Source organism: Flavobacterium ginsengiterrae (assembly GCF_039539785.1).
In the GTDB taxonomy this organism is placed as follows: Bacteria; Bacteroidota; Bacteroidia; order Flavobacteriales; family Flavobacteriaceae; genus Flavobacterium; species Flavobacterium ginsengiterrae.
This window is the reverse complement of record NZ_BAABDU010000003.1, coordinates 542,956-658,298: the sequence shown is the minus strand read 5'-3', so window position 1 is coordinate 658,298 and position 115,343 is coordinate 542,956. Positions and strand designations below refer to the sequence as shown.

The window sequence follows — 115,343 nt, the reverse complement described above, 5'->3', positions numbered from 1 at the left end:
ATTTCCCTCATCATTTATAAAAAGGCTTTTCCAGTTAAAATCTTCTTTTGCCATAATCTTAAATCATTTTTTCTAAAATTTTGTGCTGAATCTTGTTTAATGGAAAAAGCAAGAACACAAAGAGCAAATGTAGTATTTTTTATATTAAATATTAATTTTAGAGAATAAAAAAACAAATATTTTCTTTCAATTTTTATAAATAATAAAAAAATAATATTAAAAATAAAAAGGATTATTGCTAAAAGATTTTAAGAAATATTTACGCTTAGTCTTTTAATTAAAAATTATTTATTAAAATGTGAATAATAAATTCAGAAAAATTAGTTAATGTAATAAGTCTATTAAAATATTTGAAAGAATACTTTGGTTTTATAATACAAGTGGTAATATCGATTTCAAAAGAATTCAATCATTACATTTATAATAATTTTATTGTTTTAGGCAAGATTTATTAGGTTTTTAACTTTTCAACCCATTTTTTCATTACACATGTGAAATATATAAATCCGAGGCAAAAATTATATAACTTTTTTTAGACAGTGTTTTCTTAAATTTGCTTCACAGGGATTGAGAAAGCTAAATACAACCCTTATAAAAAAGGAAGCACTGGGACTAATAAAGCTTGTTTGTTCCCATAAAAGACAAAGCATAAAGGGATTGAAGTTAGCTAAAATGTAACCCTTACAAAAAAACTAAGCATTGGGACTAATAAAGCTAGTTTGTTCCCACAAAAGACAAAGCACAGGGATTGATTCTGCTGAAATGTAACCCTCAAAAAAACAGAGCATTGGGATTGATAAAGCTAGTTTGTTCCCATGAAAGACAAAGCAACAGAGTGATAAAATCTGTGTCAATAATTTTATAAAATGGTATTGATTCTCAATTTTGGGTAAATTGAGAATCACCATTTTATAAACTTTCTTGTTTATAGATATTCTTAAAAAAGAAAAAACTTCCAAAAAAAATAGCCGGTAAAAATTTTTACCGGCTATTTTTTTTATGTATCAATGAATTAATTATCCATTCAAAGCTTCTGCTCCACCTACGATCTCTAAGATCTCGTTTGTAATAGCAGCCTGACGTGCTTTGTTGTAAGTTAATTTTAATTGGTTTCTTAATTCAGTTGCGTTATCAGTTGCTTTGTGCATTGCTGTCATACGCGCTCCATGCTCAGAAGCAAATGAATCACGAATACCTTTATATAATTGTGTTTTTAAAGACTTAGGAATTAAAGTCAAAACAATTTCTTCTTTTGAAGGTTCAAAAATATAATCTCCAGCAGATACTAATGCATCAGATTTAATTGGTGCTAACGGTAAAAACTGCTCAGTTTGAACAATCTGCGTAGCAGCATTTTTAAATTGATTGTAGATTAATTCGATTTTGTCATATTCTCCAGATAAGAATTTTTCAGTCAAATTATCTGCAATTCCGGCAACATTCTCAAAAGTTAAATGATCAAAAATTGCATTATGGTGACCGTGAACTTTATGAGTTTTGCTTAAAGCATCGTTTCCTTTTTTACCAATAGCAAAAACGTCAACTTGTTTTCCTGCATAAAAATCTGTACGATTTTTAATCTCTTTAATAACATTTGAATTGAATGCACCACATAAACCTCTGTTTGAAGTTATAGCAACAAGCAATACTTTTTTTACTTCACGTTGTGTTGTGTAAGCTCCTCCAACTTCACCTTCAAGTGTAGCAGAAAGATTTTGCAGCAACTCCGTTAATTTCTCGGCATAAGGGCGCATCGCAGTGATTGCATCTTGTGCTTTCTTAAGCTTTGCAGCAGAAACCATTTTCATAGCCGATGTAATCTGCATCGTCGATGAAACGGAAGTAATTCTATTACGGATTTCCTTTAAATTTGCCATCTATTAATTAGAAAATGTGACAATTTGAAAATTAGATAATTAGAATAATGACTTCGCATTTTCTAATTATCTAATTTACCAATTATCTAATTAGTTATATTTTGCTGAAATTTCTTTTGCTGCTTTTTCGATAACGTCAGTAATAGCGTCATCTAATTTACCAGCTTTCAAAGCGTTAAGTGTATCTTTGTGTTTACTGTTTAAGTAAGCTAAGAAATCAGCTTCAAATTCTTTTACTTTTTCAACAGGTACGTTTCTTAATAAGTTTTTAGAACCAGCGTAGATAATCGCTACTTGATTTTCAACTGTATAAGGATCATTTAAACCTTGTTTCAAGATTTCAACGTTTCTTTTTCCTTTTTCAATTACGTTTAATGTAACAGAATCTAAGTCAGAACCAAATTTAGCGAAAGCTTCTAATTCACGGAATTGAGCCTGATCTAATTTTAAAGTTCCAGAAACTTTTTTCATTGATTTAATTTGAGCATTACCCCCAACACGAGATACAGAGATACCTACGTTAATTGCAGGACGAACCCCAGAGTTGAACAAATCTCCATCAAGGAAAATCTGACCATCTGTAATCGAGATTACGTTTGTTGGGATATATGCAGAAACGTCACCAGCCTGAGTTTCGATAATTGGTAATGCAGTTAACGAACCACCACCTTTTACGATTGGCTTAATAGATTCTGGTAAATCGTTCATGTTTTTAGCGATACCATCGTCAGCGATTACTTTACAAGCACGCTCTAATAAACGAGAGTGTAAGTAGAAAACGTCTCCAGGGTAAGCCTCACGTCCCGGTGGTCTTCTTAATAAAAGAGAAACCTCACGGTAAGCAACAGCTTGTTTAGATAAATCATCATACACTATAAGTGCTGGACGACCTGAATCTCTAAAGTACTCACCAATTGCAGCACCCGCGAATGGAGCATAAACCTGCATTGGAGCTGGGTCAGAAGCGTTAGCAGCAACGATAACTGTATAAGCCATTGCTCCTTTTTCTTCTAACATTTTTGCGATTCCTGCTACAGTTGAAGCTTTTTGTCCAATTGCAACATATATACAGAATACAGGTTTTCCTGCATCGTAAAATTCTTTTTGATTTAAGATTGTATCGATACAAACAGTTGATTTACCTGTTTGACGGTCACCAATTACAAGCTCACGCTGTCCACGACCTACCGGGATCATAGCATCAACTGCTTTTACTCCAGTTTGTAATGGTTCAGTTACCGGCTGACGAAATACAACACCAGGTGCTTTTCTTTCTAAAGGCATCTCGTATAAGTCTCCGCCAATTGGTCCTTTTCCATCAATTGGAAAACCAAGAGTATTAACTACACGTCCTACCATTTGCTCACCTACTTTAAGAGAAGCAATACGCTGAGTTCTTTTTGCAGTAGATCCTTCTTTAATTCCAGTTGAAGGTCCTAAAAGTACCACCCCAACATTGTCCTCTTCTAGATTCAATACGATACCTTCCATACCGTTATCAAATTCTACTAACTCACCATATTGTACATTAGACAGCCCGTAAACACGAGCAATACCGTCTCCAACTTGAAGTACTGTTCCTACTTCCTCTAGCGTAGCACCAGATTCAAAACCTTCTACTTGCTTTCTTAATATTGCTGAAATTTCAGCAGGTTTGATTTCCGCCATCTTAATTTATAATTTAGACACTTTTTGTGTTATAAAACTAATTACTTAACTCTCTTTTTAATACTTGTAATCTGTTTGCAACAGAAGCATTGTATTGGTTATCACCTATTCTTAAAATAAATCCGCCAATGATTGAAGGATCTACGATATTTTCAATTGTAATTTTCTTATCTGATAATGTTGCAACTTTAGCTAAAACTTTAGCTTCTAATGCAGCATCCATAGGAATTGCAGTTGTAACTTTTGCTACTTCAACCCCATTACTTTCATCAAATAATTTATTGTATTCTACTGCAATTGCATCTAGAATTTCAAATCTTTTGTTTTCAAATAATAAATGAAACAATCCTTTTGTTACTCCATTTACATTTGCGAAAACTTCTAAAAGAGCACTTTCTTTTACTTCAACAGTTGTTGTTGGATTTTGAATAAATGTACTCAGTTCTGTATTATTTTCAATTGCAGATGCAATTGATTTCATATCGTTATTGACAGCTTCGGCAACACCTTTAGAGTTTGCTAAGTCCAGAATTGCTTTTGCATAACGAATTGCTGCTCTTGTACTTGCCATAATCTTAGTTTAACTTTACGTCACCCAACATTTTCTCAACTAATTTAGTCTGCGATTCTTTGTTAGATAATTCTTCTTTCAATAATTTTTCAGCGATGCTTAATGATAAAGTTGAAACCTGAGATTTCAATTCAGCCATAGCAGCATTTTTTTCACTTTCGATAGCAGCTTTAGCCTGCTCGATCATTTTTTGACCCGCTTCTTGTGCTTCGTTTTTAGAATCAGCAATCATTTTCTCTTTCATTTCACGAGCTTCTTTAAGCATCGCGTCACGTTCTGCACGAGCTTCATTCAAAATTCTTTGATTATCAGCTTGTAAATTTTCCATTTCTCTCTTTGCATTTTCAGCAGAAAGCAATGCATTTTTAATACCTTCTTCTCTTGCAGTAATAGATTCCATAATTGGTTTCCAAGCAAATTTTACTAAAAGTAAAATTAATATTACCAAGATTAAAGCCTGCCAGAAGAATAACCCGAATGAAAAATCGTTAATTAACTTATCCATTTTATAATTATATTAAATATTTAATTTCTTTTTTAAAAGTAACAACATCTTTAACCAACCGTTAAAGATGCTGTTATTTTTCTCTTTATTATTTTCCTAAGATTAAAGCAGCAAATGCTAAACCTTCTAATAAAGCCGCGATAATAATCATCGCAGTTTGAATTTTACCAGCAGCTTCTGGTTGACGAGCAATAGCGTCCATAGCAGATCCACCGATTTTACCTAAACCTAAACCTGCACCGATTACTACTAAACCTGCACCTACTAAAGTTGGAATTGTTCCCATAAGTATTTATATATATAAAATTAAACTTCTAAATTAAATAATTGCTGTTTCGTCTTCGTGGTGGTGAGCGTGATCATGATCCTGAACAGCCATACCAATGAACAATGATGATAACATTGTGAAGATAAATGCTTGTAAAAATGCTACTAAAACTTCAATAACTGAGATAAACAATGTTAATCCTAATGAGATTGGCAAATCTGCTGCTAAATTTTTACCCACAAAAATCATAGCGATCAAACTCATAATTACTACGTGACCTGCAGTAATGTTTGCATACAAACGGATTAATAATGCGAATGGTTTTGTTAATGTTCCTAAAACCTCAATTGGAGCTAAGATGATTTTCATTGGAACCGGTACTCCAGGCATCCAGAAAATGTGTCCCCAATAATCTTTGTTTGCACTAAATTGTGTAATAATAAAAGTAAATGCTGCTAAACAAACTGTAATAGCAATATTTCCTGTAACGTTGATTCCTAGAGGAGTCATTCCTAATAAGTTTAACAACCAAACAAAGAAAAATACAGTCAATAGGTAACCCATATATTTACGGTATTTTTTCTCTCCAATATTTGGAACAGCAATTTCGTCTCTAATGAAAATTACTAATGGTTCTAAAACTCTTCCAAATCCAGTTGGGATTGGTCCTTTTTTATATGATCTAGCCAAACCAGTAAACATTAAAAATAATAATACTGATACGAAAAGCATTGAAACAACATTTTTAGTAATTGAAAAATCTAATGGTTTTTCGTTTGAAGGATGACCGTGCTCATCAAATTTGATTGTTCCGGCTGCATCTGTTTTGTAAATTTTACCGTGAACTAATTTATAGTAGTTTCCGTCAACTTCCGCAACTTCTTCTCCGTGGTGTAATTTTGAAGAAGAGAAAACTTTTATACCTCCATCGATTAAGATAACTGGTAATGGAAAACCGTAGTGTTTATTTTCTTTTTCATCTGAAAAGAAAACAAAGTCATGAGAATCTTGTAAGTGGTGATCAATAAAAGCATCCACTTTTGCTTTTGGATCAAGAGCTGCATGTTCTCCTTCACCATGCTTTTCATGTGAAATTACTTTCTCTTCATGAGCAGTCTCATTTTGTACATGCGTTGAGTCAATCTCTGAGTTTGCAAAACTCATAATAGGCAGAGAAGCTACAAAAGCTGCAAGAATAAATCTGAGTGGTTTGTTTGAAATCACCATATCGTGGAAAATCTTATTTTTTTACGTTTCTAAAATTTGGTGCAAAGGTACATTTTTTATTAATATTCAAAAGGATATGAAAAATTATTTTTGAACGTTGTTTTACAATATCGCAATTTTAACGCTTTTCATTTAATAATCGGGCAGTTAAAAGCGTCTGAAATAACAAAAACAAAATAAATGTTATAAAAAAACTGACTTTTTCAACAGCTGCCGTTTCTGAACTGCTTTTTAAAATTGGCTGCAGAATTAAATATGCCAATAACATTTCTGTAAAAGTTCCGAATAAGAAAACCATTCCAACAATTTGGAAATTTTTCTTTTTTACTACTAATACAATAAGGTATAATAAAACTGAAACTGCGAAAAAAATTAAATACGGAAGTTCTATAGCATAATCAAAGCTTTCTGTATTTATTTGAAAAAAATAAAAAGCTGTTTTATGCAGGATATATGCGGCTACGGTAAATAAAAATAAGTGAAAAACAGGTTTGTAGTTGTTTAAAAGCATTTGAAATAATTTTCTGCAAAGATGCAACTTTTATCTAAAGCTTCTATAAACCATAAAATTACTTTGTTTTGTTAATGTCATTAACCTGTCTAATGACATTATACAGGGCGAGGCCAACACCAAGCATTACAAAAATGGTATTGTAATATACTTTAGGACTTGGATGATTTTCATCAAGCCAGGTTCCAAAATAAGAAAATATAAAAATTATGACCCCCATTTGAAAAGGAATATTTATGAGGGCCAGCCATTTGTTTCTTCTGTTATTATTCGGTTCCTTTTCCATCCTCTAACATTATTACCTGATTTGAGTGTGCAAGCATTGTACAAGTTGCTGTAAAATCTGCTCCGGGCTCAATAGAAAGTTTTCCAACAGAAACTTCTCCGTGAATTTTTGCTGTGGCTTTAATATTAAGGATTTCAAGTACTTTAATTTTTCCATGAAATTCTCCCTCAATATCGGCATTATTACAAATAATTTCTCCTTTTACAGATCCAGACGCGCCTATGACAAGTTTTCCCTGCGATGTAAAATTTCCAATCAATTCTCCATCTAATCTAAAATCAGCTTTTGAGACAATGTCTCCTACAATAGAAGTTCCTTCAACAATTCGGTTTGTTTTTCCTAAAAGTTCTGTTCCGTTTTTTTTTACTTTTTCAAACATTATATTATGGGTTTTTTGGGGTCAGATAGGCTTCGAGGTTTTTCTTAATTTGAACCACTTTGTAATTATCAGTTGATATAATTATAAACGGATGCGCAATTTTATATTTTTGGTCGTCTTTTAAAACACCGGCAACATCTCTGGCATAAGCTTCGGATTTTAAACCATGAATAGCGACAAAACTTTGCGTTCTGTTGTATTTATCAAAAGAAGTTGTTAGTCTTTCAAAATTTTCGACTAACAAAAATACTCTGATAGCTTCTTCAATCTGCTTAAGCGTTTTGGTATCAGTGTTAGAAATTAAATATAAAATTTTCCAATTTTTATTATCTTCTGTTGTAAAGTTTAATTTTTCTAAAGTTGGAACTTGTTTTTCAAGAATCTCTCTTGCATTTTTTCCTTCATCGCTGTTAGGGTAATTATCTGCCACATTTTCTAATCCTTTTTTATACGCTTCCAGTCCGTTTACTTTTCCAAGCGTGTTTGCTTTTAGTAATTCAAACTTAGAAACAATCTCATCTCCAGAATATTGATTAATTAAATTATCAATATTGTCTAACACCACATCAAATTTCTCTTCCTGAAAAAGCTTATACCATTTTTGATATTCTTTATCAGGAGATGGTATATCATCTGAATTGACGTTATTTAAAATCTGAGCATATCTTGAACCCGGATAATTATTCGTAATATCTGATTTTATTTTCTCTGCTTTAGCCGGATCTGTAATTTGATAAATTTTATACAAATTATACATTGAAGGCAAAATCAATTTCTCTTCCGGATTATTGCGAAGCAATTGTTCCAGTTTATCACTCGCTAAAGCGTATTCCTTAAATTTCTCCTTATAAATAAGTCCTAACTGATAATAGGCGAAATTGCGTTCTTTACCAATACTGTCAATTTCAATCTTCGTCTTTGGCAATTGTTTTTCGTAAAAAGCAGTTGTATATTTTTCTATAACGACAGTATCTTTCAATTTATTTGCTGCAGCAGCTTCATTTATACTATCATTTAACATTGCGGCATCATTTGCAGATTTTATGGCAGACAATCTCCAGTTTCCTCCAATAGCACGATTACCCCACATTTTTTTAAACTGTAATTTTCCGTAAGCAACTGTTGTTGGATTATAGAAATAGAAAGCACTAACCGGATCATTTCCAGAAGGTGGTCTGATTCCGTCATTTTCCATTTCAACTGCTTTTCCTAATGAATTTGGATTAACTGCAGTTGGCGCACTCGAAGCGCTGTTGTTTCTTTCTATATTTGCTAACTTTTCTTTTTGCTTTTCTTCAAGAATTCGTTTTGCTTCATCTTTCTTTTTCAGTTCAGCGATATAACTTTCAAAGTAAATTTTTCTTTCAGAATCAGGTAATCCATATACTTTAATAATACTATCGTTGCGTTTGGCAATGGCTTCGTATTTAATAACGTTATCGAGATTTTTTCTGTTTTTTTCTATAAAAGCAAATTCTCTGGTTTTCGGATTTAGTTTTGTTAACGTACTGTCATAATATTTGGCTGCCATTGTATAATCAGTATTTTTAAAATACATGTTTCCAATGTTTCTATACGCCGATGCCATTAAATAAGCATCTTTAGATTTTCTGCCCAAAGATTTATTGTAGAATGTTAAAGCGTTTTCTTTGTCTTTCTTTTTATCATAAAAAACACCCATTTCATAGAAAAGAACATCATAATAAGGACGATTTTCACGATCTGCAACCAGCTTATTGTATGTTTTTAAGAAAATAGTATCGTTTCCGTTTTCATAATCATACATCTGCGCTTTTTTTGCATAAGCATGCATCATGTATTTTCTGTCGGCTTTGCGGTTCATATGAATTACACCATCATAATAATATGTGGCGCTGTCTTTATTTCCAACCTCTTGATACATCTGACCAAGAATAAATTTATATCGGGCACGATCTTCATTTATTCTCGAAAATTCTTCAGCAATTCTAAGTTTGGCAACAGCACTGTCTCTTTCTTCTAAATTCAAAAAAGCTTCGGCCAGCAAAGCATTTGCATCAGAAAAAGTCTGTTTGCTTAAATCAGTCTTTTTTAATAACTGATTAATATTTTTTACAACAATAGCATCATTTCCTAAACGCATATTGGTTTTCTCGCGCCAGATTTTTGCTGTATAAATATTACTGCTGTTTGGGTATTTATAAAGAATATAATTGAAAGCTTCTAAAGCCGGAATAAAACGCTGATCGTAATATCTGGCTTTTCCAAGCATTAAATACGCTTCATCGATTTGGTAGTTTCTTTCTCTTCCTCCAATATTCATGGAGTGTTTTTGAATGGCCTTTGTAGCTTTTGTTTCGGCTTTTTCGAAATCAGGATTTTTTGTTTTTTCTCCTTCAGAAAAGTTTTCATCAAACTGCATTTTTTCTATAGGAAGCATTTTCCAGAAATTGTCCTGATTATTGGCCCTAATCGACTGCAAACCTTTCTCAAGCCCAATACCGCCATTATACAAAATATTATATTTTGTACTTAAAGCGTGAGAATTTCTGTTCACAAAAGTGTTATTCTTGGTAGAACAAGCTATCAATAAGAATAAAAAAATGAGAAAAAAACTATATTTAAGAGTATTCTTTTTCAATAGACCTGATTTTAAAGCAATAACTACTAAAAAGCATTTTTAGTATAATGACGGGTAAAAATACGCTTCTTTTTGAAATATAGAAACTTAAACGGCAAAAAACGATTCGAGTTCTTGTAAGGTTTCTTCTGAAGTTTGAATGTCTTTTACAATTTCGCCTTTGTTAAGCGCTACAATTCGATCACAGACTTCAACTGTGTGTTGTAAATCGTGACTTGACACCAGAACTGTAACATTTGGATCTTCAGCTAATTCTTTAATGATTTTCTTTAATCGGCTTACTGTTGTAGGGTCCAGATTAGCGAAAGGCTCATCTAAGATCACCACTTGGGGATTACCAATTAAAGTGGCAATTATACCCACTTTTTTTTGGTTTCCTTTTGAAAGATCGCGAAGGTATTTTTTGTTATTTAAAATTTCGCCGTTAAAAAATTCTTCGTGTTTTGCCAAAAGCGCATCAATGTCGGCTTTGTTTTGGTTGCGAAGATCTCCAATAAAATAGAAATATTCTTCAGGAGTTAAATAACCTATAAGGAAACTTTCATCTAAAAATGATCCTGTAAAAGATTTCCAGTTTTCGCTTGTATTTACCTGAATATCATTATTTTTAATATATCCTGTTGAAGGCTGAATAAGATCTAAAAGCAAACTAAAAAAAGTTGTTTTTCCTGCTCCATTATTTCCTACTAATCCAAAACTCTGTCCTTTTGGAATTTCAAGATTATTAATATTTAAAACTGTAGTCTGATTATATTTTTTTGAAAGTTGATTTGCTTGTATCATTTCAATTTAAATTTTAGATTGTTGATTTTAGATTTAAGAATCTGTACTTATTATATAATTAACTCTTTTGTTTATAAGCACTTATCGTACTGTATTTTTCAATTTTATATCTTTTTTCAATTAAAGAAAAAACTTTGTCTTTAAAAATAAAACCCAAAACTCCGGCTCCGGCTACTAATGCCAGTCCAAGCGCTTTATTATTTAAATAAAGTCCAATTGCATACAGACCTAAAGGCAGTAATATTTTTGGAAGCGTTAATAACATTGCACTTACGTTAAATGCTTTTTTATCTCCAAAAGCACCGCCGGCATTACTCAAATCTATTGGTGTTTTGGTAAAAGCACCTCCTAACAATACCAAATGCGAATTGACTCCTATGTTATAGGTTGCTGCGACGACAATTGTTAAGTAAATCTGCCATCCGAAATATAAATAAAATGAAGCCAAAATTGTAGTTACAACTGTTGCAATAACAATGAGCCACCACTTAGCCATAATGTAACCTCGATACGGAATATTCTGCGTCATCATTAATTGATAATAAGAACTATCCCAGCTTGGCACAAACTGACCAAAGACAAATAAAAATCCTCCCGAAACAAAAATGCCTGCTAATAAATGCATTACCGGATTGTCGTAAGTTTCTATTCCTCCTGAGTAAAATAAAAATCCGTAAAACAAAAAAACAACACTCATAAAAATCGTCGTTTTAGATCTTTTGTTTCTTTTAATGAGTTTAATATCGTTTTTTAGAAATGTTCCTACTGTTCCAAATTGATTAAGCCAGGTTAGATTTTCTGTTGAAGCAATATCTTCTTTTACAGAAAGTCCGGCATCCAGATATAAGTTTTTTTGAAAATATTGAAACGTAAAAATATACAAACCAATTAATATTAAAACCGGAATTAAAAACATTCCTTCAATATCATAAATACTTTTAAATAAAGGCGTTGTAAATTTTGTGACATCAAATAAACTGTAATATTGTGCACCAGCCAAAACCAGAATTAAAACTATAAAGACTGCAAATAATCTGTCTATGTTGCTTAAAATGATATTTAAAAAATTATTGATATATATAAATGCCATCGCTGCTAAATGCCAAAAAACAATTCCAATAACATCATAACCGTTTAAAATTAATACAACCGAAAATGGAACAAAAAACAAGGCGTGCATCCAGTTAAAAAATGACAAAGCTGTTTTTCCTAATGAAAAATGTACAATTGTTGGTTTCTTAAAAGGCAGGACCAATAAAGGTTTAATATTTAAAACCGGAATAGACTGGAGCAATAAACGAATTACTAAATCAAGTAAAAAATAGTAAATTAAAAATCTGTTTACAGTTATAAACGGTTCTAATTTCATTTCTTTAAGAACATAAAACAGCCCAACGCCCATTGCAATAAAAATCAATGAAAAATAAATCATCAAAAAACCGAGTAAAATTTTCATTGCCAGGTTTTTATTAAACGATGCCGATCGTATAAAAGACTTCCATTCGAGATAAATAAACTTTTTAATCATGGTTAATTGGTTTAGTTTTTTGTAGTAAGAGATCAAATGTAGGAAAACGTTACAAAAAAAGTTAAAAAAAATATTTTAGTAAGTGTCAATTACTTATGGTTTGCTACTTTTGCAAAAAATTTAAATCATGCCTTCATTCTTAAAACTTATAATTAAAGAGGTAAAACGCGAAACTGCTGATGCTGTTTCGGTACTTTTTAATGTTCCTGAAGAACTTAAACAAGACTATAAATTTATAGCCGGACAATACATAAATTTAAAATTAACACTTGACAACCAAGAAATTAGACGTGCTTATTCTATTTGTTCTGCACCAGACAGCGGTGAATTACGAATTGCAGTAAAAGCAGTAAAAAATGGTCTTTTTTCTCAGTTTGCCAACACAAAATTAAAAGCTGGAGATGTTCTGGAAGTAGGTCATCCAGAAGGAAAATTTACCTTTGAACCTGATGCCGAAAGACAAAAAAACTATGCCGCTTTTGTTGCAGGCAGTGGTATTACTCCTGTTCTTTCAATTATAAAATCGGTTTTAAAAAATGAGCCAAAAAGTTCATTTGTATTGGTTTACGGAAACAGAACTCCAGAAGAAACTATTTTTCATCAGGAATTACATGATTTGCAATTACAATATGTAGGTCGTTTTTTCGTGCATTATGTTTACAGTCAGGCAAAAGCAGAAAATGCTTTGTTTGGAAGAATTGAAAAATCGGCAGTAAACTTTGTTTTAAATAACAAACACAAAGAACTTGAGTTTGACAAATTTTTCCTTTGTGGACCAGAAGATATGATTAATACGGTTTCTAACGTGTTGAAAGAAAAAAACGTAAAAGAATCTGCTATTAAATTTGAGCTTTTTACATCTTCTACTGAAGAACATGCAATTCAGGGTTCGCAGGAAGGACATACTAAAATTACGGTTTTAGTTGATGATGATGAAGTTACTTTTGAAATGTCTAAAAAACAAACCATTCTTGATGCGGCTCTAAAACAAGGTGTTGACGCTCCTTATTCTTGTCAGGGCGGAATTTGCAGCAGCTGTTTAGGACGTGTAACGGCTGGAACTGCTGAAATGACAAAAAATTCTATTTTAACAGATAGAGAAATTGCCGAAGGTTTAATTTTAACTTGCCAGGCGCACCCAACATCTGATACTATTTATGTAGATTACGACGACGTTTAATCTATTAAATTCAAAAATATAAAATCCAAATTCCAATTTTACGATTGGGATTTGGATTTTTTTATGCCGTTCTGTATCTTTTGAAGTTTAATTTCAATTTAAAAATATCAAAAAAACACATTAATATATTCGAATATTTTTAAAAAATATCCCGAAATTTTAGTAAATTAGTAGTGTACTCAAGACTAATACATTTTTTATCATACAGATAGATTTTGTAAGCCTTCATTTAATTGTAACTCATTTTTAAAAACATTAAATATCATGGCAACACATCATTATCTCCGCCTTACTTTTATTTTACTTTTTATAATAACTTCTTTGGTTTGTATTTACTTCATTATTAAAACTAGAAAAGAAAGAAAAGCTCCTAAACTACTTTCTCCTGAAAAATATAATTCTTCAATTATTGGAGGAATGAAAGAAATATCAATCTCTGATGGTTTTTTTAATATTTGGCCTTATGTAAGTGAATTAAAAGCGGCTAAGATTTTATCCAGAAAAATTAAAGAATCTGATTTAGTACATAAAGTTTACAGAAATTCAACCGAAGATTTTGAACACATTTTATTAGCTACCGAAAAAGAAAATCATTTTGTAAAAGTTGTCGTTGACAAAAACAAAAAGAAAGCATTAGGATATCTTTTTCTGGATTTATCTTAAATAGTTATGATTCTCAAAATAAAATTCCAAATTCCAATTGTAAAAGTTGGAATTTGGAATTTTTTTATTGGAATTTCTACTATAACTTCGACTGAATACTATTAACTATTTTCTCCGGTGAAATTGTTCTCATGGCATCTTCGTAACCTTCAACAATTTTATTTCCGTAAACAGAAGTTGGGAGTTTTGGATATTTGTTTCGGTCTGCAGTCAGCGCGTTTTCTAGACTTTGGTTAAAAGGCAAAAATCCTGCGTATGGATGTGTGGAGCCCCAAAGCGTAATCACTTTTACGCCAAGCATTGCCGCAATATGCGCATTTCCAGAATCCATAGAAAGCATAACATCGAGATTGCTTATGAGTTGTAATTCCTGCTGAAATTTAATTTTTCCAGCCATATTAATTACATTTTCAAAAGATTCTGCAATCGAATCCAGAATTTCTATTTCTTTTTTTCCGCCGCCAAAAAGTAAAATTTTATTTGCTGGATTTTGAACTAATTTCTCAATTACTTCTTTCATTAAATCCAAAGGATAAACTTTAGAATCGTATTGAGCAAAAGGTGCAATTCCAATTAATTTTTTATTTTCATTTCCTATAATTTCCAGAATATCAGAACTTAAAACCGCTTTTTCAGGAAAATCCGTCCCGACACTTCGGGATGATAAATCTAATGGAAAACCAAGTTCTTCAAACACTTTTGCGTGTCTTTCGAACATAGTAGGCAATTGTTTAAAAATCTTGTTTTCAGTTCTCGTCAATTCTTTTTTTTCTTCTCGGCCTTTGTCGACAGTAGCTCTTTTTTTTCCGCTTAAAGCAAAAAGTAAGCTTACAATTTTAGATCGCAAAACATTGTGAAGATCTGCAAAAGCATCGATTTTGAGTTTTTTTACGTCAGAATACAACTTTAAAAGTCCAGGAAATCCTTTATGTCTTTCCTTTTCATCAAAAGCAAAAAAGTCCAAATTTGGAATTCCTTCAAAAAACGGTTTAAAAAACGGACGTGAAATAACGGTAATTTTTACCGTTGGATATTGTTTTACAAAAGCGCGTAAAACAGGAACCGTCATGGCGACATCTCCCATTGCGGATAGTCTCATGACGGCTATATGTTTGATCTTGTTGTTAGACAACTCTGCCAAATTATTTTTTATTTTGATATAAAACCGGATTCAATTCGTCGTCGTTGTACATTTTCATTTGTTTGTACACTTTCATGAATTTATCTCCATTTTCGATATCTGTCAATAATTCTTCGATTGCTGTAGATAAGTCTGTTCTTTGTTCTAAAAGTACATTTAATTTTTCCTGACATTTATCTCTGTGTTCCTGAGTAGCTTCTGCACGAGTAGCTTCTTCATTCATGTGATAAATTTTCAAGGCTAAAATAGATAATCTGTCAAATGCCCAAGCTGGACTTTCAGAATTGATTTTTGCTCCGTCTTTTGCTTTTACATCACTGTATTTTTGCAAAAAGTAACTATCAATATATTCAACCATATCCGTACGCTCCTGATTAGATGCATCGATTCTTCTTTTTAAAGTTAACGCTGCAACCGGATCAATCTGCGGATCACGAATGATATCTTCAAAATGCCATTGAACAGTATCAATCCAATTTTTTAGATATAATAGGTGTTCAAATTTATCTTTTGGATATGGGTTGTTTATCGGCTGATCAACATTATCAAACTGGTGATAATCTTTAATACTTTGTTCGAAAACAGAATATGCTAATTTTGAAAACATGTCTTTATTTTTTTAGATATACAAAGATACTTTTTATACTTTTATGCTGCGAAGAAAAGAAATTATTTTTCGTTTCTTAGTTTTATTCGTAAATAATTAAAAAATCATCATGAAAATTCATTATATCTCTGAAAGTAACAGCGTTTTAAATCATTTCTTAGGACAAATTCGAAATGTTAATATCCAGAACGACAGCATGCGTTTTAGAAGAAATATTGAACGTATAGGCGAAATTATGGCGTATGAATTAAGCAAAATTTTACCTTATAAAAATGTTGATATTCAGACTCCTCTTGGCATTAAAAAAACAACCGAAATAGATACTGATTTAGTTTTATGTCCCATTTTAAGAGCGGGGTTACCGCTCCATAACGGTTTTTTAAATTACTTTGATCATGCCGAAAATAGTTTTGTTTCGGCTTGCAGACATCATCCAAATGGTGACGATGAGTTTGAAATTTTAGTTGAATATCAAGCTATTTCTGATTTAAATAATAAAACCGTTTTACTTCTTGATCCAATGCTGGCAACGGGACAGTCTATTGTCGCGGTTCATAAAAAACTAATTGAAAACGCTTCTCCAACAGAAATTCATATTGTTGTAGTAATTGCAGCTCCGGAAGGAATTGCACATCTTGAAGAAAATCTTCCGCAAAACTGTCATTTATGGGTTGCTTCTTTAGACGAAAAGCTAAATGAAAAAAATTACATTGTTCCAGGTTTGGGAGATGCCGGCGATCTCGCTTACGGAAGTAAATTATAACTGAGAGAAAAAAGTAAATAAACTGCACAAAATCAATACATAAAATACAATTTCGTTATTGAGTTTTTGCTGCATATATTCCACATGACTTGCTCCCATTATAGCTAATGGCGCTATGCTGAATAATAATAAATCGTTGCTTTTATCTGGCGAAATTATGAATACCAAAACAGCAATAAAAAAGCAGGCGATCACTTTTTTATAAGATGTATGCACAATCTGCGGTCTGTTTGATAAAGTTGTTAACATTGAAAAAACAAAGAAAACTACAACCGCCGCATAGATTGAAAGCGCTCCGTTTTCGTAATTATTTTTGAAATAATCTATTCTAAAATCGATTACAGCACGTTCCTGAAAGAATTTCACAACATCAATATGGAACATTAAAGATATCATTAAGAAAATTATAGTTACTGCCAAAAGCGCTATAAATGGTAAAACCCAATTTCTATAATCTCTGGAAACGTGAAAAATTATAGATATAAAAACCAGAATTAAAAAAAGAATACTCCAAAATTGAAATAAAGAAGCTACAAAAATCCAAAACGAGGCATCAAATATTTTTTCTTTAGATGCTTTTAACGATTGAAGTGAAATTAGCCTTCTAAGCGCTAATAAAATAAAAAAGTTAGCGTAAACAACATTCGCATTATTAAATATCGTGGGGAAAAATAGTATAAATAATAAATAGAAAAATATCGCGTAACCATTGTCTTTACTAAGCCCGTTCTTTTTTACGATAAAATTTACCATAAAAAATGACGCGAAAATAAAGCACAATAAACTTATTTTTTGAAATATCGTAAAATAAGAATTTATCCAAGCCGTTTCCCGAATTTGAAACATGAAAAAGAAAACCAGTATTAAAATTACAACCAATGAATAATTTAATGGCGTAGATTTTTTAAAAACACTTGTTATCATAAGGATATTTTATACTTTTGTGATGTAAATATAATATTTGTTTAAAAACGAAACCAACAACTTGATGAAAGATTCTTCTTTTTGAATTTTACTTCGACGCGTTAAACAATAATAATCTATAATTTTATAAAATTATGAAAGCTTTTTTCGAAGGAATTCAATACTTATTCGTTAACATTTTGTTTGCTCCTCTTGACTTTTTACGTCGTTTGGAATTAGTTACATGGTTTGGTGCAAACACTATTAACTGGATTTTCATGATCATCTGTTCATGCGCAATCGTTTATTGGATTAAACAATTACGCATTTTTGATGATGCCGGAACAGAAAACCAAGATACTACAGCTCACTCTTTCTTAAAGTAAGTCGAAGCCGATATCTTTTCTAAAATACATCTTATCAAAGCTTAGTTTATCTATGTTTTGGTAAGATTTTTTTATGGCCTCCTGGAAATTATCTCCATACGAAGTTACAGCAATTACACGTCCTCCATTAGTAACGACATTTTCGCCATCTAATTTTGTTCCTGCATGAAAAACTATCGAATCTGTAATATTTTCTAAACCTGTAATTGTTTTTCCTTTTTCAAAATCTTCAGGATAACCGCCAGAAACCACCATTACAGTTGTTGCACTTCTTGGATCAACTTCTAAATTAAAGTCTCCTAATTTCTGATCTGCAACAGATAAGAATAATTCAACTAAATCTGATTTCAATCTTGGAACTACAACTTCTGTTTCAGGATCTCCCATTCTTACGTTGTATTCAATAACAATTGGTTCGTTTTTTACATTGATTAAACCAATAAATACGAATCCTTTATATTCAATTCCGTCTTTTTGGAAACCTTCGATTGTTGGTTTTACAATACGTGTTTCAATTTTTTCCATCAAAACAGCATCAACATAAGGAACTGGAGAAACTGCTCCCATTCCGCCTGTATTTAAACCTGTATCGCCTTCTCCAATACGTTTGTAATCCTTTGCTGTTGGAAGAATTTTATAGCTTTTTCCGTCCGTTAAAACAAAACAGCTCAATTCAATTCCGTCAAGGAATTCTTCGATAACTACTTTTGCGCTCGCTGTTCCAAATTTAGCATGAACAAGCATGTTTCTTAATTCTGTTTTTGCTTCTTCAAGATCCTGAATAATCAAAACACCTTTTCCTGCTGCTAATCCGTCTGCTTTTAAAACGTATGGAGGTTGTAATGTTTCCAGAAATTTACATCCTTCTTCAACCGTTTCGGCAGTAAAACTGTCATAAGCTGCAGTTGGAATATTATGTTTCATCAGGAATTCTTTCGCAAATTCTTTACTTCCTTCTAATTGTGCACCCAATTTAGATGGTCCAATAACCGGAATATGTTTTAAACTTTCGTCGTTTTTAAAATAATCGTAAATACCTTTTACCAACGGATCTTCAGGTCCTACTACTACTAAACTTATATTTTCTTTAAGTACAAGTGCTTTTACAGCTTCAAAATCTGTTGCAGAAATGGCAACGTTTTCAGCAATTGCAGCAGTTCCTGCATTTCCTGGTACTACAAAAAGTTTTTCGCAAAGCGGACTCTGTGTCATTTTCCATGCAAATGCATGTTCTCTTCCGCCTGATCCCAATAGTAAAATTGTCATGGTATAGTTGTATTTGTTGTGGTGCAAAAATACTTGCTTTTGTACGTAAAAAATAATTAAATCTTCAAAAAGTTGTTGGTTCTGTACGGTTAATAATTCCTAAACATTATTTTTGACGAAAATTATTCAGAAAAAATGATTCGTCTTTTTGATATTTCGCTTCAATTAAATGGTTTTCCTATAAAGAAAGCCAAAATCGAATTGGATAAAATTGTTCATTTTTCTGAAGAAGAATTTGCTGTTTTTCTTGAAAATAAGAAAGCAGAAATTGTTGATTTTCATCTCAAAAACAATTCTTTTTACAAGAAATTAGCTGGAAATGCAACTGCTGAAAATTGGGAAAATCTTCCCATTTTAAACAAACAAAATCTTCAAAAACCTCTTGAAGAAAGACTCTCAAAGGGATATTCAAAAACGAATGTTTACCTCAACAAAACTTCCGGCTCAAGTGGTACTCCTTTTGTTTTTGCTAAAGACAAATATTCACATGCTCTAACCTGGGCATCAAATATCATGCGTTTTGGATGGTTTGGAATTGATTTTAACCATTCGTATCAGGCACGTTTTTACGGAATTCCAATGGATTTTATTGGATATCAAAAAGAACGTTTCAAGGATTTCCTCACGCATCGTTTTCGTTTTCCGGTTTTTGATTTATCTGATGAAGTTCTGGAGAAATTCCTGAAAAAATTCAGATCGAAAAAATTCGATTATATCAATGGTTACACAAGCTCCATTGTTTTATTTGCTAAGTTTTTGGAACAGAAAAATATCATTTTAAAAGAAATCTGTCCAACATTAAAAGCTTGTTTTGTGACTTCGGAAATGCTTTTTGAAACCGATAAAAAATTGCTGGAAAAACAATTCGGCATTCCGATTGTCACCGAATACGGCGCTTCTGAATTGGATTTAATTGCTTTTGAAAATCCAAAAGGCGAATGGCAGGTAAATGCTGAAACGCTTTTTGTCGAAATTTTAGATGAAAACAATAAAACTGTTCCACATGGAACCGAAGGAAAAATTGTAATTACTTCTTTGTTCAATAAAGCAAATCCATTCATCAGATATGAAATTGGCGACATTGGAATTTTAGATGAAAAAAGCACGCCTCAAAAACCAATTCTAAAAAAACTAATTGGGAGAACCAATGATGTTGCTATTTTGCCAAGCGGAAAAAAATCACCCGGATTGACATTTTACTACGTTACCAAAAGCATTATTGAAGATGACGGAAATGTAAAAGAGTTCATTATCAAACAAACCAAATTAGATTATTTTGAAATTGAATATATTTCTGAAAATGAATTAACTGCTGAACAAATTCAGAAAATAAAAGAAGCTATCGATTTATACCTCGAACCGAATCTAAACTTCATTTTTACCAGAAAAAATGTTTTAGAAAGAACCAATCGAGGCAAACTAAAACAGTTTAAATCTTATTTGTAAATATAAATAAAATCTTACATTTGTTTTTTTAATGAAAAACTTATGAATGATCAATCTCTACTTTCAGAAGAAACAATTTCTAACAAAATATATTTTATTCGAGGTCAAAAAGTTATGTTTGACAATGATCTTGCAATGCTTTATGGAATTGAAACTAAAGTTTTAAAACAAGCTGTTAAAAGGAATATTTCGAGATTCCCAGAAGATTTTATGTTTGAACTTACTAAAATAGAATATGATTCTTCAAGGTCACAAATTGTGACCTTGAACAAGGGAAGAGGATCCAATTTAAAATATTTACCGTTCGCTTTTACAGAACATGGTGTTTTAATGCTTTCAAGTGTTTTGAAAAGCGACAAAGCCATTCAAACTAATATTCAGATTATGCGAATTTTTACGAAAGTGAGACAAATGCTTTTGGATACAACTGAAATCAAAGTTGATATTTTGCAGATTCAGAAGAAGTTAGAAAATCATGATAAAAATATAGAGTTGGTTTTTTCTTATTTAGATGAATTAACCGAGAAAAAAGAAAATGAAACGGAAAGAGTGAAGATTGGTATAAAAAATAAACTTGAGATCACAAATGTGACCTCCAATTTTGTTATATAATAAACTTCTAATTTTTAAGGTCGCAAATTGCGACCTTGAAGAACCAATTTAATTCTTCTTAATATATCTTGGTTTAATAACCAATTGTGTAAACAAAAACCTCATCATCAGCAAAATAGAAAACACAAAATTATAGCCGTGGAATTCTCTGTAAACGCCAAAATTATGTTTGATTAATTTAAACTTTGAAGATGAAACAGAATCTTTTCTAATTCTATACAATGCTAAAGGTTCTGGAACTGGTTTCGCAATTTCAATTTTTTTCAAAATAGTCAGCCATATTCTCCAATCCTGTCTTTTTTGTGATGTCGCCAGAATGATCTTTCCGAAATAATCTGCGTCGTAAATGGCTGTTAAATTGCCAACATAATTGCAGAAAAACAGTTGTTTATAAGTTAACGGATTTGGCGATTCGACCCTTCTGTTTAAATCATTTCCTTCTTCATCAATAGAATCATAAAAACTAAAAGTAAAATGCAGATTATTTGTTTTCAAAAACTGAATTTGTTTTTCTAATTTTTCGGGAAACCATAAATCATCGGCATCTAAGTATGCAATATATTTACCTGTTGCTTTTTCCAGAGCTGCATTTCTGGCAAAACCATTTCCTTGGTTTTTTGGTAATTTAAAAAGTTTTATTCTGCTGTCTTTTTGAGCAAATTCTTCAATTACAGAAACTGTTTTATCTGTAGAAGCATCATCAACCAAAATCATTTCCCAATTGGTATAGGTTTGATTTAGAACAGAATCAATTGTCGATCTAATGAACTTTTCGGTATTATATGTTGGAACAATAATAGAGACTAATTCGTTCATTTGATGCAGGTTGTTTTTGGATTTTAATTAAAAAACAGCCCGAATTAAAAACCCGAGCTGTGTAAAGTATTATTTTATATAACTAGAAAAGTCTTTATGTTCTTCTTTTGAAAGTTCTTCAGGCGATAATGATCTAAAATAATCGTATGTGATTTTCATTCCTTCTGCACGACTTACTTTTGCTTCCCAGCCTAACAATTCTTTTGCTTTTGTAGTGTCTGGCTGACGCTGTAAAGGATCATTTACCGGTAGTGGATGATATACCACTTTTTGATTAGTTCCAGTAAGTTTTATGATTTCTTCAGCAAAATCTTTAATTGTGATTTCATCTGGATTTCCAATATTTACCGGATATACATAATCTGAATGAAGTAATCTGTAAATACCTTCAACTTGGTCGTCTACATAACAAAAAGAACGAGTCTGCATACCGTCACCAAAAATTGTTAAATCTTCACCGCGAAGTGCCTGCCCAATAAAAGCAGGAATAACACGTCCGTCGTTTAAGCGCATTCTTGGCCCGTAGGTATTAAAAATACGAACGATTCTGGTTTCTACTCCGTGGAAGGTATGATAGGCCATTGTAATAGATTCCTGAAAACGCTTGGCTTCGTCATACACGCCACGAGGACCAATTGTATTTACGTTTCCATAATATTCTTCAGTCTGTGGATGAACCAGCGGATCTCCGTAAACTTCAGATGTTGAAGCAATCAAAATTCTTGCTTTTTTAACTCTTGCCAATCCTAACAAATTATGTGTTCCTAGAGATCCAACTTTTAGAGTTTGAATTGGAATTTTTAAGTAATCAATTGGACTTGCCGGTGAAGCAAAATGTAATATATAATCCAGATCTCCCGGAACATGAACAAACTTGGTAATATCATGATGATAAAACTCAAAATTTTCCAGTTTGAACAAATGCTCGATATTTTTAAGATCTCCCGTAATTAGATTATCCATACCAATTACAAAGTAACCTTCTTTGATAAATCTGTCACATAAATGCGATCCTAAAAAACCTGCCGCTCCGGTAATAAGTATTCTTTTCATAAACTGCTTCAATTAATCATTTTGAAATCAATTTCTTAACTAAATCAGTCCAGAAATTCATGCAAATGTAATAAAATATGCTTCTTTTATAATGAATCGTACAAGTGATAATTTTAAAATAAGTTAACTCTTTTCAAATCAATATTAATCTTAATTATCTATTTTTACGATAAAATAATCTATCCTTTGAAAGTCGTACATATAATAGAAGCCCTTGGCGGAGGTGTTTATACTTATTTTAAAGATTTATCAACTTTCTTTGGTGATGATGAAATAAAAAAACACATTGAGACCACAATAATTTATAGTGGAAACCGAAAAGAAATAGACAGAGATAAAATTAAATCTGAATTCTCAAACGGAGTCAACTTATTAGAAATAAATATGTTGCGAGAATTTTCACCTTTAAGAGATTTAAAATCAATTATTCAACTAAACCGTGAACTCCGAAAAATAAACCCTGATGTTATTCATCTTCATTCGTCTAAAGCTGGCGTTTTAGGACGAATTGCTTTTTTCTTTTTGTTTAAAAAAAAGAAGCTTTATTATACTCCTCATGGTTATTCTTTTTTAAGAACCGATATTTCAAGTACTTTCAGAACCATTTATTGGGCAATTGAAAAAAGTTTTCAGTACTTGTTTGGTGGAACAATTGTGGCTTGCGGTGATACTGAAAGAGAAATTGCGCAAAAATTAGGTTCTGCAAAATTAATCCGAAATGGAATTGATATTGCAAATGTTCAGGAACAATATGCACCTCTTCAAAATGAAAAATTAACAATTGGAATTATGGCTAGAATTACGGCTGCCAGAAATCCAGAAATGTTCAACCAAATTGCTTTAAAATTTCCACACTTTAATTTTGTATGGATTGGCGATGGCGAATTAAGACATATTATTACCTCTCAAAATATCAAAATTACGGGCTGGATTTTAGATCGAAAAAAGGTCTTAAAAGAACTTAATAACATTGATATTTACATGCAGACTTCTCTTTGGGAAGGTTTACCAATTGCGGTTTTAGAAGCCATGGCATTGGAAAAACCAGTTATTGCAACTAATATTATTGGAAATAAAGATGCCGTACTGCATGAAAAAACTGGTTTTCTATTTAATGATATTTCTGAATTAGATTCTTACTTTGAAATTTTAAAAGAAGAAAAAAATAGAGCAAAATTTGGTAAAAATGCTTTAACCAGATGTCATGAATTATTTGATAAAAATCAAAATTTTAAACAGCTTTTAGCTCTTTATCAAGAGTAGTTTTTTGTTGCAGCCAATGACTCGCAAAAATAGAAAACCAAAGTCCGCTGAAAGCAATTCCATCAAAGCGGAGAAAAAAATCATCTGTTAGATTTGAAGTGAAAAAAATCAGAAAAAAAGAAAGCATTATTGCATTTTTCATATCATATCCTAAATATCCTATTGTAAAAATATAAAGCGTAACAACCAACGGTCCTAAAATTCCAAATTTTATTAAAAAATCTAAAAACTGATTGTGTGTAGGAAATTCGTATTTAGCCAAAAAATGCTGATTTGTATCTTTGTAATATTTAAATAATTCTGGTTTTCCATCTGAAGCTCCTACACCAAAAGGAAGATTTTTTAGAGATAATTCCCAAGCCGATTTCCAGATTGAAACTCTCGTAACCAGCGAATTAAAAACCTTAATTTCTGGGTGATCAATTTCATCTAATTTGCCCACTTTATCCATATAAGCAAAAGTTACAGATGAATATTTTTCTTTCATATATGGATCCTTTTGAAGAAATAAAAATAAAATTCCTCCTAACAAAACAACAATCGTAATTCCTGTTAATAGTACTTTCTTAGGATTGAATCTGTGTTTAATTTCATAAAAGAAAACAATCAAAAACCCTATTAAAGCATTTAATAAAGCCATTCTGGTATTTACTAAAAGGACAAAGAAAAAGGATAATAAAAAAGCAACAACGCTTATAAGTTTGGTCTTTATTTTATCATGATTTTTAAAACTTTCAAAAACAAAATATAGTGCACAAACTGATACAAAAGCCAAGTGCATATTTAATGCTGGTGCATGAATTCCTACACTGTTTGCAAATTGATAACCCATTTCCCAAAGATCAATACCTTTTAAATATTTTTGCATCAGTTCCGGATATACAACATTGAACCGAATGAAAAAAAACAGCATGATAAAAGTCGTGGATATTGTATAAATCTGAGCTATTTTTAAAAATTTTACCCTATGATAATTTCCAATAATAAACAGAGGAAATATAATTAAAGAGGTGCTTTTTTCAATTGCTTTTAATCCTTTATAAAAGGAATCATTGTTCCAAAAAAGTAATAGTTCTAATAAAATTGGCGAGGCAATGCAAAGCATTAAAACTAGAGCCGTTTTCGTATATGCTAATTTTCTGAAGAAGATCAGATTAAATACTGCAAACAAAATAATGATCAATGAACATGGTTTTCTAAAAATCATTGTAACACCAATGAGACACAAAAAAAAGTGAAATATTTTATTGAAATTCTTTTCGGAAATGTTCATGATATAAGGCAAAATAAATTAATGGAAAAATACCTATTTTATGTTTGACGACTGATCCTAAATCAGGTTCGAAAACACCTTGGATAATAAAAAAAGAAAATAAAATCAACAGAACAAAAAGTTCATACTTGTATTTTTCCCTTTCTTTTAAGCATTTAGAAAGTCGTATTAATAAAATATAAAATAAGAAAAGTTCCCAAATTATAAATATTAATATTTGAGGTGAAAATATATGTTTAAGGCCATTTACAGGAATATTAACTGTAAAAAAACCGTAAAAAATTGCAATAATTTCTCCATACCACGTATCTGGTTTTATTGGTGGAATAATTGCTGAATTTGCATCAGATGGATTATTTCGGGTAGTGTTTACTAACTCACGGCTAAGCTCAGAAAAATACTCTCCTTTTACAATTCCATAACTTAAGGATAAGAAAATAGTAATTAGTAAACCATAAAAAATAACCATTATCGTTTTATTTTTAAAATCAATAAAACTTACCAAATACATTACACCTGCAATTATGGGAATTAAAGCAAAATAAGGGCGATATAGCACACCAAAAACAAACAAAAGAAAAATGGATAATGTTATTTTTTTTTGAGCAGAATATTGCTTTATTCTGTAAATAAAAATTATAGGGGTAACACACAAAAAGGTGATAAATTCTTTAGATGGCATGGATATAAAAACAGCCATTAAAAAAATTCCAAGGTAAACCAAAATATTTTTAATATTGATTTTTTCAAAATTATCAGGAATTCCTATTTTATATAAAATATACATTAGGATAGAAAATTGTAAAATTCCAATTAATGGAAATGGTAAATATTTTAGACCTGTAATTTTATAAAACAAAATCGTAAGCGGATAACTTCCAATATAACCAGCCTCACCAAGTTTATCATAAATAATAATGGCAGAATCGTAAAAGAATTTTGGTGGTAAAATAAAAAAAGCAACAAATGCCACAATCAAATTGGCTGCTGAAAGTAATAAAAATGTGGCAGTACTTTTTTTAATTAAAATTTGCATAAATAAAATGATTATCTCGAGGCTCTATATTTTTTATAAAAAGATGTTTTTATTCGATATCCATTTAAAAAGAATATTAAAAGTCTAAATGATAAATACTTATAAAAAAACATCACTTTATCTACTTTTAAGTTTCGATTTGATTGAAGTAAATATTTCCAATTAAGTAAATCGTTCCAGATTTCTTGTCTCTTTTTTGGAGACAATACATAAAATTCTTTTAAAATTATAACATAAATACAAGCCCAAAAATTTTCTACAGCTTGATTCAGCTTTTCAGAATTAGTCTGTTGTTTTTGCAGACCGTTTTTAACCATTATGTAAACATCAATTATGTTTTTTTCATCAATAGTTGTTGTAAATGAACCTTTTCTAGCCTGACGATAAAAGTAAAATGATTTTGAATAAACACTAAATGTTTTAATATGATACATCAATTTTCCAGTCCATTCAATATCTTCTGATTTTTTTTCTGTTGGAAAGAATAATTCATTCTCAATCAAAATTGATCTTTTGATAATTTTATCCCAGGGTGATGGAGCATACAAATCATAATAAACCAAATTTACGATTTCATCTATAAAATTTCCTTCCTTGTTTTTTAGAAACTTTTGATTGTATTTACAAATAATATCTTCTTCAGAAAAAAAGCGACTTTCTTCATGTATTATCAAATCTGGTTTTGACTCTTTTATTAAACTATTAATATTCAATAATGTATCATTTCCAACCCAATAGTCATCACTGTCACAAAAAAAAATGTAATCACCTTTTGATTTTTTTAAACCTGTATTTCTCGCATCTGATACTCCCCCATTTTCTTTGTCAATCAAAATAATGTTATCATAAATCTGCTCGTATTTTTTACAGATTTCTAAAGAAGAATCTTTTGACCCGTCATTAATCAGCAGAACCTCAAAATTATAATAATTCTGACTGAAAATACTATTAAGACATTGCTCCAGATAATCTTCAACATTATAAACAGGTATAATAATGCTAAAAAAAGTACTTTGTATATGAGAATTTATTTCTTTCATTTAATTCAAAAAAACTTTCATTTTATCCTTTCTGTAAATAATTACTGCTGAAACAAAATTCCAGAAAAAGGTACTCGAAACAAAAGCAATAGCTGCTCCGGTCATTCCGTAAATAGGAATTAAAAATCTATTTAACACAAAATTTATTATTACTGCAATAATTAAAATTATTTGATAAATATGTTGTCTGCCTGTCATGTTTAGATAAACAGAAGATGAACCAAACGCAGAACTAATGCCCTGACCAATTATTAAAATCAAAAAAGCTTGTTTGGCAGCTATATATCCATCTCCAAAAAAAGATAAAATATAATCTGAAAAAACACTTAAAAGAACAATTACTGGAAATGTTATACTAAAAATTGTACGGGAGCTGTTTTTTAAAACCTTAGCTAATTCTTCTGTTTTATGACCTGAAAAATATTCTGAAATTTTGGCCGATATTGTAATGTTAATAGTAACTATAATAATTGAAAGAATTGTCATTATTTTAACCCCAACTGAGTAAAACGCAACTGTTTCATCATTATGATATTTTTTTAAAAACAAGATATCAAAACTCATTAATAAAAAAAGTGCCATTCCGCTGATAGCTATAGGATACGATTTTAAAAATATCTCTTTGTGAGATATGTTTTCTGTGGAACTTTGCTTTATCCTTTTAAAATAGAAAAAAACAAAAATTGAACTCATAACTGCTAAAACAACAAATCCAATTAAAAAAACATCGACCAAATATGTTTCTTTTTGATAGTAAAATAAAACTATTGCGCCTAAGACCAATGGAACATATTTAATTATATTTCTGAACAATTCCGCAACAATTAATTTGTCTAATGCTCTAAAAATCTCTGTATTTAACATTGATAATCCTGAAAAAAATAGCGCTATAGTTGATTTTAAAATTATTGGATAAACTTCATTGTCTGAAAAATAATTATTGATTACTTTTTTATCAATTATCAAAATAATTATTAAAGCTGTTACTGATGCTAAAAATAACATCAAAACCATTTTGTAATATATATTTTTTAATTCTGCTAAAGATTTTTTGCTGGTTAATATTCCTTTAAAATATAAAATAGACTGATCAAAACCTAACAAACAAATACTTCCAACAACCAAAAGGAAAGTACGTGCAAAATCATATTGACCTACAATTTTAGGGCTAAAAGATTTTGTCAAAAAAACGGTAAAACCAAATAAAACAAATGCTCCTGAAATCCTCAAAAACAAGGTAACAATGCTTTTCTTTAAGAAAGAATTGTTTCTGATTTTATCAAAATTTTTACTTATTTTCAATTGATTGCATAGTAATTAGCATATAAAAAATCTTTCTCAAAGTTTACTTCTCTCAGCTTTCAAAAGCTGGTTACGATAAAACTTCTGAAATAAATGAATTAAAACAAACAGAAAAAGGAATAATACAGGAAAGAAAAGTTTAGAATTTCCATTCGTAATTTTAGTATTATTTCTATTTACAGTCGAATTGATTTCCTTAATTGTTTTATCGTAATTAACTAATTTTAGTCTGTTTTTACCTTGCTCTAAAATTAAATACTGCTTTGTTTTGATAATATCATTCAATTGAGTATTTTCATTATAATAAACCAATTTGTCATTTTTTGCTCCATTTTTTACATTACTCGAAAAACCATTTAATACTTGGTCAATTTGAGCAATAATTGTATCGTTTTTTATAATCTGATCCTCAAGATTTTTATATCCAATTTTTTGAAGCTCATTAAAATATTCCGAATTATTTATATATTTTAATAAAGGTTCTATAATATCCTTTTTGTCAGTATTTTGATTAGTTATAAAAGTAATTGAATGAAAAGTATAGTTTTTACTTGTTATATTATCTTCAAGTACTTTTTTGATTTCTCCAACCTCAGCCATTAATTTAATCAGCTCAAAATTTTGCTCTTTGTCTTCAATAAATTTATAGACATCGGCAATTGGTTTAATTTCGATTTTTTTGATCAATTTCGGTTTACTAATTCCAACTTCGTTTTTTAAGAAAGCAGTATCTCCTGCAATAATCTTAGATTCGATCAAATCTATCTTAGAATAAAGATAATCTACACTGCCAAAATTTGGAGTTACAATAACTTGATTATCAAACGATTTTTTACTTGAATCCAAATACCAGCCAATGCTAAATCCTGCAACGACTAAAATTAAAACGATAATCCAATTGCGGACAAAAAAATGAATAGATCGAAAAATCATGGTATTAATCCTTCCGAAAAAACTATTAATGCTTTTTGAAAGCTGAAAAATATCAATTTCCTGATCTTCTTTATTCTCCGGTACTTTTGTACTCATTACACTAATTCTTTTATGTTGAAAATCTGTTCTAAAATCTTAATAGTAATCAAATACGTTGGTTTTACGCCCGTTGTTCCTAATCCGCCGGATGCTAATGTGCTTCCGGTTTCAAGAGGATTATCTGAAGCGTAATATGCATAACGAACTTTAATATCGTGCGGCACGCTTTTTCTAATTTTTGATGCCGATTGAATCGCTTTTTGGTAATATGAACCTTCCATTTCAAGACCGATTACTCCCCAGGTCGATTCGTGGAAGAACTTCAATAAATCTCTGTTTTGCAATGAAGTTCCAAGAACAGTTACCATCGCGCCTTCATAAATATCAATATCGTTTCCTTCAAACATAGCGCCTGTTAATTCATTTTCAAAGAAATAATTATCTGCTGTTCCTTCGTTAATGTGTGCAGAAGGAATCATGATATCTCCTTTTCCGCCTTCCAGAATTCCTGCTTTACCCATAATAGAAACCGATTTTACATTTAGTAAAGTTTCTTTTTTATACGGTTTTAAAAGCTCATCGATTGTTTCATAAGCCTGCTCGCCAAAAGCATAATCCATTACAATAATAACTGGCTTTTCTTCACCTACATTAGCGTGAGAAAATGCTGTTTTTGCCCAGTCAATTTTAGCTGTATCAAAAATCTGAACGTCTATATTGGTTCCTGAACAATCAGGAAGTGAAATCATTCCGTTTTTTAAAGCCAAATCTTCAACCTGAGATCTGATTTCTTTAGAACCTGAACTGCTTAATTCTTCATAAATAAAGAAATCGCTTTTGCCTTTATATTTTGATGTTAAAAAAGGTGTAGCAAAAATCGAATTCATTACACTGTGCATATTGGCACTAATTACGTGAATTGGTCTTTTTAGCAGATTATTTGCTTTTAAAACTTCCTTTATGTTTGTTGCCCAGATTTCTCCGTGTATGTGATGTCCAAGACGCTCACGTAAAACAGGGCTAAAAGTAATTGTACGTTTGTTATTTTCGACAATTTCTTCAATTGCCAGTTTTCCTAACCAATAAATTACGTGCAGAAAACGATCTGGTGCAGATTCTGAACCAAAAGCGTCGTATATGTCTAAAACTTCTTCGAATGTTCTGGCTAAAATATTAGCTACGTGCGAAATTGCTTTTTCTTTTTCAATCTGCGAAAGCTTTTTAGTCTGTGTTACAGCTTGTTCCAGCTTCTGCCAATCGCGAGAAACTTCTCCACCGTCATCTACTAAAACTCTGTTTTTAATTTTATGCGATTCGATGAAAATAAAAGTCAAATGCGTCAGGATATCGTAAATATCAGAACGTCCGCGAGTGATTTCAACATTCATTTGTTCTTCGTCGATTCTGTAGCAGTTTCTTCTTCTTTTTGGAGGAACAATTGCCTGAAAATGCGATTTAGAATAACCTTCGTCTGAAGTTAAATTAATGAATCGGCATTGTTCAATTCCTATTGGAAGACGTTCTATAACGTACAAAAGTCCGTTTAGTTCTACTTTTTCCTCTGCAATATTTCCGTAAATTTCCGGACGTAATGCTAATAATGATTCTCTTAAACTATCGCCAGAAACTCCCATTGGTTTATAAAAACCACGGTTGAATAAATGGCGCATTGTAATGTACATTTTTTCTATCGCTGCAGATGATTCCTGCGCTCTTGATCTTGATATATGTTTGGTTTCTTTCATGTCTATTATTTAAAAAATCTTCAGTTATGAAGATAAAAAGAGTTATTCGTTAAACGAAAGTAGGAATTTTAAATAGAACTTTCATAAAACGACATTTAACAAATTGTTAGAAGGATTGTATTTTTTACTTTAAATTATCGGCAATCTTTCTGTCGTTTGACAATCTTGGAATTTTATTCTGTCCGCCCAGTTTACCCTGCGATTTCATATATTCCTGAAATCCGTTTTTAGATACTTTGGTTATAACCACTTTTCTCAAAACATTTCCGGTAATTAAATCATCATAATAAATGTTTTGCTTGCGCATAGAATTGTCTATAGCTTCGGCGAAAGCCTCCATATTTTCGGGTTCTTTTTCAAATTCAATCAGCCATTCATGATAGGGTAATCCGCTTGACGGCGTGATTTGAGGTGCAACAGTAAATTCGTTTATTACGATATTAGTTCCTGTTGTGGCTTCTTTCATAGCATTTTCGACTTCGTTGGCAATTACATGCTCTCCAAAAGCCGAAATATAATGTTTAATACGTCCGGAAACTATAACACGGTATGGCGCCAAAGAAGTAAACTGAACAGTATCGCCAATATTATAACCCCAAAGTCCGGCATTTGTAGAAACTATAAGCGCATAATTTACACCAAGCTCAACTTCGCCAATGGTATATCTTTTTGGGTTTTCGGTAAAAAATTCATCGGCTTTTATAAATTCGTAGAAAATTCCCGAATTTAGAAGCAGAAGCATTCCTTTTTCTTTCTGTGAATCCTGATAAGCAAAAAAACCTTCTGAAGCAGGAAACAATTCAATGCTGTCAACTTTTTTGCCAATCATCTGCTCAAATTTGGCGCGGTAAGGCTCGTAATTAACGCCTCCGTAAATAAACAAATTAAAGTTTTTAAATATTTCGCTGATCTTTTTTCCGCCGCTTTTTTCCTGTAAACGCTCAAAATACATTTGCACCCAGGAAGGAATTCCCGAAATAACGCTCATGTCTTCTTTTATCGTTTCGTCTACAATGGCATTTACTTTGGTTTCCCAGTCTTCAATACAATTGGTTTCCCACGAAGGCATTCTGTTTCTCTGCAGATATTTCGGAACAAAATGGGCTACAATTCCAGAAAGACGTCCAAATTTAATTCCGTGTTTTTCAGTCAAAATAGGGCTTCCCTGCAAAAAGATCATTTTTCCGTCAACAAAATCGGCATTTCCGGTTTCGTTAATATAATGCAGTATGGCATTTCTTGCCGCATTTATATGCGAAGGCATTGATTCTTTTGTCAGCGGAATATATTTTGCCCCCGAAGTTGTGCCGGATGTTTTAGCAAAATAAATTGGTTTTCCTTTCCAAAGGATATTCTCTTCGCCCAGCTTAACTTTTTCGATATACTCTTTTAAATCTTCGTAATCGCGAATGGGAACGTTTTTTTGAAAATCTGCAATTGTATTTATAGAACTAAAATCATGATCTTTTCCAAACTTGGTATGTTTGGCATTTTCAACTAAAGTTTTAAAAACTTCTAATTGAGTTTCAACTGGTTTACCAGACCAGGAAAGAGTTTGTTTGTATATTTTACGGGCAAAAATTTTCGCCGCTATCGACTTAATTGACATTTTTTAGTGGTATTATTTTTTGTCACTTTTCTTTTTACTTGTCTTATCTTCTGCAGACTCTTTCTCTATTTTGGCAACTTCTTCTCTTAGTTTTATTTCATCTTCAGATGCTTTCATATTTAAATCTGAAGGTGTTTCGGCTTCAGTTAAAATAGAATCTTTGTTGAATTTAGCATATTCCAGTTCTCCTTTTAAAACTTTTTGAATTCCTTGTATATAGGCTTCATTTTTTTTCAAAGCAGTTTCTAACGAATCTGATTTTATGGCAAGTTTCGTTGCATTTTTTTTCAGTTCAGAAGAAGAATAACCCGGAATAAATTCGCGCAAAGGCGTAAATGCAATAATAAAGGTAGTAACTAAAATTAGAAATATACCACCTAAAGTAAATGTTACAAATACGTTCATCAGGGTAAGTCTGAATGAAAAAATCTCTTCAAAAGTATCTTCATTCAAAATTACCAGACGGTTTTTGATGAATAATTTTTTCCTAAGATTTCTTTTCTTTTTTTTAGTCATTTTGGTAGTTTATACGAGCAAATATAGTAATTAATAGTGTTGTTAATAACTCCAAAAAATACAGAAAGTTATCAATATAATGATTTTATAAAATATTTAACGCTGTAAAAAACAAATATTTTAATCCAAAAGGACAAGTTGTTCGTATATTCTATATACCTTTGCGGTGAAAATCAAAAAATAAATTTGCTTCGGCACTAAATATAAAACGATGGGAAGATTAGGTCTTACAGAAATCCTTGTTATAGTAGGTATTGTGATATTACTTTTTGGAGGTAAAAAAATTCCAGAATTAATGAAAGGTTTAGGAAGCGGTATTAAAGAATTTAAAAATGCTGCTAAAGACGATCAACCTGCTGCTAAAAAACAAGACGAAGAAACAAAATAGTAACCTTCAACTTATTAAGATTATCCCAGACTGCAAATTGTGGTCTGGGATTTTTTTTATATCTAAAAAATCTTACTTTTAGGGTCCCTAAATTTATTAACAATAATTATGAAAAACCTACTTCTGATTACTGTTGCTTTTTTGTGCCTTAAAAGTACTGCACAAAAGCAGCCGTTTCCTGCCAATGTTGTTTTTAACAACGGCCTCATGCCTTCTGCAAAAAACAGCGAGGATGCAAAAAGCAATTACGATACATGGAAATCCAATTTTGTAGAAGCTTGCTCAAATGGACGTTATCGTGTAAAATTTGATAATCAAGCTGAAACTGTTTCTGAAGGAATTGGCTATGGAATGCTTTTAAGTGTTTACATGGCCGATAAAACTCTTTTTGATGGTCTTTGGCTGTATTATAAAGATAATGTAAACGGCAACAAAGTAATGAACTGGAAAATCAGCGGCTGTTCTGGCACCATTGGTCAAAACGGAGCTACTGATGCCGAACTTGATGCTGCTTTTGCCCTTATTGTTGCAGATTATCAATGGACAAGCACTGGAAATATTAATTATAAAAATGACGCAGCAGCCTTAATTTCTGCCATTAAAAATTATGAAATTGAAGCTAATACGTATGTTTTAAAACCCGGCGATCAATTCGGCGGAAGCCAAATTACAAATCCGTCTTATTTCTCGCCTGCATATTACAGAGTTTTTGGAACTTTTACAAATGATACCGCTTTCTGGACTCAGGTTGCAGCAAAATCTTATACCGTTATTAACAACAACCTGACAGTAAATAATGCGGTTGGCGGATTGGTTTCTGATTGGTGTGAAGCGTCTGGAGCTTATTCTTCACAAGCCGGCGGTTATAATAATGGCGGAAGAACATACAGTTATGATGCTGCCAGAACTCCGTGGAGAATTGCTGTTGACTATTTATGGTTTGGAAATGCTGATGCTAAAACCTACGCTAAAAAATCATCAGATTTTGTTCGTGTTAATCTTGGCGGCTCTGCAAATATTAAAGATGGTTACAATCAAAATGGTACTTTAAGCGGACAATGGCATAATGCTACTTTTGTAGGCGCTTTTGCTTGTGCAGCAATGGGCGGTGAAAATCAGGCGCATTTAGATGATTCTTATACCGATTTAAAAAACCTAAATGAACCAAACAGTTACTTCAATCATACTCTTAAAACACTATACTCCTTTTTACTAACAGGTAATTTCTATTTACCGCTAAACGCCAATTTGTCTAATGATACTTTTGATATTGAAAAATCTACAGTTACGCTTTACCCAAATCCGAGTGCTGATCGAATCACAATTAACGCACCTCAGCAATCAACTATTTCAGTAATTTCTCCTTCAGGAAGTATTATTCACCAGCAAAAAACAATCTCTGAAAACACCGAAATAAATCTGGCCAATCAGTCATCCGGAATTTATTTCGTAAAAATATCCAATGATGATTTTAAAAGCGTTACCAAAAAGGTGATTTTGAAATAATCTTAAAATAGAAACTCCCAAACTACAATTGTAATTTGGGAGTTTTAGATTTATATAAAAAGATATTATTTACATTTTTTAAATTTTTCAAAAATTTCAATTATTTGATTTAATACAGTATCTAATGTAAATGTTTCTTTTTCAATTGCTTCACTAATTTTGGGACAATCTACAAATACTTCTTTAGCCATTTTTTTCATTCTTGCATCTGTTCCATATGATCTAGCAACATTTCCCATAGAATTATACCCAAATACTAAATGGTCACTCCCTTTCTTTTCAAAGAAATACGACGAATTGGCTGATCTAAAATTATTAGTTTTATTACTTCCTTCGTCATATCTTTTACCAATTTTAAACTCTTTATCATAAATAATATTAAACCAGTATTTTTTTTTAGATTTAGAAAGCTTTCCTGAAAAAACATTTGCACCAGTCAAATACAAATATTCCATTGTAATTATTTTGCCTGATTCATATGTATAAACGATTTTACTAATTTCAATACTCGAAATTTTTTCTGTATCTGCATTATCATCTACTTTAAAACTAACTTTAGATTCATCATCTTCAACAAGTTTTGCTAAGCCTGTTTTAGGGCTTCCATTTGTCATATAGATAATGGCTTTATAAAATTTTGCATGTCCAATATTAGATAATAGCAATAAAACGGCGAGTAAAATTAATTTTTTCATGGTATTTTGGGTTAAAATTTTGGGCAAATATATATTATTAAGTAAGATTTATTCTAAAAAAACAGAATCAATAGATATATTCTTAAATAAGAAATTCAAGTATTTTAGTATCAATAATTTAAAAATAGAAACTCCCAAACTACAAATGTAATTTGGGAGCTTTTTTATTTAAGATTCCAACTTTTTGGAATTTGGGCTTTAATAAATCGAAATTTCTACAAAACCATCGTCAGTTGAATTCTCTTTCTGTCTTCATCAACCTCAGTAACTTTAACATCAACATGCTGATGTAATTTCACCACTTCGTTTACGTCGCTCACAAATCCAGCTTTTAGCTGTGAAATATGTACTAAACCGCTTTCTTTTATTCCGATGTCAACAAAACAGCCAAAGTTGGTAATGTTATTCACAATTCCCGGAAGAATCATTCCGGTTTTCAAATCTTTTATCGATTTTACGTTTGCATCAAATTCAAAAACCTTTGCAGACTTTCTTGGGTCTAATCCCGGTTTTTCAAGCTCTTTAATGATATCTTTTAGCGTTAATAAACCAATTTCTGGCGTAACATACTTTTCTGGCTTAATAAGCGCTGTTTTCTCTTTATTTGCAATTAATTCATTTAAAGAGATATTCAAATCTTTTGCCATCTTTTCAACAACCGGATAAGCTTCTGGATGCACCGCCGAATTATCGAGCGGATTTTTAGCATTTGTAATTCTAATAAACGCTGCTCCCTGTTGATACGCTTTATCTCCTAAACGCGGTACTTTTTTCAGCTGTTTTCTGTCTTCAAAAGGTCCGTTTTCAGAACGGTATTGAACAATATTTTCAGCAAGCTTCTCCCCGATTCCACTTACATAACTTAGCAAATGTTTACTTGCCGTATTAATGTTAATTCCAACCGAGTTCACGCAGCGAATTACTGTACTGTCTAATTCCTCTTTTAATTTGGTCTGATCCACATCATGCTGATACTGCCCTACTCCAATCGCTTTCGGGTCGATTTTTACCAATTCTGCCAACGGATCTGAAAGTCTTCTACCGATAGAAACAGAACCACGAACCGTTACGTCATAATTAGGAAATTCTTCTCTAGCCGTTTTTGAAGCCGAATAAACCGAAGCTCCAGCCTCAGAAACCACAAAAACCTGAATTGGTTTGTCAAACGCTATTTTTTTGATGAAAAATTCGGTTTCACGAGAAGCAGTTCCGTTTCCGATAGAAATCGCATCGATCTGATACGCATTTACCATCGAACGGATTTTCTTAATCGCCATTGTTTCCTCGTTTTGAGGTGCATGCGGATGAATCGTTTCGTTGTATAATAAATCGCCTTTTTCGTCCAGACAAACTACTTTACAACCGCTTCTAAAGCCCGGATCGATTGCCAAAATTCGTTTTTCTCCCAATGGTGGAGCCAATAATAATTGCCCTAAATTGTTAGCAAAAACCTGAATAGAATTCGCATCTGCTTTTGCTTTTGCTTCCTGTAACGTTTCATTTCCAATTGCCGGATTCAATAAACGTTTGTAACTGTCTTCAATCGCCAGCTGTAAATGAGATGTTGAATTATTTTGTTTTTTAATGATGATTTCGTCAATAACATCGTATGCATCGTCGATATCAACATCTATTTTCATTTTGATAAAACCTTCATTTTCTGCACGAAGCATCGCTAATAAACGGTGCGCCGGCGCTTTTGTCAACGGTTCTTCCCAATCAAAATACTGACTGAATTTCTGTGCTCCTTCTTCTTCCGCTTTCTTTTTTACAACCTTAGTTCCGATTGTCGCTTTTCGCTGAAATAATCTACGAAGCTGTTTACGAACATAAATATTTTCGTTTATCCATTCGGCTACAATATCTCTTGCACCTTGAATGGCGGCTTCTTCGTTAATCACATTTTCATTTAGATATTGTGTCGAAATAAAATCGAAATCAGCATCGCTTTCAGACATAATTAATTTTGCCAGAGGCTCAAGTCCAAATTCGCGCGCGACATCGGCTTTTGTTTTCTTTTTCTTTTTGTATGGAAGGTAGAAATCTTCAATTTCCTGCAAATCAAAACTGTCTTCAATTTTTTTCTTCAAATCCGGCGTAAGCGCTTTTTGCTCTTCGATCGATTTTAAAACCGCTTCTTTACGTTTAATAAGTGTATCGTATTCTTTCTGAAGTTTTGCAATCTGCTCAATAACAGTTTCATCAAGGTTTCCTGTCGCATCTTTTCGGTAACGCGAAATAAACGGAATCGTACAATCTTCCTCTAATAATTTTACTGTGTTTTGAATGCCGGCTGCAGGTGCCTGAACGGACTTGGCAATGAATTGAATATTAGTCATACTTTTAATGAAATGATTTCTTACTTAAAAAATGGTATAATTTACTTGTTAAAGCATTTCTGCAAAATAGTAAATCATTCGGCTAAAATAATATCTTTGTTTTTAATTTTAAGCCAATGAAAGTTTTATTACTATATTTTTTATTTATAAATGTTCTCGTTTTTATTTTTGCCGGATATGATAAGTCTCAGGCACGAAAAAACAACCGAAGAATTCCTGAAAAAACATTATTTCTCATGGCTTTTACAGGAGGTTCGCCTGGGTTATTAACAGCTATGTTATTATTTAAACATAAAACGAGTAAAACCTCTTTTATTATAAAGTTTACTTTGATTTTGGCTGTCCAGATTGCCCTTATAATTGCCTTTTATACTTATAAAAAGTAGATATTAACATTGTTGATAACTCAAAAAAGAATGTTTTTAAAGAATTTAAAAAACTGAATTACAGTTATTTAAATAAAAAACCGGACAAATTAAAAAATCGGCCCGGTGTGTTTATTAATAGGTGCGAAGCACCGAATTTTTTTTGACTTTTTACGAACAAGCAATTTTATTCACTCTGTTTTGGTGTCTTCCACCTTCAAAAGCAGTTTCAAGGAAAGTTTCAACAATTTCTACCGCCTGAGCAATCGAGGTGTATCTCGCCGGAATGCTCACAATATTTGCATCGTTGTGTAAACGTGTTAAATAGGCGATTTCTTTTGTCCAGCAAAGGCCAGCTCTCACTTTAGGGTGTTTATTAACAGTCATCGCGATTCCGTTACCGCTTCCGCATATTACAATTCCAAAATCGGCTTTTCCTTCAGAAACATCATTCGCAACCGGATGTCCAAAATCTGGATAATCTACAGAATCATCTGTATCTGTTCCGTAATTTGTTACTTCATAACCTTTTGCCTCCAGCATTTTTACAATTGCTTTTTTGTATTCTGGTCCGGCGTGATCGTTTCCTATCGAAATTTTCATTTTTAATACTATTAAGTTGTGTAGTGCAAATTTACTTAATTAATGAATGTTTGGCACGAATTCCACTAATTTTCACTAATTTCTTTTTTAATCTATAGTTTTAAACATTTTAAGATTTAGATTTCTAATTCATATAATTCAGAGCGTAGAAAACTGCTATAAATTGCACTAATCTTTTACTCATTACTTTTAAAATTACTCTTTTCAACATTATTACTTTATTCAATTATAATTACGCGAACATTTGTGAAATTCGTGGCAAATAACTAACATCTACAACTATCTTACTTTCAAAACCTTATAGGGTTATTAACAATTTTGATAACTTCATAAGACGCTGATATTCAATAAATAATAATTAGAATATTTGTTAAAATTTTGAGGTGTTAATTAGTGTTTGTAATTCGTTGATATTCAGTTAACTTTAAATTAACAGAAAATGTTAATAAGTTCGAAAAGAAAATTAGAAGTTTTTTTTGGTTGTTTTCAAAAATTTCATAATCCAAAAGTGAAATTAAATATGCAAGAAAAGTTTCGTGAATTTTTGGAAAAGTTATCAATATCAAAAATACCATTTTCAACAACTATGAACATATCAACTTATCTACAAAATCAACTTAAATTTGGTTGTCAACCGTTGTTAATTAAAATACAAAAAGTCTTATAAATTAATCATTTAACTAAAAATAACTATGTTGATAACTCAGAATAAATAAGTAAAACGAGATTTCAATGACTTCAAAAAAAAATTTATTCGACATATTAACACACTATAATAACCATAAATTTTTTTTAAATTTTTAAAAATCTTTTTTGTTGTATTTAATATATGTTGAAAACTAAAAAAGTTGAAAAGGAAAAATTTTATTTTTTGAATTGAATTTTTCTGATTGAATTTTGTTTCAGACGATTTTGAGAGGATTGTTGAGATTATCGAGGATTTCCTGAACTTGCTCGAAATCGTTTGGATGAACTTTGAGTTTGATCCCGCCGAGCGCATTGGAGTAAAATGGCATAACAGAAAGCGTCATTTCGTTTTCAAAAAAATAGGGAATTCCTTCCTGCTCTAATAAGTGTTTGAGAATGACCGTTTCGTGGTCGTAATTGAATACGGCGATTGTTTTAAAGCTTTCCATTTTAGGTCTTTTTGTAAATGTACGAAAAGTTATAATTTTAATAATTCTATTTGTTAAAATCTGTAATCTGATATCTTATTCGTAATTTTAAACTTTATAAGAAAAGATATATGAGTAAGAAAATTAGAAAGCCGATAAAAAAAGAGAAAGATTTCTCTGGAAAAATACTTAAGATTTTATCGCAAAACGCTAATAAACCTTTCAATTACAAACAAATAGGAGCTAAGCTTGAACTTGACGATACAAAAAGCAGAAATCAGATTATAAAGGATTTAAAGATTCTTGCTGCTCAAAAGAAGATTATAGAAACAGAACCTGGTAAATATTTAGTTAAAGCAATCAGTCAGGATTACTACGAAGGAACAATAGATATGACGAGCAGAAAAACGGCATATTTTATTTGTGACGAGTTTGAAGAAGATGTTTTTATTCCGACCAATAATTTGAATCGTGCATTAGACAAAGACAAAGTAAAAGTTTACGTTTATAACAGAAGAAAAGGAAAAAGACCTGAAGGTGAAGTAATTGAAGTTCTTGAAAGAGATAAAACAGAGTTTGTAGGTGTTATTGATATGCAGCCAAATTTTGCTTTTGTTTCTACTGCAAACCCTAAAATGTACACGGATATTTTTATTCCGAAAGATAAATTAGGAGAAGCAGAAAACGGAGATGTTGTTTTAGTTAAGATTGAAGACTGGCCAAAAAGAGCCGATAGTCCTTTTGGATCTGTAATTCGAGTTCTTGGAAAACCTGGAGAACACAATACAGAAATTCATGCGATTTTAGCAGAATATGGTTTGCCATCCGATTTTCCGGTAGAAGTAGAGGTCTATGCTCAAAAGCTGGATACTTCGATTCAGGAAGCTGAGATTGCAAAACGTCGTGATATGCGTGATACATTGACATACACGATAGATCCAAAAGATGCCAAAGATTTTGATGATGCTTTGTCTTTCAAAAAGTTAGAAAATGGAAACTTCGAAATCGGTATTCACATTGCCGATGTTTCGTACTATTTGGAAGAAGGAACAATTCTGGATGATGAAGCGTATCAAAGAGCTACTTCGGTTTATTTGGTCGATAGAGTAGTGCCAATGCTTCCGGAAGTATTATCGAATTTTGCTTGTTCACTTCGTCCGCATGAAGAAAAGTATACTTTCTCTGCAGTATTTGAAGTTTCTCCAACTGCACAAGTTATTAACCAATGGTTTGGTAGAACTGTAATTTATTCAGATCAGCGTTTTGCTTACGAAGAAGCGCAATATATCATTGAAACAAAAGACAATACCATTCCAGTTGATATTTCGATAACTGGAGAATCGTATGTTGTTCCGGATGAAATTGTTGAAGCTACTTTAAAACTAGATGAATTAGCGAAGATTTTAAGAAAGAAAAGAATGCAAAATGGTGCCATTTCTTTTGATAAAGTAGAAGTTAAATTCAATCTGGATGCTGAAGGAGAACCAGAAGGCGTTTATTTCAAAGTTTCTAAAGATGCCAATCATTTGATTGAAGAATTCATGCTTTTGGCTAATAGAAAAGTAGCAGAATATATTGGAAAACAAAAGAAAACTTTTGTCTATCGTATTCACGATGAACCAAATGAAGATAAATTAATCGCCATGCAGCAAGTTATTGCGAAGTTTGGTTATAAAATTGACTTTAGAAACAAAGGCGATATTTCAAAATCACTGAATGCTTTGATGGAAGAAGTAAACGGTAAAAAAGAGCAAAACTTAATTGATACTCTTGCCATTAGAAGTATGAGTAAAGCCAAATATTCGACAGATAATATTGGACATTACGGTTTAGCTTTTGATTATTACAGCCATTTTACATCGCCAATTCGACGTTATCCAGACGTTATGGTACATCGTTTGTTACAGTTTTATCTGGATGGAGGAGCTTCTGTTGATGAAGAAACTTATGAAACAAAATGTCTGCATTGTTCAAACATGGAAAGTTTAGCCACAAATGCTGAACGTGATAGTATCAAATACATGCAGGTTAAATACATGCAGGATCATCAGGACGAAGAATTCCTGGGCGTTATTTCTGGTGTTACCGAATGGGGAATTTATGTTGAAATTGTTTCTAACAAATGCGAAGGTATGGTTAGAATCAGAGAGATAAAAGACGATTATTATACTTTTGATGAAAAGCAGTATGCCTTAGTTGGTGCGACTTCAAACAGTATTTTACAATTAGGAGATGAAATTTACGTTAAAGTAAAAAATGCTGATTTAGTAAAAAAACAACTTGATTTTCATTTTTTACGAAGAGCTGAATAAAGTTGATTGTTAATTAAAAAAATTAGAGATGAAAAAATTAATTATAGGAGCTGCAATATTGATTTCACAAATATCATTTGCACAAGTTACCAAAGAATTAGGTGATTTTGATACCGTTAAAGTATTCGATAAATTGAGTGTAAAACTGGTTCAATCCTCTGAAAACAAAGTTGTAGTAAAAGGAGCGAGGGAAGCAGAACTTGAAGCGGTAAATAAAAATGGAATCTTAAAATTAAGAATGCCGTTTCCAAAACTATTATCCGGAAATGATTTAGATATTACCTTGTATTATAAACATATAGAACTGATAGATGTTAATGAAGGTGCTGCAGTTACAAGCAATGAAACCCTAAAAGCAACTTCTTTTAAAGTAAGTGCACAGGAAGGTGGAAAAATTAATGTAGATTTGAACGTTGATAAACTAAAAGTAAGTTCAGTTTCGGGCGGTGAAATCACAGCAACAGGTAAAGCAGATAACCTTGATGCGAGTTTAGGAGCAGGCGGATATTTCCTTGGAAGTAAACTTGCCACTTCTCAGACCAAAGTAAGCGTTTCTGCGGGCGGAAAAGCCGATGTTAATGCTTCGACCCTTGTCGATGCAAAAGTGAGCGCAGGAGGCTCTATTTACATTTATGGAAAACCAAAACAAATAAATCAAAAAACTGTTTTTGGTGGTAAAATAGAAGAAGTAAAATAACTAATTGTATTTGAATGATAAATGATATTGTAACTGGGCTTCCATGGGGACTTTTTTTAAGTTTTATGGTGGGTCCGGTATTTTTTATACTAATTGAAACCAGTATTACAAAAGGATTCAGAGCGGCAATGGCTTTTGATTTGGGTGTTGTTTTAGGTGATGTATTTTTTATAGGAATTGCATACTTAGGAAGTTACAGACTTATTCAGAGTTTAAAAGATAAACCGGCATTGTTTATTTTTGGCGGCATTATAATGCTCGCATACGGAATTATTTCTTTTGTAAGATTAAAGAACGATGAAAAAATGGATGACGAAGAAATTGACCGTGATATTATCAAGAGAAACTACGGCAGTTTGTTTATTAAAGGTTTTATCCTAAACGTTATCAACATTGGAGTTCTTGGTTTTTGGTTAGCCGTTATAATATCTGTTGGTCCAAAATTAGAAATGGTAAATTCAAGAATGTTTACTTTTTTTACCTCAGTTATCATTACTTATTTATTAGTTGACTGCATTAAAATTTTGTTAGCCAAACAATTAAAATCAAAATTAACACCAAATAACATTCTGAAAATTAAAAAAGGAATCAGTATTGTTTTGATGGTTTTTGGAGTCGTTTTAATAACCCAGGGCTGGTTTCCAAAAGAGAAAGAAATGGTTAAAAATGCTTTCGAAAGAATAGAAAAAAAGTAGTTGTTAATAACTCTAAATTATAAAATTAAACCTCTGAATTTCAGAGGTTTTTTTATGTTTATAAGTGATATTTAGATTTAGTTTGTCATTTCGACGAAGGAGAAATCTCCGCAAGAAACTCTACAAAGTATTTCAATCTTTATGGAATATTGTCGCGGAGATTTCTCCTTCGTCGAAATGACAAGATTGTTAAAATTGTTGTAGAATTGGGAAAGTTTAGAACAAAAAAAAGAGACACATTTCTGTATCTCTTTTTGAGGTTTTGTCCGGATTCGAACCAATATCTTTAATTAATTTTTTCTAAAAATTAGACATAAAAAAAACCTTCAAATTGCTTTGAAGGTTTAGAGGCATCATCCGGATTCGAACCAATATCTTTAATTAATTTTTTCTAAAAATTAGACATAAAAAAACCTTCAAATTTCTTTGAAGGTTTTAGAGGCATCGTCCGGATTCGAACCGGAGTAGGAGCTTTTGCAGAGCCCAGCCTAGCCGCTCGGCCACGACGCCATTACTTGAACGGATGGCAAAAGTAACTAAAATCTTTAAATTTCAAAAGTTTCGAATGAAGTATTTTAAAAATTTAAGCTTTTAATTTTAAAAATTACTTTCTAATTTCCGTCATTTTTATCGTAACTGATTCTACATCACCACCAATAGGAGGATTGATTTTAGAAACCCAAACTGTTGTTTTTTCTACAGTTTCTATCTCATTTAACACTCGAATATTGATTCTTTTGGCAACATGTTCTAATAAATGCGAACGAATTGCCATTTCTTCTGTCACAATTTTGTTCAAATGAACGTAATCAACAGTGTCTAAAAGATGATCTGTTTCGGCTGATTTCTGTAAATTGGTTTTAATTTTTAAATCAACTGTGTAATCAGAACCAATTTTTCCTTCTTCAATTAGACATCCGTGGTACGAAAAAGTTCTGATGTTTTTTAATTTTATAATGCCCATTTCTAAATTTAGTTTCAAGTTTTAAGTTTCAAGTTTAGAGTAAGTTTCCAAAGAAAACCACAAACCATAAACTATAAACTATAAACTTTTTTATCTTTGCTAAAATTACTATAAAATAATGGCATCAGAAGAGAAATCACTCAATTTTATTGAACAAATCATAGAGGAAGACGTAAAATCAGGTCTTTCAAATACTAAGCTTCGCTTTCGTTTTCCACCAGAACCTAATGGTTATTTACACATTGGGCACGCAAGTTCTATTGCTTTAAATTTTGGTTTAGGAATTGATTATCAGTCACCTGTAAATTTACGTTTTGACGATACGAACCCAGAAAAAGAAGAGCAGGAATTTGTTGATGCTATTAAAAAAGATGTAGAATGGTTAGGATATACCTGGGCAGAAGAATGTTATGCTTCAGATTATTTCCAGCAATTATACGATTGGGCTGTTTTATTGATTAAAAAAGACAAAGCCTATGTTGACAGCCAGACTTCTGAGGAAATGGCTGCTCAAAAAGGAACTCCAACAACTGTAGGAACAGATAGTCCATACAGAAATCGTTCTGTTGAAGAGAATTTAGATCTTTTTGAAAGAATGAAAAACGGTGAATTTGAGGCTGGTACACATATTCTTCGTGCTAAAATTGACATGAAATCAACAAACATGTTAATGCGTGATCCAATTATGTACAGGATTTTACACAAACATCACCATAGAACTGGAGACGATTGGAAAATCTATCCAATGTACGATTGGGCACACGGACAAAGTGATTATTTAGAGCAGATTTCTCACTCATTTTGTACACTAGAATTCCTGCCTCATCGTGAACTTTACGATTGGTTTTTAGATCAAATTTTAGATGAAAATAAACTGCGTCCAAAGCAAAGAGAATTTGCAAGACGTAACTTATCACATACTGTTGTTAGTAAAAGAAAATTACAGCAACTAGTTAAAGAAAAGCATGTTAACGGTTGGGATGATCCTAGAATGTCAACTATTTCAGGGTTAAGAAGACGTGGTTATACAGCTGCATCTTTGCGTAATTTTGCTAACACAATTGGTATTGCAAAACGTGATAATTTGATCAACGTTTCGGTTTTAGAATTTTGTATTCGTGAAGATTTAAACAAAATTGCACCTCGTGTAATGGCTGTTTTAGATCCTGTAAAACTTGTTATTATTAATTATCCGGAAGGAAAAGAAGAGTGGTTAGAAGCAGAAAATAATCAGGAAGATGAAAATGCAGGTTTCAGAAAAGTGCCTTTTTCTCGTGAATTATACATTGAAAGAGAAGACTTTTTAGAAGAAGCTCCAGCTAAATATTTCCGTTTGACTTTAGGAAAAGAAGTACGCCTTAAAAATGCGTATATCATTAAAGGAGAATCAGTTGTAAAAGATTCTGAAGGCAATATTACTGAAATTCATGTGACTTATGATACCGATTCTTTAAGCGGAAGCGGGACAGAAGCAAGCCAAAGAAAAGTATCTGGAACATTGCATTGGGTTTCTATAAAACATGCTTTGGAAGCGGAAGTTCGTTTGTACGATCGTTTGTTTACAGATGAAGCTCCGGACAGTTATAAAGACAAAAATTTCTTAGATTTTGTAAATCCAAATTCATTAGAAATTGTAACCGGATATGTTGAACCAAGTTTATCAACAGCTCAAAATGAAGATAAATTTCAGTTTCAACGTTTAGGTTATTTTACTGTTGATAAAGACTCAACTGATTCAAAATTAGTATTTAACAAAACAGTTGGGTTGAAAGATGCCTGGGAAGAAAAGGGTAAAAAAGAAGAAAACAGCATCAACAATTCTTTAAAAGATATCAACAAATATTTTAAAGTTGAGACTAAACCAGAACGAATTGCAATTGAAAGTGCAATAGGGGAGAACATCAAAAATGTTTCAAGTTTCTCTTTATTGCAGAATTCTTTAAAGAAAAATATCAACAATAATAAGAGTTCATTGTTGTTTGCTCAGTTTATTTTGAAGTATTCAAGCTTGAAATCGGCTGATGTTGAAGCAGAAGATATTCACAAATTATATTCAATGTCTTTAAAAAGTGAATCGACTTATGTTCGTTCTAAAGCACTTTTGAATTTAAGAGATATTGAAAATGAATATCTGAGAAATCAGTTTGATGACGAAATTTTGAAATTATATTCAAATCCACCAAAAAATGCTTCAGAAAGAGAAATTGAAATTCTTTCTGAAATGGTGAAGAAGTAATATCAACTTAATTTATGAAAAGCGCTTTTATAAGCGCTTTTTTTTATTATATAGATTAACTATTGAAAATTTAAATTTTATAATTTTTATAAATTAAAAATAGCTTTCATAAATTAATTTTAAGCTAATTTTAAAAATCTTCCGACTTCCTTTTCCTATTTTTAATAATCATTCAATAGAAAGCTTTATTTTAATTTTTACTTTTTTAAAACAAATTTTTTAGTAAAGTATAGGTTTTATTTAAGTTTTTTAGTTTTTAGTATAATTAAAATTTATTTAATATATGTAATTGATATAGAATTTAATTTTTATTTATTTTGATTATTATTTATAAAATTTATTGAAATTTTATTTTTAATATATTTTATAGATTAAAATTGACTTTCATAGATTTAATTTGCGACAACTTTAAAAATCTTCCGACTTCCTTTTCATAATTTTTAAAATCATTTCTTAAAAAGCTTAATTTAAGTTTTTGTCAATTTTAGGACAATTTTCAAATTTTCAACAGTCAAATTTTCCTTTTTGTCCTTTTAAAGTTTATTTTCAATCTCAAATTTTAAAATCTAAGGTTTTTATTAGTATAATTTTAATTGATTGATTTATTATAATAAAAGTTTTTATTAATTATTTATTAAATTGATTTTAATATTAATTTGTATAATTTATTTTTATTGAAATCAACCTTCATATATTGATTTTAAGACGTTTTTTAAAGTTAATCGATAGATAACTCATTTTTTTAATTATTGTTAATTTAGACTCTTTATTTAACTTTTAGCTGTTATTTTAGTCAGTTTAACGCGTTGTTAACACACAATTGTTTATAAAGTTGCTATTTTTAACTCAATACCAAAGTCAGAGATGATTTTATAGAAAATTGATATTTCCGATTAGATTCTAAATTGAATTGTAAGCTTAAAATAAAAAGACAATTTTTATCTTGGTTTTCAATCTAAAAAGAATTCTTGAAAAGACAATTTTATGTTCTGTTTTTTATTGTGATGTGGTTTTGATAATATTTCGCGTAAAAGGTATTTTTCAAATTACTTCATAATTATGAAATTTCCATAGCATTAGTTTTAGGTTACAATTTGTTTTTTATAATTCAATCTGTCAATTTTTAATTTTAATCTAAATTCAATTATCATGAAAATTTTATATTTTACGCTGGCAGTGTTATTTGCAAATGTTGCAATTTCTCAAACACATCAAATTACTAAACATAATGGAGAACAACTGGATGTTAATTTCATTAAAAATGAAAATGGTTTAATTTATTATTCTCTTAACGGAAGTCAGGAAGAAGTAAAAATTAGCAAACATGCTGTTTCATCTATTACAAATAAACAAACAAAACAAACTCAGAAAATCTCTGATAAAATTGTAGTTGACTCAAAAGATGATTACAAAATGGTAACTGTTCTGCCTCAGGAAAAGACAATTGGACTGAAACAGGCAGCTAGTTTTACAGGTGTCTCGACTAGGACAAAAGGTGAACCGCCAATTGCAAATCAAAAACAAACTGCAATGAGAATCAAATCTAAATCAGCTTCAAACGGTTATCCTTTTGTGAGTATAATAGAAAAAGCTGATGGTAAATATGAAGCAGTGAGTTACGTGTATTAATTTTATTGTTAAATTTTAAATTAAGGAGTTTAGAATTTTAAAAAGAAGTATCTTTAGTAATAATTTAAAATTGTAATATCATGTCTAAGAACTTAAATACGGCAGCAGCAATTTTAGCTGCAGCAGCTGCGGGAGCGGCAATCGGAATTTTATTTGCTCCAGATAAAGGATCAAAAACTCGAGCAAAAATTAAGGAAGGTTTTGATGATGCAAAACATAATATAAAAGATTCTTTTGATGCTAGTTCTGAAGTCCTTCGTGAAAAGTTCACAAGTGCAACTCAAAATCTTGATGGAACGCTAACAGAATTACTATCAAATGTAAGTTACAAAACAGAAGAAGTGATCACTTTTTTAGAATCTAAACTAGCTGATTTAAAAGCACAAAACGCTAAACTTCAAAAATAATAATAATTACAAAGAGCACATTACTGGCTTATTTCTATAAGTAGTTTTGTGCTTTTTTTTATTTTTTAAAATTCAATTATGGCTTTCGAAGAATTAAAAGAAAACACCGAAAAAATCCAGGAACAAACTAAAGTCTACATAGATAGTCATTTAGCTTACTACAAACTTTGGGGTTTTAAAGTTGCAATGAAATCAACAACTTTAATATTTAAGTTTACCTTGATTTTATTATGTTTCAGTATGGTAATGATTTTTGGATCTTTTGCCGCTGCTTATGCATTTGGTTCTTTGTTTGAAAGTAATGCACTTGGATTTTTAGCAGTAGGAGGGATCTATTTAGTGTTTACTATTTTACTTTTCTTTATAAAAGATAAAATGGTTGAAGGTCCAATTTTAGAGAAATTTTCAGAAATATTTTTTAACGATTAAGAATTATGGAGAAAAAAAAATACTCGTCTTATGCTGAAATCGAAAGAGATTTAGAAATTTTGAAACTTGAAAAAGAGATTAATTATCAGAAATTAGTTTTGAGTTTTCAGAAAACTAAAGAAAGCATTACACCGCAAAATTTAGTTAATGGATTTGTTTCATCTTATACAGATTATGTTAAGAAATCATATCCAGAAATTTTACAATCAATTATTCCCTTTATAATCAATTGGTTTATAAATAAAAAAAGAGGCAGTTAAGCCTCTTTTTTATTTTGTCATTATTGCTGAACATCTGGTTGAATGTCATCTTCATATCCAGATTGAGGCTGAATTGGTTTTGGTTTTTCTATTTTTTTACTATGTTTTTTCATCATTTCACCAACTTGGTTTGATGCTGAAAAAGAAGCTACCATATTATTCAACATATCACTTCCGGCTTGTGGAGAATTTGGAAGTAAGATTAGGTTAGAATTTGCATCGGCACCAATTGCTTGTAAAGTATCGTAATGCTGCGTAACAACAATTAGGGCAGAAGCTTCCTGAGAATTAATACCTACATTGTTTAAAACTTCAACACTTTCTACAAGACCTCTTGCAATTTCACGACGCTGATCTGCAATACCTTGACCTTGTAAACGTTTACTTTCGGCTTCGGCTTTTGCTTTTGCAACGATTCTAATTCTTGAACTTTCAGCCTCAAATTCTGCAGCAGTTTTTTCTCTGTCAGCAGCGTTGATTCTGTTCATGGCATTTTTTACCTGAATGTCCGGATCAATATCAGTAACCAAAGTATTGATGATATCATATCCGTAAGTAGACATTGCTTCGTTTAATTCGCGTTTTACTGCAACGGCAATATCATCTTTTCTTTCAAAAACATCATCCAATTTTAGTTTTGGAACTTCGGCACGAACGACATCAAATACATATGAAGTAATCTGATCATGTGGATATTCTAGTTTATAAAAAGCTTCATATACTTTTTCCTGAATCACTTTAAACTGAACAGAAACTTTCATTTTAATAAAAACGTTGTCTCTTGTTTTGGTTTCGATGATAACATCAAGCTGTTGAATTTTAAGATTTACACGTCCTGCAATTCTGTCTACAATTGGAATTTTTAATTGCAATCCTGAATTTCTAACACTCAAAAATTTTCCAAATCGTTCAATGATGATAGAGGTCTGTTGTTTTACAGTAAAGAAAGACGACATGAAAATGAAGAATGCCAATACTAGTAAGATAATAAATGCTGTACTCATGGTTATTTAATTTATATTTATGATTTTGGTAAATTACGAAAATTCTTCTAAAATAAAAGTTTTAGACATTAAAAAAACGCTAAGAACATTTTTGAAAATGCATCCTAGCGTTTAAAATTTTAAATTATATTTTGATTACAAAGCTGTAATTGCTTTTTGGATTCTGGAAATAGTTTCTTCTTTTCCAATGATTTCTACAATGTCAAATAGGTGAGGACCTTTTAATGCTCCAACCAAACTTAAACGGAAAGGCTGCATAACTTTACCCATACCAATTTCGTTTTTAGTTAACCAGTCTTTTACAATTGTTTCAATATTTACAGAAGTAAAATCTCCAATATTTTCTAGAACAGAAATCAATTGCTGCATTAAAGCCGGAGTTTCTTCTTTCCAATTTTTGCTTGCTTTTTCATCATATGATATTGGTGCCTGGAAAAAGAAATCAGTTAAATCCCAAAATTCTGAAACGAAATTTGCTCTTTCTTTTATCAATGAAACGATTCTCGTAACATCATATTTAGAAACATCAACACCTTTTTCTACTAAAATAGCAGAGAAGGTTTTCGCTAAATCTGCATCATTTTGTTTTACTAAATATTGGTGATTAAACCATTTATTTTTCTCTGGATCAAATTTAGCTCCTGCTTTATGAACTCGGTTTAAGTCAAAAGCTTCTGCTAATTCATCTAAAGAAAATAACTCTTTATCTGTTCCATCATTCCAGCCTAAAAGAGAAAGGAAGTTTACAACAGCTTCAGGGAAAAATCCGTTTTCTCTGTAACCAGATGAAACACCTTCTTCAGTTTTCCATTCTAAAGGAAATACAGGGAATCCCATTTTGTCTCCATCTCTTTTAGATAATTTTCCGTTTCCAACAGGTTTTAAAATCAAAGGTAAATGTGCAAATTCCGGAGCGTCCCAGCCAAATGCTTTGTATAATAAAACGTGAAGTGGCATTGAAGGAAGCCATTCTTCACCACGAATTACATGTGAAGTTTCCATTAAATGATCATCAACAATATTGGCCAAATGATACGTTGGCATTCCGTCACTTTTAAAGAGAACTTTATCATCAAGAAGATTCGTTTCGAACTTAACATCACCGCGAATGATATCTTTTAAATTTAAAGTTTCATCAACCGGAGTTTTAAAACGGATAACATAATGCTCTCCATTTGCAATTCTTTTAGAAACTTCATCAGCAGAAATTACCAAAGATGTATCCAGTTTTTCACGATTGGTATGATTGTAAATAAAAGTTTTTCCTTCTGCTTCTTGCTCTTTTCTTAAAGTATCAAGAGCTTCAGGAGTATCAAAAGCATAATATGCCCAGCCAGAATTAATAAGCTGATCGGCATATTGCTGGTACAAATCTTTACGTTCGCTTTGTCTGTACGGACCAAATTTTTCATTTTTCCCAACCGTTTCTTCAGGAGCAATTCCTAACCATTCTAAAGCTTCCATAATATAAGCTTCAGCTCCGGGAACAAAACGAGTCTGATCTGTATCTTCAATTCTCAGATAAAAAACACCGTTATGTTTTTTGGCAAATAAATAATTAAATAGGGCAGTACGCACTCCGCCAATATGTAATGGTCCAGTTGGACTTGGTGCAAAACGCACACGAACTTGCTTTGACATTTGTTTAAATTTTGATGCAAAGATACAACATTACTTAAATTCCAAATTTTTAAAAATTCCAAATTCCAAGTTTGTATTGCAGTTGGAATTTGGAATTTATTTTTTGGAATTTGAATCTCAATAATTACTACTTTTATGGGTTATAATTAAAAGAGATTTTATTTTGAAAACATCATCTGCAATATATCAGAAGTTAGAAGGATTTATTAAAAAATATTATACCAATGAACTAATAAAAGGAGCACTTCTTTTTATAGGTTTTGGACTTTTATATTTTCTATTTACGCTTTTTGTGGAATATTTTCTATGGCTTAAACCCGTAGGAAGAACACTTTTATTCTGGTTATTTATTGCAGTCGAAGTTTTCCTGTTGTTTCGATTTATATTATTTCCAATTTTTAAACTCTTCAAACTTCAAAAAGGAATAGATTACAATCAGGCTTCGGCGATTATTGGAAATCATTTTACAGAAGTAAGCGATAAGCTTACGAACTTTTTGCAGCTTTCATCTCATGAAAATTCTGCAGAAAGTTCAGAGTTGATGTTAGCTTCTATAGAACAAAAAGCAAATTCTTTACAGCCAATTCCATTTGGAAATGCTATCAATTTTAAATCAAACAAGAAGTATCTGCCATTGGCTTTGATTCCGGTTTTGTTATTTGCTGTGTTTTTTGTTTCTGGAAACAGTAATATAATTTCTCAGAGTTTTAATAGAGTAGTACATTTCAATGCTTCTTTTTTACCACCGGCTCCTTTCAAATTTGTAGTGCTGAATGACAATCTGCAGACAGAACAAAACAAAGATTTTATTGTAAAAGTAGAAACAGAAGGAAACGTTGTTCCGGAAAATGTTATGATTCATATTGGCGATGAAAGCTATTTTATGGAATCTTCTCAAACCGGAAAGTTTGAATTTAAGATTGAAAAACCAACTTCAGATGTTGCTTTTTCTTTTGAAGGAAATTCAGTTTCATCAAATGAATATGAATTAAAAGTTATTACAGTTCCTTCGATTGCCAACTTCGAAATGATTTTAAACTTTCCATCCTACCTAAAAAAGAAATCAGAAATTATTCAGGGAACCGGAAATGCGATTGTTCCTGAAGGCACAACTGTAACCTGGAGAATGAATACGCAGTCTACTCAAGAGGTTGTTTGGAAAGATGAGAACGCTAGTTTTAACTTTAAAAAGGATGAAAACGAGTTTAAACTGGCTAAAAATATAGTTCAAAATACAGAATATCAAATTCTTACCTCAAATAATAAGGTCAAAAACTACGAAAAACTAGATTATCAGCTGTCTGTTATTAAAGATCAAAACCCAACAATTACAGTTGCGCCAGCTCCAGACAGTTTAAAATTAGATAAGAATTATGTTTTAGGGAGACTGGGTGATGACTACGGTTTATCGAAATTACAGATTGTTTATTACGAACATGGAAAACCTCAAACTGCTAAACGAGGAACCATTCCTGTAAAGCAGGCAGTGTTTGATCAGTTTGTTTTTAACTTTCCAAGTAACCTTGCTGTTCAGGAAGGAGTATCGTATGAATACTATTTTGAGGTTTTTGATAATGATGCATTGCATGGATTTAAGAGTACAAAGTCTTCGACATTTTTAGATCGAGTTTCTACTACAGATGAAATTCAGGATGCAGAATTACAACAGCAAAATGCTAACATAAACAGTTTATCTAAATCATTAAAGAATCAGGAAAAGCAATTTTCTGAAATGGATAAGCTGAAAAATACAGGAAAAGAAAAAGACAATTTAGAGTTCAAAGATCAGCAGAAAGTAAATGATTTTATTAAACGTCAGAAACAACAAGACGAAATGATGAAGCAGTTTGCTGAAAAAATGAATAAGAATTTAGATAAATACAGCTCTGAAAAAAAGGATAAAACTGCAGATGATTTACAAAAACGTTTAGATAATGCAGAGAAAGATCTAGAGAAAAATCAAAAACTTTTAGATGAATTAAAGAACCTAAACGATAAATTAAACAGTGAAGAACTGTTTGATAAGATGGAAAAGTTCAAACAAATCAGTAAAAACCAATCTCGTAATTTAGAACAATTAGTTGAATTAACGAAACGTTTTTATGTAGAAAAGAAAGCAGAACAGGTTGCTGAAAAATTAAATAAACTGTCAGAACAACAGGAACAGTTATCTAATAAAGACAAAGAAAACACAAAAAAGAAGCAGGATGATATCAATAAATCATTCGATAAAATACAAGAAGATCTTAAAGATTTGAAAGACGAAAACAATTCTTTAAAGTCTCCTTTGGATATTCCTAAAGATGCTTCAAAAGAAAAAGATGTAAAAAATGATTTAAATAAAGCTTCAGAAGAACTAAGTAAAAACAATTCTTCATCGGCAAAACAAAAACAAAAGAGCGCTTCAAAGAAAATGAAGAGCATGGCTCAGGAAATGAGTTCGAGTATGGAAGGCGGAGAACAGGAACAATTAAAAGAAGATGTTGCCATGCTTCGTCAGATTCTGGATAACCTTTTAGCATTTTCATTATCTCAGGAAGAGGTAATGAAACAATTTAAATCGATGAAATTAGGTTCATCTGCCTTTACAAAAAACATAAAAATTCAGCAGAATTTAAAACAACAGTTCCGTCATGTCGATGACAGCTTGTTTGCGATGTCTCTTAGAAATCCAAAAATTGCAGAAGATGTAACAAAGGAAATTGGAAACGTACAATATAATATGGACAAAGCGATTGAAGTTTTAACCGATGTACAAATACCAAAAGGAGTTTCTCACCAGCAGTATGCTGTTTCATCTGCAAACAAACTGGCTGATTTTTTAAGTGACTTATTAAATAATATGCAGATGCAAATGTCTAAACCAGGAACTGGAAAACCAAAACCGGGTGATGGACAAGGAATGCAATTACCAGATATTATTCAAAAACAAAAAGGTCTGGCTGATAAAATGAAAGAAGGAATGAAGCCAGGTGACAAACCAGGAAGTGGTCAGCAGGGAAAAAGCGGAGAAGGAAAACCAGGACAAGGTAACCAAAATGGTCAGGGTAAAGATGGAAATGGAAAAGGAGAATCTGGTAAAGATGGAAAAGACGGACAAGGTAAAAACGGTCAGGGAAATAAAAATGGAGGTAAAGATAATGAAGGAAATGAAGGTGACGATGGAGAAGGAGATGCAGAAAAGATCATGGAGATTTACAAAGAGCAGGTAAAACTTCGTGAAGCATTACAAAAAGAATTAGCTAAAAAAGGTTTAGATGCACAAGGAAGAGCAGCGATTGAACAAATGAAAGCTACGGAAAAACAGATTTTAAATAAAGGTTTTAAAAATGAAAACCTGCAGAGAATCTTAAATATTCAGCAAGAACTATGGAAATTAAATAACGCAGTTCAGGAACAAGGACAAGATACGAAGCGTCAATCTGAAACAAATAAGGCTGAATTTTCTAATAAATCAAATGCGTTACCAAGCTCATTAACTGAATATTTAAATAGTGTAGAAATTTTAAATAGACAATCGCTACCTTTGCGCTCAAATTTTAATCAAAAAGTTCAAGAATATTTTAATACAAAATGATAAACTTTAATTACGAAACCGAATTTACTTTAGAAAATGAACAAGCTTATACCGATTGGTTAAGCGCTGTAATTGTTTCTGAAAAGAAGAATGAAGGTGAAATTAATTATATATTTTGTGATGATGATTACCTGCATAAGATAAATGTAGAGTATTTAGATCACGATACACTAACAGATATTATTAGTTTCGATTATACAGTTGGTAATGAAATCAGCGGAGATATTTTTATTTCTGTAGAAAGAGTAGAAGATAATGCAAAGGATTTTAATGTTTCTTTTGAAGAAGAATTAAAGCGTGTTATTGCTCACGGCATTTTACATTACTGCGGATATAAAGATAAAACAGATAAGGATGCAGAATTAATGCGTTCAAAAGAAGATGAAAAAATTAGTATGTTTCACGTGGAACAATAATTAAACATCTAAAAAAGCTATATAGATTTTATGTTCCACGTGAAACACTATATATAATAAAGACAATAAAAGATGGTTCCACGTGGAACAGTTTGTTTTAAAAGTGTAGAATTTTTAAATTTTAAGCGTTCCACGTAAAACGTTTTAAAAGAAAATAAATCTATTTTTAAGAATTGATATAAAGAAATTGTTTCACGTGGAACGTAAATATGAAGAAATTCTATTCTGAAAATGATAATTTAATTAATCGTTCCACGTGGAACGATTTTAAAATTTGATAGAATTTTTTCGTTTTTTTTAGTTTGAATAATGTGTTCCACGTGAAACGTTTCTGATTTGAAAAGATTAATATTTGTTTTTAAATGATACATAAGAAAAGTTTTGAAATCAAAATTTGACTGAATGTGTTTCACGTGGAACGTGTGATTTTGAAATTTTTGGATTTGAAAATTTAGTGTTTTGTTTCCACGTGGAACATGAATCAAGTTTTAGAATTTAGATTTTAATTGAAAAAGAATTATTCGTTCCACGTGGAACAGAAAATAAAAAGTAATTCTGAAACATTCGTAGAATGATTTTCGGAGAAAAAATAAAACAAAAATGTTTTTAGAAGAATACGATGTTATTGTTGTGGGTGCTGGTCATGCCGGTTCCGAGGCCGCGGCAGCGGCAGCAAATCTAGGGTCCAAAACTTTATTGGTTACTATGAGTTTGCAAAACATTGCACAGATGTCATGCAATCCTGCGATGGGTGGAATTGCAAAAGGACAAATCGTTCGTGAGATCGATGCGCTTGGCGGATACTCAGGAATTGTTTCAGACAGAACTGCAATTCAGTTCAAGATGCTGAACAAATCAAAAGGGCCGGCAATGTGGTCTCCGAGAGTTCAAAGTGACAGAATGCGTTTTGCAGAAGAATGGAGAATGATGTTGGAAGGAACTCCGAATTTGGATTTCTACCAAGAAATGGTAAAAGGTCTGATTATCGAGAATGGAAAAATAAAAGGAATCAGAACTTCTCTTGGAGTTGAGATTCGTTCTAAATCTGTTGTCTTGACAAACGGAACTTTTTTGAATGGATTAATTCATATTGGAGAAAAACAGTTTGGTGGAGGTAGAGCAGGCGAAAGTGCCGCAACTGGAATTACCGAAGATTTGATCGCAGCAGGATTTGAAGCCGGAAGAATGAAAACAGGAACACCTCCGCGAGTTGATGGACGTTCTTTGGATTATTCGAAAATGAATGAAGAAAAAGGAGATGCAAAACCGGATAAGTTTTCTTATTCGGATTTAACCGTTCCGTTAACGCATCAACGTTCTTGTCACATGACTTACACTTCGCTGAATGTTCACGATATTTTGAGAGAAGGTTTTGATCGTTCGCCAATGTTTAACGGAAGAATAAAAAGTTTAGGTCCGAGATACTGTCCTTCGATCGAAGATAAAATTAATCGTTTTGCAGATAAAGAACGTCATCAGCTTTTTGTTGAACCTGAAGGTTGGAAAACCTGTGAAGTTTATGTAAACGGATTTTCAACTTCACTTCCAGAAGATATTCAATTTAAAGCATTGCGTTCTGTAGCTGGTTTTGAAAATGTAAAATTTCTTCGTCCAGGTTATGCAATCGAATATGATTATTTCCCGCCGACACAATTAAAACATACTTTGGAAACAAAGCTTGTTGAAGGTTTATATTTTGCCGGACAGATTAACGGTACAACAGGATATGAAGAAGCAGCTTCGCAAGGTTTGATGGCCGGAATAAATGCACATTTAAAAGTACACGAAAAATCGCCTTTGATTTTAAAAAGAGACGAAGCGTATATTGGAGTACTAATTGATGACTTGATTACGAAAGGAACAGAAGAACCATATCGTATGTTTACATCAAGAGCAGAATATAGAACATTGTTGCGTCAAGATAATGCCGATTTCAGATTGACTCCAATGTCATTTGAAATTGGTTTAGCTTCTGAAGAAAGAATGAGAAGAATGGAACACAAATTAAACGAGTCTGAAAAGATGGTTGCGTTCTTTAAAGAAACAAGTGTTACGGTTGCCGAAGCAAATCCAATTTTGGTTGAAAAAGAATCAGCTCCAATTTCGCAGGGAGATAAAATGTTTAAAGTTTTTTCTCGTCCGCAGATCGAATTGGAGGATATGCTGAAATTCGAAAAAGTAGATGCATACATCAAAGAAAATAATCTTGATGAAGAAATTGTTGAGCAAGCCGTAATTCAGGTAAAATATTCTGGCTACATCGAAAAGGAAAGAAATAACGCTGATAAACTAAATCGTTTAGAAGAAGTAAAAATTCCGGATAATTTCGATTACAATAAAATTAAATCAATGTCGATTGAGGCGAAACAAAAATTAAGTAAAATTCGTCCAGTTACAATTTCACAAGCATCAAGAATAAGCGGTGTATCACCAAGTGATATTTCCGTGCTTTTGATTTATATGGGAAGGTAAAGATTTTAGATTTTAGAATATAGATTTTATTTGTTCATTATGATTTAAAAATCTAAAATCTATATTCTGAAATCTAAAATTAAAATATGTTCCACGTGAAACCATTTCTAAAATTATGAAAGTTGTACAGAAAAGTATTTTATCAGAAACTGAAAAGAAGAAAATCTGGCAGCTTCGTAATAATGAATATCCGTTGCAATTAGGCTCTAAAACTTTTCAGGATTTTGAGATGTATTTAGATAATTTAAAAAATCTAAAACATTTCTTTTTGCTTGATCAGGAAAATGAAATAAAAGGCTGGGCATTTACTTTTTTTCGAAATGATGAAAATTGGTTCGGATTTATGATCGATAGTCAAATTCAAAGAAAAGGTTATGGAACTTTTCTGCTGGAAGAAATGAAGAATAATTTTGACGATTTAAACGGATGGGTTATTCATCACGAAAATGATAAAAAACAAAATGGTGAAAATTATAAATCGCCTTTGTTGTTTTATATAAAAAATGGCTTTAAAGTTTTTTCAGATTTCAGAATTGAAAATGAAATAATTTCTGCTGTAAAAATAAATTGGAAGAAAAAAGAATTATAAAATAGAAATCCTAAAAATGAATTTTTCGTTTTTAGGATTTGTTATACACATAAACCAAAAAATAACTAGAATTAAAAAATGGACGTTTTAAACAAAAAACATTTTCTTACTGTAAAAGACCATTCTGTTTCAAAAGAAATTTTCGATTTGTACTATGATGAAAATCTCGATATGCTGATAACTTCTCCGCAGCCAGATTTAGAAAATTTAGGAAGATATTACGAAAGTGAAGATTATATTTCGCATACAGATAACAAACGTTCCGTTTTTGAAAAAGCGTATCATTTTGTAAAAAGCATCGCTTTAAAAAATAAACTGAATTTGATAAATTCAGAACAATCTCAAAAAGGCAAAATTTTAGACATTGGTGCCGGAACAGGAGATTTTTTATTGACGGCAAAAAATGACGGATGGAATGTAGTTGGAGTTGAACCAAGTGATCGTGCAAAAAATATTGCCAAGCAAAAAGGAATTTCTTTTGTGGAAGAAACGGCAGCTTTAGAAAATAATTCTTTTGACGTAATTACGATGTGGCACGTTTTGGAACACGTACCAAATTTAGAAATTCAAATTGCAGAATTGAAGCGTCTTTTAAAACCAACTGGAACATTAATTGTTGCGGTTCCAAATTTTAAATCTTACGACGCGAAACATTACAAAGAATTTTGGGCGGCGTTTGATGTGCCGATTCACTTTTGGCATTTTTCAAAAAAAGCCATTCAGTTGCTTTTTGAAAATGTAGACATGAAATTAGAAAAAGTCCTTCCAATGAAATTTGATTCTTTTTATGTGAGTCTTTTGTCTGAAAAATACAAAACAGGAAAAATGAATTTTATCCGCGCTTTTTTTGTGGGTTTAAAGTCAAATTTAAAAGCATCTGGAACAAAAGAATATTCTTCGCACATTTATGTGCTAAAAAACAAGTAAAACGTAAAATAAGCGCCTTTAAAGCGCTTATTTTGCTTTATTGAGGGTTTGTGTTGTCTTTTTAAAGAAAATCGATTAAAAAGAAGCTGTGAAAGCCGGTTTTAATAGCGATATTTTATAGTAATTTTTCTCTCGATAAAGAAAACTAATAGCTCTAAAAAATGGACTCTTTGGAATTTTTCTGCTGTTTTTTCCTCAGTTTTTTCAACTTCAAAAATTAAAGAAAAAATTTTCTAAAATGAACCGGATTTTTTTCAAAATAAATTTTTGCAGCTAAAATCTATTTTCAAGTTTTTAAAAATTGCAAAACATAAAAATTTTGATTTCTATCCATTTTTTTAATTAAATTTTTAAAACTGAAGGAAAAATATTTTTTCGGTTGAATATTTTGCTCTGAAAACATCTAAAACGCAAAATAAGCGCTTTTTAGAGGCTTTCTCAGGTAAAAGGAGGGTTTGTATTGTCTTTTTTGAAAAAACCGATTTAAAAAAAGCTGTGAAAGCCGTTTTTAATAATGATATTTTATAGTTTAATTTTAATCGATAAAGAATACTAATATCATAAAATTCCAGCATTTTTTAAACTTTATGTCGATCCTATTTATTTTTTTATATTTTTGTCGTTCATACCAATAAAAATTAGAAATTTAGAAAATGAAAAAAGCATTAGCAATTATCGCACTTTCAATTTTAGTTGTTTCGTGTAATAAAGCAACAGAAGTTAAGGAAGTAAAAACGGCTTACATAGATACTTCAGTTTTAATGAAAGAGTATACTGAAGCAAAAGACCTTGAAGCTAAATACAAAGCTCAGGCAGAAGAAAAAGGAAGACAACTGCAGGCTGAAATTACTCGTTTTAAACAAGATGCAGCTAATTTTCAAAGTCAGGCACAAGCTAATGGTCAGCAATGGGCACAGCAGAGAGGTGCAGAATTGCAAAAAAGAGAGCAGCAATTAGGATATGCTCAGCAAGCTTTATCTCAGCAATTACAGCAGGAAAGCGGTGTAGAAATGGATTCTCTTGTAAGCGGAGTTAAAAAATTCATCAAAGATTACGGTAAGAAAAACGGATATTCTTATATCTACGGTACTGGTGATGCTGCTACAGTTTTATATGCTGAAGACAAGTATGATATTACAAAAGAAATAGTTAAAGCTTTGAATGACAAATACAAAGCATCTCCAAAAGCAGAAGAAAAAGCTCCTGCCAAAACAGAGGAAACTAAAAAATAAAAACTTCAAAACTAACTAAAACTAAAATTGAAAAACCTAAATCCAATCTGGATTTAGGTTTTTTTCTTTTATAAAAATGCGATATTTTTGACGTTTAATACCAGCATAATGCAAAACGTTTCAGAAGCTGCTGCTTACACTTTACAATTCATTAATCAAACGCAAAAATCGATCTTTCTTACCGGTAAAGCGGGTACAGGAAAAACCACTTTATTGCGCGAAATTATTGCCACAACACATAAAAATACTGTTGTTGTAGCGCCAACAGGAATCGCAGCTCTAAACGCTGGCGGCGTAACCATTCATTCGATGTTTCAGCTGCCTTTTTCGGCCTTTATTCCTTCTTATGAAGAAAGTTCACAATTTACCGAAACTGTAAAATTTGAAAATAAAGAATCGCTTCGCAGACACTTCAAAATGAACAATGTAAAGCGAAATGTGATTCGAAATATGGAGCTTTTGATTATTGACGAAGTTAGTATGCTGCGTGCCGATTTATTGGATGCGATTGATTTTATGATGCAGACGGTTCGCAGAAATACGCGCGCTTTTGGCGGTGTTCAGGTACTTTTTATTGGTGATTTACTCCAGCTTCCGCCCGTAATCAGAGACGAAGAATGGCGTACACTCCGCAATTATTACAAGGGAAAATTCTTTTTTCATTCGCATGTAATTCAGCAGAATCCGCCTTTATATATCGAGTTATCAAAGATTTACCGCCAGAGCGATGATGTTTTTATTTCGGTTTTAAACAATCTTCGAAATAACCAGATTACAAAAGAAGATATTCAAGTTTTAAATCAATATGTAAAGCCTGATTTCGATTTAAAAATGAATCCCGGTTATATTACGCTTACCACTCATAATGCCAAAGCCGATACTATAAACGAACAGGCAATCAATGATTTGGCTGGAAATGAATTTTCATATCAGCCTTTTGTAGTAGGAGATTTTCCGGAGAAAATTTTTCCGGTTGAAGAAAATCTAAAACTCAAAGTGGGCGCTCAGATTATGTTTGTAAAAAACGATTTGTCGTTTGATAAACGTTATTTTAACGGAAAAATGGGCGTTATAAAATCGCTTTCCAGCGAAGAAATTTTTGTTCATTTTCCGGAAGAAAACAAAACCATCGAAGTTGAAAAATACGAGTGGAAAAACATTCGTTACAAAGTAAACGAACTCACAAAAGAAATAGAAGAAGAGGTTTTGGGCACATTTGCGCATTACCCAATTAAGCTGGCGTGGGCGATTACGGTTCACAAAAGCCAGGGATTAACTTTTGAAAAAGCAGCGCTCGATGTATCGCAGGTTTTTCTTCCTGGTCAGGCTTATGTTGCACTTTCACGTTTAACGTCTTTAAACGGGCTTGTTTTGCTTTCTACAATGCAAATGAATGGTCTTTCAAACGATCAGGATGTCATGGATTATGCTTTGAACAAAGCGACAGAAGACGATTTGAAAAACTCGCTTCATTTTGAAACCAAAAATTTTATTCATAACTATTTGATTAATAGTTTTAATTGGACAGATTTGGCTCAGGAATGGCGCAATCATCGTTTTAGCTACAACGAAAATGCAGCAAGTTCAGAAAAATCAAAACACGCGGTGTGGGCACATAAACGCATGGAAACAATTGAAGCTCTGGCAGATCCTTCGCAGAAATTCATTCAGCAGTTAAATAAAATTTTCAGTAAAGAAACAGTCGATCTTCTGTTTGTGCAGGAAAGGGTAGTGGCGGCTTACGATTACTTTTTTAAACCAATGGACAAACTGGTTTCAGATCTTTTAAGTAAAATGGCTGAAATTCAAAAGTTTAAAAAAGTAAAAGAGTTTTATGAAGAATTGTCAATACTGGATGATCTGCAGACTAAAGCAGTTCTGCGTTTAATGAAAGCAAAACTTTTGATGGACATTGTGGTTTCTCGTGAAACAATCAGCAAAGAGAATTTGACATCGCCTGCCATAAAAAATTATAAAACAGATAAAATTGCGAAAATAAAAGAAGAGTTTAAAATGGCGAATACAGACATGTTTCACGTGGAAGAGACTGTTATACGTTATTCTTCTAAAAAAGTCGATAAAACAGCCGAAAAACAACCAAAAAAGACCACTGTAGAAGAAACTCACGAACTTTGGTTAGAAAAAAAATCAATTGAAGACATTGCGAGAATCAGAAAACTCACTGTGCAAACTGTCGAATCGCATTTGATAAAACTGGTTCAGGCAAAGAAAATTGAAATATCTGATTTGCTTCCTTATGACAAAATTCTGGCTCTGCGTGAAGCATTTGAGTTCTATCAGGAAGAATCTTTAAGCCCGTTAAAAGAAAAATACGGAGAGGAATTTACGTGGGAAGAACTTAAATTATTTAAGGCCAGCATCAATTAATTTTAGATTTTGTAACTTGTTGTGAAATACTAATTTTTAGTATTAACTAGAAAAACATTATGTAAAATAGAAATTATGAAAAAGCTGGTATATATTGCATTAATTCTTTTTTCTGCCGGAACAGTTTCAGGGCAGGAGCTTAAAAAGGAATATCAAAAATTTATTCAAACCTTTATCGATAACGTAAAAACCGATAAAAAAACAGAAATCGCCAAAATGATTTCTTATCCCTTAACGAGAGAAAATCCCATTCCTTCAATTAAAAACAAAGATGAATTTGTAAAGCGTTATTCTGAAATTTTTGATGATGTTTTGAAGAAAGAAATCACATCGTCAAAAGCCGATAAAGACTGGTCAGAAATGGGCTGGCGAGGTATTATGCTCAACCGTGGAACAATTTGGTTTGATACCGATGGAAAGCTTACAGGAATTAATTATCAGTCAAAATTTGAGAAAGATTTAAAAGCAAAACTCATTGCTTCACAGAAAACAAAACTGCATTCGAGCATTGCCAATTTTAAAGAACCGGTTTATGTTTTAGAAACTTCTAAATTCCGAATCAGGATTGATGATTTAGGAAATCAGAACTATCGTTATGCATCATGGTCAATTAAGAAAAAAATGAGCGAAAAACCGGATTTGATTATAACTAACGGAAAATGGACTGCAGACGGGAGCGGCGGAAACAGCAAATTCGATTTTAAAAAAGGCAATTACTTGTACGAGTGCTATATAATCGTTTTAGGTACTTCTGATTCTCCGCCAGCGACGTTAACCATTTACGAAAACGGAAAAGAAATACTTTCCCAAAATGCGAAAATTGTTCCACGATAAACATTAAAAAACGCGATTCTATTTGAATCGCGTTTGTTTTATAGAGCCGATAATACTTTTTCAAGCTCTTTTTGCTGCGTTATTTATAATAATTTTAATTTTTGGATACTGACATCGTTTTGCGTTGTTTTTATCTTCTTTTTTTTGAATTTCTTCATCTGAAGATGCGGTTATAATTTTGTTTTCAATTTTTTGATTTTCCTCCTCAAGTCTGCTTATTTTTTCTTTTGTTGATTGTAATTTTTTTTCAGTTTTAACGAGGTTTTTCTTTTTTGTTTCAATTTCTTTTTTCTGCTTTTCAATCTCATTCAGCTGTTTTTGTAATTCAGCAATTTTGTCATCAAGTTTTCGGTGATTTTCTACAGAAGTTGTTTTTGCCTGGTTTTCGGTTTTCTGTAAATCTACTTTCTGATTATTCTGTGCAAAGAACGAGTAGGAATTCATTAAAAATAATATTAACGCTAAGGTTTTTAGTGTTTTATTCATCTTTTTAAAGGTTTAATTAAAAAGCGAAATTTAGAAGGCAAAGTGGAGATTAATAACCCGTAAAATTTTTTTGAATAACAGAATAAGACATAAGTTATAATTGCTGTATTTGATCTCTGAATATTTTATTGTCTTTTTTCTTTTTTTGCCTTATTTGTCTGCCTGATTTATCATATTGCGGAATAATTTTTAGTATTCTTTTTGCAGGTATAGAGTTGTTAAGAACAATTTGATAATCTTCTAAAGCATAAGTCATAAAATCAAGATCATTTAGCTTATCAGAAAAGGCTTTATTTGATTTTTCAATCTCTTTTTCTGCAAGTTCTAAGTATAGCTCAATTCGTTTTTCATAACTATACAATTGATTCTTCAACCCTTTTTCAGCCGCCAAAATTTCACCCATTCGCCACAGCAAAATATTTCTAAATTCTGTAGACAATTCTTTAACTGTTTTGAAGTCTTTTAGAAACTTATCTTTGTTAGTAGCACCAATCCAATGTCCAAAATAAGCTGGAAGATCTTCTTCTATTATTTTAAAAATAATGCCATTGTATTTTTTTCTTTGTCTGGCCTTACACTGATTAAAAAAATAAAGCCACCATCTGTCTATAGATTTATGTCCGGTAAGAGGAAAACAAAAGAGGCCTTTTTTAGATTTCTTTATTCCACCTCGAATTATTTTTTTAGTGTTATTTACTGGTGTCCAGTGAACTGCTAGCATTATAATATTTTTTAGTTTTATATTTCTAAAGACTTTTTGAAGCAAATTTTAGCAGATATTTTTTAGCGGTATTCCTAACCCCTGTATTCTTTGAATTTATATAATTTGACATAATATTTGAAAAACCTTCTGCACGCATTTTGTAAATAGTATCAAGAATATGTAACTGTACAAAATCGTCGTCAATTTGTTGTATCAATGGCTCTGCATATTCACTAAACTGAACATATCCAAAAAGCATTATAAAAGATTGTCTGCCTCTTTTTGCATTTTTATTTAATGCTATTTCAATCAATGACCTAGTAGATATCTTTATCATTACGCAGTTTTTTATTAATATTTATTATTTGGCGGATTTTTTCACCTATGTTCCAAATATTATACTCATAATTGCGCCATTCAGGAATATTTTGTGTTAATTGTAGTGGTGGCAGATTAGTTTGATATTCTTCTGGAATTAATTGTTTTGCTTTTTTAATCAGTTCTACGATTTTTGTTTTTTTCTTCAAATTCTTTCAATGTAAATGACCTTTTTAAGGCAAAGTTAAATTCTAAATAATTGTTTAACAGTACAAAAAAGATTTAAATATATCAGAATACGACAAAAAAAAATCCCGTTCGTGAGAACAGGATTTTAAAAGATTTATAGATTTTCGACCAGAATCCAGGCATCTGGATTTTCGCCTTTTTGAATTTCTTTTTGAGCTTTTTCAGCTTCAGACATTGTGGCGTAACTTCCGTATAAAACAGGGAATAATCCGTGTTTATTTTCGCCAAGTATTCTTGCGCTGTAACCATCTTTAATTAACTGATTGTAAGCTTTTCTTGCATTAGCTTCACTTCTAAAAGCACCAGCCATGATATGATATGGCATTGTTTTTTCAACAGTTTCTACTTTAGCAGAATCTACAAGAGTAACAGCCGGCAGCGGATTTTGAATAACAAAAGTTGCTTCCTGAATTTTGTTCTGAACTTTTTTCTGAACATTTCCTTCTACAACTAGTGTTTGTGCCGTAATTTGATTTTGGTATAACGGATATCCTATACTTCCGGTAATTCCAAGTCCAAGAACAAAAATGGCAGCATATTTTAAGAAAGGTCTTGTAGATCTAACTTCGTCATTTTCATAAATAGAAATTGGCTCTTTTTCTAATTGCTCTACCTTTTTCTCAAAGATTTCTTTTTTAACCAATGGAGAAACAAACGGACTTAATCCGAAAGATGTTGCCAGATAATTAGTTTGTTCGTTTGGTGTAAATATGATATTGTTCTCAGAATTAAGACGAAGATCTCCAATGTTTTTTAAGCTGATAACGCCATTTTCTTCAAGAGTTTGTCTCCAAGTCTGAACCTGATATGCTATGCTGTTTACGGCAGTACCGTAAGATATATTTTCTGCCTGAGCAACATGATTAGCAAGTAGCCCGTCATTGTTTTTTAAACGGCTGTTAAAGAAAAGTGTTTTTTTGGGTGGAAAAAACGAATTTGTGCTTTCATTAAGCTGAGCCGAATGAATTTCGGTTAGGAATGCTCCAAACCCAGGAACCGTTACACACTGATAACGATACAATAACTGCGCGATGTAAGTTTCGATTTTCATAGTAACAAAGGTATGTAATGAATATAGTTATCAAAATTTTATTCACAATTTTTATTAACAATTCTAATTTTTTTATAGATATCTTATTTTCAATATTTTAACAAGTAGGTTATTAATAATACCAAATTGGAGTTTTTAAAAAATCTAATATTTATTAAGAAATTACTTTATTTTAATGATATTTGCAGCCTTGTTTTTATTAAGTTTTAGATTCTATTTTACATAATATTTTAAGAGAATGTCTGATCAGGAATTGTTTTATTTGTTGGCGCTATTAAAAGTTGAAGGAGTTGGAGATGTTACTGCGAAGAAATTGCTGGTAAATTGTGGTAATGCAGAAGCTGTTTTTAAAGCAAAAAATGCTCAAATTGCTGCGATTGACGGAGTTGGTACTTCGTTATTAAAATATTTAAAAGATAAAAGCATTTTTGAAAAGGCAAATCAGGAATTGGAGTTTATTAAAAAGAATAATATTAATGTTTCTTTTTTTCAGGATGAAAATTATCCGGATCGTTTAAAACATTGTTTTGATGCGCCAGTTTTGCTTTTTTCCGGAGGCAATATTGATCTTAAAAATAAGAAGATTATCAGTATTGTGGGAACCCGTCAGATAACATCTTATGGAACAGAATTTTGCAGAAAACTTATTGAAGATTTAATTCCGTTAGATCCAGTTATTGTAAGTGGTTTTGCGTATGGAGTAGACATCATTGCACATCAGTTTGCTATGGATTATAATTTGCAGACCATTGGTGTTTTGGCGCACGGACTGAATCAGATTTATCCTAAAAATCACAAAAAATACATGGCCAAAATGGAATATAATGGAGGTTTTTTAACCGAGTTTTGGAGCACTTCAAATCCTGATAGAGAAAATTTTGTAAAGCGTAACCGTATCGTAGCTGGAATAAGTGAAGCCACAATTGTTATTGAGTCTGCAGACAAAGGCGGATCTCTTATTACAGCGAATATGGCAAATGATTATAATCGCGATGTTTTTGCCGTTCCCGGCAGAGTTACTGACCGATATAGTCAAGGCTGCAATGATTTGATAAAAACACAGAAAGCTAATGTTTTAACAAGCGCGGCAGACTTAATTTATGTGCTTAATTGGGATATTCAAAGTAAACCAAAAGCTATTCAAAAGCAATTGTTTATAGACTTAGAACCAGATGAACAAAAGATTTATGATTTCCTTTTAAAAAACGGAAAAGAACTTTTAGACATTATTGCTCTAGAATGCGATCTGCCTATTTTTAAAATCTCCGGAACTCTTTTAAATATGGAACTAAAAGGCATTATAAGACCTTTGCCAGGAAAAGTGTTTGAAGCAGTTTAACAAGTAAAATCTGTTATTTATTTTTGTTTCTGAAATGTTTAAAAATCCGATATAAAACATAAATTATCAAAAGTCCAAAAACAATATTCAGTATTTGAAACAAGTAAGGCGGAATGTCGTAATCTTCGATATATTTGTTCATATTAGATACTTTTTAAATGATGTAAATAATTAATTTATATTAAGTTACGAAAAATAAATGTGCAGAAATTAAAATAAATAAAAAAGCTGATCACTCTGATCAGCTTTCTATGTTTTAATTGATAAGCTTAAAGATTGTCTTGATTATAGTTCCAGAAAGCTTCTTTTGTTCCGGCACCATCTTTTAAATGGGCGTAATTGTGTAAGAAACCCGTTTTCCGATCTTTCATTTTGATTTTCATAATCTGGATGAGTTCCGCTTTGGTACATTAATTCTTCAATTGCTTCTTCTTTCGTCATCATCTGTATTTTTATTTACCCATTTTTTTTCTACGTGTATCAACTTCTAACATATATTTTTCTATATATGGTTTAATATCTTCTACGGTTGCAATACCTTCAAATTCAATTATTTGATTTCCAAAATATCCACTTAATCGACTAATTAGTTTTCCACTTCAATATTGTAAAACGACAGTATGATTTATTGAGGCTTTACCTTCAATTTCTAAAGCAAACTGCATCAATTTTTGAGGACAATATATCGCGTCAGCTATTAAGTCTTCTTTAGATTTTAGATTTTTTCGTATCTGGTAGATGAGGTTATGTGCGAAGAATTTGTCAGGATTATTTTCTGGTAAATTTAAAAAAGGATGATCATCCTGCAGAGGTTTTTTAAATAAAGAATTTTTGTCTTTTTCAAACCATAAACCTTTTGCAATTACTTCTACAAACTCATCGTGAAAGGAGAATAAATAGTGATTAAAATCTGTCAGCATATCATCGACATTGCCTCCAAATTCATAAGAATTTCTATAATGTTTTTTTTCGTAAGCATAACGTTCTTTGAGCCAGTTTGAATTTTCAATTTTAAAAACCCATGTGCCTCTTTCGTGCTGCTGCCAGTTATACTCATAGGCAAGCATTTCGCCGCGACATATTCTTAACGCATCGAAATTATAAAAAGTTATTCTTCCAAATTGATCATCTTCGGTACAAAAATATATTGCGGTTAAATCATTACCGTAATAAACATCGGGACTTAAGACAGAATCTGCTACGATTGGGATTTTGATTTTTTTTGCTAATTCCATTTTATAAAGAAAAAGCAAATATACGTAAAAAAAAAGCCACAAAAAATATTTGCGGCTTTTTGAATTTATAGCGATTTATTTCTCAAATCCCAGTTTCTCACGAACTCTTTTTAGAACTCCGTCAGCAACTAAGGATGCTTTTGCGGCGCCTTTTTTCAAGAGATCATCAACTTCATCAAGATTATTTATGTAATAATTATATCTTTCTCTTTCTGTTTTGAATTTTTCTGTAATCAATTCAAAAATAGCTTGTTTTGCGTGGCCGTAACCGTAATTTCCGCCTAAATAATTAGCTCTCATTTCCGCAATTTGGTTTTCATCTGCCATTAAAGAATAAATCGCAAAAGCATTGCAGGTATCAGGATTTTTTGGAGCTTCAAGCGGCGTACTGTCGGTTTCAATACTCATAATCTGCTTGCGTAACGATTTATCATCAAGGAAAATGTTGATATAGTTATTAGCAGATTTACTCATTTTTCCGCCGTTTGTTCCCGGAATTAATTTACTGTCTTCCTGAATTTTAGCTTCCGGAAGTACAAATGTTTCTCCCATTTGATGATTAAATCTTGAAGCCACATCGCGAGTAATTTCTATATGCTGCAATTGGTCTTTTCCAACTGGAACAAATTCAGCATCATAAAGTAAAATATCGGCAGCCATTAACATTGGATATGTAAAAAGTCCAGCATTAACATCGTCTAAACGATCGGCTTTATCTTTAAAAGAATGGGCCAGCGTTAAACGTTGAAAAGGGAAAAAACAGCTTAAATACCAGGTTAATTCTGTTGTTTGAACTACATCAGACTGTCGGTAAAAAGTAACACGATCAATATCTAATCCAAACGCAAGCCATGCTGCTGCCACACTAAAGGTATTTTCTCTTAATGTTTTACCATCTTTAATTTGGGTAATCGAATGTAAATCAGCAATAAACAAAAAAGATTCGTTTGCAGGATTATTCGATAACTCAATTGCAGGGATGATAGCTCCCAATAGATTTCCTAAGTGAGGCGTTCCAGTACTCTGAACACCAGTAAGTATTTTTGCCATTCTCGTTTTTTTCTTAACCGCAAATATTGCAAGTTTAATTGTAACCGCAAAGTTCGCAAAGTTTATTTTTAATTTAACTGCAAAGTTCGCAAAGTTTGTTAGAATATAAATTCTTTTATAAAATTCACTTCTGTTTTCTTACATTTGAAACCATGAAAGGATTAAAAATTGTTTTTTGGATAGTTTGGCGCATTTGGTTTTATATCTTAATGGCGGTTCCAATACTCATTATGCTGCCGTTATTGCTTATTTCTATTGTTTCTGAACGCGGATATCCATATTTCTTTAAAATGGCCCGCATTTGGGCTAAATTCATTCTTTTTGGAATGGGTTTTTATTACAAAGTAAAAAAAGAGCAAAAGCTAATTAAAGGGAAAAGCTATATGATTGTGGCCAATCATACTTCGATGACAGATATTATGCTGATGCTGGCAATTATTAAAAATCCTTTTGTTTTTGTGGGAAAGAAAGAGCTGGTAAAGATTCCGCTGTTTGGGTTTTTCTATAAAAGAACTTGTATTCTGGTAGACAGAAATTCATCTAAAAGTAAAAATGAAGTTTTTAAAAGGGCTCAAGACCGCTTAAATCAAGGACTTAGTATTTGTATTTTTCCAGAAGGAGGAGTTCCAGATGATGAATCTATTTTATTGGACGAGTTTAAAGACGGTGCTTTTAGACTGGCAATTGAACATCAAATTCCAATTGTTCCAATTGTTTTTGCTGACAACAAGGAACGTTTTTCATACACCTTTTTGAGCGGAAGTCCTGGAAAAATGCGTGGAAAAATTCTTCCATTTGTGGAAACAAGCGGACTAACTCTTGATAATAGAAAAGATCTTAGAGATACAGTAAGACAAATGATTTACAAAGGCTTACTGGAGTTTAAAAAGAAAGATTTAAAAGAATAAATTTTAAATTACAAACCCGACAAAATATAAAAAATTGTCGGGTTTTCTTTTGAATAAAAACCCCCGTTTATAATTCAAAAAGTTTATCTGTGTATTATTTTTTCAGAGATGAATCGTAATACTTTTTTAAATTTTAATTTGGTTTTTCTGCGGTTTTTATTGAACAACACTTCTATTCTCTCTTTCATGATTAAGTATTTATAAGGGTTGATAATAAAGAGTTTATCAAACTCAAGTTAATGTTATATACTACTAAGAGTACAAAAAATAAAAAAGGTTGCGTCTGCGGCAGAAATTTCTTTAAAATATTTTATAGAAAATCCGTTAGTTCTTGGATACTAACGGATTTAACTGAATCAACCAACCAAATTTATTCTAAAAAACGACGAATTGGTATTATGGCCCATACCAAAAACAAATCGTATGTCTGTTTATAAGATGATTTTGTTTTTAAAAGGTTGCGTCGATTTTTTAATTTTTTTGAAAATAAAAAACCCGATCTTTTCTTAGACCGGGTTTTAACATGTAAAATATTAATTTTTAAAAGATTAAGCGTTAGCTAATTCTTTTATATGAGCTTTGATTTTTTCTTCTAATTCTTCAGCTAATTCAGGGTTATCTTTAATTAAAGCTTTTACAGCATCACGTCCCTGACCTAATTTTGTATCGCCGTAGCTAAACCAAGATCCTGCTTTTTTAACGATATCAAATTCAACTGCTAAATCAAGGATTTCACCTGTTTTAGAAACACCTTCTCCATACATAATGTCGAATTCGGCAGTTTTAAACGGCGGTGCCACTTTGTTTTTAACGATTTTAACTTTAGTTCTGTTTCCAATTACGTTTTCTCCGTCTTTGATTTGTGCAGAACGACGAATATCTAAACGTACAGAAGCATAGAATTTTAATGCATTACCTCCGGTTGTAGTTTCAGGATTTCCAAACATTACACCAATTTTTTCACGAAGCTGGTTGATAAAGAAAACAGTACAGTTTGTCTTGCTGATAGTTCCAGTAAGTTTTCTTAAAGCCTGAGACATCAAACGAGCGTGAAGACCCATTTTAGAATCTCCCATTTCGCCTTCGATCTCACTTTTTGGAGTCAAGGCAGCAACCGAGTCAATTACCACAATGTCAATAGCTCCAGAACGAATTAAGTTTTCGGCAATTTCTAAAGCCTGCTCACCATTGTCTGGCTGAGAGATAATTAAATTTTCTATATCTACATTTAATTTTTCAGCATAGTTTCTGTCAAAAGCATGCTCAGCATCAATAAATGCAGCAATTCCGCCTGCTTTTTGAGCTTCTGCGATAGCATGTAGTGTTAGTGTGGTCTTACCAGATGATTCCGGACCGTATATTTCAATAATTCTTCCTTTTGGGTATCCATTTACTCCAAGGGCTAAATCAACTCCAAGTGAGCCAGAAGAAATCGTTTCTACTTCTACAATGGCTCTGTCGCCCATTTTCATTACGGTTCCTTTTCCGTAGGTTTTGTCAAGTTTATCAAGCGTTAACTGCAGCGCTTTTAATTTGGCTTCTTTGTCTGAACTCATCTTTTCTAAATATCTTAAAATTGTTATTTTCTTTCTGATTAAAATTAAAGAATTTGCTTCATAAAATCGTAATGGGAAAGAGTTGTAAAAGTACTTCTTTTTTTGAAGTTTGATTGTTCCAAATTGTCACAATTTTTACTATAAAAATAAAGCCTTTAATTCTGTTGCATCAGCAGGTTTCATTTTTCCTGCAAGTACTAAACTCAATTGTTTACGGCGCAAGGCGGCATCAAAACGCAGAATTTCAAGTTCGGTTTCTGGTACAATCGTCGGTACTTCAACCGGTCTTCCGGTATCGTCAACGGCAACAAAAGTATAGATTGCTTCGTTGGCTTTTGTTCGGTTTCCAGACTCGCGGTCTTCTACCCAAACGTCTATAAAAACTTCCATAGAACTTTTGAAAGATCTTGAAACTTTTGCTTCGACAGTAACAACGCTTCCAAGCGAAATTGCTCTGTTAAAAGCTACGTGATTTACAGATGCCGTAACTACAATTCGGCGTGAATGTCTGCGTGCTGCAATACTTGCCGCACGATCCATTCTGGCTAATAATTCGCCTCCGAAAAGATTATTTAAAGGATTAGTTTCGCTCGGTAAAACTAAATCGGTTAATACTGTCAGGGATTCTGAAGGATGTTTTGGATTCATTTTTTTTGTGATATTTAAAATAATTGCGGTTGATTAATTCAACCAGTAAACTGCCATTACAGCAGGAACAAAATAGATAACAATGGTTCTCGCTCCATCATAATCTTTGGCTAATCGTTGTCCAAAAAGCATCATTAACAAACTAATACAAGAAAAAACAGCACCATAAAAACCATATTCACGGCCACTGTTTGTTACTAACTGAATGGCTCCAACCACGCATAAAATTCCAGAAATTAATTCTAAAATTAATAAATGAAGTAAAGCAAGGGGAACCTGATTTTTTAAAGGTGTTTTTGCAAAATGTTCTTTAAGCCAGGTTACATTATCTTTCCAGTAAAAAATCTTTTCATAGCCTGATTGTAAAAAAGTTAAGGCTAAAAATGCTAATAATAAAATAGAGGCAGCATTATTCATTTTGAGGACTATTTTTTATGAATTAAACGAGTCAGTTTTATGGATAAATCGGTTAAAATTATTTTTGCATTTCCGTTTCTTTCAATGTGATACATCGCATCTGAAAGTTCTTTGAAAATTTCATGAATATTATTTCCGTTAACAAAAGGTGCAAAATTTTCTAGTTTAAATTTGTCAACTTTAGGTTCAATATAAACTAAGCTTGGTGTTTGGTAATTTAGTAAAAGCGCCTGTCTGAACATTTCAATACAAAACTGAATAAATTTCTTCTGGCTTTCACGTCCAAGTCCGGCAATTTCTTCACTCCACGAAATTAAATCCTGAATTGCGGCTGCATTTCCTTTTGCTCTAAAAGCGGCGCGGACCCAATTAACAAACCATTGTTCAAAAGGATATTCAGAATCGTCTTCTTTTAATAAATGCAATGCTTTATTGAAGTTTCCCTGCGACTGATGCGCTATTTTTTTTGCAAAATTAGAATCTATGTTTTCTCTTGCAACTAAGGCTTCGGCAATGACTTTTTCGGGAAGTCCGTTAAAGTGAATTACCTGACAGCGCGAACGTATAGTTTGTATAATATCTTCTTCATTTTCAGAAATCAGAATAAAAATAGTTTTGTCTGATGGTTCTTCAAGAAGTTTTAAAAGTTTATTTGAGGCTGCAATATTCATTTTATCTGCCATCCAGATAATCATGATTTTATAACCGCCTTCGTATGATTTTAGCGAAAGTGATTTTAAAACTTCCTGTGCATCTTCGACCCTGATTTCACCTTGTTTGTTTTGAACGCCCAAGATTTTATACCAGTCAAATAAACCACCATATGGCATTTCCTGAATAAAGGTTCTCCAGTCCTGAATAAAGTCTAAACTTTTGGGTTTGGTTTTTACATCTTCGGTTGTAACGGTTGGGTAAATAAAATGCAGATCGGGATGCGAAAGGTTTTGAAACTTTAGATTGCAGGAATCGTTCCCGTTTTCATTTTCGTTTCCGGTATTATTGCATAAAATATACTGCGCATAAGCAATTGCAGTCGAAAGTGTACCGCTTCCTTCTGGCCCAATGAATAATTGTGCATGCGGAATTCGTCCGGAAGAGGCACTTTTTATTAAGTGGCTTTTGATGTAATCCTGACCTAAAATTTGAGAAAATTGCATAGAGCAAAGATAGAAGAAAATGATGTAGTCAAAAATTTTAGATTAAAAGATTACAGGCCGGATTTCATTTATGTGATTATGATTGATTTTTGCTAAAAACTTTGCCGGATGTTAACTAACTTTTGTTAATAAATTACTTCACGCGAGTAGATATCGAGACTTTTTTGTTAATATTTTTTTGCTTAAAACGATCCTGCAACGCTTTTTTTGGTTATTTATTGTGTAAAATTGTTATTTTTTCATGTGTAATATCTTACGGTTTGGCTTTTAACAATTTTAACAAAAAGCCCGTTAAAACGCACATTTTCTCGACATAAGGCTGATTTTTAAGGTTTTTTTAAGGTTTTTTTTTGAAAAAAAAAATCAATAAAGTTGCAATTTAAGTTAATTTCTATATTTTTGTTTGCATCAACAACCAATTATATAATAAGAATTTATGAAAGGGAAAATTATTTTATTTAGTGCATTTTTTATCATGACTACTGCTGCTGTTTCGGCACAGGCAAAAAATGCTCCGAGAAGTATTATTAGTACAACGGCTCTTATTCGTAAATATCACGATCAAAAAGAATTGAGTGGTATGCAAAAAGGAGAACTTTTGGAATTGTACATCGAACGAATTAAAGTATTAGTAAAAACTCTCCCTTACATTGCTTTGGTTACCAAACCAGGTGTTACAATGGCCGACTTAGGTATTCCAGACGATAATGAACACAAAAAAGTTTTAGATTTACAGGCTACAGGAACTTCAACTTTCTTAGATACTACAGTAGAGTTTCAAAGAAAAATGATGCCTTACTCTGATAAAGGAAACCTTATTGCAGCAATCTTATTTTACGAAAACACATTAAAATCTTTACACGAGTTCAACGAATTGAACGAAATGTAATTTTAAAAATATTTTTAAAACCTTTTTCGCAATGTTTACGTAGATGTGTAAAATTTCTGCGTCATTCTGAGAAAGAAACAACATCAACTCGTTCTCGCTGTATTCTGAAATTTTATTGGAAAACACGAGGGGAGTTTTTGTATTTACGCATACCCAAATTTTTTTATTAACCTAATACACTTTGATCATGAAAAAAATTACTCAAATGATCTGCGTTCTTTTGACTGTAGCGAGTATGAATGCTCAACAAGAAAAAGGAATTATGGGCTACACAAACTGGTTAAACAACTGGACTGAATTTAAGCCTAACAAAGTAGAGTATGGAGAAGCAAACCAAATTTTAGCAGGAAACATTTCTGTTAACACAAAGTTGCTTAAAAGAAACATTTACGTACTTCAGGGTAATGTTTATGTTACAAACAATGCCGTTTTAACAATCGAACCGGGAACTTTAATTATTGGTGATTTCGAAACAAAAGGAACATTGGTAGTTACAAAAGGTGCACAACTTGTTGCAGACGGTTTAGAAACTGACCCAATTGTATTTACTTCAAATCGCAGCCAGAAAAAAGCTGGAGACTGGGGTGGAATCGTTATTCTTGGAGATGCTCCAATTAACAAATTTGGAAACGTAGGTTCTTACAACATGGATCTTGATCCAACTTTAACTACTTATGGTGGTGATAATGTTGCTTCAAACTCTGGAATTTTAAGATTCGTTAGAATCGAATTTGCTGGTAAAAAAGTTAAAGGGCTTGATACTTTCAACGGTTTAACTCTTGCTGGTGTTGGAAACAAAACTGTTCTTGAAAACATTATGGTTAGCTACGCTGGTGGTGACTCTTTTGGTTTCTTAGGAGGAGATGTTAACGCTACAAAATTTGTTTCTTATAAATCAATCAACGACGATTACAAATTCTCTCAAGGAGTTCAATGTCGTTTCTACAATTCATTAGCAGTTAGGTCTTCTTATTTCTCTAGTACAAAAGACGGTTCTCGTTGTATGGAGGTAAAATCTTATGAGAAAAAAGCTGAAACTGACTTTACTAAAAAACAAACTTTAGTTGTTGCTACTAACATTACAATGCTTAACGACAGTGAAAACATCAATGCAGACATTCAGGCTGGATTGGTAAAAGAAGCTGTTTACGTAGCAGAAAATGCTTCTCTTGAAATGAAAAGAAGTGTAATCTCTGGATTTAATCCTGCAGTGTTATTAGACAGCAAAACAGAAATCAATGATGCTAACCTTAAAAAAATCAAATTTGAGGAAATGTATTTCAATTTATGTAAAGGAAACATCTTTACAGAATACAATTCAAACAATGAAGATTTAGAGAGCTGGTATGGAAACAGTGTTTTCTTTAATGTTTACTCACAAAGTGATAACAAAGAAACATTCATTGACATGTTCAATCCTAAAAAACCAGATTACAGATTACAATTAGGAAAAATTACAGCTTCAAGCGGCAATAGATAAATAAATTTCGATTTTTATTTCGCGTAAATTTTATTAATAAAGTCCCCAGACACAATTTATGTATCGTCTTGTACGGACCAAATAAAGATCAAAACATAATGGCTCTATCTACAAAAAAATATTTATATATATTCTTTTTGGTTTCTCCTATTTTAAGCCTGTATGCGCAAAGTTCAACAACAGAAATACCTACAGTTTCTGTTGGTATTAACTGTGAATTAGCGACGGTAATAGAGATAAATCAAAACAACGAATCTGCTGTTACAACAAACAGCAAAATAGATAATTCCAATCAGTTTATAGTAGGGTTGTCCACCCCCAAGGACAACCTTACTATGGCGACTGAAACGAATAATCAGTTACCAGAATGCAACGAAAATTCATTTCTTAGTTCTACTTCAATTCTTGCAAAAGATATCATTGAGAACTACAAATATGACTTTTCTGAAACATTCATAGATATCTTGTTTTTTGAGCGTATAGACTTAGCAAGAACACGTACTATATGATTCAAAAAACTACTTTATCTTTTTTTAAAGTTTTCATTTTGTTTAGTATGATCATTTATACTAAACAAAATTCTTATGCCCAGGCTGCGATAGTTCCGCAGCCTTTAAATGGGTTGCAAAAGCTATGTGCAGGACCTTCATTTAATGAGTTTTTTGCTACATTTAGTTATGTAAATTTTCCAGCAGGAACTACTTTTGAGGTTGAACTTTCTGATCCTACAGGAAGTTTTTTAACCACGACTACAGCAACAGTAAAGCTTCAAGTAACTGATTTATCTCCGACACAGCAAACAATTAAATTTGGACTTCCAACGAATTTGATTGGTTCTCAAGTTTACGGTATTAGAGTAAAAAGTTCAACAGGGGTTGTTAGTGCACGATTTAGAAACTCTATAGATAACGCATCTGACTTTCCAGCATATTATAAAATTTACGAATCTACATTTTCGATTAACAAAAAAAATTCTTCTGCGGTAATTTGTAGTGGTGGTTCTGTAACGTTGTCTGTTGATAATGATACACCGGCTGTTCCAGGTTCATCACCTTTAACTTATCCAAATCTTAAATACATCTGGTACAAGGATGATGTTGCTATTGCTGGTCAAAGCACAAAAGATTTAGTTGTAAATACTCCTGGTAGTTACTATGCGGTAGTCGATTATGGAGATTGTACGGATAATAATATCGCTTCGAACCGTGTGGTAGTATCATCTGCTACCGGAGGCTCTGCTGTTACTATAGATTCAAGTTTAGGAAATCCGTTTTGTTCAAACGGGGACGGAACAGTTTTAACCGCAACTAGCGGAAACAGCTATGTTTGGACAAAAGATGGAAAAGAATTAGGAAGAACACGAAGTATTAATGCTAAAGAATCTGGTGTTTACACTGTAGAAGTCGATTTTGGTGGATGTAAAGCTACCGGAAGCATAAATCTAAGCAGTAATGGTTTTGATGCCAGTATTGATGTAGCAGAGACCACTTCTATTGGAGAAGGAGAAACGTTAAATGTTTCTGTTACTACAGATGCTTCAACTCCTTCATTTGAATGGTTTTTAAACGGAAATGCTATATCTGGAGCTAATGGAAGTTCTTATGTGGTAGCCGTACCAGGTAATTATAAAGTTATCATTTCTCAATCATCAGGATGTGTTTCTTCAAGAGAATTTAATTTTAAAGTAACCGGGCCTTCACAGCCATCAACAGTTATTCAGAATATTATAAAATTAAGCGGTGTTAATCCTTATTGGAATATACCAGATGAATATAAAAACGCAAATACTAAAGTAATTATTCTCAGTTCAAACGGAGAGAAAGTTCTCGACGTTGTTAATTATCAAGGCGACTGGCCTCAAACAGCAATAGATTTTAAAAATGTAAATCCGGTATATTACTATGTCATTCAATCCGACACAGGTGAAAAAAAAGGATCAATAACTGTGATTAAATAATGAAGAAAATTTTACTATTCATAACTTTATTTTGCGGTTTTTCATGTTTACTCTATTCTCAGGAAAAAAATGAGAATGGAGTTGTTTCGTTTTCATTACCTATCAGAAATTCGTTAAAGTTTAATAGATATTTAATTAACCCAACTTTTAGTTTTGTTCGTGAATCAAACCCCTATGCAAGTTTTTATAATAAAAGACAATGGGTACAGTTTGAAAATGCGCCACAGACTTATTTAGCAAATTATTCAGGCCGATTTAGAGAAAATGAAGCCTTTGCAGTTGGTTTATTTCAACAGAATTATGGTTTAATGACTGTTTTTGGCGGTGTTGTCAATTTTGCACATAATATCGTTTTACAAGAAGACAGCAATTTAACTTTCGGTTTAAATGTTGGCGCTTACCAAAGCGGTTTAGATAAAGGAAAAATTGTAACAGATGATATCGATATTTTAAACGGAGATTATCCATCAAATACATTGCTTACGGTTAATCCGGGTATTAACTATGGAACAACTTTTCTAGATTTTGGATTATCGATTAATAACTTAATTCTTTACAATTTCGGTGGCGGAATGGTAAAAGAAGATCCGGAAAGAGCAATTCAGTTACACGCCATGTACACAGGTTATATTGATACCTATGGTTTTTTCGACAGAAGTAAATTTTCTGGAATTGTTAGAACAGAAATTAAAAAAGACAAAACAGTTATTTCAGGGCTTGCCATGTTGGCTCTTAAACAAGGAGTTTGGGCGCAGGCAGGTTATAACACTTTATATGGAGTTTCAGCAGGCTTAGGTATTAATCTTTCTCCAAGCATTGCTATCGAATACAATTATGAAAGAGGAATGGGCAATTTTACTAACATGGGAGGTTCTCATGAATTTGCAATTGCTTACAGATTTAAAAACAGAAATTACTATTACGGAGATGATGACGAGGGATCTATAATTGATCCATCAAGACCAAAACCGGTACCAGCAAAACCGAAATCGGCAGCGACACAAGTTAATAGAGCTGATATAGCAGAAAAGAACAGACTTGCTGCAGAGGCAAAAGCAAAAGCAGATGCAGAAGCAAAACAAATAAGACTTGCAGCCGCAGAAAAAGCCAAAGCAGATGCTGAGGCAGCCGCTAAAGCAAAACTAGAAGCAGACAATAAAGCTAAAGCAGATGCTGAAGCTCTTAAAATAAAATTAGCGGCAGATGCAAAAGCAAAAGCCGATGCAACAGCTGCAGCACGTGCCAATGTAGTTGCAGAACAAAAAGCACAAGCACAGTTAGCAGCTGATAAAGCTAAAGCTGATGCTGAGGCAAGAAGATTAAAATTAGCAGCAGATAATAAGGCAAAAGCCGATGCGGCAGCTGCAGCAAAAGCTAAAGCAGCGACATCAACACCAGCCCCTGCAGCACAAAAAACACAAGCGCAATTAGCAGCTGATAAAGCTAAAGCTGATGCTGAGGCAAGAAGATTAAAATTAGCGGCAGATGCAAAAGCAAAAGCCGATGCAGAAGCTGCAGCAAAAGCTAAAGCAGAAACACCAGCTCCAGCTCCGCAACAAACAGCGGCACAATTAGCAGCCGATAAAGCAAAAGCTGATGCTGAGGCACGCAGAATAAAATTAGAAGCTGATGCAAAAGCAAAAGCTGATGCCGATGCAGCAAAAGCAAAAGCAGTTACAACAACTTCAGTTCAGCAAAGAACTCAGGCACAACTAGCTGCTGATAAAGTAAAAGCCGATGCTGAGGCAGCAACAAAAGCAAGATTAGCAGCAGCAGAAAAAGCAAGAGCAGATGCAGAAGCAGCAAGACAAGCACGTTTAGCAGCAGCTGAGAAAGCCAAAGCCGATGCAGAAGCAGCAAGAGCTAAGTTAGTTGCTGATGCAAAAGCAAAAGCAGATGCAGCAGAAGCAAAACGTAAAGCCGATGCGAAAGCCAAAGCAGAAGCAGCTGATATGGAGTCTATCCTTGCAGCCGATGCAAAAGCAAAAGCAGATTCAGATGCTTTACAAGCTAGAATTGCGGCCGATGCAAAAGCTAAAGCGGCTGCAGAAGCTAAAACTAAAGCTTCAATTGATGCGGCAAATAGAGCTAAATTGGCAGCCGATGCAAAAGCAAAAGCAGCAGAGGAAGCAGCTCTTAAAGAAAAATTAGCAGCCGATGCAAAAGCCAAAGCTGATGCTGAAGCTAGACAAGCAATTATTGCAGCTGAAGCCAAAGCCAAAGCCGATGCTGAAGCATTGAAAATAAAACAAGCAGAAGAAGCACAAGCAAAAGCAGCATCAGAAGCACAAGCAAAATTAGATGCGGAAGCTAAAGCTAAAGCTGATGCAGAAGCCCTTCAAGCGAAATTAGCAGCAGAGGCTAAGGCCAAAGCTGATGCCGAAGCGTTAAGAATAAAACAAGCAGAAGAAGCAAAAGCGAAAGCTGATGAAGAAGCACGTCAGGCTAAATTAGCAGCGGAAGCTAAAGCCAAAGCTGATGCAGAAGCCCTTCAAGCAAAATTAGCAGCCGAGGCCAAGGCCAAAGCGGATGCCGAAGCATTAAGAATAAAACAAGCAGCCGAAGCAAAAGCTAAAGCCGATGCAGAAGCTCAACAAGCTAAATTAGCAGCGGAAGCTAAAGCCAAAGCTGATGCAGAAGCCCTTCAAGCAAAATTAGCAGCCGAGGCCAAGGCCAAAGCGGATGCCGAAGCATTAAGAATAAAACAAGCAGAAGAAGCAAAAGCGAAAGCTGATGAAGAGGCACGTCAGGCTAAATTAGCAGCCGAAGCAAAAGCTAAAGCCGATGCAGAAGCTCAACAAGCTAAATTAGCAGCTGATGCCAAAGCTAAGGCAGATATGGAAGCTCTTCAAGCTAAATTAATTGCGGATGCCAAGGTTAAAGCCGATGCAGAAGCAACAGCAAAAGCCAAAGCTGATGCCGAAGCAAAACAATTAAGAGAAGCAGAAGAAGCGCGTCAGGCTAAATTAGCAGCCGAAGCAAAAGCTAAAGCAGATGCAGAAGCACTTCAAGCTAAACAAGCAGCTGAAGCCAAAGCCAAAGCAGATGAAGAGGCACGTCAGGCTAAATTAGCGGCCGATGCGAAAGCCAAAGCCGATGCAGAAGCCCTACAAGTTAAACAAGCAGCTGAAGCCAAAGCAAAAGCAGATGAAGAGGCTCGTCAGGCTAAATTAGCAGCCGATGCTAAAGCTAAAGCTGATGCCGAAGCCCTTCAGGCTAAACAAGCAGCTGAAGCGAAAGCAAAAGCCGATGCAGAAGCCCTTCAAGCTAAGTTAGCGGCAGATGCAAAAGCAAAAGCTGATGCGGAAGCACTTCAAGCTAAGTTAGCTGCAGATGCTAAAGCTAAAGCTGATGCCGAAGCCCTTCAGACTAAACAAGCAGCTGAAGCGAAAGCAAAAGCCGATGCAGAAGCCCTTCAAGCTAAGTTAGCGGCAGACGCAAAAGCAAAAGCTGATGCAGAAGCACTTCAAGCTAAGTTAGCGGCAGACGCAAAAGCAAAAGCCGATGCGGAAGCACTTCAAGCTAAGTTAGCTGCAGACGCAAAAGCAAAAGCCGATGCGGAAGCCCTTCAAGCTAAGTTAGCGGCAGATGCAAAAGCAAAAGCCGATGCAGAAGCACTTCAAGCTAAGTTAGCTGCAGATGCAAAAGCAAAAGCTGATGCGGAAGCACTTCAAGCCAAGTTAGCTGCCGATGCGAAAGCTAAAGCAGATATGGAAGCTTTACAAGCTAAATTATTAGCAGATGCTAAAGCCAAAGCCGATGCCGAAGCAACAGAAAAGTTACGTGCTGAAGAAGAAACAAGATTATTAAGAGAAGAAGAGGAGCGTCAGGCAAGGTTAGCTGCAGAAAAAGCCAAAGCTGATGCTGAAGCAGCAGCAAGGGCAGCAGCAGCAAAAGACGAAACAGCAAAAGCAATTGAAAGTTTAACACTATCTATTGAAGATACTAGTAAATCTCAAAATGATTTATTAAATCAGTTTAAAGCAACTGTGGCAAACAAACAAAAAGACTTGAATGACTTAAAAGAAGAGAATGATTTAAGTGAAAAAGGAATTTATAGAGAGCCTAAGCCATTTAAGAGCGTTGCTGCTGAAAACAGTCAATTAGAAGCCTTAAAAGCGCAGCTTGCTGATGCCAGCAGAATTCAAAAAGATGAAATTGCCAAGCTGACTAATTTATATAACGAAAGGCTTAAAAAAGTTCCTAATAAGAATGATGCTTTAAATAAAGCTTATCTTGAAAAGATAAATCAGTTAAAAGCTGCTCAATTGAAAATGGAAATGGAGGGTGCAGCACTGTTAGCCGATTTAGAACGTATTAAAACGGAAACTGAGATAGAGAAAAAACGTAGAATTAAACGTGCCGCTTATGAAAATGACGAAGGAAGATATGCTCAGGACGTTGCAGCTCTTAAACGTATTAAAGAAACAACGAAAGTAAGCAGTACACCATTAACAGCGAGTGATTTTGATTTCGGAGAAGATCAGTCAAATATGCAGATCATCAAGAATATTAAAAACTCTGAAAGTGGTTTTTATATGATTCTCGCAGTTCATAATAGCGTAGAGAAAAGAGATCAGTTCTTAACGAAAGCTGTAGCAGCAGGACTTACAGATATTAATTTCTTTTACAATATAACAACAAGTAAGTATTATATCTATTACGAGAAATTCGAAGGTTTACAAGAAGCAACAAAAGCACTTGAAGCAAAAGGATCTAAGCCATATAACGGGAAAATGGCAATCGTAAAAGTTGAGAATTAATAAATATATAAATATAAAGAGGCTTCTTGAATTTTCTGGAAGCCAACAGATATAAAATGTTTTAAATACTAATTATTCTTCTTTGATGCCCCTCAGAGAAGACATGTAAGTAAACAATAGAGTGATTATGAAAAAACCTACTATTTTAAGAACGCTGATTTTTGTTTTAGCAATGATGTTAAATTTTGCCTCCTACTCGCAGAATTTAATTTCATTTAATTCAAAGTTTGATAAAAACTTGAAGGAAAATATTTTTCTAAAAGCAAGCAATCAATTTGAAAAAGAAATTAGTTCTAATACTAACTTGGATGTAAATGCTGAAAAACCGGCAGTGCCAATTATACCACATCCTGTTAAAAAGTATGCAGAAGGAGATTATGCCGGAACTGTTTCTATTTGTCCTAACGACGGTGCTGAGCTCCCAAAACTGTTTTTATGTGGATTAAATGATTCCAGATTAATTGAAACGGGTATAACAAATGCTTCTTCGATTGTATGGATGAGACGTACTGGCGGATGTACACCAAATACAAATGGAAATTGTCCTAATATTGCTGAGAATTGTACTTGGGCAGGTGTAGCTACCGGACCTAATTATTCAGCTAATACTGCGGGTGAATTCAAAGTTGTTATTACATATCCTGATACTACAGTTTTTACTTTCTACTTTAATGTTTATAAAAATGAAGTAGACCCTACAGGAATTACAAAAAGTGATGTTGTTGCCAGCAGCAATGGGTGTGTAATTCCAGCAAGAATTATTGCCGGAGGATTCAGCTCTCTTTATGAATATAGTTTTACAACTAATCCTGCGCCAAATACATGGCAGGATAGTAATACTTTTTCAACGACTACTCCAGATACTTACAATGTATTTATTAGATTAAAAAATGTTCCTTCAAGCTGTGTTTTTAATGTAAAGAATATAGTGGTTAGTAGAATTAATTTTTCTACTACATTAACGGCTAAGCAGCCAGGCTGTGCAGGTGAAAAAGGAAGTATAAAAGTTACAGCAAATACACTTAATAATCAATATGTATATGCAATTTACAGAAGTAATAATACAACAACACCATTATCATATACAATTCCCCAATCAATTCCTGAACATGAATTTACTGGATTAGATGCTGGAAGCTATATCATTACAACCACTATACCGCGTTCAATTACTGGTGCAAATTGTGATATTGTAGATTCTAAACCAATCACCATTATAGCAGCAAATACTCTTAATAATACTTCTTATATTGAAACTAATTTAACTTCATGTGCAACTGGAATTATTAGAGGAAATGCAAATGGAGGTACTGGATCTCCATATCGTTATTTTGTAAATTATAATAGTACTGGGTTTGTTTCTGTACCGAATGGAAGAGTTATTGTTGATAAAGGAGGTACTTATATTTTACGTGTTGAAGATTTAAATAATTGTTCGGTTGATCGCACATTTACTATAGCTAATGTAAATAAACCGGTATATACAATTAATACCACTACCAGCGGTAATTGTAATCCAACAGGAACAATTACAGTAAATGTTACTAATAATAATGGTTATAACACCATTCAATATAGTAAAGATAATGGAACAAACTGGCAGAATTCTAATAGCTTTACAAATTTACAATCAGGAGATTATAATATTACTATAAGATATAGAACAGGAAGTAGCGGTAATTATTGTCAAGATGCTTTTACTACTGTTACAATAGGTACAACAACGCCATTAACTGCTTCAGCAGGAGTTGGTGCATTACCTGGGTGTCAGCCTTATCCTGAGAGAGGTATAGTAAGAATTACCAATCCTCAAGGTGGTACGCCTCCATACGAATATTACTTTACTAACGAAACCATTAATCATAATGGATGGTCGACATATAATGAAGGTTATTTACCTGCTGGAGGACCTTATACAGTGCGTATTAGAGACTCAAAAGGATGTACTTTTGATATGACTGGCATTATTATAGATTCTAAGCCTACACCTCCAAAAATTGAATATGGACCTATTTCTTATAATTGTGATGGTACGGCTACCCAAACTGTTATCATAAATAATGGAGCAGGAGATCCTCGATATAATTTCCAATATTATTTGGATGGAAACCCAAACCCTAATACAGCTAATCCAAATGTGTTTTTAAATGTTCCTGCCGGATCTCATATCATTTCGGTTGATTACAACATAAAATCAGTAAGTACTTATAGTAACTTATTAACTGAAACTTTTGGAAGCGGGGAAAATACTACTTCTCCAGGTATTAATACATTTTATTATTGTTTTGAGCGTCAATTAGCTAATCAGCCGTCAACATGGTGTAATGGTGCTTATGCAATAAATGACGGTGATTATTCTGTTACCAGCTCAATTAACCAAACAGCTACTTCAGGTTGGAACTGGAGATATCCGATAGATCATACTAGTAATGGATCTGATCCTAAAGGAAGATTCCTTGCAGTTAATATTGGAGATCAAATTCCAGTAACAACAATTTTATATGAAAAGCAGATTAATGATGTAATTCCTAATCAGCCAATCATGTTTGAGTTCTATGCCATGAACTTAATGATGCCTGGTGCTGGTAAAGCGGATGCTAATTTAAGAATTGCGTTAGTTGATGCTTCAGGTGCTGAGATATCTTGGTTTGCAACAGGAAACATTCCAAGATCTAGTTCAAGTACAGATTGGAAGAAATATCCGCAAACTGCGATTACTCTTGACCCAGGAAATAATACGACATTAAGACTTATTGTTCGTTCTAACGTTCAGGCAACAGAAGGTAATGACGTTGCTATTGATGATATTAAAGTTTTCCAGGTTCCAAGAGTTTGTGGAGCACAATTTTCTGAACCATTTACAATTACACCACCACCGCCATTTGTTGCACATGTTGACAGAGTAACACCTGTTTCATGTTTTGGTGCTGGAGATGGAAAATTTGATATTTATGCTGAAAATTTTGATGGAGAATTCTTTTATACATTAAATGGTGGTACAACATGGATTAGATCTACGGTAGATCGTGTCACTATTGGGCCATTATCTCCTGCTACTTATAATGTTAAAGTTCGTAATCACATGACTTCAACTGCTTGTGATTTTGATATCCCTACTACAATTACTTCTCCAGCGAGGTTTACATTAGATGCCACAGCAACTGTTGCAACTTGTGATACTCCTTCTGTAGTGGAAGCTATCGTAGGAGGTGGAGCACCACCGTATAGTATTTCATTGACCAGAATTTCAGATGGAAAAGTTTTTCCTTTTGTTCTTGAAGCCGATAATAAATATAGAGTGAGAGGAGATTTCGCTGCTAATGATCTTACTCCGGGAAGTTATACTGTTTCAGGAACAGCTGGTGTTTGTACTGCATCTAAACCAACGAATTTAATAATTACAGGTTCAACTCCTCCAACAGCTGAAATTGGATCAGCTTCAAATTTATGTTTTAATGGAACAACGGGAGCTTCAATTGTAATTTTAGTTAAAGATGGTTTAGGTCCATTTAGTTATAGAGTTAGACGTAATGGAGGTAATTACTCGGATTACAGTACACCTTCTGCATCACGGACTATTACACACAATGTGACTCAATCTGGAAATTATGAATTTGAAGTTAGAGATGCAAATGGCTGTACTGCAATAGCGGTAAGCCAGCAAATTGATCCGCAGTTGGGAGCTGAGACTGCTGTAAAAACTTCATTAAGCTGTAAAGCAACAGGATCAGATGCTACTATCGAAGTAACAATTAAAGGTGGTACTGCACCATATAGTTATATTGTCAGAAACAGTTCAAATACTCAGGTTGCTTCTGGGAATACTACTAATCCAGTATTCGAATATTCAACAGGGACTGCAGGGGCTTATACTTTCCAAATAACAGATGCGAATAGCTGTACTTTTTCAGTTACCCGAACAGTGGATGCATTGGTAAGGCCAACAGCAGAAGCTACACCTCACAATGCAGCTTGTAATGGAGGAACTGGATCTGTTGATCTTCGAGGCTTAACAGGAAAAGCACCTTTTATATTCCAGTTTAATGGTACAGGAGGCTTTACTAATGTTACACATTACGATAATTTACCAGCATCAGTTGCAGGTACAGATTATACTTTTATAGTTAGAGACGATAATGATTGTGAAAGATCTTATAGTTTTAAACTTTTTGCGCCAACAACAATTAATGGTACAGCGGCTATTTCACCTGTATACAATTGCGAACATCCAGCAACTATTACGGTTTCTAATGTTTCAGGTGGTACACCTCAATATAAATATACTTTATTAAAAGATGGTACTGCGGTTGTAGGTCCTCAAGATGGTAATACATTTACAGGAATTAATATTGCTGGTGTTTATACAGTAAGAATTACAGATGCTAATTCTTGTTTTATTACAGTAAATGCAGGAACAATAAATGCATTGAATCCTCCTGCGGCGATGACAATTACAACAACTACTGCTGCAACTTGTCCAACAAATAAAGGAAATGTAACCATTACCAATGTTACAAATGCAGCAGGAACTGCAATAACTGGTGCTTTAGAATATAGAATTGTTCTTCCAACAGCAGGTGCATTCCAATCTAGCAATGTATTTAATAATCTTGATGCAAATGTTCAATATACATTTGAAGTGAGAGATAGTAATTTATGTACTTACAGAAAAACACATACTATTGCTCCGCCAGCTAGTTTTACAGTAGGAGGTTCAGGTGGAAATGTGACTTGTTTTGGTGCAGCTGATGGTTCTGCAACTTTCACTGTTACTGGAATAGCTTCTGGTACTAATTACAGTTATGTTGTAGATTCTAGACCAGCAGTTACAGGTATTTCAACAGGAAGTCCTTTTACTATTTCTGTAACAGGATTAACAGCTGGAAATCATTCTATAACAGTTACTAATTCAATTACAAACTGTCCTGTTTCTGCTTCAGTAACTATAGGAGGCCCAACAGCAGCATTAGCTTTGAATGCTCCTGTTTTAACACATGAAACTTGTAATGTTAAAGGAACAGCTGTTATCAATGCGGTTAATGGGTGGGGAACTTATACTTACACACTAACACCAACTTCACCAGCAGGTCCTGTTGTAGTACAGGTTGGAAACAATACATTTACAAATTTAAATGCTGGAACTTACAGTGTTACTGTGACTGATAATGGTGGTTGTACTACTCCAGTTGCTCAAAACTTTACAATCAATGATCCTGTTAATCCAGTTGCCAGTATTGATACAGTAAATTCAGATTTATGTGCGAGCGGGACAGGAGCGACAATAAGAGTTTCTCCGAACACTGCTGCAAATTATACTTATAGTATTGATTCAAAAGCTACTCAAAATAACGGAACATTTACTGGTGTAACTCCAGGAAATCATACTATTAGAGTGACGGATACATCTACAGGTTGCTACACTGATTTGACTGTGCCGGTAATTGCACAGCCAATTAGTGCAAGTCCTTCGATTATAAAAGATTTAGATTGTACTACTACAACTCCAACATCTGCAAATGCAACAATTCAGGTAGAAATTTCTAATGGATATCCTGATTACAGATATAGAGTTAATACAACTGGTGCTCCATTTAGTGGTGGATATACAAATGTGGGAGCTGGTCTTACATCATTTAACTATTCAGCTGCTGCCGCTGGTACTTATTACTTTGAGATTACTGATGTAAATAATTGTACAGTAATCGTAAGTCAGGTTGTAAACCCAATTGTAAAACCTACTTTTTCTACCATAGAAACGAATGTTTTATGTAAAGGAGGAGCTACAGGCAGTATTACTATTACTGGTAACCCGGTAACAGGAACTTATGAATATAGTATTGATAATGGAGGGACTTTCCATACTTCTAATACTTTTGGAGGTCTGCTTGCAGGTAATTATCAAGTAGTTATTAGAGATGTTAAAAATTGTGTTTCAGATCCTCAAACAGTTACTATTGGTGAACCTGCTGATGGTTTAGATGCATCAGCAACTGTAACTAAAGCTTTATCATGCGGACCTGGGAATGCTTCTCAGGCAGCAACAATTACAGTATCAGCTAATGGAGGAACACCATTTGCAGGAGCAAACCCATACAGATACAGTTATAATGGTCAGGCGCCGGTTACATCAAACACTTTTTCTATCAATACAGCAGGTAACGTTACAGTAGTAGTTACAGATGCAAACAATTGTTCTTTCACAGTTGTTGGCGGCGTAACTATTGATGTTCTTGATCCTCCGGCAGGACTTACAATAACTCCTTCACGTCCTATTACTTGTAGCGCTTTAGATACAAATTTAAGATTAGAATTTACAGGCGGAGTAGGGCCGTTTACATATGAAATTACCAGCCCTGCAGCAAGTGTTGTATCGGCAAATGATACTAATAGAAATCATACATTTAACGGTTTAGCACCAGGTCATTATTTCTTTAAAGTTACTGATGTTAACAATTGTACAATTACTGGTGATTATGAAGTTGAACCAGTGACACCAATTACTGTTGGAGGCTCTTTAGTTACAGCAGTAACTTGCAATAATTCGTCTACTGGAGCTGTTAAGTTTACAGTTGGTGGAAATTCTACAGGATTTACTTATGTAGTAAGAAATACTGCAAATACAGTTATTACTGGTGGCGTAGTAACTGGTAATGATATTAATTTTACTGGTTTACCAGGAGGTACGACTTATACTATTACAGTAACAAACCCAACAACAGGTTGTACGGCAACTGCATCAGTTACTTTAGCTAACCCTGCGGCTATAGCAATAACTAGTGCATCGGGAACTAAAGTATTCTGTAATAAACCAGAGACAACAATAACTGTTACAGCTTCTGGCGGAACAGGAACGTTATATTATGCTGTAGTTGGAGCTTCTCAGGCAGCACCATCTTATCCAGCAGATTATAATACATCAGGTGTATTTGTTAGAAATACAGCCACGCTTGGTGAAAACTTTACTATTTATGTTCAGGATGCGAACGGATGTTCAATAACTGATAATGTTTCGGTTACAAGAAATGCTGTTCCAAGAATTGATCCTATTTTAACAGCGCAATGTTATTCAGGAACTAATTTTACGGTAACCATTACAGGATCTGTTTATAATGGTCTTGCAAATGCTACTTTTGGACTAAATGGTTCTTACAATACAAATGCTGTAAAAACAATTACTGGTCCTGGAACTTACACTTTAGGAATTAAAGATGATAATGGTTGTGAGGATACTACAACTATTGTAGTGAATGATCAGTTGACTGTTAGTGCTGTATTACAAAAAGATTTAACTTGTCCTACAGTACCAGTTACACCAACAAGCGCTCAGATTAATTTATCAGCTTCTGGTGGTAATGGTACGTATGCTTATGAATACAGAATAGGAACAACAGGTGCTTTCAATCCGATTGTGGGTAATACATATTATCCGACTGCACCAGGTGAATATTATTTTAGAGTGACATCAGGCGGTTGTTCTGCTGTAACTACTCAAAAAGTAGATGTAACAACTCCAGTTCCACCAGCAATAACAGGTGTTACAGAAATACAATCTATAAAATGTAATGGTGATGAAACAGCTGCAATTAACATAGCAATTGATTTGACTCAAGGAGTTGCTCCATTTGTATTTAATGTAAGAAGAACAGCACCAACTGTATTTGATTATGGTACACAGACATCTGGATTAGCTGCTGGTACTTACACTATTACAGTTACAGATGCTAAAGGGTGTACAGATACAGAAACCATTACTATCAATGAGCCTTTACCAATAAGCTTCACGTTAGGTAAAGTGGATATTACATGTAATACCCCTGGAGGATCTAGCCTTGGAGAGGTTCGTGTTCTTAATGTTTTAGGAGGAACGGCTCCATTTGCTTACCATATAACTAATAATTTTGGTGATGTTATATTAGGTAATCCATATGCTGCAACAGGCAGAGAGGATCATTTCTTTACAGTAATTAAATATGGTATTTATACTGTGAATGTAGTTGATGCTAATGGATGTAGTTTGTCTCATCAGATAACAATTGCTTCACCGCCTTCAGATTTAACTATTAATGTTGGAATTTCACCGTCAGACTGTCTTACAGGAGGATCGGCTAAAGTATCAGTAGTTGCACCAGTAGGAAGTCATAATTACAGATTTGGTATTTTAGAGACTAATACACCTCCTTATACAACAACTTGGTTAACTTCAGATCCTGGTTTCCCAGATGAGAGAACTTTTACAGGTTTAATCCCAGGTGTTACCTACACATTTGTAGTACACGATTTAACTACTGATTGTTATTATGTTAAGGCGGCTGATGCTCCTATTCAGGCGGCATCACCAATGAAATCTGATTTAACACCTCATAATGTAACTTGTAAGGGAGCAGGTGATGGAAGTGTTTCATTCTCTCTTAGAGATTATGACGCTACAACTACTTCTGTAGATTATGCAATATTTAGAGCATTTAGTAATGTTCAGGTTTATCCTGCGGCAGGTACTTTAAATACTGCTATTCCAATTGCTGCACCAGGAACAATTACAATTCCTTCACCAGGCGGATTATTGCCGGGGACATATTATATTCAGTTTACTGAACATGGAACAGGTTCTTATAATGGATGTAAATCTGCATCAGATACTTTTGAAATAAAAGAATCTTCAGTAGATTTATCGGTTACTGCTTCTGTACTTAAAAATGAAAATTGTAATGAGTTAGGTATTATCATTGCTGAAGCAAGAGATGGTGCTGGTACATATTCTTATTTAATAAGTACTTCTGCAACAATGCCTTCATTGACAGATACTGGCTGGCAGCCAAGTGGTACTTTCCAACGTGCTGCCGGTACATATTACATATTTGCTAAAGATGCTAATGGTTGTATTAAACCTGTGGCAGCTTCAATTAATCTGGTTAGAGATCCTGATCCGGTATTTAATTTAGACGTCGTTAATTTATGTGCAGCTGAAGGTGCTTTTGCAATAAATGTAACAATTACTGATGCTGTGCCTACAATGGCGCCTTATTCTATAAGTGTTAACAACGGATCATTTATAAATTTTACCGGTCTTACTTATACAGTTTCTGGTCTTAATTCGGGCCTACAGAGCATTCGTATTCAAAATAAAAATGGTTGTCCAGTAGAACATACTGTAACTATAAATCCAACACCAGCTGCGGTTGCAACGATTGATAAAATTCTTGACTGTTCAGGTGCAGGAAATGCTCAGGCAGATGCTTCTATAACAGTTGATATTCAAAAAGGAGTTGGACCATTTACATATACAGTACAAAAAGATGGTGCTTCATTTGGCGCTCCGGTTACTTTAGCGTTAGGTGTTACATCTTTCAGTTATCCGGTGTCTAATGCTAATGCAGGACATTATATTTTTACAATTACAGATCCAAATAGCTGTTCAACAGTTACAGATGAAATAATTATTGATCCTTTAATACCAATAGTGCCATCTTATACTCCTACTGAACCAAAATGTTTTGGCGGAACAGGAAGCATTTTATTGGCAGCTGCAGGTGGAAAAGGAAATTATACTTATACATTAATTAGAACAGCTCCTACTGCGGGAACTTTAATTTCACAAACAGTTCCATTGTTTGAGAATTTAATCGCAGGAGATTATACTTACACTATAACAGATGGTTTAAATTGTCAGGTTACAGGTACTGTAACTTTGAATCAGCCAACAGAAGTATTTGCAGTTAATCCAGTGATTACACCATTAACATGTGGTCCTGGAAATGTAGCTCAGTCAGCTACGGTTGTATTAGGTGCAACAGGAGGTATTGGAGGTTATGAATTTAGTTTCAACAATAGTGCCTTTAGTACTCAAACAACTTATACAGTTGCAGATACAAATGCAGACCAGTTGAATATTCCTTACAGTGTAAGAGATGCAAATCATTGTACTAAATCTGGTACAATTGATATCTTCAAGTTAGATCCGCCAACTGATTTTGATATGACTCAGGCAGCTATAATTACTTGTAATGTGACATCAACAACAGTTACTATTTCTAACGTAAGAAACTCAGCTGGAGTTATTGCAGTTCCACCGGGAGTTCTTAGTTATCAAATTGTTTCTCCTTTATCAGCAGCTGTTAATAACGGAGCAAACCCAGCATTCACTAATCTTGGGCCAGGAAATTATGTGTTCCAGGTAACAGATGATGCGACAGGTTGTATTAAACAATTGTCTTATGAAATAAAAGATGTTATTAAAATAAATATTGTAGGACAATCTACAACACCAATTACTTGTTTAGGAACCCCTGATGGAAGAGCATCTTTCTTAGTTTCAGGTTTTGGAACAGGTGTTGGAACTTATAATTACATTCTGGATACAAATCCAGCCGTAACAGCTCAGACAGCTGCTGCTATTAACTTAACGAATTTAGCTGCAGGTCCTCATAGAATTACAGTTTATGATGATGAAACTGGATGTGATATGTTTGTAGATTTTGATATCGATGCACCAGCTATAGCATTAACTATTGATAAAACAGTAACCCCTAGAGGTTGTACAACATTTGGAGCTGTAACTGTTACAGCACAAAACGGATGGGGTGATTATACATACACTGTAACACAGCCAAATGGTGCTGCTTTAACAAACAAAACTGGAATTTTCGGAGGTCTTACACTTATCGGAGTTTACAACATAACAGTTAGAGATGCTAATGGATGTCAGGCAACCGATACATTTGAATTATTTACACCAATTAATCCAACAGCTTCAATAGACGCAACATCTGTTTATTGTAATTCTGCTGCGGGAGCTACTTTGGTAATCAATGCTTCATCTACATCGCCATTTATTTTACCTGGTGACACTTACCAATACAGTATTAACAATGGAGCTACTTGGAGTTCAAATAATACATTCGCTAATTTGAATGCAGGTACTTATAATATTAAAGTAAAAGATAAATTTGGCTGTGAGTCGACTGCTTTTGCTGAAATTATTAATGCACAACTTTTTGCTTCCGCTGAAGTAAGAAAAGAACTTTTCTGTACAGGAATTGTAGATGGTACAATTAGAGTAAGTGCAGTTGGTGGTTATCCAGCTTACGGTTATACTGTTACTAAAGACGGAGTGTTAGATCCTACGGTAATTCCGTTTACAAATGGAACTTATTCGGATTATACAGTAACCGGTGATGGAACTTACATATTTACTGTAATCGATTCAAGATCTTGCCCAGCAACGACTGATCCTGTTGAAATGGTACTTCCAACGGCTGTTGTTTACACTACAACTCCAACATCTCCAAGCTGTTCAGGAACACAAGGAAATGTAGGTGATGGTAGAATTTTATTCAATTTAAATACTAGTAATGATAATCCGCCATATACGTACACTATTCAGCGTACTGCACCAACCGCAGGAGCGTTGATTTCACAAACTAATAATCCATTATTTGTAGGATTAATAGCTGGTACTTATGATGTAAATGTTATTTCTTCTAGAGGTTGTTCAACTCCTGGTACAGTTACAATTGATGAACCAACTCCAGTTGTGGCGGCAGCGATAGCAAGTCCATTTACTTGTTCTCCAGCAAATGTGATTACTGAGACTATTGTTACTGTAACAGGAACAGGAGGAAGCGGAACAGGAGCAGTAAGTGATTATACTTATAGTGATAATGGTACAAATTGGTACACTACAAATACTTTTAAAGTTTTCGATAACGGAACAACACAAAATTTAACTTATTGGGTTAAAGATGCTAAAGGATGTATTTCATCAGATAATATTAATGTTGTTGCTTTCCCTGTTTTAGTTTCTGCTGCAGCTGATTTAGATGTAGCGGCAGATTGTCCAAATGGTGGAATCGAAACTATTAAGGTTGATGTAGTTGGTGGAACTGGTAATTTTGAATACCAAGTTTCTATAGATAATGCAGGATTTGGTACAACGAAAACGGCATTTACAGGAACGACATTTAATTATCCAGCTCCTGCAGGTCATTCTTACCAATTCCTTATTACAGATGTTAATACAACTTGTACAGTATTAACAAACGTTCATAATGTTCCATTGTATAACATCATGGAAGTAAATGCAACAGCATCTGCAATGGCAAGCTGTCAAGGATTCTCTGATGGAAAAATTACTATCAATATAGCTAATTATACAGGTACTTATGATTATAGAGTACTTCTTGCAGGAAACCCTGTAGCAACTGGTACAGGAATAAATGCAGCAACAAGTAACCCATATGTAATTACAGGTTTAGCTGCAGGTGTAGATTATGAAGTTGAAGTGACACAATTAGGATATCCTCAATGTGTTGTTCTTTCAAATAAAGTTACAATTACTGAACCGCCTGTTTTAGATATTGCTGGAATGCAGGTTGATGTTGAAAATCAAAACTGTCATAATCAAAAAGCAACTATTACAGTTAATCCAGCTACTATTGTTGGTGGTACGCCAGGATATATGTATGCTTTTGTACCGGCTGGGAATACACCAGATCCGTTAACTGATTATGGAACATCAAATGTAAAAACGTTCACAACAACGCAGGTTGGACCGTTATTGTTTGATTCGTACGATGTTTATGTAAGAGATGTTAACATGTGTGAAACGTTCAAAACTGTTAACATTTCATTAGATCCAATGCCTGCCATTACAAATGTGAGTGTACAAAGTCAGTGTGCTAGTGCAGCAGGATATAGAATTGATGTTGCAGCCAATGGTCTAGTACCATTAAAATACAGTATTAATGGTCAGCCATTCCAGGATGACGCATTCTTTACAGTATTTACTCCGGGTAATTATACAGTAACTGTAATGGATAAAAATCAATGTACAGTAACTGCAACAGCCCCAGTAACAGTGTTAGAGCCATTAACATTAGAGGCAGAAGTAACTTTATCTCCAACATGTAAAACACCATCTGGAACGATTACGTTAACAGCTGGAGGAGGAACAGTAACACCGCCAAATAGTTATATATATACCATTAATAATTGGTTGTCAAGCCAAGTTACTCCTACATTTGCAGGTTTAACTCCAGGTGTTTACAATTTTGGTGTAGAAGATATTATAACACATTGTAGACAAACGGTAAGTATAGAGATTACTGATCCAACAGATGTTTTAGGTGTAGTATTGACTACAAGAGCAGTTACTTGTAATAATGATTCAAACGGAGGTGTATCTGTAGCTATTGCAACTACAAATGACAACCCGCCTTACACTTACAGTATATCTGGTGCAACGGTTAGCATTGTAGATCAAATATCACCTGAATTCAATAATTTACCAGCTGGTTTCTATACAGTGATTGTAAAATCAGGAAGAGGATGCGAATCTACTCCTCAAACAGTCGAAGTTACACAACCAGATCCGATTGTTGTGAATACAAGTTTTACAGAATACGGATGTACGACTGGTAATACAACAAACAACGCTGTAATTACAGTTAATTCTGTAACTGGAGGATCTGAAAATTTTGTACGATATGAGTTTAGAAGAGGAACTGAGTTAATGTATTCCGGAACATCTAATACTTATACTGAGGTTGACCATGCAGGAGGTAATTATACTGTAACTGTTTATGACAGTAATGAATGCAGCGGAACGAATACAACTCCAATTCAGATTAGACCATTTGCAAGTTTAATTAGCATGAGTTTTGATGTTACAGAAATTACATGTAATACAGGTGAAACTATTAAGACTAATGTTACAGTGAGAGGAACTTTAACAGCTCCTTTACAGTATACTCTAACAGGTACAGATGTAAATGGTAATCCTATTACTCCAGTAGTAAATAATAATGGTACTTTTAGCGGATTAGCAATTGGAGATTATTTAGTAACGGTATTTAACCCAGCTACAAATTGTTCGATTGCACAAAATCATAAAGTGCAAGATCCAAATACATTTAGTTTCACAGTAACAGGAACAAAAGAAGATGTTTGTTTTGGTGATTCTGATGGAAGCGTAGATTTAACTATTGTAGATAACCGTCCTTATCCAAATGATGAAGCAGGTTCATTTACATATACAATTACAGGTCCGGTTCCTAGCAGTGGAACAAGTGCCGGAGCAACATTACCATTAACTGGTTTAAGTGCTGGTAGATATGAAGTAGTTGCTAATTTAGTAGGAACTCCTTATTGTGAAGTCCGTACGACCTTTGATATTGGAACACCATCAACAGCGTTAACAATGAACTTATCACATACACGTATTACTTGTGCTGCTGGTAATAATGATGGAACTATTGATGTTTATGCTGAAGGCGGATGGGGAGGTACATATCAATATGAACTAGTTGGCCCTGTAAGTTATATTTATTCTGAGGATGGTCATTTTGAGAACTTAACACGTGGACATTATACAGTAAATGTTAAAGATTCTAAAGGATGTATTATAACAGATTATGTTGATTTAGAAAATCCTGATCCTATCCAATTTAATGCCTCAGCAACAAGCAATGTATTAACTTGTTATGGAGACGATAGCGGTGTAATTACAGTTTCTCCTCCAACAGGTGGTCAAGGGTCTAATTATTCATACAGTTTAACTTATACAACTCCAGAAGGTGATGTAAGTCAGTTGGGACCACAGCCAAATAATGTGTTTACAGGTTTAAGAGCAGGAACATATACTGTTACAGTAACTGATGGATTTAGTTGTGAATTTACTTCACCAGTAACTATCACGCTTACTAATCCAGTTAAGGTTGAAGCGGTGTTATCAATAAATCAAAACATTACTTGTAAGACAGATGCAACACTTACTTTAACAGTAACTGGAGGAACAGGACCTTACACATATAGTGAGGATGGAAATACTTACAGCCTTCCTTTTAATGGAACAATAACATTCCCTGTTCCTGTTGGAAATCATAAATATTTTGTTCAGGATAGTTTCGGTTGTATTAGCACAATTTCTAATGATCAGAATATTGAGCCTGTTACCCCATTATCTTTTGAAGTAGATTCAAGAAATGCTGTTGTTAACTGTAAAGGTGATGACAGTGCAATAATTAGTGTTGTTGCTAAAGGAGGTTTAGGAAACTACGAATATACATTGTTAGATGCAAATCATAACGAAGTAAGACCTGCACAGCAGGATGGTGTTTTTGCTGAACTTTACGCAGGAACGTATTATGTACATGCGAAGAGTATTGATTGCGAAGATGAAGTACAGATTACAGTTACTGAAGCGCTGGAACTTCTAGCTTCAAGTTTTACGGTTGTTCCGGTAAAATGTTATGGAGACAACAATGGTAAAATTGTTATGGAAGCGCATGGCGGAACAGGAGCAATTAAATTTGCAATCGAACCAAATCTAGATCAATTCCTTGAAAACGGAACTTTTGAAGGTTTAGAAGCTGGTATTTATACAGTAATTGTTCAAGATATTTTAGGATGTGTAAACATTCATGAAATTGAAGTAAAACAACCGGAAATTTTAATCGCTTATGAAGTGCCGGGATCTATGATTCCTGAAATTTGTAAAGGTGATAAAGATGGTGGGTTTATAGTTCAAATTCAAGGTGGTATTGCTCCATACTTTGAAAGTTTAGATAAAGACAATGGACCATTTAATCCAGTTGTTGGTGTAACTAAAGAATACACAGGTTTATCAGGAGGAAGACATACTGTATTTATCAAAGATAGCAACGGATGTATTTACCTCGTAGAAGTTAATATGCCAGAATCAGTTGTTCTTGATCCAACGCATACTATATCTTACGATTGTGTTAACAATGCCCAATCTAATATGGTAGTGATTACAATTGATCCAAGCAATAACCCTGCAGATATTGACTACTCTCTAGATGGAGGTCCAATTCAGCCAAGTAACATTTTTACTAATATTCCTGCTGGTGACCACACAATTAGAGTAAGACATACTAACGGATGTACAGCTGATGTTGATTTCAATATAATTGGATACGCGCCATTACAATTGACATTATCAGAAGAAAAAGGTGTATGGAACATCATTACAGCTTCAGCTGTAGGCGGCGGCGGTGATTATGTATACAGTATTGATGGCGTAAACTTTAGTTCAGAAACTAAATTCAAAATTTACAAAACAGGTACTTATACAATCACAGTTAGAGATAAAAATGGTTGTACAGATACTAAAGACTATTACATTAAATATGTAGATGTTTGTCTTGACAATTACTTTACTCCAGCTGGTTCTATCAACACAACATGGGGTCCTGGTTGTACAAACATTTACAACAACCTTACGTTCTCAATCTTTGATAGATACGGACGTGTAATTGCGAAATATCACTATGGTCAAAAATGGGATGGTAAATATAACGGTGAAGATTTACCTTCAGGTGATTACTGGTATGTTCTTAAACTAAATGACGAGAATGATGGAAGAGAGTTTGTTGGACATTTCACTTTATACAGATAACAAAATAATTGCCCCTATGATGTTGTCTAAAAAATTTATTACAATGAAAAAGTTTATTTTATCCTTAGTACTCATGGCTGTAACAACAAGTTACAGCCAAGAGTTAAACCTACCGGTGTTTACGCAGTATTTAGCTGATAACCCTTTTGTACTTTCTCCTGCTTATGCAGGTATTGGAGATAACCTTCGAATAAGAGCCAATGGATTAACACAATGGGTCGGAATTAAAGATGCGCCTCAAAACCAGTCTCTTTATGCCGATTTTAGAATTCTGGATCGTTCAGGAGTTGGTATTTCTATGTACAATGATAAAAACGGATATACTAGACAAACGGGTGCCAAAGTATCTTTTGCACACCACCTTATCTTAGATTATTATTCACAACAGTATTTGTCTTTTGGTCTTTCGTATAACTTCAATACGTTCAGAATTGATATCGATGAGTTTAACAACACAATCGAACACCCAATTTTGGATCCTTCTGTAACAGATAACCGTTATACAACAAATAACAACTTTGATATTAGTGCCTTGTATCGAAACAAAAATTTCTACATTAGTTTCAACGCAAATAACGTATTAAAGAAAAATACCAATAAATACCGAGGTGTAGAGCCAGATCTGCTTTCAAACTATCAGGTTTATACAGGGATGATTTTTAAAGATGCTGAAAACAGACGTATCGAATACGAACCATCTATCTATTACCAATATTTTGCCAGTGATAAACGTTCAACAACCGATTTCAACTTCAAATACAGAAGATACAATCGTTACGAAGATTATTATTGGATTGGAGTTTCTTATCGTTTCTTAAACGACCAGTTTCCAAAACCACTATCTGTTGGACCAATGGCAGGTTTTATGAAATCTAAATTCTATTTTGGATACTCATATCAAATTATGTTTAACGATTTAGGAAATTACAATACGGGTACACATGTTGTCACGATTGGATTTGATTTCTTACAGTCGATTAGTAACTGTCCTTGTACACAGAGTCCTGTACACGATTAAAAACTATAACTTAAAACTTACTGTAAATTCAATACAGTAAGTTTTAATGTTTTATAGAAGATCGATTTTTTTCTTTATTTCCTAAATTTTTGTTTTTTTTCAGCGTTTACATCGTTTTCGTTGTAATCACGCACTATTTTTCGTTTTTTTCGAATTTAACACAAGCCGAAATGTTCTATATTTGTTTTTCTTTCAAAAAAACTAAAAAATTATCAAATGAAAACTTTAAACGATTTCGATTTTAAAAATAAAAAGGCAATTATCCGTGTTGATTTTAATGTGCCGTTAGACGAGAATTTTAATGTAACTGATACAACACGTATTGAAGCTGCAAAACCAACTATTGATGCTATTTTAGCTCAGGGAGGAAGTGTAATTTTAATGTCACATTTAGGCAGACCAAAAGGTGCTGAAGAAAAATATTCATTAAAACATATTTTAAAAACAGCTTCTGAAATTTTAGGCGTTCAGGTAAAGTTTGCTGAAAACTGCGTTGGAGAACCAGCACAAACTGCAGCTAAAGATTTAAAACCAGGAGAAGTTTTATTACTTGAAAATTTACGTTTTCATGCTGAAGAAGAAGCTGGAGATGTTGCTTTTGCAAAAGAATTAGCATCACTTGGAGATATCTATGTAAACGATGCATTTGGAACAGCACACAGAGCACACGCTTCAACAACAATTATTGCACAGTTTTTTCCAAACGACAAATGTTTTGGAACATTATTAGCAAAAGAAATTGACAGCTTAAACAAAGTACTTAAAAATAGCGAGAAACCAGTAACTGCGGTTTTAGGAGGATCTAAAGTTTCTTCAAAAATTACTGTTATTGAGAACATATTAGACAAAGTAGACCACATGATTATTGGCGGTGGAATGACTTTTACGTTCATTAAAGCACAAGGCGGAAAAATTGGAGAGTCAATTTGTGAAGATGACAAACTTGATTTAGCACTTGAAATTTTAAGATTAGCAAAAGAAAAAAATGTTCAGGTACATATTCCGGTTGATGTAGTAGCTGCAGACGATTTCTCAAATACAGCAAATACACAAATCGTAGATGTAACTGCAATTCCTGACGGATGGCAAGGTCTTGACGCAGGTCCAAAATCTCTGGAAAACTTCAAAAAAGTAATTTTAGAGTCAAAAACTATTCTTTGGAATGGTCCATTAGGAGTTTTTGAAATGGAAACTTTCTCAAAAGGAACAATCGCTTTAGGTGATTTTATTGCAGAAGCAACTAAAAATGGTGCATTTTCTCTAGTAGGAGGAGGTGATTCTGTTGCAGCAGTAAAACAGTTCGGTTTTGAAGACAAAATGAGCTATGTATCTACTGGCGGCGGGGCTATGCTGGAAATGTTAGAAGGAAAAGTTTTACCTGGAATTGCTGCAATTTTAGACTAAAATATCACAATTAACATTTTTTTGCGTATTTTTAAGCTTTAAACTTTTTAAGTTTGCAAAAATACAAGCTCTGTAATTGTTTGAATTATAGAATTTTAAAAAAATGTTATATGATTGTAAAGAAAATCTCCTTAGTGGTTACCGCTTTATTTTCAATGTCGATGTTCGCACAGGAAACTGTAGAGCATTCTAAAGAAATAAAGCCCGAAGTAAAGTTGTCCTATTTAGATTCTATTAAAAGCACATTCAAAAAAGATGATCTGGCATCAAGAGTCGACAGTCTTTGGATGAATGAGTTAGTAAGTTTAGATATCTACGATGATCTGACAAAAGATATTCAAACCATTAATAAGGACGTAACGGTAGATGAAGAATTGCCAACCGAACTATTAAAACAACGTTTGGCAGCTATGAATGCTAAATCTCCTTTCGAGATAGAATACAATCAAGGATTAGAAAATGTAATAAAGTCATTTCTTAAGAATCGTAAAAAATCGTTTTCTCGATTAATGGCTTTATCAGAATACTACTTTCCAATATTCGAGGAAACTTTCGCCAAAGAAAAAATTCCGTTGGAAATAAAATATTTAGCCGTTGTAGAATCTGCTTTAAATCCTAAAGCAGTTTCTAAAATGGGTGCTACGGGACTTTGGCAGTTTATGTACGGAACCGGAAAACAATACGCTTTAAAAATCGATTCTTATATAGATGAAAGAAGCGACCCTCTTAAAGCTACAATTGCATGTTCAGATTACATGACCAGAATGTTCAATGTTTTTAATGACTGGGAATTAGTTTTAGCATCTTACAATTCAGGACCAGGAAACGTAACAAAAGCTATTCGTCGTTCTGGCGGAAAAACAGGTTACTGGGATATTCGTAACAATCTTCCAAAAGAAACACAAGGATACGTTCCTGCATTTTATGCGACAATGTATCTTTTTGAATACCATAAAGAACACGGAATTAACCCTGAAAGAGCTGTAATAAAAAACTTCGAGACAGATACGGTTGCAATTAAAAACCAAATGACATTTAAGCAAATTGCAGATTTGCTAGATATGCCTCAATCGCAGTTACAGCTTTTAAATCCATCTTATAAATTAAATGTCGTGCCTGCGTATCATGGTGAACAAAATTTCCTTCGTTTACCAAAAGATAAAATAGCAGCTTTTGTTTCAAATGAAGATAAAATTTATGCTTATGTACAGCACGAATCAACTATTAAAACAATTCCAACTCGCTTAGCGGCTAAAATTGCCCCAAAAACAAAACCAGTTAGAGAAGCTGTTGAAACTTCAAAAGACATTCAGTTTTACAAAGTTAGAAAAGGCGATAACTTAGGCGCAATTGCAGACAAGTACAACGTAAATATTTCCGATTTAAAAAAATGGAATAATCTTAAATCTAATGCAATTGCTTTAGGAAGAACTTTAAAAATTAAATCAGATATAGATGCTTCTGCAAAAGTGGTAAAAGAGCCTAAATCTATACCTGTAATCGAGAAAAATACAGAAGAAGCTATTGCATCTGCAGATGAAAAAGATAAAGTTTCAATTCAAACTGTAGAGTACACTGTAGCAGCCGGAGACAATTTAGGAAGCATTGCTAAAAAATTCGGTACGACTATTGCGGAGTTAAAAGAGTTAAATAATCTTGCATCAAACAACATTGGTTTAGGAAAGACTTTAGTAGTTTCTAAAATAGTTACAGAAATCGAAGAACCTGTTTCAACAGCAATTGCTTCAAATTCTATAGACGCTTTCAAGAAGAAAGCGCCTTCAGCAAAAAGTGTCAGCGAAGATTATTACGTTAAAAAAGGTGATTCTTTATACAGCATTTCTAAAAAATATCCTGGAGTAACTATTTCAGATATTAAAAAATGGAATGATATTAAAGATGAAGATATTAAACCGGGAATGAAACTTAAAATAAACGGATAATAAAAAAATCTTATTTAAATTTGGGTTTTATTTCATTAAATCAAAAAAATGAATAAAACCCATTTTTTATTTCTAATACTTCCGTTTCTGCTTCTTTCTTGTTTAAAATCAGATAAACAATCGCAGCCAGTTTCCGGAAAAGCAAATACTATATCTATAATTATCGACGATCAATTATGGTATGGAGAAGTTGGTGACACAATTCGAAATAAATTTGCCTCTCCAGTTTTGGGTTTAACCCAGGAAGAACCCCTTTTTACTATAAATCAATATCCGGCCAAACTTCTGGAAGGTTTTGTAACCGACAGTCGCAGTATTATTATAGTTAAAAAAACGGCCAGCGAAAAATTCGAAATTACACACAGTACCGAACTTCCTCACAATACTTTTCGTATTTACGGAAAATCAATAGACGATATTATCTGCAGTATCGAACTAAATTCAGCTCAAATTATCAAAATGATCCGAGATGCTGAAATCGAAAAAATCCAACAAGATAACAGCAAATCACTTTTAAATCCAGCTGTTATAAAAAACAAATTCCACATCGATATCCAGATTCCAACAGGATATGAATATGTGCTGCACAAAAAGAATTTTATCTGGCTCAAAAAAGATATCATTAGCGGCAATACTAGTTTATTGATATACCAAATCCCGTTGCATAATTTCAAAACAAAAGGAAATGTAGTTGGAAATATCATAAAAATGAGAGATTCTATAGGTCGTTATATTAAAGGCCGAGAACCAAATACTCCAATGATTACCGGCGAAGCTTATGCTCCCTATTTATCAGCGGTTAACCTGGATGGAAAAGATGCTTTTGAAACCAAAGGAACCTGGGAACTTAAAAACGATTTCATGGCAGGACCTTTTATTAATTATGCTATTATAGACCCAGTTTACAATAGAATTTTGGTAATAGAAGGATTTTGTTATTCACCTTCCAATCAGGAACGCGATTTGATGTTTGATCTGGAAGCGATTATAAAATCAGTAAAAATCGACAAACGATAATATCCATTTGAATACCGCCCAAAGCTGAAACTTAAACCCAAAACAAATTTCAGGTTAATATATTTCTTACTTTTGTTTTTATAACAAACATAAAAACAAATACTTATGAAAAAATTAACCACAACATTAGTAATACTTGTCATGTGTTTTGTTTCTTGTAAAAAAGAAATAAAAACAGAAGAAACCATTACAGCAAAAGATACAAATACTGTAAAGACAGAAGAAACAGCTGCAGAACCAGTTTTAGATTCGGCTGCACAAATGAAAGCGTGGCAGGCATATGCAACGCCGGGAGCTCCGCATAAGTTAATGGCAGACGAAGTTGGAACATGGAATTGCGATATGACTTTTTGGTCTGAACCAAATGGAAAAGCCGAAAAAGCAACTTCTACTGCAGAAATTAAAATGATTTTAGGCGGACGCTATCAGGAAGCAAATTATAAAGGCACCATGATGGGACAGCCGTTTGAAGGAAAAAGCACTCTGGCATACAATAATGCCAGCAAAGAATACACTACAACTTTTATCGACAACATGGGAACCGGAATGATGATTGCCATGGGAAAATACGATGAAAAAACAAAAAGCATGGAACTAAAAGGTGATATGGTTAATCCTTTAAACGGAAAGAAAACACCTTATCGAGAACTTTATACAATTGTAGATAACAAAACACGAAAAATGGAAATGTTTGACGTAAAAAATGGAGAAGAATACAAAAGCATGGAAATTATCATGAAGAAAAAATAATATCTATTCTAGCAGGGTTTTCAATACCTTGTTGGTATTTCTCAATGAAAGACTATGAAGATATTTTTTGATTTGCATGGTTTTCAAAACTTTGCAGGATAATAATCCCGGTTATTTTACAGCCGGGATTTTATTTTGGGTTAATTTGTTAAATATAATAAATTAAGTAAATAAAAACTTACATTTGCAAAAAAATTAGAAATGGCAAAATTTGTAGTTCACAAAAGAGGATTTTTTTATACTGATGAATCATTTGAACCAGTAGATGCTAAAGGAAGTATTGCTGGGATTTTTAGCAGTTTGGAAGAAGCCAAAATTGAAAAAAGAAAACAGGATATTATTTCGATACAAAGATTAGGCGGAGAAAATGCAGTAGATTTCTTCTTTCATAATGAAGACTTTGATGAGATTTTAGAAAGATTAAAGAAATTTTATAAATCAGAGTATAATATTGATATTCAAGATGATTATTTTTTTGAATTTCCTGAAAGTATTTCATCAGATAACGCAGAAAGATTTTTAGATATTTTAAATCTAACATTTCATGATGTTGTTGAATACAATGACGACGCCCATCTTGATCCTAATGATTTTAATTTAGAAGAAATGGATTTAGGAGAATTTTAAAAGATTAGTTTTTTTATAAGAAATGGCAAAATACGTAATTCACAAAGTAAGTTTCTTTTTTACAGATGATTCATTAATTGTACTGCCTCAGGAAGAGGTTACAGGTAGTGTGCTGAGTACATTCAACACTATAGAAGAAGCAAAAACGGAAAAAGCAAAGCAGGATATAATTTCAGTTCAAAAATTGTCCGGCTCAGATGTTAAACAATTTTATATTGATTCTGATAATGACAAGCAGATCTATGCAGACTTAAAAGAATATTATCTTTCAGAGTTTAACATAGAAATTGAGGAAAATGAATATTTTAACTTTCCGGAAAACATTTCGGAACAGCAAGCTGAAAAATTCATGGAAATTCTAAATCTTACTTTTCATTACATAATGGAATATGAAGACGATGAAGACCCTAAAGATTTTGATGATTACGATCAAATCCATTTTTAAAAATGAACGCAGTTATACATTCACAAATATCAGTTAGAAAACGCGGCGGGGTTATCGAAGATTATCTCCCAATTCACGATTTCATGGATAGTACCAAAGAACTCTGCAGCGATAACAGGCACAGAATCCTGCATACCATGTGGGGAATCAGAAGAGTTGTCGTTCCTGTTTACGGGCATACTATTATAAACAGCGATGGAAAAGCAGTAAATGTAAAAGACATGTGCGAACAGGATCATATCCTGCCGGACTATCAAAATAGATTTATACCCAATTTATCTGATTTTGTAAATTCTATAGAAGATGATATTGTTTCAGATTTAGATTTTCGGGAATTTGCCAAAGAATATCAAAACGATAAAGAACTTATGGAGCTCCTTCTATCGCCATTAAGTGTTACAGGCTTATCAAAATCGCTTTTAATAACACACAACTCATGGTTTATTAATGAAATTGTGCCAAGAGTTTTAAACCGAAAAGTTGAAATAAAAAATTTTGGCATAACTCCTTCAGATTTATTCAATAATATGAAGTTTAAACTCTGGATGGACAATGGGAGTTCTTATCCCGAAAGTTGTAAAATGACTTTGGGAAAAATTGTAGGGTGATTGTATTCTCAGAATTTATTGTCGACAATTGAACTATTTTTGCTTTTCTAAACTATTGTTTTTAAAGAATGGAACTAAAATGGAAAATAAAGCCTTTTGAGGCATTAAATGTAAATGAGCTATATGATTTGCTTAAATTGAGAAGTGAAATCTTTGTAGTCGAGCAAAACTGTGTTTATTTAGATCTTGATGGCAAAGACAAAAGCGCATTACATCTAATTGGAGAATATAACGGCAAAATAGTGGCTTATTCGCGTTTATTTGATGCAGGAATTAGTTTTGATAATGCTTCAATAGGAAGAGTAACTGTAGACCAAAATTATCGGGATAAAAAGTGGGGGCATGAATTAATGCGTGAAGCTATTGCAGGAGTAAAATCAAATTTTAATCAGGATAAAATAACAATTGGAGCACAATTGTATTTAAAGAAATTTTACGAAAGCCATGGATTTGTTCAAACTAGTGAAATGTATTTAGAAGATGATATTCCTCACATTGAAATGATGCGCGGATAATTTTGAAAAAGACATGAATTTATTTTAATTCTTATACAAAAACAAAAAGAAACAATGTTGCATTAAGTCGTTTTCAGTGTTTTTTAAACACAAATTTATAAGTAAATAAATGCCTTATAAACAACCAAGTAATAACTATTTTCTAAAGTAATTATTTATATGAAGTGATTTTTTTTGATTTTGTTTTTTATAGAAAAGTTTAAATTTTAGTGATTAAAAATTCAACCCGCCGATCGAAATTATCACCTTTTTTTAAAGGAAATCTGTTGCCACAACCTTGATAACGCATTCTGTTTTTTGATACTTTTTTAGAGCTTAAATAATTAAAAACAGTTTTGGCCCTATTCCAGGAAAGTCTTCTTTCTTTAGTGTCTTTATCAATTCCGTCGCTGTAAATTTCTGGTGTGCAGCAAACATGACCACGTATTTCAAATTGAATATTTCTTTGTTTTTGAAGAGTTAGTGCAACTTTATCAAGTTCCTTTTTTGAGGTGTGAGTTAACCTGGCACTTCCCATATCAAACAGAATACTTTCAAGACATATTTTGTCGCCAACTTTTAATTTATCTTTAAAAGAAGAATAAATATCTTTTCCAAAACTATTGCGTTTAACAACAATCAAATCAACGCGTCGGTTTCTTAAGCGTGTTTCATAAAGATTTTCAACCGTGTCCGGCCGAACAACAACACGGCCTTTTCCTTCGAGTATTACAATTTTACTTTCTTTAAAACCAGAAGAAAGCAATAAGCTTTGTATTGTGTTTACGCGGTCATGCGACAATCTAAAATTGTAATCGTCTGTGCCGCGGTCATCGCAGTAACCATAAATTTGTATCGATTCGACTTTTGCCGTGTCTATTGTTTTTATAAATTTATTTACAATTTTAGCCTGTGATTCAGTAAGATCATACTTGTCGAAATCAAAATATATCGTTTCGATTGTTTTTTGCTGCGCCGCTAAATTGTAAATAATAAACAAAAAAAGGACCCGGGAAAGTTTCATTTTTCTACATTTTTAAAATCGTTTTATATTCAGTTTGATTATTTAATACGTTTACTGCTCTCTTAATTTCTGAATTGTTCTTAATATAAAATTGATACAAACCTTCCTGGTATTGATATCTCTTAATAAGCTCTTCCTGAATTAGACCTCGAATCTCTTTTTGGTTTTTGTCTAATAAAGTGTTTTCGCTTTTTTCTAATGCGGCTAATAATTGTTGATATTCCGGAGCAATGGTCTCGTCTATTTTTTCATTTTTGGCTGCAGCCAAAGTATTTTTCAGGGCAACTTCTGTTTCAGTATCAAAACTGATTTTATTTGCCTTTAGATATTGTTTAAAGGCAGCATAATCAGCATCTGTAACAACAGGTATTTTTTCGCCCAAATTTGGGTTTTTGTAATAATAAGATGTTGCATAATCAAAAATGCCGTCATTTTTCAACAGAGCGGTTGTAATTGGGCTCATTTTAGCTTCTTCAAGTTCAATATCTGGTAAAACACCGCCGCCGTCATAAACCGTTCTTCCTTTGCGAGTTTTAAATGCGTTGAAATTCTTAGCATCTGTTTTTTGGGCAACACCGTTTTTGTCTTTATGAGCATAATCCAAAGCCTGAATACAACGGCCTGATGGAGTGTAATAACGAGAAATAGTTACTTTTAATTGAGTTCCGTAAGTAAGATCTACAGAACGTTGTACTAAACCTTTACCAAAACTGCGGCTGCCTAAAACCACTGCACGGTCTAAATCTTGTAAAGCTCCCGATACAATTTCAGATGCCGATGCACTTCTTCCGTTAACTAAAATAGCAAGTGGAATCTGAGTATCAATTGGTTCTTTTGTCGTTTTATAAGTATTATTGTGTTTTTCAATTCTTGATTTTGTAGTTACAATTACTTCATTTTTAGGAACAAACAAATTACAAATATCAATAGCCTCGTTTAAAAGTCCGCCCGGATTTCCTCTTAAATCCAATACAATCTGCGTAGCGCCGCCGGCTTTTAGTTTTTCAAGAGCATCTTTAACTTCGGCGGAAGCCTTTCTGCTAAAATGCGCCAAAACGATATAACCTGTTTTATCGTCAATTTTTCCGTAAAATGGAACCGATTTAATATCAACTTCATCCAAAACCAATTCCGTAGTAAAAGTTTTTCCCTGACGAAGATACTTCACGGAAATTTTTGTGTTTTTGGTTCCTTTTAATAATTGCGATGCATCATCTTTAAAATCAGCAATTAAAACATCGCCAATTTGAATAATTTCGTCACCTGCTTTAAGTCCGGCTTTGTCTGCGGGATAATTTTTATATGGTTCGCGAACAATTAATCGGTCTTTTTTTCTGGCAATCATAGCGCCAATTCCCGTGTATTCTCCCGTATTGTTAATTTTAAAATTTACAACATCTTGTTCGTTAAAGTAAACTGTATATGGATCTAAACTTCCAAGCATGCTTTTAATGGCTTTGTCCATTAAATCGCCCGGATTTGTATCGTCTACATAATTGGTATTTACTGCTTTAAATAATGTCGTGAAGATTTCGATTTGTTTCGCAATCTCAAAAAAGTCTTCTTTGAAACTGGTTCCCACAAATAAAAACCCTGCTGCAACAGCTGGTATAATGAATTTCTTTTTGAAATAACGATTCATGATTGTTGTTTTTTTCTTTTAAATCTTTTTCTAATAAAATAGGCTAATACACAAAATATAATAATAAACGGCCAAATGCTTATAAGCGAAATTAAGAAATCAGATAAACTAAAGAATCCTGATTTTACTGCTGTCCAGATTTTTGAACCGTATGAAATTTTTACACCTTCTTTTTCGGCGATTGTTTTGTAAAACTCTATGGTAACGGTGCTTTCAGAAACACGGCTTTGTAAATATTTTAACTGGCCTTCTTTAGCTTCTATTTCTTCGCGAATAACCGAAATTTGTTTTTCAATTTCTAAAATCTCACTTACTTTAGTTGCTTTTTGTAAAATTTGAAGATAACGTTCTTCGAGTTTTTTCTTTGTATTTAATCTTGAAGTTAAATCTATAAATTGTTCTGTGACATCTTGTGCCGATATATTTTTAATTTCAAAATACGATACACCTTTTGAAATATCATTTATAAAACGGTCAAAATTCTCGCTTGGTACTTTTACGGTAAGGTTTCTAAAAACAGTTCCATAATCTTTTCCTTCAGAATCGTTGATAATTCTTGCTTTGCCAGTAGCAACAGCTTTTTGAATTTGATTGAAGGTATTTTCTAAATCATCTGTTTCAAATCTTAAAGTGGCTTCTTTAATGATTTTTTGTTCAATTTTTGGTGCAGACTGATTCAGGTTTTTATCATAAGAATCAGATTTTGTTTTTGGAGGTAATGCTACAGCAGAAACCATCATTGACTCATCCTGTGTCTTATTAGATTTACTGCATCCGGACAAAATCAAAAAAAATACAGATAAAAAGAAAATATGTCGCATAAAATTTCAATTTAAAGCTAAAACTACGATTTTTTTATCTAATCTGATTAATTTACTTATCTTTTGAGAGTTAGAGCTTAGCTCTCTTTTTCAGAATCTTTAGAATTGTTCATCTGCAGTACAAATTTCTCAAACAACTGAATCGTTTTGGTATGGATTTCATCATAAGATAATCTGTCTTTTGTCTGGTAAAAAAGCATGAAAGAATAAGGCTTTTCCAGATTATCCAAAAGCAGGTGTTTGTTAAGTCTGTACGTTTCTCTCAGAACTCTTTTAAAATAATTGCGGTCAACAGCCTTTTTAAAATATTTCTTCGAAACCGAAACTCCCACTTTTGTATTCCCCTGAAAGTTTTCTTCCGCTTGACGGTAAACCAGACGAAGCGGATATTTTGAAACCGATTTTCCTTCAGAAAATAGTAATCCAATCGTGGTTTTGCTCTTTAAGCGTTCATTTTTAGGGTATGTGAAGTTCATTTAATTCAGAAAAAATTTGCAATTTAAAGAACAAAGGTACAATTAAACCATAAAAACGGTTATTGTTTTCAATTTTTATACCGCTAAAAATATATTTACTACTTTTGGCGATAAATTTTTTCTAGCATGCAAAAGATAATTTCATATCCAATTTCGGTAATTTATTATTTATGTTTTGGATTTTGTTTGGCGGTTTTTCACCCTATACAGTGGATTTGCCTTAATCTTTTTGGATATCAGGCACACAAAAAAAGTGTTGATTATTTAAACTTCTGTCTTTTAAGATGTACCAACCTTGTTGGAACAACTTATAAAGTTACAGGAGTAGATTCAATTCCAACCGGTGTTCCTATTATTTTTGTTGCCAATCACCAAAGTATGTACGATATCGTGGCAATGATTTGGTACTTTAGACGTTTTCATTGTAAATTTGTAAGTAAGAAGGAGTTAGGAAGCGGAATTCCGAGTGTGTCGTTTAATTTACGTCACGGAGGTTCTGTTTTAATTGACCGTAAAGACCCTAAACAAGCGATTCCGGTAATCAAAGGCTTGTCTGAATATATAGAAAAAAACACCAGATCTGCAGTAATTTTTCCGGAAGGAACCCGCAGTAAAACTGGTAAACCAAAAGAATTTGCCCAGAGTGGTTTAAAAATCTTATGTAAATATGCGCCTTCGGCGTATGTTGTTCCAGTTAGTATTAACAATTCATGGAAAATGGTCCGTTACGGAATGTTTCCTGTTGGTTTAGGAGACCATCTTACTTTTACAGCTCATAAAGCATTAGCCGTAAAAGATTATAAGTTTGAAGAATTAATGGAAATTACTGAAAAAACAGTAAAAGAAGGAGTAAACGAGTATAAACAGGTTTAAGTTTTAGTCCGAGCTAAAAATAAAAACCCAAATTTAAAATAAATAA

Annotated in this window: 95 protein-coding genes and 1 tRNA gene (2 of these 96 only partly in view); 45 read left to right on the top strand and 51 right to left on the bottom strand. The window is 32.8% G+C overall.

What is annotated here, in order from left to right:
• From ABD859_RS05705 to ABD859_RS05645, 13 genes are all read right to left on the bottom strand, one after another.
• Positions 1–54, bottom strand: the 5' end (the start) of a protein-coding gene (locus ABD859_RS05705; RefSeq protein WP_345141471.1) for a hypothetical protein. Its footprint begins 621 nt before the window's first position; 54 of the gene's 675 nt are visible here — the first part of the coding sequence; the start codon lies at positions 52–54; its stop codon lies off the left edge, out of view.
• Between the two features lie 962 nt (positions 55–1,016).
• The gene (atpG, locus tag ABD859_RS05700; RefSeq protein ID WP_345141469.1) at positions 1,017–1,877 is read right to left on the bottom strand and encodes an ATP synthase F1 subunit gamma; all 861 of its coding nucleotides are present in this window, start codon (positions 1,875–1,877) and stop codon (positions 1,017–1,019) included.
• A gap of 90 nt (positions 1,878–1,967) precedes the next feature.
• On the bottom strand, positions 1,968–3,545 hold the full coding sequence (atpA, locus tag ABD859_RS05695) for a F0F1 ATP synthase subunit alpha (RefSeq protein WP_345141466.1): 1,578 nt from the start codon (positions 3,543–3,545) through the stop codon (positions 1,968–1,970).
• A gap of 37 nt (positions 3,546–3,582) precedes the next feature.
• Positions 3,583–4,116, bottom strand: a complete 534-nt coding sequence (gene atpH / locus ABD859_RS05690) for an ATP synthase F1 subunit delta (protein ID WP_345141465.1) — start codon at positions 4,114–4,116, stop codon at positions 3,583–3,585.
• 4 nt (positions 4,117–4,120) lie between these two features.
• Entirely contained in the window at positions 4,121–4,621 is a 501-nt protein-coding gene (locus ABD859_RS05685) for a F0F1 ATP synthase subunit B (protein ID WP_012023142.1), read from the bottom strand.
• An 88-nt stretch (positions 4,622–4,709) separates the two neighbouring features.
• A complete protein-coding gene (gene atpE / locus ABD859_RS05680) occupies positions 4,710–4,907 on the bottom strand; it encodes an ATP synthase F0 subunit C (protein ID WP_008465835.1) in 198 nt (65 codons plus the stop codon).
• Between the two features lie 33 nt (positions 4,908–4,940).
• A complete protein-coding gene (gene atpB / locus ABD859_RS05675) occupies positions 4,941–6,116 on the bottom strand; it encodes a F0F1 ATP synthase subunit A (RefSeq protein WP_345141462.1) in 1,176 nt (391 codons plus the stop codon).
• Positions 6,117–6,234: 118 nt separating this feature from the next.
• Positions 6,235–6,627, bottom strand: coding sequence for a hypothetical protein (locus ABD859_RS05670; protein ID WP_345141460.1), 393 nt, complete (start codon positions 6,625–6,627; stop codon positions 6,235–6,237).
• A gap of 58 nt (positions 6,628–6,685) precedes the next feature.
• Complete coding sequence (locus ABD859_RS05665) at positions 6,686–6,913, bottom strand: AtpZ/AtpI family protein (RefSeq protein ID WP_071635780.1); 228 nt, start codon at positions 6,911–6,913, stop codon at positions 6,686–6,688.
• On the bottom strand, positions 6,894–7,292 hold the full coding sequence (locus ABD859_RS05660; protein ID WP_345141457.1) for a bactofilin family protein: 399 nt from the start codon (positions 7,290–7,292) through the stop codon (positions 6,894–6,896). The genes ABD859_RS05665 and ABD859_RS05660 overlap by 20 nt, the downstream gene beginning before the upstream one ends.
• A gap of 4 nt (positions 7,293–7,296) precedes the next feature.
• The gene (porW, locus tag ABD859_RS05655; protein ID WP_345141455.1) at positions 7,297–9,912 is read right to left on the bottom strand and encodes a type IX secretion system periplasmic lipoprotein PorW/SprE; all 2,616 of its coding nucleotides are present in this window, start codon (positions 9,910–9,912) and stop codon (positions 7,297–7,299) included.
• 87 nt (positions 9,913–9,999) lie between these two features.
• On the bottom strand, positions 10,000–10,695 hold the full coding sequence (locus tag ABD859_RS05650; protein ID WP_345141452.1) for an ABC transporter ATP-binding protein: 696 nt from the start codon (positions 10,693–10,695) through the stop codon (positions 10,000–10,002).
• A gap of 58 nt (positions 10,696–10,753) precedes the next feature.
• The gene (locus ABD859_RS05645) at positions 10,754–12,223 is read right to left on the bottom strand and encodes a DUF5687 family protein (protein WP_345141450.1); all 1,470 of its coding nucleotides are present in this window, start codon (positions 12,221–12,223) and stop codon (positions 10,754–10,756) included.
• Between the two features lie 127 nt (positions 12,224–12,350).
• Between ABD859_RS05645 and ABD859_RS05640 the strand changes: the two genes are divergently transcribed.
• Together ABD859_RS05640 and ABD859_RS05635 are read left to right on the top strand one after the other, a co-directional pair.
• A complete protein-coding gene (locus ABD859_RS05640) occupies positions 12,351–13,403 on the top strand; it encodes a 2Fe-2S iron-sulfur cluster-binding protein (protein WP_345141448.1) in 1,053 nt (350 codons plus the stop codon).
• A gap of 264 nt (positions 13,404–13,667) precedes the next feature.
• Entirely contained in the window at positions 13,668–14,066 is a 399-nt protein-coding gene (locus ABD859_RS05635; RefSeq protein WP_345141446.1) for a hypothetical protein, read from the top strand.
• Between the two features lie 79 nt (positions 14,067–14,145).
• Here the strand turns inward: ABD859_RS05635 and ABD859_RS05630 are convergent, their stop codons facing one another.
• Entirely contained in the window at positions 14,146–15,165 is a 1,020-nt protein-coding gene (locus ABD859_RS05630; RefSeq protein ID WP_345141444.1) for a glycosyltransferase family 9 protein, read from the bottom strand.
• Between the two features lie 43 nt (positions 15,166–15,208).
• A complete protein-coding gene (locus tag ABD859_RS05625; RefSeq protein WP_281231269.1) occupies positions 15,209–15,814 on the bottom strand; it encodes a DUF4254 domain-containing protein in 606 nt (201 codons plus the stop codon).
• Between the two features lie 109 nt (positions 15,815–15,923).
• On the opposite strand from ABD859_RS05625, the gene upp reads away from it, so the two are divergent.
• Complete coding sequence (gene upp / locus ABD859_RS05620) at positions 15,924–16,577, top strand: uracil phosphoribosyltransferase (RefSeq protein ID WP_345141439.1); 654 nt, start codon at positions 15,924–15,926, stop codon at positions 16,575–16,577.
• On the opposite strand, the gene ABD859_RS05615 is transcribed toward upp, so the two are convergent.
• A complete protein-coding gene (locus tag ABD859_RS05615) occupies positions 16,572–17,501 on the bottom strand; it encodes a DUF6427 family protein (RefSeq protein WP_345141437.1) in 930 nt (309 codons plus the stop codon). The two genes, upp and ABD859_RS05615, sit on opposite strands and share 6 nt — an antisense overlap.
• Before the next feature lie 134 nt (positions 17,502–17,635).
• Between ABD859_RS05615 and ABD859_RS05610 the strand changes: the two genes are divergently transcribed.
• On the top strand, positions 17,636–17,866 hold the full coding sequence (locus ABD859_RS05610) for a DUF6341 family protein (protein ID WP_223706562.1): 231 nt from the start codon (positions 17,636–17,638) through the stop codon (positions 17,864–17,866).
• Here the strand turns inward: ABD859_RS05610 and purD are convergent.
• Entirely contained in the window at positions 17,858–19,132 is a 1,275-nt protein-coding gene (gene purD / locus ABD859_RS05605; protein WP_345141430.1) for a phosphoribosylamine--glycine ligase, read from the bottom strand. The two genes, ABD859_RS05610 and purD, sit on opposite strands and share 9 nt — an antisense overlap.
• Before the next feature lie 135 nt (positions 19,133–19,267).
• Between purD and ABD859_RS05600 the strand changes: the two genes are divergently transcribed.
• The gene (locus tag ABD859_RS05600; protein WP_345141427.1) at positions 19,268–20,578 is read left to right on the top strand and encodes a phenylacetate--CoA ligase family protein; all 1,311 of its coding nucleotides are present in this window, start codon (positions 19,268–19,270) and stop codon (positions 20,576–20,578) included.
• 42 nt (positions 20,579–20,620) lie between these two features.
• Positions 20,621–21,190, top strand: a complete 570-nt coding sequence (locus ABD859_RS05595; protein WP_345141424.1) for an ORF6N domain-containing protein — start codon at positions 20,621–20,623, stop codon at positions 21,188–21,190.
• Between the two features lie 48 nt (positions 21,191–21,238).
• On the opposite strand, the gene ABD859_RS05590 is transcribed toward ABD859_RS05595, so the two are convergent.
• Both ABD859_RS05590 and ABD859_RS05585 read right to left on the bottom strand, forming a co-directional pair.
• Entirely contained in the window at positions 21,239–22,006 is a 768-nt protein-coding gene (locus ABD859_RS05590) for a glycosyltransferase family 2 protein (protein WP_345141422.1), read from the bottom strand.
• A gap of 69 nt (positions 22,007–22,075) precedes the next feature.
• Entirely contained in the window at positions 22,076–23,059 is a 984-nt protein-coding gene (locus ABD859_RS05585) for a UDP-glucuronic acid decarboxylase family protein (protein WP_345141420.1), read from the bottom strand.
• 186 nt (positions 23,060–23,245) lie between these two features.
• Between ABD859_RS05585 and ABD859_RS05580 the strand changes: the two genes are divergently transcribed.
• The gene (locus tag ABD859_RS05580; RefSeq protein ID WP_345141418.1) at positions 23,246–24,322 is read left to right on the top strand and encodes a glycosyltransferase; all 1,077 of its coding nucleotides are present in this window, start codon (positions 23,246–23,248) and stop codon (positions 24,320–24,322) included.
• Here the strand turns inward: ABD859_RS05580 and ABD859_RS05575 are convergent.
• The 8 genes from ABD859_RS05575 to ABD859_RS05540 form a co-directional block, all read right to left on the bottom strand.
• Positions 24,291–25,190, bottom strand: a complete 900-nt coding sequence (locus tag ABD859_RS05575; RefSeq protein ID WP_345141415.1) for an O-antigen ligase family protein — start codon at positions 25,188–25,190, stop codon at positions 24,291–24,293. The two genes, ABD859_RS05580 and ABD859_RS05575, sit on opposite strands and share 32 nt — an antisense overlap.
• Before the next feature lie 376 nt (positions 25,191–25,566).
• Positions 25,567–26,631: a hypothetical protein gene (locus ABD859_RS05570; RefSeq protein WP_345141412.1), complete on the bottom strand. Its 1,065-nt coding sequence runs from the start codon at positions 26,629–26,631 to the stop codon at positions 25,567–25,569.
• An 11-nt stretch (positions 26,632–26,642) separates the two neighbouring features.
• Entirely contained in the window at positions 26,643–27,671 is a 1,029-nt protein-coding gene (locus ABD859_RS05565) for a glycosyltransferase family 2 protein (RefSeq protein WP_345141409.1), read from the bottom strand.
• The gene (locus ABD859_RS05560; protein WP_345141407.1) at positions 27,672–28,973 is read right to left on the bottom strand and encodes an MATE family efflux transporter; all 1,302 of its coding nucleotides are present in this window, start codon (positions 28,971–28,973) and stop codon (positions 27,672–27,674) included.
• Positions 28,974–29,009: 36 nt separating this feature from the next.
• Positions 29,010–30,002: a hypothetical protein gene (locus ABD859_RS05555; RefSeq protein WP_345141404.1), complete on the bottom strand. Its 993-nt coding sequence runs from the start codon at positions 30,000–30,002 to the stop codon at positions 29,010–29,012.
• Positions 30,002–31,690 (bottom strand): DUF6909 family protein, encoded by a 1,689-nt coding sequence (locus tag ABD859_RS05550; protein ID WP_345141402.1) that lies wholly within the window; start codon positions 31,688–31,690, stop codon positions 30,002–30,004. Before ABD859_RS05550 ends, ABD859_RS05555 begins: the two co-directional genes overlap by 1 nt.
• Before the next feature lie 124 nt (positions 31,691–31,814).
• Positions 31,815–33,299 carry a GH3 auxin-responsive promoter family protein gene (locus ABD859_RS05545; protein WP_345141400.1) on the bottom strand — a complete coding sequence of 495 codons (1,485 nt, stop codon included), beginning with the start codon at positions 33,297–33,299 and terminating at the stop codon, positions 31,815–31,817.
• A gap of 12 nt (positions 33,300–33,311) precedes the next feature.
• Positions 33,312–33,815 (bottom strand): peptidase, encoded by a 504-nt coding sequence (locus ABD859_RS05540; protein WP_345141398.1) that lies wholly within the window; start codon positions 33,813–33,815, stop codon positions 33,312–33,314.
• 211 nt (positions 33,816–34,026) lie between these two features.
• Between ABD859_RS05540 and ABD859_RS05535 the strand changes: the two genes are divergently transcribed.
• Together ABD859_RS05535 and ABD859_RS05530 are read left to right on the top strand one after the other, a co-directional pair.
• Positions 34,027–34,203 (top strand): Sec-independent protein translocase subunit TatA/TatB, encoded by a 177-nt coding sequence (locus tag ABD859_RS05535; RefSeq protein WP_091490157.1) that lies wholly within the window; start codon positions 34,027–34,029, stop codon positions 34,201–34,203.
• Positions 34,204–34,311: 108 nt separating this feature from the next.
• Positions 34,312–35,709, top strand: a complete 1,398-nt coding sequence (locus ABD859_RS05530; protein WP_345141391.1) for a glycosyl hydrolase family 8 — start codon at positions 34,312–34,314, stop codon at positions 35,707–35,709.
• Between the two features lie 65 nt (positions 35,710–35,774).
• On the opposite strand, the gene ABD859_RS05525 is transcribed toward ABD859_RS05530, so the two are convergent.
• Together ABD859_RS05525 and ABD859_RS05520 are read right to left on the bottom strand one after the other, a co-directional pair.
• On the bottom strand, positions 35,775–36,404 hold the full coding sequence (locus ABD859_RS05525; RefSeq protein ID WP_345141389.1) for a hypothetical protein: 630 nt from the start codon (positions 36,402–36,404) through the stop codon (positions 35,775–35,777).
• A gap of 215 nt (positions 36,405–36,619) precedes the next feature.
• Positions 36,620–38,743, bottom strand: a complete 2,124-nt coding sequence (locus tag ABD859_RS05520; protein ID WP_345141387.1) for a Tex family protein — start codon at positions 38,741–38,743, stop codon at positions 36,620–36,622.
• A 116-nt stretch (positions 38,744–38,859) separates the two neighbouring features.
• Here ABD859_RS05520 and ABD859_RS05515 point away from each other — a divergent pair, with 116 nt between their 5' ends.
• Positions 38,860–39,129, top strand: a complete 270-nt coding sequence (locus tag ABD859_RS05515) for a DUF1294 domain-containing protein (RefSeq protein ID WP_345141385.1) — start codon at positions 38,860–38,862, stop codon at positions 39,127–39,129.
• Between the two features lie 150 nt (positions 39,130–39,279).
• On the opposite strand, the gene rpiB is transcribed toward ABD859_RS05515, so the two are convergent.
• Together rpiB and ABD859_RS05505 are read right to left on the bottom strand one after the other, a co-directional pair.
• Positions 39,280–39,711: a ribose 5-phosphate isomerase B gene (gene rpiB, locus ABD859_RS05510; protein ID WP_345141383.1), complete on the bottom strand. Its 432-nt coding sequence runs from the start codon at positions 39,709–39,711 to the stop codon at positions 39,280–39,282.
• Positions 39,712–40,613: 902 nt separating this feature from the next.
• The gene (locus tag ABD859_RS05505; protein WP_345141381.1) at positions 40,614–40,847 is read right to left on the bottom strand and encodes a putative signal transducing protein; all 234 of its coding nucleotides are present in this window, start codon (positions 40,845–40,847) and stop codon (positions 40,614–40,616) included.
• Between the two features lie 110 nt (positions 40,848–40,957).
• Between ABD859_RS05505 and rnr the strand changes: the two genes are divergently transcribed.
• Genes rnr through ABD859_RS05490 form a run of 3 tightly spaced genes read left to right on the top strand, consistent with a single transcriptional unit; the run spans position 40,958 to position 44,530 of the window.
• Positions 40,958–43,138, top strand: a complete 2,181-nt coding sequence (gene rnr / locus ABD859_RS05500) for a ribonuclease R (RefSeq protein ID WP_345141379.1) — start codon at positions 40,958–40,960, stop codon at positions 43,136–43,138.
• Between the two features lie 28 nt (positions 43,139–43,166).
• On the top strand, positions 43,167–43,835 hold the full coding sequence (locus ABD859_RS05495; RefSeq protein WP_345141377.1) for a head GIN domain-containing protein: 669 nt from the start codon (positions 43,167–43,169) through the stop codon (positions 43,833–43,835).
• 14 nt (positions 43,836–43,849) lie between these two features.
• Positions 43,850–44,530 (top strand): LysE family translocator, encoded by a 681-nt coding sequence (locus ABD859_RS05490; protein WP_345141375.1) that lies wholly within the window; start codon positions 43,850–43,852, stop codon positions 44,528–44,530.
• A gap of 439 nt (positions 44,531–44,969) precedes the next feature.
• Here the strand turns inward: ABD859_RS05490 and ABD859_RS05485 are convergent.
• Together ABD859_RS05485 and folB are read right to left on the bottom strand one after the other, a co-directional pair.
• Positions 44,970–45,040: transfer RNA gene (locus tag ABD859_RS05485), tRNA-Cys, on the bottom strand.
• A 94-nt stretch (positions 45,041–45,134) separates the two neighbouring features.
• A complete protein-coding gene (folB, locus tag ABD859_RS05480) occupies positions 45,135–45,494 on the bottom strand; it encodes a dihydroneopterin aldolase (protein WP_345143866.1) in 360 nt (119 codons plus the stop codon).
• Between the two features lie 118 nt (positions 45,495–45,612).
• Here folB and ABD859_RS05475 point away from each other — a divergent pair, with 118 nt between their 5' ends.
• The 5 genes from ABD859_RS05475 (at position 45,613) to ABD859_RS05455 (ending at position 50,455) form a co-directional block, all read left to right on the top strand.
• Complete coding sequence (locus ABD859_RS05475) at positions 45,613–47,730, top strand: glutamine--tRNA ligase/YqeY domain fusion protein (protein ID WP_345141372.1); 2,118 nt, start codon at positions 45,613–45,615, stop codon at positions 47,728–47,730.
• A 1,149-nt stretch (positions 47,731–48,879) separates the two neighbouring features.
• Entirely contained in the window at positions 48,880–49,359 is a 480-nt protein-coding gene (locus ABD859_RS05470) for a hypothetical protein (protein WP_345141369.1), read from the top strand.
• 80 nt (positions 49,360–49,439) lie between these two features.
• Positions 49,440–49,766, top strand: a complete 327-nt coding sequence (locus ABD859_RS05465) for a YtxH domain-containing protein (RefSeq protein ID WP_345141366.1) — start codon at positions 49,440–49,442, stop codon at positions 49,764–49,766.
• A gap of 78 nt (positions 49,767–49,844) precedes the next feature.
• A complete protein-coding gene (locus ABD859_RS05460) occupies positions 49,845–50,195 on the top strand; it encodes a competence protein (RefSeq protein WP_345141363.1) in 351 nt (116 codons plus the stop codon).
• Between the two features lie 5 nt (positions 50,196–50,200).
• Complete coding sequence (locus ABD859_RS05455) at positions 50,201–50,455, top strand: DUF6327 family protein (RefSeq protein ID WP_345141361.1); 255 nt, start codon at positions 50,201–50,203, stop codon at positions 50,453–50,455.
• Between the two features lie 20 nt (positions 50,456–50,475).
• Here the strand turns inward: ABD859_RS05455 and ABD859_RS05450 are convergent, their stop codons facing one another.
• Both ABD859_RS05450 and gltX read right to left on the bottom strand, forming a co-directional pair.
• Complete coding sequence (locus tag ABD859_RS05450) at positions 50,476–51,459, bottom strand: SPFH domain-containing protein (protein ID WP_345141358.1); 984 nt, start codon at positions 51,457–51,459, stop codon at positions 50,476–50,478.
• A gap of 135 nt (positions 51,460–51,594) precedes the next feature.
• A complete protein-coding gene (gltX, locus tag ABD859_RS05445) occupies positions 51,595–53,100 on the bottom strand; it encodes a glutamate--tRNA ligase (RefSeq protein WP_345141355.1) in 1,506 nt (501 codons plus the stop codon).
• 163 nt (positions 53,101–53,263) lie between these two features.
• On the opposite strand from gltX, the gene ABD859_RS05440 reads away from it, so the two are divergent.
• From ABD859_RS05440 to ABD859_RS05405, 8 genes are all read left to right on the top strand, one after another.
• Positions 53,264–56,677, top strand: coding sequence for a DUF4175 family protein (locus tag ABD859_RS05440; RefSeq protein ID WP_345141352.1), 3,414 nt, complete (start codon positions 53,264–53,266; stop codon positions 56,675–56,677).
• Entirely contained in the window at positions 56,674–57,093 is a 420-nt protein-coding gene (ybeY, locus tag ABD859_RS05435; protein WP_345141349.1) for an rRNA maturation RNase YbeY, read from the top strand. The genes ABD859_RS05440 and ybeY overlap by 4 nt, the downstream gene beginning before the upstream one ends.
• 600 nt (positions 57,094–57,693) lie before the next feature.
• Positions 57,694–59,565 (top strand): tRNA uridine-5-carboxymethylaminomethyl(34) synthesis enzyme MnmG, encoded by a 1,872-nt coding sequence (gene mnmG / locus ABD859_RS05430; RefSeq protein ID WP_345141346.1) that lies wholly within the window; start codon positions 57,694–57,696, stop codon positions 59,563–59,565.
• 115 nt (positions 59,566–59,680) lie between these two features.
• A complete protein-coding gene (locus ABD859_RS05425; protein WP_345141344.1) occupies positions 59,681–60,154 on the top strand; it encodes a GNAT family N-acetyltransferase in 474 nt (157 codons plus the stop codon).
• A gap of 78 nt (positions 60,155–60,232) precedes the next feature.
• Entirely contained in the window at positions 60,233–61,081 is an 849-nt protein-coding gene (locus ABD859_RS05420; RefSeq protein ID WP_345141341.1) for a class I SAM-dependent methyltransferase, read from the top strand.
• Between the two features lie 653 nt (positions 61,082–61,734).
• On the top strand, positions 61,735–62,313 hold the full coding sequence (locus ABD859_RS05415) for an OmpH/Skp family outer membrane protein (RefSeq protein WP_345141338.1): 579 nt from the start codon (positions 61,735–61,737) through the stop codon (positions 62,311–62,313).
• Between the two features lie 108 nt (positions 62,314–62,421).
• Entirely contained in the window at positions 62,422–64,701 is a 2,280-nt protein-coding gene (locus ABD859_RS05410; protein WP_345141336.1) for a helix-turn-helix domain-containing protein, read from the top strand.
• 75 nt (positions 64,702–64,776) lie between these two features.
• Positions 64,777–65,535 (top strand): hypothetical protein, encoded by a 759-nt coding sequence (locus ABD859_RS05405; protein WP_345141334.1) that lies wholly within the window; start codon positions 64,777–64,779, stop codon positions 65,533–65,535.
• Positions 65,536–65,595: 60 nt separating this feature from the next.
• On the opposite strand, the gene ABD859_RS05400 is transcribed toward ABD859_RS05405, so the two are convergent.
• From ABD859_RS05400 to ABD859_RS05380, 5 genes are all read right to left on the bottom strand, one after another.
• Positions 65,596–66,021: a hypothetical protein gene (locus tag ABD859_RS05400; RefSeq protein WP_345141331.1), complete on the bottom strand. Its 426-nt coding sequence runs from the start codon at positions 66,019–66,021 to the stop codon at positions 65,596–65,598.
• Between the two features lie 94 nt (positions 66,022–66,115).
• Positions 66,116–66,742, bottom strand: a complete 627-nt coding sequence (locus ABD859_RS05395) for a hypothetical protein (protein ID WP_345141328.1) — start codon at positions 66,740–66,742, stop codon at positions 66,116–66,118.
• Between the two features lie 25 nt (positions 66,743–66,767).
• The gene (locus ABD859_RS05390; protein ID WP_345141325.1) at positions 66,768–67,061 is read right to left on the bottom strand and encodes a hypothetical protein; all 294 of its coding nucleotides are present in this window, start codon (positions 67,059–67,061) and stop codon (positions 66,768–66,770) included.
• Positions 67,042–67,251: a hypothetical protein gene (locus ABD859_RS05385; protein WP_345141322.1), complete on the bottom strand. Its 210-nt coding sequence runs from the start codon at positions 67,249–67,251 to the stop codon at positions 67,042–67,044. Before ABD859_RS05385 ends, ABD859_RS05390 begins: the two co-directional genes overlap by 20 nt.
• A 134-nt stretch (positions 67,252–67,385) precedes the next feature.
• Entirely contained in the window at positions 67,386–68,342 is a 957-nt protein-coding gene (locus tag ABD859_RS05380) for an HU domain-containing protein (RefSeq protein ID WP_345141321.1), read from the bottom strand.
• A 238-nt stretch (positions 68,343–68,580) separates the two neighbouring features.
• Here ABD859_RS05380 and dprA point away from each other — a divergent pair, with 238 nt between their 5' ends.
• The gene (dprA, locus tag ABD859_RS05375; RefSeq protein ID WP_345141319.1) at positions 68,581–69,681 is read left to right on the top strand and encodes a DNA-processing protein DprA; all 1,101 of its coding nucleotides are present in this window, start codon (positions 68,581–68,583) and stop codon (positions 69,679–69,681) included.
• 285 nt (positions 69,682–69,966) lie between these two features.
• On the opposite strand, the gene ABD859_RS05370 is transcribed toward dprA, so the two are convergent.
• The 3 genes from ABD859_RS05370 to trpS form a co-directional block, all read right to left on the bottom strand.
• Complete coding sequence (locus ABD859_RS05370; protein ID WP_345141317.1) at positions 69,967–70,125, bottom strand: hypothetical protein; 159 nt, start codon at positions 70,123–70,125, stop codon at positions 69,967–69,969.
• A gap of 155 nt (positions 70,126–70,280) precedes the next feature.
• Complete coding sequence (locus ABD859_RS05365; protein ID WP_345141315.1) at positions 70,281–70,916, bottom strand: hypothetical protein; 636 nt, start codon at positions 70,914–70,916, stop codon at positions 70,281–70,283.
• Between the two features lie 75 nt (positions 70,917–70,991).
• Positions 70,992–71,966 (bottom strand): tryptophan--tRNA ligase, encoded by a 975-nt coding sequence (trpS, locus tag ABD859_RS05360; protein ID WP_345141313.1) that lies wholly within the window; start codon positions 71,964–71,966, stop codon positions 70,992–70,994.
• 152 nt (positions 71,967–72,118) lie between these two features.
• On the opposite strand from trpS, the gene ABD859_RS05355 reads away from it, so the two are divergent.
• Positions 72,119–72,874, top strand: a complete 756-nt coding sequence (locus ABD859_RS05355; protein ID WP_345141310.1) for a lysophospholipid acyltransferase family protein — start codon at positions 72,119–72,121, stop codon at positions 72,872–72,874.
• A 548-nt stretch (positions 72,875–73,422) separates the two neighbouring features.
• On the opposite strand, the gene recA is transcribed toward ABD859_RS05355, so the two are convergent.
• The 4 genes from recA to ABD859_RS05335 form a co-directional block, all read right to left on the bottom strand.
• Complete coding sequence (gene recA / locus ABD859_RS05350; RefSeq protein WP_345141307.1) at positions 73,423–74,430, bottom strand: recombinase RecA; 1,008 nt, start codon at positions 74,428–74,430, stop codon at positions 73,423–73,425.
• Between the two features lie 138 nt (positions 74,431–74,568).
• Positions 74,569–75,078, bottom strand: coding sequence for an acyl-CoA thioesterase (locus tag ABD859_RS05345; protein WP_345141304.1), 510 nt, complete (start codon positions 75,076–75,078; stop codon positions 74,569–74,571).
• A gap of 33 nt (positions 75,079–75,111) precedes the next feature.
• On the bottom strand, positions 75,112–75,495 hold the full coding sequence (locus ABD859_RS05340) for a DoxX family protein (protein ID WP_345141303.1): 384 nt from the start codon (positions 75,493–75,495) through the stop codon (positions 75,112–75,114).
• Positions 75,496–75,503: 8 nt separating this feature from the next.
• On the bottom strand, positions 75,504–76,652 hold the full coding sequence (locus ABD859_RS05335; RefSeq protein ID WP_345141301.1) for a DNA polymerase III subunit: 1,149 nt from the start codon (positions 76,650–76,652) through the stop codon (positions 75,504–75,506).
• A 436-nt stretch (positions 76,653–77,088) separates the two neighbouring features.
• Here ABD859_RS05335 and ABD859_RS05330 point away from each other — a divergent pair, with 436 nt between their 5' ends.
• The 15 genes from ABD859_RS05330 to ABD859_RS05260 all read left to right on the top strand — a co-directional run bounded on the left by ABD859_RS05330 (position 77,089) and on the right by ABD859_RS05260 (position 110,482).
• The gene (locus ABD859_RS05330; protein ID WP_345141298.1) at positions 77,089–77,541 is read left to right on the top strand and encodes a hypothetical protein; all 453 of its coding nucleotides are present in this window, start codon (positions 77,089–77,091) and stop codon (positions 77,539–77,541) included.
• A 187-nt stretch (positions 77,542–77,728) separates the two neighbouring features.
• Entirely contained in the window at positions 77,729–79,021 is a 1,293-nt protein-coding gene (locus ABD859_RS05325; protein ID WP_345141295.1) for a hypothetical protein, read from the top strand.
• Between the two features lie 98 nt (positions 79,022–79,119).
• Positions 79,120–79,530 carry a hypothetical protein gene (locus ABD859_RS05320; RefSeq protein ID WP_345141292.1) on the top strand — a complete coding sequence of 137 codons (411 nt, stop codon included), beginning with the start codon at positions 79,120–79,122 and terminating at the stop codon, positions 79,528–79,530.
• The gene (sprC, locus tag ABD859_RS05315) at positions 79,527–80,978 is read left to right on the top strand and encodes a gliding motility protein SprC (protein WP_345141289.1); all 1,452 of its coding nucleotides are present in this window, start codon (positions 79,527–79,529) and stop codon (positions 80,976–80,978) included. The genes ABD859_RS05320 and sprC overlap by 4 nt, the downstream gene beginning before the upstream one ends.
• Positions 80,978–85,741 (top strand): PorP/SprF family type IX secretion system membrane protein, encoded by a 4,764-nt coding sequence (locus tag ABD859_RS05310; protein ID WP_345141286.1) that lies wholly within the window; start codon positions 80,978–80,980, stop codon positions 85,739–85,741. Before sprC ends, ABD859_RS05310 begins: the two co-directional genes overlap by 1 nt.
• A gap of 127 nt (positions 85,742–85,868) precedes the next feature.
• Positions 85,869–102,155, top strand: a complete 16,287-nt coding sequence (locus ABD859_RS05305; RefSeq protein WP_345141283.1) for a T9SS type B sorting domain-containing protein — start codon at positions 85,869–85,871, stop codon at positions 102,153–102,155.
• Between the two features lie 43 nt (positions 102,156–102,198).
• On the top strand, positions 102,199–103,173 hold the full coding sequence (locus ABD859_RS05300) for a PorP/SprF family type IX secretion system membrane protein (protein ID WP_345141280.1): 975 nt from the start codon (positions 102,199–102,201) through the stop codon (positions 103,171–103,173).
• Between the two features lie 216 nt (positions 103,174–103,389).
• On the top strand, positions 103,390–104,577 hold the full coding sequence (locus tag ABD859_RS05295) for a phosphoglycerate kinase (RefSeq protein ID WP_345141277.1): 1,188 nt from the start codon (positions 103,390–103,392) through the stop codon (positions 104,575–104,577).
• A gap of 110 nt (positions 104,578–104,687) precedes the next feature.
• The gene (locus ABD859_RS05290) at positions 104,688–106,520 is read left to right on the top strand and encodes a lytic transglycosylase (protein ID WP_345141274.1); all 1,833 of its coding nucleotides are present in this window, start codon (positions 104,688–104,690) and stop codon (positions 106,518–106,520) included.
• Positions 106,521–106,568: 48 nt separating this feature from the next.
• Positions 106,569–107,537 carry a DUF4837 family protein gene (locus ABD859_RS05285; protein ID WP_345141271.1) on the top strand — a complete coding sequence of 323 codons (969 nt, stop codon included), beginning with the start codon at positions 106,569–106,571 and terminating at the stop codon, positions 107,535–107,537.
• Between the two features lie 105 nt (positions 107,538–107,642).
• Positions 107,643–108,287: a DUF1579 domain-containing protein gene (locus tag ABD859_RS05280; protein ID WP_345141269.1), complete on the top strand. Its 645-nt coding sequence runs from the start codon at positions 107,643–107,645 to the stop codon at positions 108,285–108,287.
• A 201-nt stretch (positions 108,288–108,488) separates the two neighbouring features.
• Positions 108,489–108,914: a protein kinase family protein gene (locus ABD859_RS05275; protein WP_345141266.1), complete on the top strand. Its 426-nt coding sequence runs from the start codon at positions 108,489–108,491 to the stop codon at positions 108,912–108,914.
• A gap of 22 nt (positions 108,915–108,936) precedes the next feature.
• Complete coding sequence (locus ABD859_RS05270; RefSeq protein ID WP_345141263.1) at positions 108,937–109,359, top strand: hypothetical protein; 423 nt, start codon at positions 108,937–108,939, stop codon at positions 109,357–109,359.
• 2 nt (positions 109,360–109,361) lie between these two features.
• Entirely contained in the window at positions 109,362–109,967 is a 606-nt protein-coding gene (locus ABD859_RS05265) for a DUF6915 family protein (RefSeq protein WP_345141260.1), read from the top strand.
• A gap of 68 nt (positions 109,968–110,035) precedes the next feature.
• Positions 110,036–110,482 carry a GNAT family N-acetyltransferase gene (locus ABD859_RS05260; RefSeq protein WP_345141257.1) on the top strand — a complete coding sequence of 149 codons (447 nt, stop codon included), beginning with the start codon at positions 110,036–110,038 and terminating at the stop codon, positions 110,480–110,482.
• Between the two features lie 199 nt (positions 110,483–110,681).
• On the opposite strand, the gene ABD859_RS05255 is transcribed toward ABD859_RS05260, so the two are convergent.
• The 4 genes from ABD859_RS05255 to rnpA all read right to left on the bottom strand — a co-directional run bounded on the left by ABD859_RS05255 (position 110,682) and on the right by rnpA (position 114,424).
• On the bottom strand, positions 110,682–111,485 hold the full coding sequence (locus ABD859_RS05255; protein WP_345141254.1) for an OmpA family protein: 804 nt from the start codon (positions 111,483–111,485) through the stop codon (positions 110,682–110,684).
• Between the two features lie 4 nt (positions 111,486–111,489).
• Positions 111,490–113,127 carry a S41 family peptidase gene (locus tag ABD859_RS05250; RefSeq protein ID WP_345141251.1) on the bottom strand — a complete coding sequence of 546 codons (1,638 nt, stop codon included), beginning with the start codon at positions 113,125–113,127 and terminating at the stop codon, positions 111,490–111,492.
• Positions 113,124–113,948, bottom strand: a complete 825-nt coding sequence (locus tag ABD859_RS05245; protein ID WP_345141248.1) for a DUF4349 domain-containing protein — start codon at positions 113,946–113,948, stop codon at positions 113,124–113,126. The genes ABD859_RS05250 and ABD859_RS05245 overlap by 4 nt, the downstream gene beginning before the upstream one ends.
• Before the next feature lie 77 nt (positions 113,949–114,025).
• The gene (rnpA, locus tag ABD859_RS05240; RefSeq protein WP_345141246.1) at positions 114,026–114,424 is read right to left on the bottom strand and encodes a ribonuclease P protein component; all 399 of its coding nucleotides are present in this window, start codon (positions 114,422–114,424) and stop codon (positions 114,026–114,028) included.
• 126 nt (positions 114,425–114,550) lie between these two features.
• On the opposite strand from rnpA, the gene ABD859_RS05235 reads away from it, so the two are divergent.
• The gene (locus ABD859_RS05235) at positions 114,551–115,297 is read left to right on the top strand and encodes a lysophospholipid acyltransferase family protein (RefSeq protein ID WP_345141243.1); all 747 of its coding nucleotides are present in this window, start codon (positions 114,551–114,553) and stop codon (positions 115,295–115,297) included.
• Positions 115,298–115,342: 45 nt separating this feature from the next.
• Position 115,343, top strand: partial view of an acyl-ACP desaturase gene (locus tag ABD859_RS05230; protein WP_012023054.1) — a 1-nt sliver only. 992 nt of this gene lie beyond the right edge of the window; just 1 of its 993 coding nucleotides falls inside the window; only part of the start codon is in view: it crosses the right edge, with 1 base visible at position 115,343; the stop codon falls past the right edge of the window.

Bases quoted from the DNA above. Each gene is read 5' to 3' on its own strand.
- ABD859_RS05270 (WP_345141263.1), top strand. From the start codon at position 108,937: ATGGCAAAATACGTAATTCACAAAGTAAGTTTCTTTTTTACAGATGAT.
- ABD859_RS05610 (WP_223706562.1), top strand. From the start codon at position 17,636: ATGAAAGCTTTTTTCGAAGGAATTCAATACTTATTCGTTAACATTTTG.
- ABD859_RS05625 (WP_281231269.1), bottom strand. From the start codon at position 15,814: ATGTTTTCAAAATTAGCATATTCTGTTTTCGAACAAAGTATTAAAGAT.
- ABD859_RS05685 (WP_012023142.1), bottom strand. From the start codon at position 4,621: ATGGATAAGTTAATTAACGATTTTTCATTCGGGTTATTCTTCTGGCAG.
- rpiB (WP_345141383.1), bottom strand. From the start codon at position 39,711: ATGAAAATTTCGATAGGAAACGATCACGCCGGACCAGAATACAAAAAA.
- ABD859_RS05305 (WP_345141283.1), top strand. From the start codon at position 85,869: ATGAAAAAACCTACTATTTTAAGAACGCTGATTTTTGTTTTAGCAATG.
- ABD859_RS05640 (WP_345141448.1), top strand. From the start codon at position 12,351: ATGCCTTCATTCTTAAAACTTATAATTAAAGAGGTAAAACGCGAAACT.
- ABD859_RS05495 (WP_345141377.1), top strand. From the start codon at position 43,167: ATGAAAAAATTAATTATAGGAGCTGCAATATTGATTTCACAAATATCA.
- atpH (WP_345141465.1), bottom strand. From the start codon at position 4,116: ATGGCAAGTACAAGAGCAGCAATTCGTTATGCAAAAGCAATTCTGGAC.
- ABD859_RS05660 (WP_345141457.1), bottom strand. From the start codon at position 7,292: ATGTTTGAAAAAGTAAAAAAAAACGGAACAGAACTTTTAGGAAAAACA.
- ABD859_RS05420 (WP_345141341.1), top strand. From the start codon at position 60,233: ATGGACGTTTTAAACAAAAAACATTTTCTTACTGTAAAAGACCATTCT.
- ABD859_RS05395 (WP_345141328.1), bottom strand. From the start codon at position 66,742: ATGCTAGCAGTTCACTGGACACCAGTAAATAACACTAAAAAAATAATT.
- ABD859_RS05590 (WP_345141422.1), bottom strand. From the start codon at position 22,006: ATGAACGAATTAGTCTCTATTATTGTTCCAACATATAATACCGAAAAG.
- ABD859_RS05365 (WP_345141315.1), bottom strand. From the start codon at position 70,916: ATGGAATTAGCAAAAAAAATCAAAATCCCAATCGTAGCAGATTCTGTC.
- ABD859_RS05465 (WP_345141366.1), top strand. From the start codon at position 49,440: ATGTCTAAGAACTTAAATACGGCAGCAGCAATTTTAGCTGCAGCAGCT.
- gltX (WP_345141355.1), bottom strand. From the start codon at position 53,100: ATGTCAAAGCAAGTTCGTGTGCGTTTTGCACCAAGTCCAACTGGACCA.
- dprA (WP_345141319.1), top strand. From the start codon at position 68,581: ATGTCTGATCAGGAATTGTTTTATTTGTTGGCGCTATTAAAAGTTGAA.
- ABD859_RS05555 (WP_345141404.1), bottom strand. From the start codon at position 30,002: ATGAGTACAAAAGTACCGGAGAATAAAGAAGATCAGGAAATTGATATT.
- atpG (WP_345141469.1), bottom strand. From the start codon at position 1,877: ATGGCAAATTTAAAGGAAATCCGTAATAGAATTACTTCCGTTTCATCG.
- ABD859_RS05595 (WP_345141424.1), top strand. From the start codon at position 20,621: ATGAATGATCAATCTCTACTTTCAGAAGAAACAATTTCTAACAAAATA.
- ABD859_RS05415 (WP_345141338.1), top strand. From the start codon at position 61,735: ATGAAAAAAGCATTAGCAATTATCGCACTTTCAATTTTAGTTGTTTCG.
- ABD859_RS05425 (WP_345141344.1), top strand. From the start codon at position 59,681: ATGAAAGTTGTACAGAAAAGTATTTTATCAGAAACTGAAAAGAAGAAA.
- purD (WP_345141430.1), bottom strand. From the start codon at position 19,132: ATGACAATTTTACTATTGGGATCAGGCGGAAGAGAACATGCATTTGCA.
- ABD859_RS05545 (WP_345141400.1), bottom strand. From the start codon at position 33,299: ATGTCAATTAAGTCGATAGCGGCGAAAATTTTTGCCCGTAAAATATAC.
- ABD859_RS05280 (WP_345141269.1), top strand. From the start codon at position 107,643: ATGAAAAAATTAACCACAACATTAGTAATACTTGTCATGTGTTTTGTT.
- ABD859_RS05295 (WP_345141277.1), top strand. From the start codon at position 103,390: ATGAAAACTTTAAACGATTTCGATTTTAAAAATAAAAAGGCAATTATC.
- ABD859_RS05535 (WP_091490157.1), top strand. From the start codon at position 34,027: ATGGGAAGATTAGGTCTTACAGAAATCCTTGTTATAGTAGGTATTGTG.
- atpA (WP_345141466.1), bottom strand. From the start codon at position 3,545: ATGGCGGAAATCAAACCTGCTGAAATTTCAGCAATATTAAGAAAGCAA.
- ABD859_RS05265 (WP_345141260.1), top strand. From the start codon at position 109,362: ATGAACGCAGTTATACATTCACAAATATCAGTTAGAAAACGCGGCGGG.
- ABD859_RS05470 (WP_345141369.1), top strand. From the start codon at position 48,880: ATGAAAATTTTATATTTTACGCTGGCAGTGTTATTTGCAAATGTTGCA.
- ABD859_RS05520 (WP_345141387.1), bottom strand. From the start codon at position 38,743: ATGACTAATATTCAATTCATTGCCAAGTCCGTTCAGGCACCTGCAGCC.
- ABD859_RS05255 (WP_345141254.1), bottom strand. From the start codon at position 111,485: ATGAAACTTTCCCGGGTCCTTTTTTTGTTTATTATTTACAATTTAGCG.
- ABD859_RS05650 (WP_345141452.1), bottom strand. From the start codon at position 10,695: ATGATACAAGCAAATCAACTTTCAAAAAAATATAATCAGACTACAGTT.
- ABD859_RS05455 (WP_345141361.1), top strand. From the start codon at position 50,201: ATGGAGAAAAAAAAATACTCGTCTTATGCTGAAATCGAAAGAGATTTA.
- ABD859_RS05505 (WP_345141381.1), bottom strand. From the start codon at position 40,847: ATGGAAAGCTTTAAAACAATCGCCGTATTCAATTACGACCACGAAACG.
- ABD859_RS05565 (WP_345141409.1), bottom strand. From the start codon at position 27,671: ATGAAAGAAATAAATTCTCATATACAAAGTACTTTTTTTAGCATTATT.
- ABD859_RS05630 (WP_345141444.1), bottom strand. From the start codon at position 15,165: ATGAGACTATCCGCAATGGGAGATGTCGCCATGACGGTTCCTGTTTTA.
- ABD859_RS05290 (WP_345141274.1), top strand. From the start codon at position 104,688: ATGATTGTAAAGAAAATCTCCTTAGTGGTTACCGCTTTATTTTCAATG.
- ABD859_RS05570 (WP_345141412.1), bottom strand. From the start codon at position 26,631: ATGCAAATTTTAATTAAAAAAAGTACTGCCACATTTTTATTACTTTCA.
- ABD859_RS05260 (WP_345141257.1), top strand. From the start codon at position 110,036: ATGGAACTAAAATGGAAAATAAAGCCTTTTGAGGCATTAAATGTAAAT.
- ABD859_RS05355 (WP_345141310.1), top strand. From the start codon at position 72,119: ATGAAAGGATTAAAAATTGTTTTTTGGATAGTTTGGCGCATTTGGTTT.
- rnpA (WP_345141246.1), bottom strand. From the start codon at position 114,424: ATGAACTTCACATACCCTAAAAATGAACGCTTAAAGAGCAAAACCACG.
- ABD859_RS05475 (WP_345141372.1), top strand. From the start codon at position 45,613: ATGGCATCAGAAGAGAAATCACTCAATTTTATTGAACAAATCATAGAG.
- ABD859_RS05665 (WP_071635780.1), bottom strand. From the start codon at position 6,913: ATGGAAAAGGAACCGAATAATAACAGAAGAAACAAATGGCTGGCCCTC.
- ABD859_RS05330 (WP_345141298.1), top strand. From the start codon at position 77,089: ATGAAAGGGAAAATTATTTTATTTAGTGCATTTTTTATCATGACTACT.
- ABD859_RS05670 (WP_345141460.1), bottom strand. From the start codon at position 6,627: ATGCTTTTAAACAACTACAAACCTGTTTTTCACTTATTTTTATTTACC.
- ABD859_RS05235 (WP_345141243.1), top strand. From the start codon at position 114,551: ATGCAAAAGATAATTTCATATCCAATTTCGGTAATTTATTATTTATGT.
- ABD859_RS05525 (WP_345141389.1), bottom strand. From the start codon at position 36,404: ATGAAAAAATTAATTTTACTCGCCGTTTTATTGCTATTATCTAATATT.
- atpB (WP_345141462.1), bottom strand. From the start codon at position 6,116: ATGGTGATTTCAAACAAACCACTCAGATTTATTCTTGCAGCTTTTGTA.
- ABD859_RS05615 (WP_345141437.1), bottom strand. From the start codon at position 17,501: ATGATAACAAGTGTTTTTAAAAAATCTACGCCATTAAATTATTCATTG.
- ABD859_RS05540 (WP_345141398.1), bottom strand. From the start codon at position 33,815: ATGACTAAAAAAAAGAAAAGAAATCTTAGGAAAAAATTATTCATCAAA.
- upp (WP_345141439.1), top strand. From the start codon at position 15,924: ATGAAAATTCATTATATCTCTGAAAGTAACAGCGTTTTAAATCATTTC.
- ABD859_RS05550 (WP_345141402.1), bottom strand. From the start codon at position 31,690: ATGAAAGAAACCAAACATATATCAAGATCAAGAGCGCAGGAATCATCT.
- ybeY (WP_345141349.1), top strand. From the start codon at position 56,674: ATGATAAACTTTAATTACGAAACCGAATTTACTTTAGAAAATGAACAA.
- ABD859_RS05490 (WP_345141375.1), top strand. From the start codon at position 43,850: ATGATAAATGATATTGTAACTGGGCTTCCATGGGGACTTTTTTTAAGT.
- sprC (WP_345141289.1), top strand. From the start codon at position 79,527: ATGATTCAAAAAACTACTTTATCTTTTTTTAAAGTTTTCATTTTGTTT.
- ABD859_RS05400 (WP_345141331.1), bottom strand. From the start codon at position 66,021: ATGAATAAAACACTAAAAACCTTAGCGTTAATATTATTTTTAATGAAT.
- recA (WP_345141307.1), bottom strand. From the start codon at position 74,430: ATGAGTTCAGACAAAGAAGCCAAATTAAAAGCGCTGCAGTTAACGCTT.
- ABD859_RS05585 (WP_345141420.1), bottom strand. From the start codon at position 23,059: ATGAAAAGAATACTTATTACCGGAGCGGCAGGTTTTTTAGGATCGCAT.
- ABD859_RS05340 (WP_345141303.1), bottom strand. From the start codon at position 75,495: ATGAATAATGCTGCCTCTATTTTATTATTAGCATTTTTAGCCTTAACT.
- ABD859_RS05410 (WP_345141336.1), top strand. From the start codon at position 62,422: ATGCAAAACGTTTCAGAAGCTGCTGCTTACACTTTACAATTCATTAAT.
- ABD859_RS05335 (WP_345141301.1), bottom strand. From the start codon at position 76,652: ATGCAATTTTCTCAAATTTTAGGTCAGGATTACATCAAAAGCCACTTA.
- ABD859_RS05245 (WP_345141248.1), bottom strand. From the start codon at position 113,948: ATGCGACATATTTTCTTTTTATCTGTATTTTTTTTGATTTTGTCCGGA.
- mnmG (WP_345141346.1), top strand. From the start codon at position 57,694: ATGTTTTTAGAAGAATACGATGTTATTGTTGTGGGTGCTGGTCATGCC.
- ABD859_RS05275 (WP_345141266.1), top strand. From the start codon at position 108,489: ATGGCAAAATTTGTAGTTCACAAAAGAGGATTTTTTTATACTGATGAA.
- ABD859_RS05450 (WP_345141358.1), bottom strand. From the start codon at position 51,459: ATGAGTACAGCATTTATTATCTTACTAGTATTGGCATTCTTCATTTTC.
- ABD859_RS05370 (WP_345141317.1), bottom strand. From the start codon at position 70,125: ATGATGACGAAAGAAGAAGCAATTGAAGAATTAATGTACCAAAGCGGA.
- folB (WP_345143866.1), bottom strand. From the start codon at position 45,494: ATGGGCATTATAAAATTAAAAAACATCAGAACTTTTTCGTACCACGGA.
- ABD859_RS05325 (WP_345141295.1), top strand. From the start codon at position 77,729: ATGAAAAAAATTACTCAAATGATCTGCGTTCTTTTGACTGTAGCGAGT.
- ABD859_RS05515 (WP_345141385.1), top strand. From the start codon at position 38,860: ATGAAAGTTTTATTACTATATTTTTTATTTATAAATGTTCTCGTTTTT.
- ABD859_RS05300 (WP_345141280.1), top strand. From the start codon at position 102,199: ATGAAAAAGTTTATTTTATCCTTAGTACTCATGGCTGTAACAACAAGT.
- ABD859_RS05635 (WP_345141446.1), top strand. From the start codon at position 13,668: ATGGCAACACATCATTATCTCCGCCTTACTTTTATTTTACTTTTTATA.
- ABD859_RS05345 (WP_345141304.1), bottom strand. From the start codon at position 75,078: ATGAATCCAAAACATCCTTCAGAATCCCTGACAGTATTAACCGATTTA.
- ABD859_RS05530 (WP_345141391.1), top strand. From the start codon at position 34,312: ATGAAAAACCTACTTCTGATTACTGTTGCTTTTTTGTGCCTTAAAAGT.
- ABD859_RS05645 (WP_345141450.1), bottom strand. From the start codon at position 12,223: ATGATTAAAAAGTTTATTTATCTCGAATGGAAGTCTTTTATACGATCG.
- rnr (WP_345141379.1), top strand. From the start codon at position 40,958: ATGAGTAAGAAAATTAGAAAGCCGATAAAAAAAGAGAAAGATTTCTCT.
- ABD859_RS05380 (WP_345141321.1), bottom strand. From the start codon at position 68,342: ATGAAAATCGAAACTTACATCGCGCAGTTATTGTATCGTTATCAGTGT.
- ABD859_RS05250 (WP_345141251.1), bottom strand. From the start codon at position 113,127: ATGAATCGTTATTTCAAAAAGAAATTCATTATACCAGCTGTTGCAGCA.
- ABD859_RS05575 (WP_345141415.1), bottom strand. From the start codon at position 25,190: ATGCAAAAATATTTAAAAGGTATTGATCTTTGGGAAATGGGTTATCAA.
- trpS (WP_345141313.1), bottom strand. From the start codon at position 71,966: ATGGCAAAAATACTTACTGGTGTTCAGAGTACTGGAACGCCTCACTTA.
- ABD859_RS05600 (WP_345141427.1), top strand. From the start codon at position 19,268: ATGATTCGTCTTTTTGATATTTCGCTTCAATTAAATGGTTTTCCTATA.
- ABD859_RS05320 (WP_345141292.1), top strand. From the start codon at position 79,120: ATGGCTCTATCTACAAAAAAATATTTATATATATTCTTTTTGGTTTCT.
- ABD859_RS05390 (WP_345141325.1), bottom strand. From the start codon at position 67,061: ATGATAAAGATATCTACTAGGTCATTGATTGAAATAGCATTAAATAAA.
- atpE (WP_008465835.1), bottom strand. From the start codon at position 4,907: ATGGGAACAATTCCAACTTTAGTAGGTGCAGGTTTAGTAGTAATCGGT.
- ABD859_RS05285 (WP_345141271.1), top strand. From the start codon at position 106,569: ATGAATAAAACCCATTTTTTATTTCTAATACTTCCGTTTCTGCTTCTT.
- ABD859_RS05310 (WP_345141286.1), top strand. From the start codon at position 80,978: ATGAAGAAAATTTTACTATTCATAACTTTATTTTGCGGTTTTTCATGT.
- ABD859_RS05460 (WP_345141363.1), top strand. From the start codon at position 49,845: ATGGCTTTCGAAGAATTAAAAGAAAACACCGAAAAAATCCAGGAACAA.
- ABD859_RS05405 (WP_345141334.1), top strand. From the start codon at position 64,777: ATGAAAAAGCTGGTATATATTGCATTAATTCTTTTTTCTGCCGGAACA.